Consider the following 115,343-nt stretch of genomic DNA (forward strand, 5'->3'; position numbering starts at 1 on the left):
TATTTCTTTTAATATATTTTGACAGAGGATAATTATAAAACTCTACAATTACTAATTATGAGACTCAGATCCATCATACTGATCATTCTTGTTTCTATTGCCGTATTAACTTCTGGAATAGAGGCACAGGAATCCCGTAACAGGGAGGTGAACAGACTCCTCATCAAAATTGAGGAAGGATTGAGCAGCGGTTCAGTCGATAAATTCTCAGGTTACTTCAGTCCGAGAAATTACCTTAGTCTCTCAAAAGGGCCCAGCGGATATTTTAGTGCCAACCAGTCGTATTATGTTATTAAAGATTATCTGAGCATCAACAAACCGTATTCATTTAATTTTACCAATATTGTTGCAGAGACGAATAATCCGTTTGCCGCCGGTACTCTTAAATTTAACAACAACGGAATCAGAGGCAGCGCAACAGTATTTATTACACTTCAGTTGATAGATGATCAGTGGCGCATTTCTCAAATCACAATTAATTAAAGTTGATGAGAGCATCAAAATTGCTGTCGAATAAAAAGTTTCTTTTCTTTCTCATTCTATCGCTCGCTTTTATTATTTCGGGCCTTCTTGAACCTGTCATAAGAAATAATATTGTTAAAGGATGGGAACAGGATCTTATTCTTCGCGTGATCAATAACGAAAACAGAATACTCGGTTTATTTAACGATAAGATGAATAATATCATAAAGACAACCGGGAAGTTAAAGGCCGATCTGCGAAATGTAATTAATGGCGATGATGCATCACTTCTTCTCGGTTTGATTTCGGAAGAAAAATTAAATCAACTCACTATTCAGGTTAACGATCAGAATTTTAAAATATTAGGATGGAATAACACTCTTATATTTGATGATAATGAGATTGCCGGTAATATTAACAGCCCCGGTCAGATCTTTTTAAAAAGAAAAAATCTTTCTACTTATGTTTTTCAGGTCGATACGCTCTATGCCGGCAATAAGATCTTCTATATTACGGTCGGGGAGGAAATTGAAAGGCATTATCAATTGACCGGATCCGCATTTTCGGAGGTCAGCTTTTCCGGAATACTTTCTAAAATCCTCTCAACATCAATTATTATCGAATATGACCGGAATGCAGACCTGTCCAGAGACGGGCGGAATCACTCATTCTTCTTTTTGAATAATTATAATAATAAGATCGGAGTTGTTACTTTTGAAAAACCGACACTCGATTTATCCCTGCGTGATCTTGATGAATTGTTTAAGGTAATTCAGTCTGTTCTATTATTACTCATAATCATTACAATCGGATGGATGGGAATTAATTTATTCCGGAATTTTAATAAGCGTATTTACAAATTTCTTTTAATTGCTTCATATCTGACTGTATTAAGAATAATGCTTTTTATTCCTGGAATACCTTCAAATTATCTCCATAATGAAATAACGGACCCATCAAACTTCTCGTCAGTATTTGCATTTGGAATTGTGAGATCTCCTCTCGATTTTTTTATCACAATATTGTTATTGACAATAATTGTCCTATATGCTTTCAAATACTCGACCGAATACCTTGAAAAAAGTGAGAATGGACCCGAGAACCGGTTGAAATATTATTTCCTTTCCCTTCCGGTTATTTTTCTGTTTTTCATTTTGCTACGCAGTATTGGTGCTTCAATCAGAAGTGTCGTTTTCGATTCAGCGATTAGATATTTCAAGGAGTTTGCTTTAATACCTTCCCCGGGTATACTGCTGATGGATCTCAACATTCTGCTGCTTGGTTTTTGCGGTGTTCTCCTGGCTGTTATGATTCTTAAATTCCTCTTTGTAACTTTTTCCGGTGGAAATAAAAACTTACACTTATTTAAAATAATACTATTCTTCATCCTGCTGCAGTTTCTCGGCTGGTTATTCGATTTTTTCCAGAAGCAGCCTCAGGGAACACCTTTCATTCGAATTTTATCCGTTACACTTTTATTTCTGCTGGCTTATGCTTCCTTTGTTAAACGTCATAAAATTATTCATTACATATATTACGGATTCGCCTCCTCGGTAATTACTGTCAGTCTGTTCGTCTATTTCAATTCTGAAATCGAAAGGGAGTCATTAAAAACTACCGCGTACGAGATCGCCGGTAGAAATGAGGGAATTTATGAATTTATTCTTTATCAGACTCTTTCACTTTCAGCGGCTGAAGGTATTCCGTTCAACGCTGCAGATAATTATTCATCGTTGGCTTTCGAAATCTGGAACAAGAGCCTTCTGTTCAGAGAGAGTATTCCCTCCGCTGTTTCGTTGTACAATTCCGATAGAATTCTTTTGGGGCAATTCAGTAATTCCGACCGTATAATAAATACGGGAATTGATAACTACCTGGATCAATCCGGGCCGGGTCCGAAAATATTCCGCGATAAAAATTTATACGGATCGCAACAGGTCCTTACCGGCATTGTCCGGTTAAATAGTCAATCCGGTTTCAATGGATTCCTTGCAGTTAGTGTGTTGTACGATAAATATTCTCCCCGCATTGATATCCTGCCGGAATTCCTCTCTGTTTCCCGGACCGGTATGGCATCTGCGACTGAATTTGAAAACCTTAAAATAATTTTCTTCGAAGAAGGATTTGTTGTTAAGACAATCGGCAATGTATCTCTAAGCTCGGCTGAATTGCAGAAGATCACCGATCCCCGGTTAACTGAGAACAACGAAGCGTGGATTAATCTCGATATAAATGGCGAAGCACACCTTCTCTTTATTCTTAAACCCGGTGAAAGAGAAAATGAAATTGTTGCTGTTGCTCTGGAACAGAAAAGATTTGCATGGAATCTCTCAAATTTTTTCAAAGTATTTTTTGTCCACTCCGTAATTATTCTTACTCTTTTCCTTATTTATTCGGCCGGTCATCTGAAAAAATGGAAAGCGTACCTTTCAAGCTACAGGACTAAGCTTACCTTCGCTTTTATTCTTGTTTCAGTTGTTCCGTTAATTGCGATAACTGCTTATCTGCGTAACATAAATGAAAATAAAAACGAAGAATTGATTAATAATAAACTTTCGGAAGATGCTCTTAAAATTAGTTCATATCTTAATCAGTACTTATCATCATCAACCGTAAATGCCCAGGCAATATTCGAAAAAGCAAATGCTGATCTCAATGTTGATTTTAACTGTTATATCAACGAAAAACTGGTTTACTCATCCGGTAAAGTTTTCTATGAAACCGGCCTTATCAATCCGGTTCTCAATCCGGCAGCATTCCGGAATTTTAGTATTCAGGAAAGCAGTAAGATCTTTTTGAAAGAAAGCTCAAATGGAGAAAAATATTATTCAGTATATATGAGTGCTGGTAATCAGGATAATCCTCTTATTATTAACGTAAGTACTTTAATGAACAGAATGAATCTGCCTCTTTCGAATGTGGAGCTTGATCTCTTCCTTTTCGGTATACTTGCAGTTGCACTTATCCTTCTAATTTCGCTGAGCACTATTCTTGCCGGTCAGATCTCTTCACCTATTAGGCGCTTGACCCACGCTACCAGGTCTATAGGAAGCGGCGACTTAAATATAGAAATCAAAGAAAAGAGCACTGGTGAAATAGGTGAGCTGGCGGAAGGTTTTAACATGATGATTAGAAAATTAAAAAAGAGTCAGATCGAACTCGCCCAGCTTGAACGTGAAACCGCATGGAAGGAAATGGCCAGACAGGTGGCCCACGAAATTAAAAATCCCTTAACACCCATGAAACTTTCTGTTCAGCAGCTGATTGCCGCCTACAGGGATAAATCCCCCAGGTTTGATGAAATCTTTAATAAGGTTACAATAACGTTTATTAACCAGATTGAGACTCTTAAAAATATTGCCTCCGAATTCTCCAATTTTGCAAGAATGCCGAAATTAAATATCGAAAAAGTTGAACTTGTCGCGTTGATAAGAGAAACTCTGAATCTCTTTTCCGATGAAAAATATCCGATTACATTAAACTCTCAAATCGATTCTATAATTATTAATGCGGATTCTGATCACTTGAGCCGAGCAATTATTAATTTAGTCAGAAATTCAATTCAGGCCGGGGCTTCTAATGTCTTTATCCGTATTTCGGCAGATTCAGCATCATGCCAAATAAGGGTCGTTGATAACGGAACCGGGATAGACACTAAAATCCTGGACCGGATATTTGAGGAAAATTTTACGACAAAATCGCAGGGTATGGGTCTCGGGCTCTCTCTTACAAAAAAATTTATTGACAGCATTGGCGGCACAATAGAAGTTGAAGATACTTCTGTTAGCGGGACTACTTTCTTAATTACTCTTCCGGTAAGTGAATGAAGAAATCTATAACTCCATTTCAAAAAGATGCTCTCGATTTTAGTTCGAACATTATTCTAACGGCTAATGCCGGCTCCGGCAAGACGTTTGTTCTTTCTAAACGTTTTGTTGAAATACTGCTTCAGGAGAATGTTGAGGTCGAGAATATTGTCGCTATTACTTTTACTGATAAAGCTGCAGGTGAGCTGAATAAAAAGATCGCTGGCGAAATTGAAGAACGCATTAAAGAAACAAGTGATCTTAAAGAACTGAGTAAACTTGAAAACGCCAGGAGGCAATTAGTATCCGCAAATATTTCAACAATCCATTCTTTCTGCATTGGCATCCTGAAGGAATTCTCTCCCGAAGCCGGTATAGATGCCAACTTTATTCCTGTGGATCAATCAACCTCCGATGAACTGATCCTACTTTCTATCGATGAATCCCTGAATCAGCTGATCAATAATCCCTATTGCAGCGAAGCACTGAAATATCTTATCCGGTTTTTCGGTTCTAAATTATCACTGATCGAAAACATACAGCATGGAATTGAACAGAGGAAAATTATTGAGCAGAATGCCAGAGCCTTATATGATAAGCCTGCGGAAGACTTTGTTTCAATGCTTAATAGTTTGTTCGACCGTTACTACGATCATTTTTTCCGTGCATCTGTTCAAAAAGCACTCAAATCTATATCAGCAATAAACTCGCATGCACTTAAGCTGAAACCCGAAAATCAAATTGCCCTCGATGTTCTTTCAATTTTGAAAACGCTCGTTAATACGGACAGTAGAAATGTGTTGTTCGATGGTCTTAAGAAATTACAGAATCTTATTTTGACTCAGAAACTTGAAATTAAGAACAGGGGATATCTTTCCAAAAACAGGGAGCAATTCAACTTTGAAATTGACGAGGTCGAATTATTGTTCGGTCGGCTCAGCCAGATTCTTAATTCGGATTACAGTGATAAAGCTCTTCTCGAATATTATAACTTCGGAAGGAACTACCTGAAAGTTTTTGATTATGTATTGAAACTCTACAGCGATAAAAAATCTGAAAAAGGATATCTCGATTTTGAAGATATTCTTCTGCTTACTCGGAAGATTATAGACAGGGAGGATGTTAAGGAATACCTCCGAATTCGGTATAAGTTTATTATGATTGATGAATACCAGGATACTAATGACATACAATACAGAATATTTATGCCGATTCTTGATAATCTTAAGCATGGAAATTTGTTTGTCGTTGGAGATGAGAAACAGAGTATCTATATGTTCCGGGATGCCGATCTGGCTGTCTTCAATAAAACGAAGGACGATATTGCGGGGCTTGACGAAAATGGAAGACTTCTGCTTCTGCCTCACAGTTTCAGAATGACTCCTGAACTGGTTCTCTTTACTAATAAATTATTCAGCCAGCTCTTCAGCGGAGCCGATCCGCTCCTTAATGAGGTCGGTTATAATGATTTAATTTATGCTAAGGAAGAAATTGAAAAGGGTGAAGTCAATTTCTTAATTGCCCGCGAGCCGGATTCGTTTACTGAAGCAGAACTGGTTGCATCCAAGATTCTGGAAATTGTTTCATCGGGAATCGTTAAGCTGAATGAAATCGGAATACTCTGCCGCAAAAGATCGATGTTCCAGGACCTCGAAGAAGTATTTGTAAGAAAGAATATCCCTTATACCGTCCTCGGCGGGAAGGGATTTTACCAGAAACAATCGATCTCGGATCTTTATAATTATCTCACTTTTCTTGTTAATCCTGATGATGATGCCGCACTTCTCGGGATCTTAAGATCACCTTTCTATAACTTTTCGGATCCTAAACTGTTCGAAATCTCCTTGATGGACGGAAAGAATCTTTTTGAAAAATTGAAATCATTTTCTGTGAAAGATGTTCAATCTAAAAACTCTGTAATAAGTCTCAACAGTCACCTGGCCCTCTCAGTCTCTTCCGAAATCTTTATACTTATCCGGAGAATTCTATCCGACCGGGGTTACTGGTCAGTTGTAAGTTCTAAAAGGAATTCTACTCAGGAGCTGGCAAACCTTAATAAACTGATTTCTATCGCCAGAGATTTTCATAGTAAGAGTTTTAAAAATTTGTACGACTTTACACTTTATCTCCGGGACGCAATTGATTCGATGCAGGATGAGGGTCAGGCCCAGATAGCTAAAGATTCAGAAACAGTTAAGCTCCTTACTATTCATCAGTCCAAAGGCCTCGAATATAAAGCGGTTTTCCTTTACGGTTGCAACGATTCAGCTAAAGAGAATTTGATCAGGTCGCGCTCAATGGGTATCGATAAGGAATTCGGTTTCCCGGTTAAAGTTTTTTTGGACGGAAATTATTTCGCCGGCGCCGTTACTCCTGCGGTTGTCTCACTCTACAATTATATCCATCAGCAGAAAAACAACGCTGAGATAAAACGGCTTTTATATGTCGCGGTTACCCGTGCCATGAATTATCTTTTCATCTCTTCGACCTTGAATAAAAACCCATCCGGCGGTTCATTTCTTGAAATGTTCAGGGCGGGATTGAATATTAATTTTGAGAACCGGCAGCTGCTGTTGTCAGGTGATGTTCTATTTATGATCAAGAAAAATGAGAGCTTCAACTTTCAAAAAAATACTATATCAACAGAAATAGGGCTCGCTTCTGAATTTAAAGAACTGCCGCCTCTAAAAACCGGTGAGACTGAAAACACCGGAAAGAAAATATTGCTGCAGAAAATCTCGGATAGGCCAAAGAAAGAGATTATTTCGGCAACAAAAATATCTATGTTTACACAGTGCCCCGTTAAGTATGAATTGACGTATGAACTCGGCTATCCGACTGTTTATAATATGTTAAAAAAATACTCTGCGAATGAATACGAATTTAATTCAAAAGAGGATGAAGAATTAAAACAATATGCGGAAATTAAAGGTAGAATTATCCATTCCCTGTTGAGTGAAAACGTTGAGAGAGCCAATATCGATGTTGTATTGGGAAAATATATGGCATCGGAATCGATTAACAATCCCGAACAGATCCTTAAACTTAGAAAGTCTGTTTCAGATACTTTGAATAGATTTTTTGACTCAAGGATATTTAAGGAAATTCTGAACTTTACCGATTTCAGAAATGAATTCGAAATCTATGCTGAAGAAGGGGATAACTTCCTCTACGGAATTGTTGACCGTCTGATTATTGAAAAAGAGAGATTGTTGATAATTGATTATAAAACCGATGATATTGATAAAGAAATGATAGAAAACCGGGCCGCAGATTATTATCAGCAATTGAATTTCTATGCTTACATTCTCTCTAAATTTTTTACAGAACAGAAATATTTCGATCTTCAGCTGGTTTTCCTGAAATATCCGGATCAGACAGTGATTAAAAGAATTGATAGAAACGACCTAATGAAATACCGGAACGGCCTTGTAAGTTCAATTAATAACATTCAGGATAAATATTATAAACCCAATCTGGATCATTGCGGAAAATGCCACTTCTCCTTAGAAGAGAATAAGTGTGTTAAATTAATTGCCTCGGGAGTTAATCAGGAATGGTAATTCACGGATCATTAATGAAAAAAATAAATATTGCTTTTATTCTATTGTCTTTGGTTCTGTTTGTTAAATGCACAACGATAAATCTGCCGTTATATGAAATCCCTCCCGACTGGAAGGATGAAACTGTTAGAACAAAAACCATATCGGATTACTCAAAGTACCTGTACGGGAAAAAGATTTTTCTGGATCCCGGACACGGTGGCGAAGACAGAAGAAATAAAAGCCGTTCGGGCGATGTTGTTGAAGCAGATGTAAATCTAAGTGTAGCACTTTTTCTGAAGGATTATCTTAATTCTGCAGGTGTTCAAGTATTCTTATCGCGTGATAAGGACGAAACCGTTCAGCTCGCCCGCCGTTCTGAATTGGCCGATTCAAGCGGTGCCGATCTCTTCATCAGTATTCATCATAACGCTCCCGCAAAATGGGAGGACGACTGGACCAATTACACTTCAACGTATTATCACGCTAAGGAGACCGATTACGAATATGAACCGTGCGAGCGGGATCTCGCCCGCTACATCCAGAGGGATCTCTCTTACGTTATGAGAAATCCTGGCGGACTCGGATCATTCGACGGAACCTATTCGGATTATCTGATCTATCCGGGTGAAGGGTTTTCTGTTCTGCGAAGGACTAAGATACCATCAGTTCTTGTTGAATGCGCATTCCACACTAACCGTCTGGAAGAGCTCAGACTGAATGATGAAACATTTAACAGAATTCAGGCGTGGGGAATTTTTAGAGGTATTGCAAAGTATTTTCGGGCCGGTATTCCTTCAATCGAATTTTTGCCGGACAGTTCTGTAAATTATGAGAGCGGGTCTCAGCTCCTTTTTCTGCTTAAAGATTCTACGGGTATTAATCCGAGGTCCATCTTTGTTTATCTGGACAGGAATGAAATAAAATTCGATTATGACGAGAAAAACCGGCTGCTGAGAATTGATGCAGGCAATTTAAACGATCAGGAAAAAAATCTGAGAATAATCTGTGCAAATAAAAACGGGAACCATTCATTACCTTTTCACCGCAAAATTGTAATGATTGATTCCCGTCCGGAATTAATTAAACTAGATTGATCAGGCTGCCTGCTTTTTCTTATCAATTCGTTCAGTAACAATTTTATAAATGAACAAAGCGATTGCGGCAACCAATCCGATCGCAAGGAAATAATACCAGATCAGGTGTGCATCCTGGTAGTAGGCCGCACGCTCTATTTCGGTTAACCCTGCGGGTAATGTCTTGGGATCGGGACAGTAATTATCAAGCAGAAATCCCGACATAATAAAACCGGTTAGCGCCGAGAAAAAAGAATGAAGGTGGCTGAATCCCAGATAAACACCTTCTTCACCTTTTGGTGCTTGCAGTGAAAAATATTCTAGAAACCTAGGCGAAATAAAACACTCCGCCAGTCCCTGAATCCCAATTCCCAGTATCATCATCACTGTTAGCGGGTGAAGGGCAAACCATCCGAATATTGAAACTGCATCCCCGGTTATACCTTCGAGTGTTTGGCTTCCGGCCATCGCCAGAGCTGAGAAAGGCATCAGAAGCATTCCAACCAGCATTGATGTTACCGCTTTTTTATTCTTCATTAACTGTGTAATCAGTACTACAAACAATACAACTACAAGCGGATTAACATTTGCGAGCCATTCCGGACGTGCATCGTCACCCAACAGTCGTATTACATATTTAGGCATTGTTGCATATAGCTGATGCTGAATTATCCAGAATCCGGTTACAATCAGTATTAATATAATTAGCCTTGGCGTTGAGAAGATCTTCTTTAGAGAAGTCAATACATCATTAATAGTTTTACTCTTATGCCCGGTATCAACCTGCTTGAAAAAAAAGATCGCAAATAGAAGCGCAATAAAAGACATTGCCGCAGAAAAGAAATTGACATATTCTAATCCTAAACCCTGTCTTATAAAAGGAACGAAAGTTTTTCCGCTGAATGAACCGATATTGACAACCCAATAGAAAAGAGCATATCCCCGTGCGCGGTTGTCTTCGTTGGTTGTCTTTGCCACTGTCCCGGTTATTAACGGTTTAATAAATGAACCGCCGATCATCGAGATGATTAAGAAAAGAATGACAAGCATTTTGGAATGCCAGACGCCTAAAAGAAAATATCCGATTGTTAAAAGTGAAAAGGCCAGAATAAGTCCGTTCTTAAATCCTATCTTATCGCTTATCGCGCCTACAAATGGAGGAAGAAAATACAATCCTGCAAAGAAAATACCGGCTACAATTCCGGTCTCTTTGTCGTTGAACCCGACTATGTCGGTAAGGTATAAAGTCAGCACAATAAAAAATCCGTAATAAGCAGCGCGTTCAAACAACTCCATTAAATTTGCGAGCCAGAAATCCTTTGGAAATCTCCATGTCTGTTTGCCTGACGTTTTGTTTTCTGTTGAAGTCATATTATTCCCGGTTATGAAAAAGTTGGCGAAAATTAGAAAAATTTGGACTCACTTAAAACTGTATCGATATTTTTGTATGTTTGCACGGTTAGCTGTTTATAAAAAAAAATAAAATAATACCGGACAGATCAATGAAAATCTATTCTAAAAAAGAATTGAATCAGTATTCTCTTTCACTTACTTACGACGATATAAGTCTTATCCCGCTAGAGATATCCCAGGTTAAAACAAGGAACGAAATAAACACACGGACAACCGTTGCAGGTGTTGAAGTTTCTGTGCCTGTTATTTCCAGCCCGATGGATACTGTAACTGGAATTGAGATGGCAAAAGAACTATCTAATCTTGGATGCATTGGGATACTCAACCGTTTTAATTCTTCTCTTTCGGAACTGGTCGGCAGCGGTAATTTGATTGAGGGTATTAAAGCTGTCTCAATTAGCCTTACTGCAGAGGACTCAATTATTGCACCCCTGGCTGAAAGGGGAATAATTATCTGTATTGATACTGCTAACGCAAATAATGCATTCGTATTAAGGAAATGTGAAGAAATTAAATCCAGGTATAACTCTAAAGTAATTGTCGGAAATATTGCGCACGGATCTACACTTAAACAGCTTGTAGATGCCGGTGCTGATGCCGTAAGAATAGGTATCGGAGGCGGAAGCGTTTGTACAACATCTGTTCAGACGGGAATCGGAATTGGACAGGTATCATCCCTGCTCGATGTTTATTTTACAAAACTTGAACAGAAACTCGATATAGTACTTATTGCTGACGGGGGAATTAAGAGCCCCGGAGATGTTGCAAAAGCTCTTGCTTGCGGAGCAGATGTTGTTATGCTCGGAAGAATGCTGGCCGGTACTAAGGAGACTCCGGGTGAGGTGATAAAATATAATGACCAGTTGTGGAAGAAATACAGAGGTTCTGCATCCTTCGGTGTTAAAATGAAAAATGAATTTATTGAAGGGGAGGAAACTCTTGTCCCATATAAGGGAGCTGTAAAAAATGTTATCAACGGTATCTCGGACGGTCTTAGAAGCGCAATGAGTTATCTGAATTGCAATTCGTTAAAAGAACTGAATAATATAGATAGCTTTGCTGTTCTTAGCACAAGTTCCTACCTCGAAAGGTTGCCGCGTAAATAAAATAATCTTAAAAAATGGGGGACTTCCTATTAAGTCCTCCTGATTTGAAAACCGGTCAACCATTCTCTATATTTGCCCATTAATTTAGTAGACAAATTGCGAAGAAATTCTCTTTGAACAATATAAAAATTACACATCTGCCAAACGGTATAACCGTCATTTCTGAAAAAATTACTCATGTAAAATCCTTCTCTCTAGGATTCTGGTTTAATGTCGGTTCCCGTGATGAGAATTTTAATAATAACGGTATTAGTCATTTCCTCGAACATATGTTTTTTAAAGGAACCCGTAAAAGGAGTGCCAGAAAAATTGCTGAGGATATCGAATCACTCGGCGGTTACCTGAATGCTTTTACCTCAAAAGAACATACCTGTTTTTACGGCCGGGGTCTTATTGAGCATATTGAACAGACTTTCGAAGTTCTTGCTGATATGATCCAGAACTCTGTTTTTAGTCCTAAAGAAATTGTAAGGGAATCCGGAGTCGTAATTGATGAATTGTATGATATAGAGGATTCGCCTGACGAGTTGATATTCGACAAATTCGAGAATAATGTGTTTAACGGAAATTCGCTTGCTATGCCTATAATTGGAACCGAAAAAAATCTCAGATCTTTCAAACAGAAGGATCTTAAAAAGTATGTGAATGAAAATTACACTCTCGAAAATCTTTTTATTGTCGCATCCGGAAATATTAACCACAGCAAACTTCTTTCTTTTGTTAATAAGTATGTTGAGCATAAATCCCAATCATCCCGTCCGGAAATTAGAGATGTAAAACTGAATCCCTGTTCCGATCTTTTTGTTGAGAAAGATACTCAGCAGGTCCATTACATTATCGGAAAAACCACTTACGGAACAAAGGATAAAAAACGGATCGGCGTTAATCTACTTTCTCATATACTCGGCGAAGGGAGCAGCTCGCGGCTTTTCCAGAAAATAAGAGAGGAGAATGGAATTGCCTACCAGGTTAATTCATTTCTAAATTCGTTCTATGATATTTCGACTTTCGGTGTATATCTTTCAACGAACGAAAAGTCAGTCTATAAAGCTCAAAAACTTATTCTGGAAGAATTTAATAAAATTAAAAGCAGGAAAGTAAGCGATACTGAGCTTAGTCGTGCAAAAGAATATTTAATTGGAAATATGCTTATGAGTCTGGAAAGCACTACCAATAGAATGCTGAGAATTGCCCAGTCAGTAATCTATTTTAACAAAGTGAAAAGTGTTGAAGAGACGATTCGCAAAATTAATGCGGTTTCGGCAGAAGAAATCAGGGATCTTTCCAATGAAATTTTTGAAAATGGAACAATGACAAGAGTAATTTTATCTCCGAAAAATTTACTCCTTCAACGAGTCGCATAAAAGAAGGAATTTTAATGCCATTTATTACAATAAATAATAATCAAATCGAATTTAAGCAGGGTCAGACGATTATTGAAGCCGCAAGATCTGCGGGTATAGATATTCCACATTTCTGCTGGCATCCAAAACTGTCTGTTTCCGGAAACTGCCGCGTTTGTCTGGTTGAAGTTGAGAAAATGCCGAAGCTCGTTATAGCCTGTTCTACGCTTGCAGCTGAAGGCATGACCGTTCATACAAATTCAGAAAAAACTCTTGAAGCACGTAATGCGGTTATGGAATTTATTCTTATTAATCACCCTCTCGATTGTCCCATCTGCGATGAAGCAGGTGAGTGCAAACTTCAGGAATATGCTTATTCCCATGGAAAAGGTGAAAGCCGGTTCGAAGAAATTAAAGAGAGAAAGGAAAAACGTGTTCAGCTCGGTCCGTTTATCAAGTTCGACGGCGATCGATGTATCTCATGTTCTAGATGTATCCGGTTTTCGGATGAGATTGCTAAATCTAATCAGCTCACATTCGTGAAACGTGGCGATAGAGTCACTATCTCGACCTTCCCCGGTGAATCTTTCGATAATCCTTATACTCTTAATACAACGGATATTTGTCCCGTTGGCGCTTTAACTAATCAGGATTTCAGATTTAAATCGCGTGTATGGGAAATGTCGAATACCGGTTCTGTTTGTATCGGCTGCTCGCGTGGGTGCAATACTGAAATATGGGTCCGTAATAACGAGATTCTCCGGCTTACTCCAAGACATAATGAAGATGTAAATAGTTACTGGATGTGCGACAGCGGAAGACTGAATACTTTCAAATTTGTTAATGCTGAAAATAGAATTGATGGCGTATTCGTCAGAGAGAATGGAGAATTGGTAAAATCTGAATTGCAGCATGCGGTTAAATATATGGTCGGCCAACTGAAAAAATTTAAGCATAGTGAAATTGCATTTATCGGTTCACCCTTTGCTACCTGCGAGGATAATTTCCTACTGGTTAAATTGGCTAAATCACTCGGTATCTCTAATATCGATTTGATTAATCACATTATACCAGGGGATCGGGACGATATATTAATCCGTGAGGACAAAACTCCAAATTATCTCGGTGCCCGCCTGATCGGTGTAAAACCCGGTCAGAATGGATTTGGAATTGATGGAATTTTAAAAGGAATTAAAGAAGGCAGGATTAAAGCACTTTATGTCATTGAAGAAGATCTTATTTCAATAGGTGATGAATGGAAACAGGCTCTCGAAAATCTAGAATTGGTGATTGTACATAGTTCGAATTTTAATGAGACCGCGGTAAGAGCCCACATTTTATTCGGTGTATCAACTTATGCAGAAAAGCATGGTACTTTTGTAAACTTTCAGGGACGCCTGCAGCGGATTCGGCCGGCAGTTACAACCGCAGAAGGGGATAGGGCTCTTGATGGTATGAATATGAGCAGATGGGATAAATTCGGTACAAAGTTCGACCGCTGGATGCAGGGACGTAAATATGATGTGAAACCTAGTTGGAAAATTCTTTCTATGGTTTATTCTCAGATCGGGAATAAAGTAAAATATGATATGGCTGAAGAGGTCTTCTCGGATATTGCCAGGTCAGTTAGTGAGTTTAACAATCTTGATTATGATTTGATTGGTGAACTTGGAATTAGACTTCAAACCAAAGCGACATTTTCTGTTTAACAGGGAAATAAGATGACAGTCTTTGAAATTATTGTAATATCGCTTATCAAAATTCTTTTTGTTGTTGCAGTGATGTTTCTAACAGTCGCATATCTAGTCTATTTCGAAAGAAAAGTAAGTGCGTGGGTTCAGAACAGAATGGGTCCTAATCGTGTTGGCTATAGAGGATTGCTTCAACCTTTTGCAGATGTATTTAAATTGCTTGTTAAAGAGGATATTGTTCCGGATGCTGCGAATAAGCCTCTTCATACCTTAGCCCCCTTCATCGCCCTTTTTGTTGCATTTGCTACATATGCTGTTATTCCGTTCGGACCCTCAGTCAATATATTTGGATACGAGATTAAACTTGTTGTTGCGGATGTAAATATCGGCGTACTATATGTGCTCGCGTTAACTTCTCTCGGTGTTTACGGAATCACATTCGCAGGATGGTCTTCCGGCAGCAAGTATTCACTACTCGGAGGAATAAGATCCTCGGCTCAGATGATCTCTTACGAAGTCTCTATGGGCTTTTCGATTGCGGGAGTGCTGTTGTTTTCGGAATCTCTGCGCCCTGTTGATATAGTAAATGCCCAATATGGATGGATGTGGAATGCGGTCTTACAACCAATTGGATTTATCACATTTGTTGTGTCGGCTTTTGCGGAAACGAATCGTCTCCCGTTCGATCTGCCGGAAGCAGAACCTGAACTGGTCGGTGGTTATCATACTGAGTATTCTTCATTCAAATTTGCCGGTTTCTTTCTTGCTGAATATGCTAACATGATAATTGCCAGCTGTATGATCGTTACTCTCTATTTAGGAGGTTGGCAGATCCCTTATATTGATCAGCTCGGAATTAATCAAACATTAACCGTGATATTACAGGTGGGTGCGTTCATCTTTAAAGTAATTTTTATCCTTTTTGTTTTTCTGTGGGTAAGGTGGACAATACCGAGATTCCGTTACGATCAGCTGATGAATATAGGGTGGAAGGTTATGTTTCCGCTTTCGCTGGTTAACATTATTTGGGTCGCTGCAATAATTATGATTTTTAATCTGTAAAAGGGAAATTCTAAGGAAAGCTATGGTAGAGAAAAAAAGAAAAAAAGATCTCGGCTTTTTTGAAAGAATTTATGTTGTAGAGATTCTTAAAGGTATGATCCTTACGTTTAAGAATATGATCCGCCCGAAAGTAACAATGGAATATCCCGAAGTAAAATTTGAACCGCCTGCGTCATATCGAGGAAGACCAGTGCTTGTTCAGGAAAAGAACGGTGTTGAAAGATGTGTCGCATGCGGATTGTGTTCCAGAGTTTGTCCGGCTCTTGCAATCGAAGTACAGGCGGCTGAAACAGAACTCGAAAAAGAGAGATATCCGGAAAAATTTGAAATAAATATGCTTAGATGTATTTTCTGCGGATTCTGCGAAGAGGTATGCCCGGAAGAAGCAATTGTTATGAGCAAGGATTATGAACTTGTTTTTACAAATAGGGATGATGCAATTTATGGAAAGGATAAATTATTAGTGCCTGTTGAACAATTAAAGGATCGTATAGAATTCCTAAGAAAGTTTAAATAATGTATTGAAGAGATTTTATAATTAGTAGTATTTCTGCAATTTTGTATCTATTCTGCAAGCTAGTATATACTTGATATCGACAAGTATAAATAAGCCACTTCCGTTAAGTCATTTTGCAATTAATGTATAATAGCACTCAGCGGCTATTATATTTTTACATTCCTTAATAAATAAACTCAATAATACTAATATTAAGATTAGTGAATATTGATATATTTATATTTATATTACTTAGGGGAAAAAGGGGAAAGTAGGTCTATCAATAATTATTTTTTTTGGGGGTATTATGAAAAAAATAGCTTTAATTATCGTGTTACTATTTCTATCATTAAGTTGTGTCCTTTTTCTGACTTGTCAAGATAATACTAAGTTACCATCACAGCCGTCTCAGAATCAATCTTCACCAATTGCAAAAATATCTTATTTAATTGCCAACGAAAGAATAAAGTCATTATGTATTGGTGAAATTGAAGCTCTTCTTAATATTAGAAATTCTATAATGGAAAAAGTCATAAAAAATAGCGTCGATATTCTAGCATTAAAAAAGGCTTATCTTGAAAAGGACGAATTAAAAATTAAGAACCTTTTAAATTATTCTAATGATGAATTAGAAGCTATGAATATTGAATTGAAAAAGCTCACTTCTTCAATTAAAAATAAAGTCCCAGAAATTATTAATCTAATAAATGCAAAAGAAAAGAACAATTGTAGAACTTGCGATATTGAAAAATTTTTTGATAACTTTAATCATTATGCAAGAATTAATACTACAATTAATAAGAATCGATTAAGAAAGACTATGGAAGAATCTGGTGATAATTGTCACTGGATTCAGTATGGGGCATGTTTATCCTTATGCACATTATGCGGGCCTCTCTGGTATTGGCCATGCTCTTATCTCTGCCTATGCACATATTGTTGTGGCCCTACCATAGATGACATCTGTAATTAAATTACATTATAAATAAAAGCATAATGGAGGAATCATGACAGTATTGATGATTAGTATGGTCGTGATCTTTTTCGTACTAAGTTTTGTAATCCCAAGTAGTAATGTAATGATCCGTCAAGTAATTGGAGTCCTAGGATTAATAATCTTTATTTACACAGCATTTACTCAAGAGGAGTTGAAATATCCATCTTTATTTTTTGCATTGCTAAGTATAGCATTTATGTCGAGAAATTTTAAAGACTTCAATAAACTGTTCAAAACAAAAAAACTTAATAAATAAAAAGTGTTAATTAGACCTCCCCTTTTGCCTTTTTGAGGGCCCTCATTTAACGAGGGCCTTTTATTTATCGTTTTAAAAAAATAAGTGTAATAAATTACCATTACATTTTCATTGTATTACTTTTTTCACTAGATTTCAATTGAAAGTAAAATAGAGATTGTATGTTTTCGAAAATAATCTCTGCAGCTACTTTTGGAATTGATGCTTATATAGTCGAGGTTGAAACTCACAGCGAAAGGCAACTCCCCTCAATTACAATTGTCGGTCTCCCAGATAATGCTGTAAAAGAAAGTAGAGAAAGAGTAACAGCCGCATTAAAAAATTCAGGATTCGAATTCCCGCTTAAAAAAATAACAGTCAATCTCGCTCCGGCGGATATAAAAAAAGAGGGGAGTGCATTCGACCTTCCGATAGCGATCGGGATACTTGCCGCAAATGAATCGATCGAGATGGACCGCCTCGATACAATGATGTTTCTTGGAGAACTTTCTCTTGATGGCTCCCTAAGGAAAATCAAAGGGTCTCTTCCAATCGCAGTTGAAGCTAAAAGAATCGGAATTTGCCGTATTGCACTTCCTATCGATTCTGTCAAAGAAGCTTCGATTGTAGAAGGAATAGATGTGTTCGGATTATCTTCACTTGGCGAAGTGGTCGAATTTATTTCGGAACCTGAAAAGTTTAAACCGGTTAAAACTGACCGGGCCGATATTTTTGCCGGTGTAAATAATTATTCACTCGATTTTTCAGACGTTAAAGGTCAGGAAAATGTGAAACGCGCTCTTGAGATTGCTGCTGCGGGAGGTCATAATATTCTGATGATCGGTCCTCCCGGATCCGGAAAAACTATGCTTGCAAAGCGGTTACCCTCAATTCTTCCACCGCTTACATTTGAAGAAGCACTCTCTACTACTAAGATCCATTCTGTTGCCGGTATACTTCCGAAGGATAAAGCTTTGATTACGGAAAGACCATTCCGCAATCCTCATCACACTATTTCTGATGCAGCCCTTATCGGCGGTGGTTCAGTACCCAGGCCGGGTGAAGTCTCCTTTGCTCACCATGGAGTCTTATTCCTGGATGAACTGCCGGAATTTAAAAAGAATGTACTGGAAGTTTTAAGACAACCTTTGGAGGATTCCAGAGTTACGATAAGCCGTTCGAAAATGTCTGTTGAATTCCCGGCTAATTTTATGCTGGCTGCAGCTATGAATCCTTGTCCTTGCGGTTATTTCACAGATCCGAACAAGGAATGCACTTGCAATACCGGCCAGATCCAGAAATATATGTCAAGAATTTCCGGACCGTTACTCGATCGGATTGATATTCATATCGAAGTTCCTTCAGTTAAATTCAAGGACCTCGCTTCCGGCTCCAGTGGTGAAAGATCGGAATTCATTCGAAACCGGGTTGTTGATGCCAGAAAGGTTCAGTTTAAAAGGTTTGAAAATTTACCTAATGTTTATTGTAATGCAGACATGGGTACTAAAGAGCTTCGAAAATTCTGCAGAATCGATTCTTCCTCAGAAGATCTATTAAAAATGGCAATGACCAGACTCGGATTATCTGCGCGGGCATATGACCGGATTATCAAGGTAAGCAGGACTATTGCGGATCTGGAAATGTCCGAAAGTATTTTACCACAGCATATAAGTGAGGCAATTCAATACCGTAGTCTTGACAGAGAATTATGGGGCCATTAAAAAAGATTAAAAAAACTCTTATTCAATTCTTGCATTTTTAGAAAACCCGCTCTATATTTGAAGCTCGCTTTTTGAGTTAGTGGGTGAATTTTATCCGGGCGGACGCCGGAGTTGGAGAGCCGGGGCGGACTGTAAATCCGTTGGCAAACGCCTTTGGGGGTTCGAATCCCTCGCCGCCCACATACTGAAATTGATGAAGGAGAAAAAATCCCAGTTTTGTTCGTACTTCGTCAGTTTTTCCCTGAAAATAGAATAAAAGTGTTGATTTTAGAGGATTTTTCATCTTCTTTGATTGTTTTTTGTCTTATGTGAAATTTGCGGGAGTAACTCAGTTGGTAGAGTCACAGCCTTCCAAGCTGTTGGTCGCGGGTTCGAGTCCCGTCTCCCGCTCTAGATCAACTGCTGATGTAGCTCAGTTGGTAGAGCACTTCCTTGGTAAGGAAGAGGTCACCGGTTCAATCCCGGTCATCAGCTCAATCTGAAAAAACATAGAGATTTAACAGGAATAATTTAATGGCAAAATCAAAAAATATCAGACAGATAATAGTTCTTGAAAGCAGTGCCGGAACCGGTTATCGTTATTCTACCAAAAAGAATAAAAGAAATCATCCTAATCGAGTTGAATATAAAAAGTACGATCCGATCGCTCGTAAACACGTAGTATTTAAAGAAACTAAATAATACGTCAGTAGCTCAATTGGCAGAGCAGCGGTCTCCAAAACCGCAGGCTGGGGGTTCGAATCCCTCCTGACGTGCACCAGTTAAAAGCGAAAAAATATGAAAGAAAAAATTATCAACTTTGTTAATGATGTGGTTAAGGAAATGAAAAAAGTTACCTGGCCTACAAGAGATGAATTGAAGGAATCTACTTCAATTGTTATTGTTGTTTGCCTCATTCTTGCCGCATTTACTTATGTTATCGACATGACCGTAACTCAAATTTTAAAGGGAATTTTCTAGTTGGAAAATGAAAAATCAAAATGGTATGTGGTTCGTACTTTCTCCGGTCATGAGAACAAAGTTAAATCATTGATTGAAAATGAGCTTCGCGACAATGATGAACTTAGAGCCAGAATATTCGAAGTCCTCGTCCCTACTGAAAAGGTCTTTGAGGTTAAAGACGGCAAGAAAAAAACGAAAAAGAAAAATTTCTTCCCGGGGTATATACTCGTATGTGCCGACCTCGATATAAAGGCCAAGGACTTTATTATAAATACTCCTTCGGTTATGGGATTCCTGGGTTCGCAGAATAATCCGATTCCGCTTCAGCACGATGAAGTTAAAAGAATTGTTGGAAGAATCTCCCAGAACGATGAAACGGAAAGGACCGAAACAATATTCCGTTCCGGCGATTTCGTTAAAATTATTGACGGCCCGTTCAATAATTTCTCAGGTGTTATCCAGGAAGTAAATGAAGAAAAAATGAAAATTAAAGTAATGGTATCAATCTTCGGCAGAAAAACTCCTGTCGAAATTGATTTCGTTCAAGCTGAATTAGAGAAATAATTAATTAGGTAAAAATATGGCAAAGAAAGTAGATGGATTTATTAAGTTGCAAATTCCCGCAGGTCAGGCTAATCCTTCTCCACCGGTTGGACCAGCGTTAGGTCAAAAGGGTGTTAATATTATGGAGTTCTGTAAGCAGTTTAACGCCAGAACTTCCGATAAGCAGGGTTTGATTATTCCGGTTGTTATAACTGTCTATTCCGATAAATCATTCACGTTTATCACAAAAACTCCCCCTGCTGCTGTACTCTTAAAGAAAATTGTAAAGGTAGAAAAAGGCTCGGCCGAACCTAATAAAACTAAAGTTGCTAAGGTTTCTAAAGCCCAGCTTAAGGAAATTGCAACAATTAAAATGCCCGACCTTAATGCTCATGACGTTGATCAGGCAGTTAGTATGATAGCCGGAACAGCACGCAGCATGGGAATTACAGTAGAAGATTAATAGTTTATAAATTATATCCGTGGAAATTACAAATGAAATTAGCTAAAAGAATAAAAACGATTAGAGAAAAAGTAGATACTACTAAAGAGTATACTCTTGAAGAGGCCGTTAAACTTCTGAAAGAAAACTCCAAAGTAAAATTCAATGAATCTCTTGATTGCGCTATCCGCCTTGGTGTGGACCCACGCCATGCAGACCAGATGATCAGAGGTACAGTATCTCTGCCTCACGGAACCGGTAAAAAAGTTACTGTTCTTGTTGTTGCTAAAGGTGCTCTGGCCGAAGAAGCTTTGAAGGCCGGTGCCGAATATGCCGGATTCGAAGAGTATATCGAAAAGATTAAAAACGGATGGGCCGAAGTTGATGTTATTATCGCTACCCCGGATGTTATGGGTGAAGTTGGTAAACTCGGTAAGGTTCTCGGTCCGAAAGGTTTGATGCCGAATCCAAAGAGCGGTACTGTTACTCCGGATGTTGTTAAAGCCGTTAAAGAAGTTAAAGCAGGAAAAATTGAATTCAGAGTTGAAAAAGCAGGTATTATTCATACTTCACTGGGGAAACTGAATTTTTCTCCTGAACAGCTTGTTGATAATACCAGAGCTTTTCTGTATACAATTATTAAAATGAAACCTTCTTCTGCCAAAGGTCAGTATGTAAAGAGTGTTTTTCTTTCTTCTACAATGGGACCCGGTTTAAGAATCACTAAAGAAGAACAATCGTTATCGCTTAAATAAAAAATTACGCACTCATCCCGTTTGTGAGCGGGATTTGTAAACGCTTCAAAAGCCGATTCGTTGATTATAAACTGATTCGGGAGGACGATGAAAAAAACAGAAAAAGTAGAGATCGTTGAAAAGATTAAAGAACTGGTAAACAATTCTTCCGGAATGTTTCTTGTTGATTATCGCGGCGTGTCCGTTGAGGATATCAATAAGCTTCGTGCAAACTTCCGTAAAGAAGGTGTTACCTATAAAGTCTTTAAAAATACTCTTTTCAAAAAAGCCCTTGAACAGATCGGGGGTTTCGAAAAATTTAATTCGCAGCTTGTCGGTATGATTGGTGTCGCATTTGCCGGGGAGAATTTTGTTGCCCCTGCAAAAATCATTAAGAAATATTTCGACGATACCAAGAAATTTAGTTTCAAAGGCTGCTATATCGATACCGCTTATTACGGTGCTGACCAGTTAGACACTATTGCTTCGATGCCTACCAAAGAGGAAATCATTGCGGGTATCATCGGAAGTGTTGCTTCGCCGGCTACCGGAATTGTTGGTGCTATTAATGCGGTTATACGTGATCTTGTCAGTGTTATTGATGAGGTCGGTAAAAAGAAAGCTGCATAAAGTTTAAGAAATAATTTAATTAGTTAAGGAGAATAAAAATGTCGGAAAAAATTGCTGAAATTGTAGAAAAAATTAAAGCTCTCACATTAGTTGAAGCTGCTGAATTAAAGAAAGCATTAGAAGATGAATTTGGTGTTACTGCTGCTGCACCGATGATGATGGCCGGTGCCCCTGCTGCAGGTGCTGCTGCTGCTCCTGTAGAAGAACAAACCGAATTCGATGTTATTCTTCAGGCTGCCGGTGCTACTAAGATCAATGTCATTAAAGTTGTTCGTGCTCATACCGGTCTCGGACTTAAAGAAGCTAAAGATTTAGTTGATGGCGCTCCTCAGAAAGTTAAAGAAGCTATCTCTAAAGATGAAGCTGAAAAAATTAAGAAAGAACTGGAAGAAGCTGGAGCTACCGTTCAGGTTAAGTAATTGGCACAAATGCCGATTCTTAATAAAAATTGAAGTGGTAAGATGAGAAAAACCGTCTTACCACTTTCTTTCATTATATAAAATGAAAGAAAGCCTACTTAAAACATTGGAGGTTTGGTTTGGAAAAATCAAAAATTAACAAAAGTAACGGACGTATTACTTTTTCTTCTATTACTTCAGCTCTTAAAGTTCCGGATCTTTTGAATATTCAATTGGAATCCTTTGAGGATTTTATTCAGCTCAAAGTCCAGCCGTCCGAAAGGGAATACAAAGGTTTGCAGGGTGTGTTTAATCAGAACTTTCCCATTCTCGACAATAAAGAATTTTATCGATTAGATTTTATCGAATATTATATCGAGAAGCCCCGCTTTTCGATTGCAGAATGTGAAGAAAGAGGCCTTACATATTCGGCACCATTAAAAGCAAAACTACGACTTTCTACAAAGGATGATGAAACAGGTGAATATGTAAATACTGTTGAACAGGAAGTCTATCTCGGAAATCTTCCGTTTATGACTATGCGCGGTACGTTTATTATTAATGGGGCTGAAAGAGTTATTGTAAGCCAGTTGCACCGTTCTCCCGGTGTAGCTTTTGCCCAGACACTCCATCCCAATGGAACACCGATCTATTCGGCTAGAATTATCCCTTTCCGCGGTTCTTGGGTTGAATTTGCAACAGATATTAATAATGTCCTTTACGTTTATATAGATCGAAGGAAAAAATTTCCTTCCACAACACTGCTTCGTGCTCTTGGATACGAAAACGATGAACAGATTTTGAGTCTGTTCGATCTCATCGAGGAAGTAACTTCTAAACAGCTTAATGTTGATAAACATTCAGGCAGGATTGTTGCTAACGATGTAATCGATCATCAGACAGGTGAGATTTATGCTTCCAAGGATACCGAACTTAATGAAGAAATTATTCTTAGCATAAAAGGATCCTCGGTTCAGAAGATTCAACTCTTAAGCTCCGAAACTACTCTTGAGCAGGATCTTATTATCAATACACTGAAAAAAGATACTTCTAAAACTAAAGAAGAAGCCTTATACGCAATCTATCGCCAGCTCCGTTCCGGTGAAGCTCCGGATGTTGATACAGCAGTTGGTTTGATTGATAAATTATTCTTTAATGAAAAGAGATACGATCTTGGTGATGTCGGCCGTTTTAGAATGAATGACAAACTTGGACTCAATGTTGACGAAAAGATTAGAGTTCTTACCGTCGAGGATATAATTGCTATCATGAAGAACATTATCAAACTTAAGGTTGGTAATGTTAGTGTCGACGATATCGATCATCTTGGCAATAGAAGAGTTAGAACTGTCGGCGAACAGCTAATGCAGCAGTATAATGTTGGACTTGCAAGAATGGCGCGTACTATAAAAGAAAGAATGAATATGCGCGACAACGAAAATATGCAGCCTCAGGATTTAGTTAATGCTAGAACAATCAGCAGCGTAATAAACGCTTTCTTCGGTACCAACCAGTTATCCCAGTTTATGGATCAGACTAATCCGCTTTCTGAGCTGACACATAAAAGAAGAGTCTCTGCATTAGGACCTGGCGGTCTTACCCGTGAAAGAGCCGGTTTCGAAGTTCGTGACGTTCACCATTCGCACTATGGAAGACTCTGTCCTATTGAGACGCCAGAAGGTCCGAACATCGGATTAATTTCGTCTCTTACAATTTATACACGTGTAAATCATTACGGATTTTTAGAAACACCTTATCGTAAAGTAAAAGAAGGAAAAGTCTCCGGAAGTATCGATTATTTGAGTGCTGATCAGGAGGATGAATTCATAATTGCTCAGGCAAATGCTCCGCTCGATGAACAGAATCGGTTCGTATTAGATAGAGTGAAATCAAGATTGAAAGGGGAATTCCCGGTTATACCTCCGGGCGAAGTCCATTACATGGATGTCGCCCCTGCTCAAATTGTAAGTGCCGCTGCTGCACTTATTCCGTTCCTTGAACATGACGATGCGAACAGAGCACTCATGGGTTCGAACATGCAGCGTCAGGCGGTTCCTCTGCTGGTTCCGAAAGCTCCAATTGTTGGAACCGGAATGGAACAGAAAATTGCCAGAGACAGTAGGTCAATTATTGTCGCTGAAGATAGTGGTGTTGTTGAATATGCGGATTCCCGTCGCATTGTTGTTAAATATGAAGTGGACGAAAATACTTCCGAATCACTAGTTAGTTTTGACGATGAAAGAAGAGTTGAAAACTCTCTCACAAAATTCTCCGGCACCAACCAGGAAACTTGCTTTACACAAAAACCTGCTGTTGTCACTGGTCAGAAAATTAAAAAAGGTGATGTACTTGCTGATGGACCGGCAATTGAAAATGGTGAGCTGGCACTCGGAAGAAACGTATCTGTCGCATTCATGCCTTGGAGAGGATATAACTTTGAAGATGCTATTGTGTTAAGTGAAAGACTCGTGGCGGATGACGTATTTACTTCGATTCACATAGAAGAGTTTGAACTTCAGGTAAGGGAAACCAAACGAGGTGAAGAGGAATTAACAAGGGATATTCCTAATGTTAGTGAAGAAGCTACAAAAGACCTGGATGAAAATGGAATTGTCCGAGAAGGCGCTGAGGTTAAAGAAGGTGATATTCTGATCGGGAAAATAACTCCCAAAGGTGAAACAGATCCTACTCCCGAAGAAAAACTTCTCAAGGCTATATTCGGGGATAAAGCTGGTGATGTCAAAGATGCATCTCTGAAAGCACCTCCCGGATTGAAAGGAACAGTAATTAAAACTCGCTTGTTCAGCAGGAAAAAGAAAGATGCTGAAGCTAAGAAATTGGAAAAGAAACAGCTCGATCAGCTTGAGGCAACATTTAAGAAGATCAGAGAAGATCATTATTCCAAATTAGTTAAAAAATTGACTAGGATTACAGAAGGTAAAACAACTACCGGTATCCGTGATCTGGATGGGTCGGTTGTCTTAAGAAGCGGTACTTCTATAAAAGAATCAACATTCCTTGATATCGAAGATATTACTAAACTTGATTATACAAAGGACTGGTTCGAACGGAAGAATCCGAATGAACTGATTAAACAGCTCTACTCAAATTATTTTACAATCCTTGCAGATATAGAAGAAGATTATAAACGCGAAAAACTGAAAATACAAAGCGGAGATGAATTACCTCCGGGTATTACTCAGCTTGCTAAAGTCTATGTTGCCAAGAAAAGAAAAGTTTCTGTCGGCGATAAAATGGCCGGACGTCATGGTAATAAAGGTGTTGTTGCCAAAGTTGTTCCGGTTGAAGATATGCCTTACCATGAAGACGGTACTCCAGTTGATATAGTTCTTAATCCGCTTGGTGTGCCTTCACGTATGAACCTCGGCCAGCTCTATGAAACAGCCCTCGGATGGGTTGGTCAGAAACTCGGCGTTAAATTTGAAACTCCGATTTTTGACGGCGCAACTGTAAAAGATGTTGAAGGTTGGCTCGAAAAGGCTCAACTCGCTGATGGAAGTAAAACCTGGTTGTATGATGGAAGATCCGGTGAGAAATTCCACCAGAAAGTTACAACCGGATATATCTATATGATGAAACTCGGTCACATGGTTGACGATAAAATACATGCTCGTTCTATCGGGCCATATTCATTAATTACTCAACAACCTCTTGGCGGAAAAGCTCAGTTCGGTGGTCAGAGATTTGGTGAAATGGAAGTTTGGGCTCTTGAAGGCTATGGCGCTGCTCACGTATTGCAGGAAATTCTGACTGTGAAAAGCGATGACGTCTCCGGAAGAGCTAAAACTTACGAGGCAATTGTTAAAGGCGAGAATATTCCCGAACCGAATATTCCTGAAGCATTTAACGTTATGATAAAAGAATTACAGGGCCTTGGCCTTGATATTAAAATTAATTAGTCAACCGTAAGATCTGTCACCGACAGATTTTTAGGAGAAAATTATGAGATTCAAAACACAAGAAACAAAACTGAAGCAGATTGAAAAAATTACAATTAGTCTTGCCAGTCCGGATGATATCCTCTCCAGGTCTCATGGTGAAGTAACAAAACCCGAGACTATTAATTATAGATCATTCAGGCCTGAAAAAGATGGTTTGTTCTGCGAAAAAATATTCGGCCCGGTTAAAGATTGGGAATGTGCCTGCGGTAAATATAAAGGTATTAGGTATAAAGGAATTGTTTGCGACCGCTGCGGTGTTGAAGTTACTCTGAAAAGCGTTCGAAGAGAAAGAATGGGTCACATCTCTCTCGCCGTGCCGGTTGTTCATATCTGGTTCTTCAAAGCATTACCTTCAAAGATTGGTAATATTATCGGCATGACCACAAAAGAACTGGAAAAGATAGTTTATTATGAATCTTATGTTGTCATTAATCCCGGTCCAACCGGATTGAATAGAAAAGATCTTATTTCGGAAGATCAGTATTATGAAATTGTTTCTTCGCTGCCTCATGATAATGATGCTCTCGAAGATGATGATCCTAAAAAATTCCTTGCAAAAATCGGTGGAGATGCCGTTAAAGAGCTTCTCAAGCAGACCGAAATTGAATTGACTTTCCAGGAATTAAAAGCTCAATTAGCTGTTGAAACTTCACAGCAGAAAAGAAGCGATATTCTTAAAAGATTAAGAGTGCTTGAAGCTTTCAGAGAATATGAAGGTAAAGTTCCTAATAAACCTGAATGGATGGTGCTGAGCGTTATTCCGGTTATTCCTCCTGAACTTAGACCTCTCGTACCGCTCGAAGGCGGACGTTTTGCAACCAGCGATCTTAACGATCTTTACAGACGTGTCATTATTCGTAATAATCGTCTTAAAAGATTGATCGATATTAAAGCTCCCGAAGTAATTCTTCGTAATGAAAAAAGAATGCTTCAGGAAGCTGTTGACGCTCTATTCGATAATTCGCGTAGAGCAAGCGCAGTTAGAAGTGATGGTAACCGTCCCCTTAAATCTCTTAGCGATATGCTTAAAGGTAAACAGGGTAGATTCCGTCAGAACCTTTTAGGAAAACGTGTCGACTATTCCGGCCGTTCTGTAATTGTTGTTGGGCCTGAGCTTAAGCTTCATCAGTGCGGATTGCCCAAAGATATGGCCGTTGAATTATTCAAACCGTTTATTATACGCAAGTTAATTGAAAGAGGTCATTTTAAAACAGTTAAAAGTGCTCGTAAAGCAGTGGATAGAAAAGATGCTCTCATCTGGGAAATTTTAGATAAATTGATAGACGGACATCCAGTAATGTTGAACCGTGCACCTACTTTGCATCGTCTTGGTATTCAGGCATTCCAGCCGATATTAATCGACGGTAAAGCAATTCAGTTGCATCCGATGGTTTGTACGGCGTTTAATGCGGATTTTGATGGCGATCAGATGGCTGTTCATGTGCCTCTTTCTTATGAAGCGCAGTTGGAAGCTTCTATTCTTATGCTTAGCAGTCATAATATCCTTTCGCCTCAGAACGGAGGACCTATTGTTGTTCCTACCCAGGATATTGTTCTTGGATGTTATTACCTGACTAAGGTTAAAGCAGGTGCCAGAGGTGAAGGTAAGTTCTTCAGCAGTATGCACGAAGTTATTATTGCCTATAATTCAAAAGCTGTTGACCTTCATGCCAAAATAAAAGTAAAGGTGAATGGCGAATTGATTGAAACTACAGTTGGACGTGTAATCTTCAATCAGATTGTTCCTAAAGATTATGGCTTTATTAATGAATTGCTTGTAAAGAAAATTTTCAGCGGTCTTATTTATAAAATGTTTATGAAACTCGGCAACGAAGTAACTGCTAAGTTTCTTGATGATGTAAAGGATCTTGGATATCGTTATGCAACTGCTGCTGGGCTCTCTATCAGTTTCAGTGATATGATTATTCCAGACGAAAAAGTGAAATTGATCGAGGACTCTAATAAGAAAGTAAATGGAATTCTTAATGAACACGAACAGGGTCTTATTACAGACGCTGAAAGATATAACAAAATAATTGACGTTTGGACGTTCACTACTAACAACGTTGCAAAATCCCTGATGGATCGCTTGAAGACTGATCAGGGTGGGTTTAATTCGCTTCATATGATGGTTGATTCCGGTGCACGTGGTTCGCAGGAACAGGTTCGCCAGCTTGCTGGTATGCGCGGTCTCATGCAGAAACCTCAGAAAAGTCTTACCGGGCAATCGGGCGAAATTATTGAAAATCCAATCGTTGCTAACTTTAAAGAAGGTTTATCTGTTCTAGAATACTTCATCTCAACTCACGGTGCGCGTAAAGGTCTTGCCGATACGGCTCTTAAGACAGCTGACGCCGGTTACCTCACAAGAAGATTGTGCGACGTTGCACAGGATGTGATTGTGTCTGAACTGGATTGCGGTACTATCCGTGGTATTTATATTACTGCGTTAAAAGATGTTGAACAGGAAAGAGAGCCTCTCGCAGAACGAATTACAGGACGTACTGCTCAGGAAGACGTTTATGATCCCCGCTCGGATGAACTTATAATTGAAGCTGGTGAATTGATTACTGAAGAAATTGCAGAGAAGATTGACGAAGCTTACATCGATCAGGTATATATACGTACAGTTCTAACCTGCGAATCTAAAAGAGGTGTCTGTTCCAAATGTTATGGTAGAAATCTCACAACCGGCCAGCTCGTTGAGAATGGTGAGGCGGTCGGTATTATTGCTGCTCAGTCAATTGGTGAACCTGGTACCCAGCTTACTCTTCGTACTTTCCACTTCGGCGGTACATCATCTCGTATTGCAAGCCAGTCTCAGGTTGAAACAAACGTATCCGGTACTGTGAAATTCGATAAGATTACTCTCGTTGAGAAAGTTGATGCGTTTGGAAAAGTTAAAGTGGTTATCGGACGTAGAGGTGGTATGGGCATTTATGACGAGGATGATCGCCAGATTAAACGTTTTGAAATTCCATACGGTGCCGAATTAATGGTTGAGGATAAACAGAAAGTTGTTAAGGGTCAGCCTCTTTATAATCACGATCCTTATAACTCTGTTATAGTTTCGGACCTCGGCGGTAAAGTCTCTTTTATTGATCTTGTTGATAATGTAACCTTCCAGCAGGTCGCAGATGAACAGACAGGACACGTTCAGAAAGTAGTTATTGAATCCAAGGATAAGAACCTGACTCCAAGTATTTCAATCAAGGATTCTAAAGGAAATGAAAAGGTATTTAATATCCCTACCAGAGCGTATCTGGCAGCCGAAGAAGGTGAAGAGATTCAGGCAGGTACTATCCTGGCCAAAATATCAAAAGCGACTGCAAAGACTCGTGACATTACCGGTGGTTTGCCAAGAGTAACTGAATTGTTTGAAGCAAGAAGCCCGCATGATCCTGCAATTGTTTCCGAAATTGAAGGACGTGTGAAATTCGGTGCTCGCAAAAAAGGATCCCGGGAAATTATTGTTGAGTCGTTCGATGGTTCGATTCAGAAAGTATATGCAGTCCCTTATGGCAAGCATATTTTAGTTCAGGAAAATGACGAAATACCTGCTGGCGAAAAAATTACTGACGGACCTATGGATCCTCATGATATTGTTAAAATTAAAGGTACTAATGCCGTTCAGGAGTATCTGGTTAATGAAATACAGGATGTTTACCGCTTACAAGGTGTGAAAATCAATGATAAGCATATTGAGGTTATCGTTCGACAAATGCTTCAAAAACTCCAGATTATTTCTGCTGGCGATACCAATTTCATCGAAGAAGACCTTGTAGATCGTAACCGGCTACTGGATGAAAATGAAAGAATTGAAAATATGGTTGTCCTGTTGGATGCCGGCCAATCGAAATTCAAAGCTGGCCAGTTGATTACTCGTGCCAAATTCAGAGAAATTAATGCTGAGCTTACGCGTAAAGGTAAAAAAACCATGAAAGCCAGGGATGCTGAACCTGCTACATTCGATAATGTTCTTTTAGGAATTACTCACGCGGCCCTATCAACCGAAAGCTTTATTTCGGCTGCATCTTTCCAGGAAACAACTAAGGTTCTCACGAATGCTGCTACTGAAGCTAAGGTGGATACACTGAACGGATTGAAGGAAAATGTTGTTATGGGTCACCTGATCCCGGCTGGAACTGGGCTTAAAAAGTATAAGAATATTCTCCTGACATCGGAGGAAGTTGAAACTAATATTCCAAAAATTGAGGAAGTTGAAGAGAAAGAAACTGTCTAGTCGATTTTTGAAAATAATTAAACCGGTATTCTTGACAATTGAAACGAATATCAATAAATTTGAAGTCTGAATTTTTATCAGAAAGAAATAATTTCGGAGGAAATACGTGCCAACGATAAATCAGTTGGTTAGAAAAGGTAGAGTAGTAGTTACTTCAAAGAATAAAGCACCTGCTTTAGATGCTTGCCCGCAGAAAAGAGGTGTTTGTACTAGAGTTTATACAACTACTCCAAAGAAACCTAACTCTGCACTTAGAAAAGTTGCAAGAGTTAGATTAACTAATCATATTGAGGTTACTGCTTATATCCCTGGTGAAGGGCATAATCTCCAGGAACACTCTATTGTCCTTATTAGAGGTGGAAGAGTTAAAGACCTTCCTGGCGTTAGATATCATATTATTAGAGGTACGCTCGATACTGGTGGAGTAGAAGATAGAAAAAAAGGAAGATCTAAGTACGGAACTAAAAAACCAAAAGCTAAATAATTATGAGAAAGAAAAGAGCAGAAAAAAGATATCTTAAACCGGATCCAAAGTTTAATGAGATTCTGGTTTCCAAATTGATAAATTATCTTACCTGGCATGGTAAAAAATCTACCACTAGAAGCATGGTTTACGATAGCTTTTCTTTGATTGAACAGAAAACTAAAAAACCTGCTATGGAAGTTTTCAAAAAGGCAATCCAGAATGTTCAGCCGCTTGTTGAGGTTAGAAGCCGTCGTGTTGGCGGTGCAACATATCAGGTACCGATGGAAGTGCGTCCTGAAAGACGAACTGCGTTGGCTTTACGTTGGATCAGAGTTTATTCAAGAGAAAGAAAAGATAAATCGATGGCTGCAAAACTTGCTGCGGAATTAATGGCTGCTGCAAATGGTGAAGGTAACTCAGTTAAAAAGAAAGATGATACTCATAGAATGGCAGAAGCAAACAAAGCTTTTGCCCACTTTAAATGGTAGGAAGGAGTTTTTAGTAATAGATGTCTAATAAACGTGTAGATATTGCAAAAGTAAGAAATATTGGTATTATGGCCCATATCGATGCCGGTAAAACTACTACTACCGAACGCATTCTCTATTATACCGGCAAATTGCACAGAATGGGCGAAGTACATGATGGCGCGGCTACAATGGATTGGATGGAACAGGAAAAAGAAAGAGGTATTACAATTACTAGTGCTGCTACCACTACTTCCTGGAGAGATCATCAAATTAATATCATTGATACTCCTGGACATGTGGATTTTACCGTTGAAGTCGAACGCTCACTAAGAGTTCTGGACGGAGCTATCGCTCTCTTCTGTGCCGTGGGTGGTGTCGAACCTCAGTCTGAAACCGTTTGGCGTCAGGCTGATAAATATGGTGTTCCAAGAATTGCTTTCGTAAATAAAATGGATCGGGTTGGTGCTGATTTTTATAATGCTGTTAGTATGATGAAAGAAAAATTAGGCGCTAATGCTGTCCCGATTACTCTTCCTGTTGGCGATGGAGAATTATTTACCGGCTTTATTGATCTTATGTCAATGAAAGCTCGAATGTTTCATGACGATACTATGGGAACTACTTTCGAAGATGTTGATATCCCATCGGATCTTTTACCGACTGCCCAGAAATTTCGTACTCAGATGCTTGAAGCTGTATCCGATGTTGATGATACTTTGTTGGAAAAATATCTCGAAGGAAAAGAAATATCCGAAGAAGAGATTAGACCGGTTTTAAGAGCAGCTACTATTCAACTTAAAATTATTCCGGTTTTGTGTGGCTCTTCATTCAAAAATAAAGGGGTTCAGAAATTGTTGGATGCCGTAGTCGATTTCCTTCCTTCGCCTGCTGACCTTGGAAATTTGGTTGCGCATCATGTTCATAAAAATGATCACGTTGAAAGAAAGATGGATCCTAGTGAAAAATTCGCTGCTCTCGCCTTCAAAATTATGACGGATCCTTACGTTGGTAAGTTGACTTTTATAAGAGTCTATAGCGGTGTCCTGAAAGCCGGATCTTACGTTCTTAATTCAGTGAGCGATAAAAAAGAAAGAGTTGGACGCGTTCTTCAGATGCACGCCAATCATCGCGAGGATATGGATGAAATTAGATCTGGTGATATAGCTGCAATTGTTGGTCTTAAATATACAAGAACCGGTGATACTTTATGTACTGAAGAGGATGCTATTATTTTAGAAAGAATGGCTTTCCCTGAACCGGTAATCCAGATTGCTATTGAACCGAAAACAAAAGCTGATCAGGATAAATTATCGGAATCGCTTGCTAAACTTAGTGATGAAGACCCGACTTTTAAGGTGAAGGTTGATGATGAAACAGGGCAAACTTTGATTAGCGGAATGGGCGAACTTCATCTCGAAATCCTCGTTGATAGAATGAAACGCGAATTTAAAGTCGAAGCTAATGTTGGCAAACCTCAAGTAGCGTATAGAGAAACAATTACTAAAAGTGTTCAGGCCGAAGGTAAGTTTGTTAAACAAACCGGCGGACGTGGAAAATACGGTCACGTTTGGCTTGAACTTTCACCGAATGAACCTGGTAAAGGTTTCGAATTTGAAAATGCGATTGTTGGCGGCTCGGTTCCAAAAGAATATATTAATCCTATTGTAAATGGTTTACACGATGCTATGCGGAATGGCGTCTTAGCCGGATTCCCTGTTGTGGATGTTAAAGTTAAATTATTTGATGGTTCATACCACGATGTCGATTCAGACGAAATCTCTTTTAAAGTTGCTGCTTCTATTGGTTTTAAAAATGGTGCCCTGAAAGCAAATCCGATTTTGTTGGAACCGATGATGAGTGTCGAGGTTATTACTCCTGAAGAGTATCTTGGCGATGTTATGGGAGATCTGAATTCAAGAAGAGGAAAAATAGAAGGCTTTAATTCAAGAAAAGACGCTCAGGTTATTAAAGCGTTGGTCCCTCTTGCTCAAATGTTTGGCTATGCGACAACTTTGCGTTCTATGACTCAGGGTAGAGCCATTTATTCAATGCAGTTTTCACACTACTCTGAAGTACCGAAATCGGTTGCTGAAGAAATTACTGAAAAATCGCAGTCTGGTAAAGTATCTAAATCAGCTTAAGTAAATAATGTTTTCAAAATTAAATAAGAAATAAAAACAATAAGGAGAGTAACTCGATGGCAAAAGAAAAATTTGATCGTAGTAAACCTCACGTCAATATCGGTACGATCGGACACGTAGACCATGGCAAAACTACTCTTACTGCAGCCATCACCATGGCATTAGCTTTAAAAGGTCTTTCACAAATTAGAACTTTCGATAGTATTGATAATGCTCCTGAAGAAAGAGAAAGAGGTATTACAATTGCTACTGCTCACGTTGAATATTCAACTGAGAATAGACATTATGCTCACGTTGACTGTCCTGGTCACGCTGACTATGTTAAAAACATGATTACAGGTGCTGCTCAGATGGACGGCGCTATTTTAGTAGTTGCTGCTACCGACGGCCCTATGCCTCAGACAAGAGAACACATTCTTCTTGCCCGCCAGGTAGGTGTGCCAAGAATCGTTGTTTTCTTGAATAAAGTTGATATGATGGATGATCCTGAATTGATCGACCTCGTTGAAATGGAATTAAGAGAATTGCTTACTAAATATGAATTCCCTGGTAATGATATTCCGATTATCCGTGGTTCTGCATTAAAAGCTCTCGAAGCTGGTTCTTCTAATGCTCCTACTACAGACGAAAGATATAACTGTATCTGGGAACTCATGAAAGCCGTTGATGAATATGTTCCGGTTCCGCAGCGTGATGCTGATAAACCTTTCTTGATGCCTGTTGAAGACGTATTCTCTATTACCGGTCGCGGTACTGTTGCTACTGGTAGAGTTGAAAGAGGTACTCTTAAATTGAACGAAGAAGTTGAACTTATCGGTCTCGGTATCCATAAGAAAACCGTTGTTACCGGTATCGAAATGTTCCGTAAAGAATTAGACTCCGCTATGGCTGGCGATAACGCCGGACTTTTACTTCGCGGTGTAGACAAAACTGAAATTGAAAGAGGAATGGTTCTTGCAAAAACCGGTTCTATTACTCCTCATAAGAAATTTGAAGGCAAAGTTTATATCCTTTCAAAAGAAGAAGGCGGACGTCATACCCCGTTCTTCAACGGATATAGACCGCAGTTCTACTTCAGAACAACCGACGTTACCGGTATTGCTACTTTACCCGAAGGTACCGAAATGGTTATGCCTGGCGATAACGTTCAGCTTAAGATTGATCTTATCTCTGAAATCGCTATGGAAGAAGGTCTCAAATTCGCTATCCGCGAAGGCGGCAGAACTGTTGGTGCTGGTTTCGTAACTAAGATTATTGAATAGTAATAAAATTGAATAGGGGAAAGTAAATACTTTCCCCTTACTATGTCTGAACAAGGAGATTATTAAAAGTGCCCGGTCAAAAAATTAGAATTAAGCTTAAGTCGTACGATCATATTTTGATTGATAAATCAACTGAAAAAATTATTAAAACCGTGAAAAGTACCGGAGCTGTTGTTTCCGGACCTATTCCTCTTCCAACACGAAGAACGGTCTTCACTGTTTTAAGATCTCCTCACGTTGATAAAAAATCCAGAGAACAATTTGAGATAAGGGCTCATAAAAGAATTATTGATATCCACAACTCTAATAATAAAACTGTTGACGCTCTGAGCAAATTGGAAATACCTGCTGGCGTCGATATTGAGATTAAGTTATAGGAAAAAAAATGCCTGGTCTGTTAGCAAAAAAATTAGGAATGACTAATATATACTCCGAAGACGGTCAAATTATTCCGGTTACTATTCTAGAAGCCGGCCCTTGCAAAGTCTATTCGGTTAAAACTAAGGATAAAGACGGTTACTCTTCTATTCAATTGGGTTTCGGTGAAAAGAAAGAGAAAAAAGTTAGTAAACCTCAGGTTGCCGTTTTCAAAAAACTCGGATTCCCGGCTCCTATGCATCTTAAGGAATTCAGAAACTTCGAAGCTGATCAGTTCAAAGTCGGTGATGATGTTAAAGCCGATCTTTTTCAGGTCGGTGATAAAGTAAAGGTTTCTGGTAAGAGCAAAGGAAAAGGCTTCCAGGGTGTTATTAAAAGACATGGATTCGGCGGTGTTGGCGGCGCTACTCACGGTCAAAGCGACCGAGTAAGAGCTCCCGGTTCAATCGGAGCGAGCTCATATCCTTCAAGAGTTTTTAAAGGTCAGAGAATGGCCGGTAGAAAAGGATATGAAAATGTAACCACCAGAAATCTTAAAGTTGTTAAAATTCTTGTTGATAAAAATATTATAATGGTTAAAGGAGCGGTTCCAGGCTCTGTAAATTCAATTGTTGAAATAAATAAATAGTGTTATTGAAAATGAAATTAGAAGTCCTTAAAACTGACGGTACAAAATCTGGCGAGAAAGTAGAACTCTCCAAAGATATTTTTGAAATAGAACCTAATGATCACGTCCTTTATCTGGCCGTTAAAGCTTTTCTTGCTAATCAGAGACAGGGTACTCATAAAGCTAAAGAAAAACACGAGGTTAGTGGCGGTGGTAAAAAACCCTGGAGACAAAAAGGCCGTGGTGGTGCAAGAGCTGGATCTTCAAGATCACCTCTCTGGGTTGGAGGCGGATCTATTTTTGGCCCTAAACCGAGAGATTATAGGCAGAAACTGAATAAAAAAGTTGTCTCGCTTGCAAGAAAATCTGCTCTATCCTATAAAGCTAAAGCAAATCAGATTGTTGTTGTTGAGGATTTTAATTTCGACAGTCCGAAGACTAAAGAATTCTCGAAAATTCTGAACTCGTTGCAGCTTAAAGGTAAAAAAACTTTGCTGCTTACGAACGGTACATTGGAAAACGTCTACAAATCTGGCAGAAATATCGATCGTGTAAATATACTTGAAGCAAATAAAGCTTCGGCCTACGATCTGCTTAATAATCAGATCCTTGTTTTACAGAAAAGCGCAGTTAACCTTTTAGAAAGTACATTTAATTAATACGGTTAGAAAATGAAAAGTATTTTAATTCGGCCTTTAATTACTGAAAAAATGACGGGTATTAGCGAGAAGCATCCTAATAAATACGGCTTTGTTGTCTCCGTTGATGCAAATAAAATTCAGATTGCTAAAGCGCTTAAAGAAAAATTTAATGTTGATGCTGTCTCTGTTAATACTATCCTCTATAAAGGGAAAGAAAGAACTCAGTTTACTAAAAGAGGCCGCTTTACAGGAAGAACACCGAAATTTAAAAAAGCTATTGTTACACTTAAAGAAGGTCAAACCATCGACATCTTCGGTCAGGCTTAAGACCGAATGTTTTGGAGCGGAATTAAATGGCAATTAGAAAATTAAAACCAAATACACCTGGTACGAGATTTATGAGTATCTCATCTTTCAATGAGATTACTAAAACTTCTCCTGAAAAATCTTTAACTGTTGCTCTAAAGAAATCCGGCGGCAGAAATAATCTTGGAAGAGTTACTTCGCGTCATAGAGGCGGCGGGCATAAAAGAAGATATCGTATTATCGACTTTAAAAGAGATAAAAAAGGAGTACCCGCAAAAGTATTTTCTATTGAGTACGATCCTAACAGGACTTCAAGAATTGCACTGCTTAATTACGTTGACGGCGATAAAAGATATATCCTCGCCCCAGATGGTCTTAAAGTTGGCGATTCTGTTATGTCTGGACCCGGTTCAGAAATTAAAGTGGGTAATGCTCTTCCGTTGAAAGAAATTCCTCTCGGAAGCTTTGTTCACAATGTTGAAATGAAACCCGGTAAAGGCGGACAGCTCGGAAGATCTGCAGGAACCTCCTTACAGCTAATGGCTCGCGAAGGAAAATTTGCTCAGCTTAAAATGCCTTCAGGCGAAGTTCGATTGGTTAGTGTTGATTGTATGGCAACTTATGGAACGGTTGGCAATTCGGACCACGAAAATATCAGTCTCGGTAAAGCTGGTAGAAGCCGCTGGCTCGGAAAAAGACCTCACGTAAGAGGCGTTGCAATGAATCCCGTTGATCACCCGATGGGTGGTGGCGAAGGAAAAACTTCTGGCGGCGGACATCCTGTTTCACCTTGGGGACAGAAAGCCAAAGGCTTGAAAACTAGAAAGAAAAAGAATCCAACTAATAAACTTATTATTAAGAGAAGAAAATAATTTAGAGTAGGATATGCCAAGATCAGTTAAAAAAGGTCCTTTTATTAGTGTTAAACTACTGGAAAAAGTTAGAAAACTTAACGAGACTAATCAGAAAAAAATAATTAAAACCTGGTCTCGTGCAAGTACTATCTCTCCGGAATTTGTAGGACATACAATTGCAGTTCATAATGGAAATAAAATGATTCCCGTTTATATTTCTGAAAATATGGTCGGTCATAAACTAGGCGAGTTTGCACCAACCCGTATCTTCAGAGGTCATCCGGGTACTAAAGCAGAAAAAGCATCTAAAGTAAAGTGATGCCACTGGCATAAAATTGAGGAAATAAGTAATGGAAGCTAAAGCGACACACAAATATATCGGATCATCGCCAAGAAAGATGAGATTGGTTATCGATTTGATTAGAGGAAAATCTGTTGATCAGGCAATTGAGATTCTTCACTTTTCTCCTAAGCACTCTTCGAAACCGGCCGAAAAAGTATTGAGATCTGCTGTTTCGAATCTTATGAATAAAGATGAAGGCTCTAAAAAAGAAGTATCCGACCTGTTTGTTAAAGAAGCGTTCGTTAATCAGGGTCCTACTTTGAAAAGGATCTCCGCTGCTCCTATGGGCAGAGCTTATAGAATTAGAAAAAGATCTAATCATTTAACTATTGTTGTTGCAACAAAAAAGTAATCTCAGGAGGAAGTTTTGGGTCAGAAGACTAATCCAATCGGTTTAAGAGTTGGAGTTATTAAAGGATGGGAATCGAACTGGTACGAAAACAAAAGTTACGCACCTAAACTCATCGAAGACAAAAAATTAAGAACCTATGTTCGTAAAAGATTGCAGAATGCCGGAATCTCTTCTATCAAGATCGATAGAACCTCCAAAAACATTATTCTTACTATTCATACTTCCAGACCCGGAGTTGTAATCGGTAAGAGCGGTAAAGAGATTGCTCAGATCGAAGAGGAATTGAAAAAATTAACCGATAAGGAAGTGAAAATCCAGATCACTGAAATTAAAAGACCCGAACTGGATGCCTATCTTGTTGCCGAGAATATTGCTAAGCAGATTGAAGGAAGAATCTCTTTTAGAAGAGCAATGAAATCTGCTATTACCTCCGCAATGAGAATGGGAGCCGAAGGTATAAGAGTAATGTGTGCCGGCAGATTGGGCGGCGCTGAAATGGCACGTACCGAACAGTATAAGGAAGGCAGAATTCCGCTCCATACTCTCAGAGCTGATATCGATTACGCTCACGGTAGAGCTGAAACTATTTATGGTTCTATCGGAATTAAAGTCTGGATCTGCCGCGGTGAAATTTTAGGAAGACGTTCAACCGAATAAAGTTATAGCAAAAAAAAGTTTTAGGAGTTTTTCTCATGTTAATGCCAAAAAGAGTTAAGTATCGTAAAGCACATAGAGGTAGAAGAACAGGTAAAGCTACACGCGGTCACCTGGTTAACTTCGGCGATTATGGTCTCAAAGCTATGGAACCGGCCTGGATTACAAGCCGTCAGATCGAAGCTTGCCGTGTTGCTCTCTCCAGACAGATGAAGAGAGACGGTAAAGTCTGGATCAGAATATTCCCTGATAAACCGGTAACTAAAAAACCTCTCGAAACTAGAATGGGTAAAGGTAAAGGCGCTCCTGAATTCTGGGTTGCTGTTGTTCTGCCAGGAAGAATTATGTTCGAGGTTGGCGGTGTTGATAAAAAAACTGCGCATGAAGCATTGACAGTTGCAGCTCATAAACTCCCTATTAAAACTAAAATTACTCAGAGACCGGATTTAGAATCATAAAAGGATTTTGTAAAAATGAAGATCTATGAAATAAGAGAAATGTCCACAGACGAAATAAGAAAGAGAATTCTCGAAGAACAATCTAATCTTGTTGATTTGAGATTTCAGCATGAATTGAAAAATCTTACTAACACTGCTAAACTGCAATTGGTTAAAAAAGATATTGCAAAAATGAAAACCGTTCTTAAAGAACGCGAATTGCAGGAAGCTAAAAACTCAAAGACTAAACAATAAGGAGCATTTGTTTTTCGATGGAGACAAGAAATACTAGAAAAGTTAGAATCGGTTCGGTAGTTAGCAATAAAATGAAGAAGAGCATAATTGTGGCTATTGAAAGACGTGTGGCTCATCCGATTTATAAAAAATATTTCAAGAAGACCACAAAGTTGATGGCGCATGACGAAAATAATGAATGTAAACCTGGCGATGTTGTCAAAATTATGGAAATACGGCCAATGAGCAAAAGAAAAAAATGGCGTCTTGTTGAAATAGTTGAAAAAGCCAAATAGTGCTTTACTTAATACAAAGTTTGATTGGGAGTTTATAAAAAATGGTTCAAGAAGAAACAAATTTAGTGGTTGCGGATAATTCGGGTGCTAAAAAAGTTCGATGTATTCGCGTGTTGGGCGGTTCTAATCGCCGCTATGCTAGCCTCGGCGATGTAATTGTTGTTAGCGTTAAATCCGCTATTCCGGGCGGCGGTGTTAAAAAAGGAGAAGTCTCCAGAGCGGTTATTGTAAGAACTAAAAAAGAAGTTAGAAGAAACGACGGATCTTATATCCGGTTCGATGAAAATGCTGCTGTTCTTCTCAATGCCCAGGGCGAACCGAGAGGCACACGTATCTTCGGACCTGTTGCAAGAGAATTGCGCGATAAAAAATTTATGAAAATTATCTCTCTGGCTCCAGAGGTTCTCTAAGAGGATTGTCAATATGAAAATTAGAAAAAATGATTCTGTAATTGTTATCTCCGGCAACTCCAAAGGTAAAACCGGTAAAGTTCTGAAAGTCTTTCCTGCCGAAAACCGTGTTATTATCGAAGGCGTTAATTTGCGTAAGAGACATACTAAAGCTAATCAGAAGAATCCGCAGGGCGGCATTATAGAAAAAGAAGCTCCTATTAATGTCTCCAATGTTATGCTTCTTGATCCTAAAACTAATGAACCGACGAAAATTGGTACTAAAATAATTATAGACGATAAAACAGGTAAAAAGAAAAGCGCTCGATTAAGCAAAGTTAGCGGCGAAATGATCGCATAATAAATTTTAAGGACTCATAATCACGATGGCAAAGCAAAAAGAACAAAAAGAACAGACGGCTCAATCACCTAAAAAAGGGAAAACTGCTGAAGAACCGAAAACTAAAGTGGTTGAAGAAAAAATTCCGGCACGATTAAAAGAAAAATATATTAAAGAGATCGTTCCTAAATTAAAAGAACAGTTCGGCTATAAAAGTATTATGCAGGTCCCCAAGATCGAAAAAATTGTTCTTAATATGGGTGTGGGACAGGCAGTTCAGGATCCGAAAATTCTTGACGAAGCCGTTAAAGATCTCGAAACCATTACAGGCCAGAAAGTTTCGGTCCGTATTGCTAAAAAAGCTATATCAAACTTCAAACTCCGCGAGAATATGAAGATTGGTGCTAAAGTTACTTTGAGACAGGAAAGAATGTATGAATTCCTCGATCGCTTGATTACAATCGCGCTTCCGAGAGTACGCGACTTTAGAGGCGTTCCTGATAAATCTTTCGACGGAAGAGGAAATTACACTTTGGGAATTAAAGAGCAGATCATTTTCCCCGAAATCAATGTGGACAAGGTTACTAAAGTTCTCGGAATGGATGTTACATTCGTTACAACGGCAAAATCCGATAAAGAAGCTTTCGAACTTTTAAGCGCGTTCGGTATGCCGTTCAGAAAAAAGGAAATTAATTAGAAGGAAAATTATGGCCAGAAAAAGTTTATTAGCTCGTGAAATTAAAAAGCGTAAACTCTATACTAAGTATGTCGAGAAAAGAAAAGAGTTGAAGGAAAACGGCGATTACGAGGCTCTTCAGTCTCTTCCCAGAAACTCTGCTTTAACTCGTCAGCATAATAGATGCTTAATTAGCGGTAGACCAAGAGGCTTTTATAGAAAATTTGGTGTATCACGTTTAGTTTTAAGAGAAATGGCTTTACGCGGTGAAATACCGGGCGTAAAGAAATCAAGTTGGTAATAAGAGGAGAATATTAAATGCCGGCAACCGATCCGATTGCAGATTTTTTAACAAGAATTAGAAATGCAGTTAAAGCCAAGAAGAAATTTGTCGAAATCCCTTCTTCTAAAACGAAGGTTAACTTGGCCGAAATACTGAAATCAAACAAATTCATCAAAGACTATAATGTTCTTGAAGATAATAAACAGAATATCTTAAGAGTCCACCTCCAGTACTTAAACGGTGTCTCGTCTATTTCCGGTATGAAAAGAATCAGCACTCCAGGCCTTCATACTTACGTCGGGAAAGATGAAATACCAAGAGTATTGAATGGATTGGGAATTGCGATAATTTCTACTCCAAAAGGATTATTAACAGATAAACAAGCTAAAAAAGAAGCGGTAGGCGGCGAAGTTATCTGCCACGTTTGGTAATCATTAAAAGTTTGAACGAGGTTAAAAAGTGTCACGAATAGGTAAAAAACCGATTTCAATTAAAGGCGTTACAGTTACTAAAACTGACGGACAGTTGAAAGTAAAAGGAAAACTTGGCGAACTTTCTATGAATGTTCATCCCAACATTAATGTGGAAGTTACTAAGGAGGAAATTATTGTTACACGTCCCGACGATTCTAAAGAAAATAGATCTTTGCACGGACTTACAAGGGCTTTGATTAATAATATGATCAAAGGTGTTTCCGAAGGTTATCTGAAATCTCTCGATATTGTCGGTGTCGGTTATAAAGCCGAATCGAAAGGTGAAGCTGTTCTTTTCAGTCTCGGTTATTCTCACCCGATCTATTTTATCCCTCCGCAGGGTATTAAGATCGATATTCCTGCTCCTACTCAGGTTAAAATCTCCGGAACCGATAAAGAATTAGTAGGACTTATAGCGGCTAAAATCAGATCGTTCAAGAAACCTGAACCGTATAAAGGTAAAGGCGTTAAATATTCCAACGAAATTATTATTAGAAAAGCTGGTAAGACAGCTGGTAAATAATTAGGAGATCGGACAAAATGTTTTTAAAGGATAATCAAAAAAGAATCAGAAAAAAGGTAAGAGTCAGACAAAAAGTTTCTGGAACTGCAGAACGTCCGAGATTAACTGTTTTCATCAGCTTGAATCATATCTATGCTCAGTTGATTGATGATACTAAAAGCTCTACAATTGTTTCGGCTTCAACCAGGGTTAAAGATTTAGCAGAAGAATTGAAGAATACAAAAACAAGAGTTTCTAAAAGTAAATTAGTTGGTAAGCTGATTGCAAAACGAGCGGCAGAAAAAGGAATTAATACTGTTGTGTTCGATAGAAGCGGTTATACTTATCACGGTAGAGTAAAAGCAGTTGCCGACGGTGCTCGCGAAGGCGGTTTGAAATTTTAAGATCCGTTTAAGGGTTTAGTTCTTGCCGGGTCGTCTAATGGCAGGACAGCGGCCTTTGGAGCCGTATGTGGAGGTTCGAATCCTCCCCCGGCAGCAGAAAAAATATTAAATAAGAAATGGTTGAACAGAGGAGTTAAAATTGAATTTCAAGTACAAAAAAGTATCTGGACTCGAAAATCTCAAAGAGAAAATTGTTCATATTAATAGAGTTGCTAAGGTTGTTAAGGGCGGTAGAAGGTTCAGCTTTAATGCTATTGTTGTTGTGGGTGATGGCAATGGTCATGTTGGAGTTGGACTTGGTAAAGCCAACGAAGTAACCGATGCAATCTCTAAAGGTATCGACGATGCTAAAAAGAATGTTTACAAAGTATCGGTCGTTAAAGGAACTGTTCCGCATCCGATTATCGGCAAGTTCGGTGCAGGTCAGGTTCTCTTAAAACCGGCTACTCCCGGTACCGGCCTTATTGCCGGCGGTGGTGTCCGTGCGGTCCTCGAAGCTGCCGGAGTTCAGGATATACTTACAAAATCTCTCGGCTCTTCAAATCCGCATAATCAGGTCAAAGCTACCTTGAATGCTTTACTTAATTTAGTTGATGCAAGAACAATGGCTCATAAACGCGGAATTAAAGTTACCGAGCTTTTCAATCTGTAATAGAGGATTAAATGGCTAAGAAATTAAAAATTACACAGACTAGAAGTATTATCGACCGTCCTAAGACTCAAAAGCTTACAATCGAAGCTCTCGGTCTTAGCAGGCCGAATTATTCAGTAATTCATAACGATACTCCTCAGATTAGAGGTATGGTTAGAAAAGTAGCTCATCTTGTTAAAGTAGAAGAAATTGAAGCGTAAGGTGATAAATGAATATTCTAAGTAATCTTAAACCTGCTAAAGGTTCTAATAAAAAAAATAAAAGAATTGGACGAGGAGAAGGATCCGGTCACGGCGGAACTGCAACACGCGGTATGAACGGTCAGCGTTCGCGCTCGGGTGCAAAATACAGAGCATGGTTCGAAGGCGGCCAGATGCCTCTTCAGAGACGTGTTCCCAAAAGAGGTTTTCATTCCCCGTTCAAAGTTGTTTACCAGGTTGTTAATCTTAGTAAACTTCAAAAACTGGTTGACGAGAAAAAAATTGAAGATGGAATTGTAAACGCTGTTTCTTTGTATAAATGTCGTGCAATTTCAAAAGCACTTGCACCGTACAAAATTCTTGGTGTTGGTGAACTTAAAGCAAAATTGAATATTGAAGCTCATGCTTTTTCGGCTTCAGCTAAAGAAAAAATTGAATCACTTGGCGGAACTATCAAAGAGATTAAAGCTTAATGGCTACTATTCAAGAAACATTCCGAAATATCTTTAAAATTAATGAGTTAAGGCAGAGAATCCTCTACACTGTAGCATTGCTGGTTATCGTTAGAATCGGTTCCCATATTACTTTACCAGGTATTGATTCTTATCTGTTAACCTCTGCTATGGCAAACCAGACTTCAGATAATCTCTTCGGTCTTTACGATCTGTTTGTAGGAGGTGCTTTCTCCAACGCTGCTATCTTTGCGCTAGGAATTATGCCTTATATCTCCGCATCAATTATTCTGCAGATTGCCGGTGCGGTTGTTCCTTATATCCAGAAACTTCAGCGTGAAGGAGAAGAAGGAAGAAAAAAAATTAATCAGTGGACCCGGTACGGTACCGTAATAATCTCTGCTTTCCAGGCCTGGGGCGTAACAATCCAGCTTCTTAATCTTCAGTATAATAATGCAGCAATCGTGCCCGATGCAGTAAGAGGTTTTGCATGGCAGGCTTCTACAATTGTTCTTCTGGTAGCAGGCACAATGTTCATTATGTGGATGGGTGAGCAGATAACTGAAAAAGGAATTGGAAACGGAATCTCCTTAATCATCTTCATCGGAATTATTAACCGCTTCCCGTTTGCAATACTTGATGAATACAGGCTTATTGCCGCCGGTCAGCGTAACCTGGTTATCGAAATCGTGATAATTGCATTCATGGTGCTTGTTATCGCAGGTGTTATTCTGGTTACTCAGGGAACAAGGCGAATCCCCGTACAATATGCCAAACGTGTGGTCGGCCGGAAAGTTTACGGCGGAGTTACTCAGTATATCCCTCTGCGCGTTAATACTGCCGGAGTAATGCCTATTATCTTTGCACAATCGATTATGTTTATTCCGAGTACATTGTTTTCGTTTTTCCCTAATAATGAATTTATTGGTACAATAGCCCAGTATTTTAATTATCAATCGTTTACCTATGCGTTTATATATGCTGTAATGATCATTTTCTTTACATATTTCTATACTGCAATCGCTTTCAATCCTCAGGATGTTGCCGAGAATATGAAAAAACAGGGCGGCTTTATTCCAGGTATCCGTCCCGGTAAACAAACATCTGAATTTATTGATAATATTTTAACGAAGATTACTCTGCCCGGATCTTTCTTCCTGGCAATCGTTGCAATTCTTCCTACGTTTGTATCCAAGTTCGGAGTCTCCGGAAGTTTTGCTTCTTTCTTCGGCGGTACAAGTTTGTTGATTATTGTTGGCGTTGCACTCGATACTCTCCAGCAGATTGAATCGCATCTGCTGATGAGACATTACGACGGCTTTATGAAGTCAGGTAAATTAAAAGGAAGAAAATTTTAAAAGTTTTATAGAAGACAGCTGGTTGTGGTATTAATCAAAACAAAAAAAGAGATTGATTACATTAAAGAAAGCTGTCTTATTGTTGCTGAAGTTTTACAATTAATGAAGCGTTACGCCAAACCTGGTGTAACTACAATTGAACTGGATAAAATTGCTGAAGATTATATCCTCAGCAATAATGGAAGACCGGCTTTCAAAGGTTATTCGCAGGCAGGTTCTTTCGATTTTCCGGGTTCTATTTGTTCTTCAATTGATGATGAGGTCGTTCACGGAATTCCCGGGAACAGAATTCTTAAAGAAGGGGAAATCCTTTCGGTAGATGTCGGCGTTGAGAAAAATAATTTCTACGGCGATGCGGCTCTTACAGTGCCTATCGGAAGTATCTCCGCTGAAAAACAGAGACTGGTCGATTCAACCGAAAAATCGCTTTACCTCGGTATTGAACAGGCTGTTCCGGGTAATAGAATTGGCGATGTTGCTTATGCAATACAGTCGAAAGTCGAATCGGATGGCTTTTCTGTTGTAAGAGATCTTTGCGGTCACGGTGTTGGTAAGTTTCTTCACGAGGATCCACAGATTCCCAACTATGGTCGTAAAGGAACCGGAACTCTGCTTAAGAACGGAATGACCGTTGCAATTGAACCGATGATCAACCTGGGTACTTATAAAGTAACGGTGGATCAGGACGGTTGGACAGTTCGCACAGCGGATGGATTACCATCGGCTCATTTTGAACATACAATTGCAATCATAGATGGTAAACCAGAAATATTAACTAAGTGCTGATAAATGGCAAAACAAGGACCAATAAAAGTAGACGGAACTGTAACGGAAACTCTTCCTAATGCTCATTTCAAAGTCCGTCTCGATAACGGTCACGAAATCCTTGCCCATATTTCGGGCAAAATGAGAATGCACTTTATTAAAATTCTGGTGGGTGATAAGGTAGCTATCGAACTTTCACCTTACGATCTGAATAAAGGTAGAATAACATATAGATATAAATAACAAAGTCGATTGCTTATCGGCTCTCTGACGGAGGAAAAGAGATGAAGGTTAGAGCATCTGTAAAAAAATTATGCGAGCATTGCAAAATTATAAAGCGAAAGGGAGTAGTACGAGTAATTTGCAAAAACCCTAAACATAAACAAAGACAAGGTTAAAACCAGGAGGAATAAGATTTGGCTCGTATTGCAGGTATTGACTTACCAAAACAAAAAAAGGCATTTATCGGATTAACATATATTTACGGCGTAGGCCGTTCAACTGCCATGACTATTTTGACTAAGGCAAATGTTAATCCTGAAAAGAAAATCAGTGATTTGACCGAGGAGGAAGTTGCAAAAATCCGTTCGGTTATGACTGCAGATTTTAAAGTGGAAGGCGCTCTCAGAAGTGAAGTCCAGCAGAATATTAAAAGATTGATGGATATCGGTTCATATCGCGGCCTGCGTCATAGAAGAGGATTACCGGTAAGAGGTCAAAGAACAAGAACTAACTCAAGAACCCGTAAAGGTAAACGTAAAACTGTTGCCGGCAAGAAAAAAACACCGGCTAAGAAGTAATAAATAATTTCAAGGAGTCAAATTGGCTAAAGTAGTTAAAAAGACTAAAAAGAAAGTCCATGTCGATGCCGTTGGTGTTGCTCGTATTAAAGCATCATTCAATAACGTGATCTGCACTATTACCGATATTTATGGTAATACTATCTCATGGTCGTCAGCTGGAAAAAACGGATTTAAAGGTTCCAGAAAGAATACTCCGTTCGCTGCCCAGGTTACTGCCGAAGCAGCAGCTAAAGAAGCTTATGATCTCGGATTGAGAAAAATCGATGTTTTTGTTAAAGGACCGGGTTCCGGAAGAGAAGCTGCTATTAGAGCTCTGAGCGTTGCCGGCCTGGAGATTCTATCCATTAAAGACAGTACACCAATTCCACATAACGGCTGCAGACCGCCAAAACGCAGAAGAGTTTAAGAAGGAGAAATAATTAGATGGCAAGATACACTGGTTCAAGTTGCAAACTGTGCAGAAGAGAAAAACAAAAATTGTTCCTTAAAGGATCGAAATGTTATTCCGAAAAATGTCCGCTCGAAAAAAGAAACTATGCACCCGGTCAGCACGGTTTAACCCGCAGAGCAAAATTCTCTGAATACGGCGTTCAGCTCCGCGAAAAACAGAAAGTAAAAAGAATATATGGATTGCAGGAAACTCAATTCCATAACTACTTTGAAAAGGCTTCCAGACAGAAAGGTATAACAGGCTCTAATCTTATCAAACTTCTCGAGAGAAGATTGGATAACGTTGTATTCCGTCTCGGATTTGCACCTTCAAGAAAATCAGCGCGTCAGCTTGTCCTTCACAGACATTTTATGGTCAACGGTCACCTGGTCGATATTCCTTCTTTCCTCCTTGCCCCCGGCGATGTCGTTACCGTAAAGGAAAAAAGTAAAAAGCTCGACGCTATACATAATTCATTGAGAAGAACAAAAGATAGTGTTTATGGCTGGCTTTCAATTGATAAAGCTACTCTTTCGGGTACTTTCCTTAATATTCCTGAAAGGGAGGATGTTCCGCTGCAGGCCAACGAACAGTTAATCGTTGAATTATATTCTAAGTAATTTTTAAAATTTAATTTAGAGGATACTACATGAGCTATCCGTTTATAAAGATGCCCGAAAGTGTTGTGCAAGACGATACCTCGAAGAGTGCTACGTTCGGCAGATTTGCTATTCAACCTTTAGAGAGAGGATTCGGAGTAACTTTAGGCAATTCATTAAGAAGAGTGCTTTTATCTTCACTTACCGGCGCTGCTGTTACTGCCGTTAAGATTGAAGGTGTTCTTCATGAATTTTCGACTGTCCCGGGCGTTGTAGAAGATGTAACGGAGATCATTCTTAACCTTAAGCAGGTTAGAATGAGAATTATTAACAAGAAAGCCACCGGTTGCGAAATCTCTATCTCCGGAACCAGAGAGTTCAAAGCCGATGATATTCAGAAAGCATGCCCGGATATCGAAATACTTAACCCGGAACTCCTTATTGCACGTTTGAATCCTGACGCTAAACTTAATATGGAATTGAAATTCGGTATCGGTAAAGGATACGTCCCTTCCGCTGAACAGAAATTACCCGATATGACAATCGGTACCATCCCAATCGATTCTATTTTTACTCCGATTGTTAATGCAAAATACGATGTGGAAAACGTTCGTATTGCCGAAAGAAATGATTACGAAAAATTGACTTTCGAGATTACTACCGACGGTTCAATTACTCCCGAAGAAGCGCTTTCAAGTTCCGCAAAAATTCTTAAGGACCATATCCAGCTCTTCATCAATTTCGACGCTGAACCTGAAGAAGAAAAAGTTGAGAATGAAAAAGATGCCGAAGCTGAACGGCTCAGAAAAATTCTTACTACCAATGTAGACGACCTCGAGCTTAGCGTTAGATCCCATAACTGCCTGAAAGCTGCTAATATTAAAACTCTAGGCGACCTTGTGCGCCGCGATGAGAATGAAATGCTTAAGTTTAGAAACTTCGGCAGAAAATCCCTTGCTGAATTAATTGAAATTGTTGATAACTACGGACTCGAATTCGGAATGGACGTAGACAAAATTCTAAAAGAAAAACCAGAAAATAACTAGTACTTTTCCCAAGGTTGAATAATGAGACATAGAGTTAAAGGAAGAAAACTTAACAGGACAGCAGAACACAGACGCGCTACTCTCAGAAATCTTGCTTCTTCACTGCTGAAACACAAAAAGATCAAAACTACTCTTGCTAAAGCTAAAGAATTAAGATCTTTCGTTGAACCTATTATTACAAAAGCTAAAACCGATTCAGTCGCGGCTAGAAGGTTTGTTGCGGTAGATATTCAGGATAAAAATCTTGTAAAAGAATTATTTGCTGATATCGTGACAAAAATAGGCGATAGACCGGGCGGTTACACTAGAATTGTAAGGTTAGGCCAGAGGAAAGGCGATGCGGCCGAACTCGCTCTGATCGAATTAGTTGATTTCAGCGGAATTGTAAAAGCGAAAGCTCCTAAGAAATCTAAAGCGGAAGGAACTACTGAAACTTCCGAAGCTAAATCCGAAGCTGCTGAAGAGAAAAAAGAAACTAAAAAGAGCAAAGAAAAGAAGCCCCGCACTCCTAAACCGAAAAAATCGGAGGATGCCAAGGTGAAAAAAGCTCCGGCCAAAGCAAAAACGACTACTACCCGAAAAACATCGAAAGATAAATAGATCAGTTGAAATATCTGTAAAAGGAGTAATGGTGAATCCCGTTACTCCTTTTTTATTTTAAATCAATTTTAGTTTGTACCCGAATCAGACTTAAAAAGAATTGAATTGATTTTTACGGGGTGTCCATTAATGTTGCTATATTTGAACTATGAAAAAAATTGAATTTGTTAAAGCCGTATATAATTTAAAAGATTTGCCTAAAAAAGAATTATCTTCGGTTATTTTAGGCGGGAGGTCTAATGTTGGTAAATCCTCATTCATTAATTCACTTTTCCGTCCGTTAAAGGTTGCTAAAACCAGCTCTACACCCGGTAAAACCAGATCAATCAATTATTACCTGGTAGAAAATAAATTTTATCTTATTGACCTGCCCGGATTCGGTTATGCTAAAGTCTCTAAATCGGAAAGGGATAACTGGCAGAAACTTATTTCCAGCTTTATCGAAGAGAACAGGAATCTGGTCCTGGCTTTCCATTTGATTGACAGCAGGCATGAGCCTACTCCCCTTGATATAGAACTGAATCATTTCCTTAGGGAAAAGAATATTCCGTATAATATAATCCTTAATAAGATCGATAAATTAAAACAGTCCGAAATTGCCTTTGCCAGAAAGAATATAGTTAAAATATTTCCGGAACTCCTTTTTGGCGAGAATTTATTTGCCTTCTCGTCAATTGACGGGACAGGGCGAAAAGAAATAATACGAATTTTAAGCAGCCTGCTTCTGTGAAAAATTCCCAAAACTTTAGTATAATTGAATCAAAATTTCACCATTTTTTATCATTCTGAACAATCTTACCGGCGGGTAGATGGGTTTATCTGAAAAAAATAGAAAAAGAATTCTTACTTTCTTAATAATTCCCGTCCTGATTGCTATCCCTTTTCTTACCGAAGACCTTCTCTTTAAAATTATTGCAGGTATTATACTTATCATTTATGTCGGCTTTATTATTTTTCTTAGAGATACTTCCGCATCAGAATCTCTTCAGACTCATACCGAAGATTCCACGGATGAATTCGATTCATATACCGGGAATGATAAAGTAAAATACTCACCCGATTCCGGCGAAGATTTTACAATTATTTCTCCAAATAAGAATATTGAAGTATTAACCGCCGATAATTTCTCTTCGTCGGCTAACCGTGGCAATAAAGAGTTATTCAAACCTCCGGATTTCAAAACAAACTTCGACAAAATTGTTCACGAGGAGATTCCTAAGGACGTAAGCCACGACGAACAGTTCGGATTTGTTCTAGAGAAAATATTAAGTGTGGTAAAAGATTCTTTTATGGCCCATACGGCTGCGTTTTTCTGGTACAACAAAAACCGGAAGAGACTTACACTCGAAAGATATGTCTCTAGTTCTTCACAGATATCAAAACAGAAATATGATCTGGAAGATGATATCCTGGGCAAAATTATTCAGAAAGAGGAACCGGAATTACTTACTGATATTTCTGCAAATGCGGAGATCGATGTTATAAGGTATTATAATTCACCTCAGGGTATAAAAAGTTTTGTGGGTGTGCCCCTCTTTTACGGAAAAACTCTTACTGGTATTCTGGCTCTCGATTCTAAAGTTAATGATGCCTTCGGTATTGAACAGATCTATTCGCTGGGAAGAATAGTAAGAGTAATATCTGTTATTATTTCGCTGTTCGAAGAGAAGTTTTCTGAAACTCAGGCCGAACAGAGACTTAAAGCTCTTATGGGAGTCCTTAATTACGATAGGAAATTTGAAACTGAATCCGATCTCTATTCAGCTCTTAATAGTGCAGTTGAAGGATTGATTGATTGGGATGCTTTTACTTTTGTCTCCTATTTCCCAAATGAACATAAATTCAAAACGGCAAGAATTCATAATAAAACCTCGCTTAAATACGTCGGTGAGAATCTTGAAATCGAACTTAACGGAAGTATGGTAGGAAAATCGATTTTAAGCGCAACCCCGGTCAAAATTGACGATACATCTGTAACCGAGTATCCGCGATTTTCCAAAAACGAAGATGTAAGTTTCGACGGTTCATTCCTTGCAATACCCCTTATTTATGATGACCAGAATTACGGTGTCCTTTGTTTTGAGAGTTTGAAGAAGAATGTCTATACCAATAACGAAGTTACATTCATAAAAAATGCTACTAAGATCTTTGCTTTTATTCTTCACTCGTATTCTACAATAAGTATTTTAAAAGGGCTGTTATCGGTAGATATTGAAACTAAAGCGCTTAATACGGATTCTTTTGTTGAAAGGTTAACTGTGGATCTTTTCAGGGCGAAAGAACTTGGTCTTACCGGCGCAATCGCTCTCATCAGGATTGATGACCTGCTTGATCAGGACTCCCTGTTTGAAGGTGATCCTTTCCCTAAAGTGTTAAGAGCAGTGGCTCAGATGATTCGTGACGAAATGACTCCTCTAAATCTTTTAGGAAGAATCAGCGAAAAAGTCTTTGCGGTTTATTTCTTCAACTCATCTTCGAAAGATGTTTTTCTCTGGGCTGAAAAAATCCGTATTAAAATTGCAAGGAAACCGATTGCTGTGGTTTCCAAACAAACTACATTTACAGTTTCTATTGGAGTTGCTTCTACTTCGAATAAAACAGACGTCAACGAGGTCATCAATAATGCCGAACTGGCCCTCAAAAAAGCTCTCGAAAAAGGCGGTAATACTGTTAAAAGTACTAACTGACCGGCCATCCGGAGGATCCTCTTGTGAATAATTTTATCCTGATTGTGCTTGATGGACTTGGAGTAGGTGAGCTACCCGATGCTTCTAAATACAAAGATGAGGGGAGTAATACAATTACTAATATGGCTGCCGCTGTCGGCGGCTTGTCACTTCCTAATTTGGAAAAGATGGGGCTCGGAAATATTACTTCGATTAACGGCGTCCCACCGGCAAAGAATCCAATCGCATCTTTCGGAAAAATGGCCGAACAATCGGAAGGAAAAGATTCTACTACCGGTCACTGGGAACTTGGTGGTATTAGAACAGAAGTAGAATTTCCCCTTTATCCCGAAGGGTTTCCTGATGATCTTATTAATAAATTCTTAAATGAAGCCGGCCTGATTGGAATTCTCGGTAACATACCTGCATCCGGAACAGAAATCATTGAAAGACTCGGTGACGAGCATGTAAGAACAGGTTACCCGATTGTTTATACCTCGGGCGATTCTGTTTTCCAGATTGCTGCTCATGAGAAGGTAATTCCGTTAGATAGATTATATGAAATCTGTACTGCAGCTAGAGAAAAAATCCTGATCGGAAAACATGCTGTCGGAAGAGTTATTGCCAGACCATTCGTAGGAGAGTCTGGAAATTATGTTAGAACTACTAACCGTAAAGATTTTTCTGTTGACCCTCCCTCAAGAACTATTCTCGATTTCCTTTCACTTGAGGGTATCACTACCATAGCTGTCGGAAAAGTGAACGACCTTTTCAATTACCGGGGAATTAAAATTAAATTGAAGACAAAATCGAATATCGAAGGTGTCGAGAAAATAATCGAATCGGCAAAGCATTTTTCCGGCTCATTCATTTTTGCCAACCTGGTCGATTTTGATGTAAATTTTGGCCACAGGAATGATCCGGTCGGATTTGCTGAGGCCCTGAAGGAATTCGATACAAGAATCCTAGATATACTTAACGCAATGGATGAATCGGATTCGCTTCTGTTAACCGCTGATCACGGTAATGATCCTACAACTCCAAGCACAGATCACAGCAGGGAATATGTTCCTCTCCTTTTTTATAGAAAGAATATGCCGGGTATTGATCTCGGTATAAGAGAGACGTTTTCTGATGCGGCGCAAACTGTTGCCGAATTCTTCAAAATCAATAACGATCTTAATGGAAAGAGCTTTTTAAATGGATGAGAACCTTTCCCCCGTATCGGAGTTAACGATCGATCTGAATTCTGACAGAATTACGGAAATTCTTGATCGATTAATTCCCGAACTAAAAGAAAAAGGATATCAAAGAATTAAACTTATTCTTTTGGGGGATCCGGCTGTTGCTGCCAGTCAGTTTAATCTGGATCGGGATCTGTTTAACAGGATCCTAGTCACTCAGGAACTCCCCGGAGATATAGTACTTGGCCTTATGCTATCTAAAGGAAGTTTATCATCCAGTCAGATTAAAAACAGGATCAATTTTTGACACAAGAAAAAATTCAGTTCCTGGTGGATACCGACATTCTTGTTGATCATCTGATTAATGATGACATCAAGAATACTTCCCACCTGGAAATTGCAATGACAAAGGGAATCTGCTTTTCGACGGTCATTAATGCTTCGGAAATTCTATTTGCAGCTTCAACAGAAAATGAGCGTGCGAAAATTGATGACCTTCTCAGGTCCTTGAAAATTCTCGGATTAAATTCGCGTTACAGTTTGAAGATTTCAAAATTTTTTAATAAAGTTGCGTCCACGCGGGATGCAATAATGTGCACTGTCGCGGAATTTAACCGTCTTCCTATACTTACATTGAATGTCGGCAGATATAAAGAAAGCGGAATTAAAATAATTAGTCCATTAGAATTGTGAGGCATATCTGATACTGGGAAAAGTAATTGGAACCGTCTGGTCTACCCGCAAGGATGAGAATCTTGTAGGAGCTAAATTTTTGATTGTCCGTCAGCTCAATTTGGATTATACGCCGAGAGAATCTACTGTTATTGCTGTTGATTCTGTTGGTGCGGGTGTTGGCGAGGTTGTACTTGTTGCACAGGGAAGTTCTGCAAGGCAGACTACATTTACAAAGAACAAACCTGTAGACGCTGTTATAATGGCGATTGTTGATAAACTTGATATTGCCGTAAAAGATGATAAAAAAGAAACTGCAGGGAAGTGATGTATCTCGGTAAAGTAATCGGCACTATCTGGGCAACCCGCAAATATCCTGCATTAAATAATTACAAAATGCAGTTTGTTCAGCCGCTCAGCGGGGAATTGAAAAAATTGGGCGAACCGATAATCGCACTCGATACCGTTGGTGCCGGTCCCGGCGAAATTATTTATTACGTCACAGCCAGCGAAGCTGTTATTCCGCTTGATGTTGATATGGCGCCTGTTGACGCGTCGATCGTAGGAATTGTTGATTCTATTAACGTCGAATCCTAATCCCGGAGAAATTTTTTGTGAAAATCACCAAACAGTTTACTAACCGCGAAAGTCAGTCGTTAGATAAATATCTTCAGGAAATCGGTAAGGTTGATCTTTTAACTCCAGAAGATGAAATATTCCTCGCAATTCAGATTAAAAAAGGAGACCATAAAGCCCTGGAGAAACTGGTTAAAGCTAATCTAAGGTTTGTTGTCTCTGTTGCAAAACAATATCAGAACCAAGGACTCTCACTCGGGGATCTTATTAATGAAGGAAATCTCGGACTTATAAAAGCCGCAAAAAGATTTGATGAGACAAGAGGATTTAAATTTATTTCTTATGCTGTCTGGTGGATAAGACAATCGATACTTCAAGCTCTGGCCGAACAATCCAGAATTGTAAGACTTCCTCTCAATCGTGTAGGTGCTTTGAATAAAATTGGTAAAGCATACAGCAACCTTGAGCAGGAATATGAAAGGGAACCGAGTGCCCATGAACTTGCCCAGGAGCTTAGTATGGATATCAGCGAAGTCTCGGATACTCTTAAGATCTCCGGTCGGCATGTCTCCATGGACGCCCCTTTTGCCCAGGGAGAGGAGAACCGGCTTCTCGACGTCCTTTCGAGCGATGAAATACCATCACCCGATTTTACTCTGATGTCCGAGTCGCTGAGAAGCGAAATTGAAAGAGTATTATCGAGTTTAACGGAAAGAGAAGCAGAAGTAATTAAACTCTACTTCGGATTGAATAAAGAACATTCGCTTACACTGGAGGAAATCGGGGAAAAATTCAATTTGACGAGAGAACGGGTAAGACAGATTAAGGAGAAGGCAATTAGAAGATTAAGGCATGCTTCGCGAAGCAAGAATTTAAGAGCTTACCTCGGTTAATATTTTGTGATGGTTAGATCAATCATAAATTATTGTTTGCAATTCGTTTTGCTTGCTGTTGTAATTAGCGGATGTGCTGCTGCTACCTCCTCACAAAGATTTAATCAATCCAAACCAAAAGCAGAAGAACAGGTTCAGAAAAGGAGTGTTCGTTTCACTTCGGCTGATTCGGTTAATAACGGGAATTATTTACCGGAAATTACTTTCCCGGATATTCCCGATTCCCTTCTTACAGAATTCGATGAAATACCTGTTGAAGTTGAACCTGTGGATAAATCCAAATTCGTTGGCAATGTTGAAAAGTTGAAGTCATTTAATGTCCCTTTAACTCACCGAGAAAGAATTCTATTTGAAGTGATAAAATATCTGGATACACCCTATAAATATGGTGGAAATACGGAAAACGGGATCGACTGCTCGGCATTTACAAAATTCGTTTATCAGAATGCGGTGAATCTCGAATTGCCCAGAAGCACCCGCGAGCAATTCAAGGTTGGTGAGAATATTTCAAAGTATGATTTACACTTCGGTGACCTCGTCTATTTCAATACAACTAAAAGATCATATCCTGGGCACGTCGGAATTTATCTCGGGGATGATCAGTTTGTCCATGCCAGCAGGAGTCTGGGCGTTACTGTCTCGTCACTGGAAGACCCATATTATAAAAAGCGGTTCATTGGTGCACGCAGACTTGAAAAAATCGAATAAATATTTTTTTTAGTGTTAAATAGATATTGTATTACATTTACTTTTTTTAGTCAATCAATTAATTGAAATTAAGACGGCATTGCCTTAATTTATAAATAGTATCACAAATAATTGGGAGTTTGTATGGAATTCAGAATTGAAACTGATAGTATGGGGGAAATTAAAGTCCCTGCTGATAAATACTATGGGGCTCAGACTGCACGCTCGTTAATGAATTTTAAAATTGGCGGTGAAAGATTTCCGCGTGAAATGATAAAAGCTCTTGGAATCGTGAAGAAAGCTGCCGCTATTTCTAATTGCGAACTCGGTGTATTACCCTGCGAAAAAGCCGAACTTATCATCAAAGCTGCAAACGAGGTGATTGAAGGGAAGCTTGATGATCATTTCCCTCTGGTTGCATGGCAGACCGGAAGCGGTACTCAATCCAATATGAATTGTAATGAAGTAATCTCCAATAGGGCTATTGAAATGGTTGGCGGTGTTCTGGGGAGTAAAAAACCTATCCATCCGAATGACGATGTCAATAAGTCTCAGTCTACCAATGATGCTTTCCCGACGGCCATTCACGTGGCTGCCGTTCAAGAAATCCACAGGAGGCTGATTCCTATGGTGGCAAGGCTGCGTCATGAATTGATGGTAAAATCCGAACGTTTTAACAGCATAATCAAAATCGGCCGTACCCACCTTATGGATGCTACACCTTTGACATTAGGCCAGGTATTCTCCGGATGGGCACACCAGCTTACGAACGGATTGGCAAGTATAAACTGCGCTCTCGCAAGATTATATGAAATACCCTTAGGCGGTACCGCGGTTGGTACCGGTCTTAACGCGCATCCGGATTATGCTGTAACCGTTGCTGGAAAAATTGCAGAGATTACAAAACTTCCGTTTGTAACCGCTCCTAATAAATTTGAGGCTATGGGTTCAAAAGATGCTCTCGTTGAAATGAGCGGCGTTCTTAAAACACTTGCAACCTCTTTGATCAAGATTGCTAATGATATCCGATGGCTCGGCAGCGGCCCCAGATGCGGTATTGGTGAGTTGAATCTGCCTGAAAACGAACCCGGTAGCTCTATTATGCCCGGTAAGGTTAATCCGACTCAGTGCGAAGCTATGACGATGGTTTGTGCGCAGGTTTATGGTAACGATGTTACTATCAGCTTCTCGGGTGCAAGCGGGCACTTCGAATTAAACGTTTTTATGCCTGTAATCGCATTTAACATCCTTCAGTCGATTAAACTGATGGCCGATGCCTGCGAAAGCTTTACTGATAACTGTGTAGTCGGTATTGAAGCTAATGAAACGAATATCAAGAAACATCTCGAAAATTCATTGATGCTTGTTACTGCTCTCAATCCGGTCATCGGGTACGATAACTCCGCAAAGGTTGCAAAGAAAGCTCATAAAGAAAACAAAACACTTAAAGAAGCTGCAGTTGAACTCGGATTGCTTACAGAAGAGAAATTCGATGAAGTTGTTCGTCCGGAAAAGATGATCGGACCAAAGAAATAATGCAGAATTGTCAAATTATCTCCCCCTCTGTCTTAATGAGGGGGAGAGTATTTGGGTCGTAAATAAAATTAATAAAATGACTGACTTTTCTTACTGATGATCCCTTCAACCACGCTCATATTAATAGTCATTATTGTATTTATTGGCGCATTAATAAGGTCTTCAATCGGATTCGGAGAAGCTGTGGTTGGAATGCCCCTGCTTGCGTTTATAATCGACATTAAATCTGCAACCCCGATTATGGCTCTTACTGCCTCTACACTCGCTCTACTGTTAATCATTACATCCTGGAAAAAAGTAAGTCTTAAAGATGCCTGGCCGTTTGTAATATCAACACTATTTGGGTTACCTTTAGGATTATATTACCTGAAGAACACATCGGATGATGCAATAAAATTTATTCTGGGGATTTTACTTATTCTATTCGGAATCTACTATCTGGCCAATGATAACCTTCCGTATCTGAAAACTGAAAGAATGTCGGTCCCCTTCGGTTTTCTTGCCGGGATTCTGGGAGGAGCTTATAATACTAACGGGCCCCCTACAGTAATCTACGGTGTTCTGCGCCGATGGCCTCCGGAAAAATTTCGTGCTACGCTTCAAGGAATATTTTTTCCTACCGGATTGATAATTACGCTGAGCCATGGTCTTACAGGTTTATGGACAGACTTTGTTCTCAATTCATTTCTGGTCTCTTTCCCTTTTATTTTACTGGCATTTTATTTAGGTAATAAACTTCATCATAGAATAAATGAAAACCGGTTTAAGAGAATTATTTACATTTTTATTCTTATTATTGGAGCAGTATTAATTATTAACTCAATTCTGTAAATGAGAAGTTACAGCAGAACTCTTTCCCTTGTATTTGTTTCTATAATAGCCGATTTTATTTTCAGATTGCTGGTAAAGAACGATCAGGCTTTCGTGTTAATTTTTGAGCTCCTCCTGTTCCTATTTATTTCGTCGCTATTCTTTTATTTAAGGAAGAAAAACCCGAATGTCCATAGAAAAGTAAAACGGATGGAACTTGTACTCACTTATTTCTATTTTTTTGGCGCATTACGTGCGTTATTTATTCTGTCTGGCTTGGAAATTCATAATGCAAACATGATAGTATTTTTTATTGCAGCCATTGTCTTTATATATCATTTATTCATAAAAAAAGTATCTGTATGAAGATTAAAGAATTACCTCGAACAAAGTTAGGGTTCTTCCCGACCCCGTTGCACGAATTGAAAAGAATTACAAGTTATTTCAATGGCCCGAGAATATTTATTAAACGGGACGATCTTACCGGACTGGCATTCGGCGGCAACAAAACACGTAAACTTGAATATCTGATTGCCGATGCAATTTCAAACGGATTCGATACCGTAATTACTGGAGGTGCCGAACAGTCGAATCACTGCCGTCAGACTGCGGCCGCTGCCGCTGCGTCCGGACTTGATTGTCATCTTGTCCTTGGCGGGAAAGATCCTGAAAAACCTACCGGAAACATTCTGATCGATAAATTACTCGGCGTTAAAATTCATTGGACAGGTGAATTCAGAAAAGGGGAGAAGATCCCGGAAATAGCTGAGCAATTGAGAATAGCCGGAAAAAGACCCTACATAATTCCATATGGCGGCTCAAATCCGATCGGTGTTTATGGATTCATTGAAGCAATGAATGAAATAGGTTCTCAGATGAATGATATGAATATTCACTTCGATCATATTGTCTTTGCTTCAAGTTCTGGCGGAACTCACGCCGGTATTGTCCTTGGAAATGAAATCTATAAAACCGGAAGCAACCTTATAGGAATCGAAATTGATAAAGCGGAAGATGAAGGCCCGTATATTATCCGGCTCCTGAAATTGCTTAATCAAACCAGTGAATTTACCGGACTAAATAAATTTTTCGGCAAACAGGAGCTTATTCTTAAAAATGAATATCTCGGTGATGGATACGGTGTTGTGGGGGACCTGGAAAGAAAAGCAATAAGATTGCTTGCCGAGAAGGAGGGAATTCTGGTTGACCCTGTATATACCGGGCGGACATTTGGCGGATTAATTGATATGCTTGAGAAAAAGATCTTCAGCAGGAATGAAAATATCCTCTTCTGGCATTCGGGGGGCACTCCTTCACTTTTTGCTGATTATATTATTTGAATGTATTGAAGCAGACGGCTTAGTACAAAAAAAAAGGCGAATCCCTAAAGGTTCGCCTTTTCGATTTTCAAGAATGTCACTTTGTTGTAAGTTCTAAATTTAGCTTTACTTCTTTTCCTTCACGTAATACAATTACATCAACCTTGTCACCCGGGGAGAATTCACCCATTGCGTACATGAAATCGTAAATGTTATTTACGGTTTTCGCTCCGAATTTTACAATTATGTCTCCGCTTTGCATTCCGGCTTTAGCAGCCGGCCCGCCCTCGGTAACGCCGCTTACTTTATATCCGTTACCGTTATATCCGAATTCTGGAACGGTCCCGACTGTAACACGGGAGCGGGGGACACTCCTTTGTGCAGGTTCTTCAACCTTAACAAAATCCGGCTTGTCTGCCCTGCCTTGAATTGTATTTGCGATTTCATAAACGTAATTAACAACTTCCTCCTGCCCAGTGTAATTAATTTTATCAGCGTCGTCAGATGGTTTGTGATAATCGTTATGAGTACCTGTGAAGAAGAAAAGTACCGGAATATTTTTATTTGTAAATGCCTGATGATCACTTCCGCCTGATCCGCCGTCACTTAAAGCTAATTTGAAATTGTATCTATTCTTATCGTTTAGAAGATTTTTCCAAATTGAAGATGTACCGGCCCCGATTACAGTCAAAGCTTTGTCGTCACTAAGCCTTCCTATCATATCCATATTAAGCATAGCCGAAATGCTGCTGATCTGAACAGGTGAATTATTCGTAAAAAATGATGAACCGAGCAGCCCCAGTTCTTCTCCGCTGAATGCGATAAAGATCAGACTCCTTTTTAAATCGTTTTTGTCTGCACCAAACTTTTCCGCCAGTTCCATGAGACCTGTGGTCCCGGATGCATTATCATCGGCACCGTTGTGGATCTGAGGTTCATTACCTTTATACATTGAAGATGTCTTCAAATGATCTATTCCAAGGTGATCATAATGAGCACCCATTACTATATACTCATTTTTTAATTGAGGGTCGCTGCCTTCAATAAATCCAATTACATTCCTCCCGGTGCTTTGAACCTCTCTTACATTTGTTGCTAATGAGGCTTTAGTAGAATTCAATGCAAAGGATTTAGGTTTTCTGGAATCATCAATTTTTTTCTGAAGTGCGGCAAGATCCTGTCCTTCCGCTTTCAGAATTTCTTCAATTATATTTCTCTTAACCTGAATGACTGCAAAATCCTGTATGCTTCCCGCACCGTCATATCTTAATTCCATCAATTGATCTTCATCATTTCTTGGAAGCAAACCGTTAAAGAAAATAATCCCGGCCGCGCCTTTGTCTCTTGCTGCCGATGCTTTTTGTCTGTATGAAGAATAGCGGTCAAACTCCGATTTTGCGCTATCATGTTCCGGGTGATACCGCATTGCAAGCACCACTTTCCCTTTAACATCAAGCCCCTCATAATCGTCGTAATTTAACCTTGGGGCAGAAATTCCGTAACCTGCAAAAACAAGCCCGGAGGAGAGTTCGGCTTTACCGGAAAAAGGAGCAGTAATAAAATCTGTCTTCAACTGCAGAGATTTATTCTCCCCCTTAATCTCCAGATTTAGCTTATTCGATCCGGTCAATTCTATTTTCTCAATGAACGGGAAATCCTGAAAGTAACTACCGTTTAACAATGGTTTTAAACCGGATTTCTGAAATTGATCTTTTATATATTCTGCTGCCAATCGTTCTTCATCAGTACCTGTAAACCGGCCTTTCATTTCGTCAGAGGCCAGGTAATAAATATGAGCTTTTATATCCTTGCCGGTAATTTGGGCGTCATTCCAGGTTTTCTGCGCCAGATTAAGTACAGGGACGGTAAATAAGAGCAAAATGCTCAATACTTTTTTCATTTAATCCTCGTAAAATATTATGTGATAGATTTGAGATGCAAAATAATATTATTCCGTTATATGAACCAGAAAAAATACTCTTCCCATTATATGCCGGATTGTGTGGTAAAACTTTACCCACAATTATCCAATTTTAAACCTTAATCTTCTTGAAAATTTCAGTATCTAAAATGGAGTGAAATTATCGGGATATTAGAGGTAAATGTATTGATCGGTTATTTCGACTTTAAGCTTTGATAAAGACTTTTCTTTGATTTCACGACAAAATGAGTCCTTAGTTTCAACAGGGATCAGGAATTCCATTCCGGGCAAATCTTCAAAAAAGTTTGAAGTTATTTTAACATTATGCTGCGAAATTAACCGGTGTATTAGATTGGAGAATTCAAAATCATACCGGATTTTGGCTTTTACATATAGCCCTAGTTCATTTTTAGTACTGGCCTTAATAACCTCAATAGAAGCATCGTAATATGCGTTTCCGAGCGGCCCGATCCCCAGCTTAGTCCCCCCGAAATAACGGGTAACAATTATTATCACATTAAACAATTTCTCATGATTTATCGCGTTCAGTATTCTTTTGCCGGCTGTTCCGTTTGGCTCACCGTCATCGGAATATTTAATCGATCCGTCTGTAATTCTATATGCGTAACAATTATGTGTAGCGTCAAAATATTTTTTTCTTACTCCTTCCAGTATTACCTGAGCATCATTTTCGTCCTCAGTATGAAATATCTGTCCGATGAATAAGGAACCTTTTTCTTTAAATTTGATTTCATAAGATTGTGTTACAGTAGTAATGTGTGAGGGAAGTAATTCCAAATTTTTCCGATCCAAAATTGATTTTAGTTCTATGATTATCTAAAATAACAAACTGAACTTAGGCAAATTTACCAAAATGGACTCTAAAATATTAATCAAAGGTGCAAGAGAGCACAATCTTAAGAATATCGACCTGGAAATCCCCCGCGATTCATTCGTCGTTATTACGGGTCTTTCAGGTTCCGGTAAATCTTCTCTTGCATTCGATACAATTTATGCAGAGGGTCAGAGAAGGTATATAGAATCGCTTTCCTCTTATGCCCGACAATTCCTTAACATACTTGAAAAACCTGATGTGGACCTTATCGAGGGGCTTAGTCCGGCGATCTCAATCGAACAGAAATCGACCGCAGGAAATCCGAGATCTACTGTTGGAACCGTAACTGAAATATACGATTACCTGCGATTGCTCTATGCGCGAATCGGGAAAGTTCATTGCTACAACTGTGGCAGACCGGTTGATAAACAATCCTCCGATCAGATAATAGATACTGTAATTAAAGATTTTGAAGAAAAGAAAATTCAGATTTTTGCCCCGGTTGTAAGGGGCCGCAAAGGACACTACCGCGAACTCTTCCAGGAAATTATGAGGGACGGATTCCTTAGAGTCCGTATCGATGGCGAAGTGAAAGAACTTATAGACGACTTTAAGGTTGACCGTTATAAAACTCATGATATCGAAATAGCTGTAGATAGAATGAAAGTATCTGCAAATTCAAGGTACCGGATCCGTCAGTCGATCGAAGTTGCACTGAACTATGGTAATGGCAACGTTATTGTAAATGATGAATCGGAGGATTACTGGTTCAGCAGAAATTTTGCCTGTGCTCATTGCGGTATCGGATTCCAGGAACTTGCACCTAATTCTTTCTCTTTCAATTCACCTTACGGGTCGTGTCCTGAATGTGACGGACTTGGTGAAAAGAAAGAACTTGATATTAATCTGATTATCCCCGATTGGGAAAAGACAATAAACGAAGAAGCCCTAGCTCCATTAGGAAAACCGAGAAGCATCTGGTTCTTTAATCAGCTTGATAGTATCTCAGAAAAATTCGGATTCGACTATAATACACCGCTTAATAAGTTTTCCGACGAACAACTGGAAATTCTTCTAAAAGGTTCGAAAGAAAAGATCCCATTCAAATACACTTACGGCGGCGGTAAAACTGTCACTTATATGCATAAGTTCGGCGGAGTATTAAATTACATTAAACACTATTACGATAATACTTCTTCGAACAAAATACGTGAATGGGCCGAATCTTTTATGAATACCCTTACATGCACTACCTGTAATGGCGGCAGATTAAAAAAAGAGTCCCTCGCTGTAATTATCAACAGTCTTAATATATCCGGTGTTACTTCTCTTTCAATCGAAAAGTGTCTTAACTTTTTCGATACTCTTAAGCTCAGCGGAAGGGACGAACTGATTGCCACACAGATTCTTAAAGAGATTACATCCCGCCTCCGTTTTTTAATTAACGTTGGACTCGATTATCTTACACTCGACAGGTCTGCAAGAACTCTATCCGGAGGCGAAGCTCAGAGAATTCGCCTTGCAACTCAGATCGGCTCGCAGCTGGCTGGAGTTCTCTATGTCCTTGATGAACCGAGCATCGGACTTCATCAGTCCGATAATGTAAAACTGATTAAGTCGCTTAAAAATCTTAGAGATATCGGCAATACGGTTATTGTGGTTGAACACGACAGGGAGACAATTGAGAGTTCGGATTATATTGTTGATCTTGGTCCCCTTGCAGGTGAACATGGCGGTGAAGTATGCGTGCGAGGAAATACATCGGAAATTGTTAAATCCCGCAATGGGATAAATTCTCTTACTCTTCAATATCTCAAAGACAAAAAAAGCATAGAAGTCCCTGAAAAGAGAAGAAAAAGTGACGGAAGATTTATTGAATTGAAAGGTGCTTCGGGTAACAATCTTCAGAAAATTAATCTTAAACTGCCCTTAGGATTATTCACTGCTATAACAGGTGTGAGCGGTTCAGGTAAATCATCCCTCATTAACGAAACTCTTGTTAGAATTTTATTTAAGAAAATCTATGATTCAAAAGTTGTCCCTCTTCCGTTTAAGGAGGTTAAAGGTCTTGAAAACATCGATAAGATAATCGAAATAGATCAAACTCCTATCGGAAGAACCCCAAGATCCAACCCGGCCACTTATACCGGATTATTTACACATATCCGCGATCTGTTTGCGCAGTTGCCCGAATCGAAAGTAAGAGGTTACGCCCCCGGCAGATACAGTTTTAATGTGTCGGGCGGACGGTGCGAAGAATGCGAGGGTGACGGCGTTAAAAAAATTGAAATGAATTTTCTGCCGGATGTATATGTGATGTGTGAAATATGCAATGGAAAACGCTATAACAGGGAAACTCTCGAAATCCTTTATAGAACCAAATCTATTGCCGATGTACTCGATATGACTGTTGAGAGTGCTGTAGAGTTCTTTCAGGATTTCCCTACTATTTATCGTAAAGTTAAATCACTCCAGGATGTTGGTCTTGGTTATCTTCGTCTGGGTCAGCAGGCAACCACTCTCTCCGGCGGTGAAGCCCAGCGTGTAAAACTTGCTACCGAATTAAGCAAGGTCAGTACCGGCAAAACACTCTATGTTCTGGATGAACCTACTACCGGCCTTCATTTTGAGGATGTAAGAATCCTGCTTAATGTACTTAACCAGCTTGTGAATAAGGGTAATACAGTTGTTGTAGTTGAACATAACCTCGACGTAATTAAAGTTGCGGATCATGTAGTCGATCTCGGACCCGGCGGCGGTGAATATGGCGGTAGGATTATTGCTGCCGGCACTCCGGAACAAATTGCTGAATCTACGGAAAGTCTTACCGGGCAATTCTTAAAAAAGGAATTATCTCGTAAATTGAAGGAGTCTAAATGAAAACTACTGTAAATGAATTTCATGCGTACCGGAGTGAAATGAATGACAGAATTCTGAATTCCGGATTCAGGGATTTCAATAAATTTTTTGCTCTTGATAATAAGGCTTATATTGATGGTGCTCTTTCAGCAAAAACAAAGGAGCTTATGGGACTCGTTGCATCGATGGTTCTCCGCTGCAATGATTGCATCCTTTATCATATCGACCGTTCTATTCAAGAGGGTGCTTCCGAACAGGAACTTTATGAATCTTTTAACATTGCTCTTATTGTCGGTGGTTCTATTGTAATCCCGCATCTCCGTTATGCCGTCGAAAAAATGGACGAGATATTCAATGAAAAAAAGAAAAACCAGTAAACTGATTATTCCCGGACTTATTGTTTCCGTTAACAGTCGCGATGACCTTCTTTCCGGCTATGCCGTCGAAATATCCGACGGGGTAATAAATAAGATTGCACCGGTTAGTGAGTTTGATATAAACACGTTTGATGGGGAAGTATTTCGTTTCGATAATTTAACTTTGATCCCCGGTTTTGTTCAGACTCATATACATCTCTGTCAGACATTATTCAGGGGACTAGCAGATGATCTTGAATTACTCGACTGGCTTCAGAAAAAGATTTTCCCTTACGAAAATTCTCACGATAAAAATTCGCTTAGGGCTTCGGTTAAACTCGGACTTAACGAATTGATCTCTGGCGGAACAACAACTATTGTAGACATGGGTACTTTAAGGCATCAGGAAACAATTTTTGAAGAACTGATAAAATCCGGTATCCGTGCTTTTGCGGGTAAGTGTATGATCGATATAAATCAACTCTATCCGGAATTTTATGAATCGACCCGTGAGGGAATCGATTCTTCTTTTCAGCTGGCAAAAGAATTTCACAATTCCTCGGATGGAAAGATTAAATATGCATTTGCGCCCCGGTTCGTTTTGTCATCTACGGAAAAGCAATTGCTCGAGACCAGGGAGATGATGAAGGATTTTGAAGGTTCATTTTTTCATACTCACGCTTCGGAAAATAAAAAAGAGCTAGAGATTGTAAAAAGAATGCACGGCAGGGCAAACGTCGATTATTTCGAATCGATCGGAATACTCGATGAACGGACCGTGCTGGCTCACTGTATCCAGCTTGAAAATAATGAGTTTAACTCGTTGAAAAGGAATAGCGTTAGAGTTGCACATTGTCCTTCTTCAAATCTCAAACTGGGCTCCGGAATTGCGGATATTCCGCGAATGCTTAAAGAAGGCATATCCGTTTCACTTGGCGCTGACGGTGCCCCCTGTAATAATTCCCTCAGCATCTTTAAGGAGATGCATCTTTCGGCAATGATTCAGAAGCCGGTTCATGGACCGACTTCTATGGATGCAAAAACGGTCTTTAAACTCGCAACTATAGACGGGGCCAGGGCGCTTCATCTTGAAAATGAAATCGGAAGTATTGAAGTAGGTAAAAAAGCCGACCTCGCACTGCTCGATCTCGATAGACCGGACCAGCCATTGAATCAGGACCTCGATTCGGTCTATTCCAGGATTGTCTATTCATCTAATGCTGATTGTGTAAAAATGGTATTTATCGACGGACAAATAGCTGCACAGGATGGTTTATGTCTGGATTATGAAAAAGAAAAATTAATTAGAGATGGTAAACAGGAGCTGCAAAAACTTATTGAAAGAGTATTATCATAACAAATCGCGGTGCTTAATTGAAAATTATTTTTGCAAGTCAGAATCAGGGTAAAGTAAAAGAAGTAAAATCAATCTTTAATAATTCCCGGTTTGAAATAATCTCTCTTTACGATCTAGGAAATAATATTGATGTAGAGGAAACTGGTGAAACTTTCGCTGAAAATGCCTGGCTGAAAGCTGAAGCAGTCTATAAAATTTATAATGAACCGACTTTCGCAGACGATTCTGGATTGATGGTAGAACAGCTGGATGGAAGACCGGGTGTTATTTCAGCCCGATATGCGGGGGAAAACTGCACCTTTGCCGATAATAATTTGAAAGTGATAAAAGAATTAAGCTCCTTCCCGGAACCGCATAAAGCTAAATTCATTAGTCACGCTGTTTTTTATGACGGCTTAAATAGAATTGATGCGGTTGGTGAACTGCACGGCATCGTTATTAAAGAGGAGAGAGGTACAGCCGGATTTGGATACGACCCGATATTTATTCCTGATGGTTACGAACAGACAATCAGCCAGCTCGATTTTGAACTTAAAAATAAAATTAGTCACCGCGCCGGATCTTTTAAAAAACTGAAGGAAAGTCTTATAAAAAAATTCTTCTGATCATTTCTGTCCGATTACAACCTGGACTAGTCCGAAGGTCAATGAATGCTTTTCTGCTCTTGAAAATCCGCTCCGGTTCAGTATTTCAATTAAATCAATCTTCTTATCGAATTCGCCGACCGATTCCGGCAGGTAAGTGTATGCTTCCCGGTCCTTTGAAATAATCCTTCCTAGGAAAGGAAGTATCCTGTTGAAATAAAAAAGATATAATTTTTTTATGAGTCTGTTGGAAGGGAGCCGGAATTCCAGAATAGTCGCTTTCCCGCCTGGTTTTAAAACCCTGTGGAAAGAATTAAAACCTTCCTGAATATCATAAAAATTTCTGACACCGAAAGCCACAGTTATATTCGTAAAAGATTCCGGTTTGAAAGGGAGGTATTCTGCAACGCATTGTATCTTTTTCCCTTTTATCCATTCAGCTTTCTTTTCAAACAAACGGAGCATATTAAAAGATAAATCTGCACCGAAAATCTTCCTGATCCCGGATTTCCGAGCAGCAATAGAAAAATCCCCTGTACCGCATGCTAAATCCAGTAATATAGAATCCGGATTCATTCCGGTGTAGCTGATTGCCATTTTACGCCAGTAAAAATCGATCCCCAGACTCAGGAAATGATTAAGAAAATCATATCTGTGAGAAATAGAATCGAAAATTCTTTTTACTTTCTCTTTTTTATTCTCTGTTTCTTCCATATTTGTCTTTTAATTACTACTTTTTTAGTGTCAATTTACGGAAATCAAAATGGATAAATATTTAAAAGCTATAAAACATAATGTCTGTGCAATCTGTGTCGATTCTAATGAAAAAGGTGGATGCACATTAAACAAGGATGAAGTCTGCGCAGTTGAATTGTATTTGCCCAGAATTATTGACCTCGTTCACAACAATGATAATGCTGAACTGACAAAAATATATAAAAATCTTAGAGAAACTGTCTGTATCGAATGCAATGCCCAGAACGAGGAGGGCTTTTGCTACCTTCGCGAAGATGCAAACTGTTCACTCGACAGGTATTTCTATTTAATTGTCGAAACTATTCAGAAAGTTGACGCTGGATTACTGACCTGATTCCACCATCTGTGAATATTCCGACCGCTCCACAATGTAAAAAACATAAACAGTGCGCCTGCAATAAGGTCCACTACATAATGGTACCTTAAATAAACAGTCGCAAATATTAAAAGCGTTCCATTTATCAGAAAAAAATATCTTAAGCGGCTTCCGAATTTTACCGAGAGTATCATTACAAGCAGCGTCATTTGAGTATGACCGCTCGGAAAGACGTCGCGCTGAACTATCTCAGCCGGATTAATAGTGCCGGATGGTATCGACTCGCCGGTATTAACTACTTCCCGTAAAAAATCTGTTAAAAAAAGTCCGGGCATTTCAATGTTATTTGTTTCAAAAACATGTAAAGTAAATCTCGGCCCTATTGCAGGAACCAGCAGATAACCGATGTAAGAAAGTGTAAATCCATATACTATTATGAATGCTCCGTAATCGAGTTCCTTCCATTTACCCTGAAGTATCATATCTGCGGCTAAAATCACAGGCAAAAAGAAAAATGTGCCGTAAACTATCTGAAGAAGTTCGGTGAGCATTGGATTTGCGATTTTATATAACTCAACAGTCGGATCTGCTCCGAATATGAATCTGTCTATTTTAATTAATACGTCATCGTAGATAATTCCGCGTATCGGATCGACCATAAAATATAGTTCTTTGAAAAAAATAAAGATGAGAGGGATCAGGTACCAGTAGTGAACCTGCTTCCAGATTCCTCCTTTTTTACTTTTAAATGAAAGATAAAATGCAGTTGTTATTACTATAATGTTCATCGTTAGATTTAAATACCAGTACTCAATTCTACCGATAAAAATGATATTGATAACAGAAAGGAAGACAGAAAATACAATTACGGTTAAATCAGTCGTGTTCAGGTTCAAAAAAAAAGATCTGATCCGTTCCATTATTATAGAAATGCAAATGTTATTATCGAAAGGTAAATGGTTAATCCGAATATGTCGTTCATCGTTGCAACAAAAGGACCCGTGGCTACTGCGGGGTCCGCACCGAATCTTTTTAGCATAAGGGGAATTGTAGCACCCATCACCGTAGCGAAAATCATTATTACGAGCAATGAAATCGAAAGTACAATCGAGAATTTGAACTCAGCGTTAAAAAGGTAATGTGTGGCGATTATCAGAATTACTCCGCATACAATCCCATTGAATAAACCGACCAGAAATTCCTTAAGAATTTTTTTATAACTTGTTTTGAACCAAACATCGTGCTCTGTTAATCTGCGTACCATAACGATTGCGGCCTGCGTGCCGGAGCTCCCTCCCATAGCCATTACTACAGGAATGAAAAAGCTGGCTATAAGAATCTTTTCAATTGAAGCCTGGAAAGAGGAGAGGACTACAGCACTTATCATCTCTCCAAACAATGCTACAAATAACCATGGGAGTCTAATGCGGGATATAGTGAATGAACTGTCGCTTATCTCTTCCTCTTCGGACAGACCTGCAAATTTCTGAATATCCTCCCCGGCTTCTTCATCAATAACGTCAACAATGTCATCTATCGTTATACGTCCCAGTATTATTCCGTTGTCGTCAACAACCGGTACGGATACAAGGTCGTACTTCTTCATCAGGTTTGCAACCTTTTCCTGGTCGTCATCCGGATGAACTGTAATAAGATCTTCCTCAAGAATAGTCGAAACTTTTGTATCGAGAGGGTGAAGCAGAAGGGATTTGAGCAGAATGAATCCCGTTAATTCCTCGTTCTGTTTTGTTACGTAGATGTAATATATATGATCAATTATATCTGCCTTCTTCCGGACTTGTTCAATAGCATCAGCGATCGTAGCATCTTCGAGTACGTGAATAAAATCGCTCGTCATAATACCGCCGGCAGAATCCTCGGGGTATTTGAGAAGCTCTTTTACGTCTTCTGACGATTCCGGTTCAATATATTCAAGAACCTGTTCGGCTATCTGTTCCGGTAATTCGCTTACAATATCGGTAGCATCATCCGTATCGAGTTCGTCAACTATATCTGCGATTTTTTCCGCGTCTACTTCTTCAAGAATTTTTTCGCGCAGGTTCTCGTCAAGCTCAATAATTACTTCGCTGGCGGTTTCAGTGTCGAGAATATTGAAAAGGTAACGGGCTTTCTCTTTATCCAGGTGGTTTATTATTTCGGCAATATCTGCGGGATGGATATCGGTAAAAATTGAAAGCAGGCTCTGTGCCGCTTCTTCTTCAATCAGTACTTTTATATTATCTATTATCTCAGGATCTTCCTCTAGAAGGTCATGAAGACTTCTTAATTCTTCTGCCATCCGGTTTCCTTAATTAATCTTGTAAGTGTTATAAAATCCTGGATTGATAATTCTTCAGCGCGACGCGATAGTGAGAATTGCCCGCTATCAATATTAACGCCCTTAAATATACTATTACTTAACGAATTTTTTAATGTTTTTCTTCTGTTCCCGAACGATGCTTTTACAACCTGAATGAAATCCTCGTCGTCAATTGTATCGTCGGTCCCTTTCGAAAAATTTATTTGCACTATTGCCGACCAGACTTTCGGTTTCGGGTAGAATACATTGGGTGAAATTTTAAAGCAGATTTTTGTTTCGGTAAAATAACCGAGCAGAACGCTCAGTATTCCGTAGTCTTTTGAACCTCGCCCGGAGGTCATCCTTTGTGCCACTTCAAGTTGAACCATCAATAACGCATCGGATATTATCCTGCGGTTTCTTATCAGCTTGAATAATATAGAAGAGGTTATGTTGTAGGGAATATTCCCAATTACTCTAAGAACCTTATCGTTCTGCTTGAGATTATTAATGTCAATATCAAGGAAATCACCGCTTATAATTTTCAATCCGGGGTATTCCTGCCTAAGATCTTCAATTACTCGTGTATCTATTTCTACGACGGTGAAAGGGCCGGTTTTTTCATAAAGTAATTTTGTTAGAGAACCTGTTCCGGGCCCTATTTCCACAATACATTCCTCCCGGGAAGGATTGAATGAATCTATGATCTTGTGGACTATATTATTATCGGTTAAATAATTTTGTCCGAATTTTTTAAGAGGTTTTACTCTGCCCGGCATATTTACTGCTTTACAGTTTGGAGATTTCTTTAACGCAATATAAGGTTTACCTCTCTAATATTATTTATATTTCATCAGACAATTGAAATAAAATTATATCATGTTTGAGTTGATCTTTTTAACTGGTCTTTCATTCTACTTTATCGAGATTCTTATTTTCACAATCGGAGCGGGGATCAGGTTCGGGAAAATTGATGATATAGACCTTCCGCCGATATCCGTGATTGTTGCCGCCAGGAATGAAGAGGAGAATATTCTCGATTGCCTCTCCTCCCTCCAAAACCTGATCTACCCTGAAGAAAAAATAGAAATCATAATCGTCAATGATCATTCAACAGACCGCACGGGAGAAATTATTGAATCGTTTATTTCGGAAAAAAAACGCTTCCGGCTTATTACTCCGTCAGAATCGATCGGACATCTCAAAGGGAAAACAAATGCTCTGGCCAATGCCGTAAAAATTTCTAACGGTGAGATTATACTAACTACCGATGCCGATTGTAAGGTGAACCCCAAATGGGCTCTTACGCTCGCATCATACTTTAAACCGGACGTCGGCTTTGTTGGCGGTTATACTACTCAAGGAGATGCAACCCCGTTTTTCGGGATGCAGGCAATCGATTTTATCTACCTTCTTACTGTGGCTGCAGGTTCTATCAATCTTAAGAAACCTCTCAGCTGCATCGGCAATAATATGTCGTATAGAAAGTCTGCCTATCTTGAAGTCGGCGGCTATGAGAATTTGAAATTCTCCGTAACAGAGGATTTTAATTTACTCATGGCAATTCACCATCTTAAGAAATACAAAATCATTTATCCGCTGGATAAAGGGGGACTTGTCACATCAAAACCTTGCCCAGATTTAAAATCACTTTTCTGGCAGAAGAAGAGATGGGGTGTTGGTGGAATTGAAAGCGATTTTATTGGCTACATGGTTATGGTATGGGGATATATTTCAAATCTTGGACTATTATTAACACCTTTCTTTTTCACTACTACGGCTTTATATTTGTGCCTCTTAAAATTATGTATCGACTATTTTTTTGTTTTACCGGTCTTTAATAAACTTGGCTTGAAAATAAAGGTTCTTCACTTTTTTGCATTTGAGATTTATTTCATTCTTTATGTGATTCTTCTTCCGTTTATTGTCCTGCCGGACAGGAAGGTAAAATGGAAAGGAAGGGAATTTTAACCCGGTTTTAATTTATCTTTTATAAAAATTTTTTTTAATGAGGTCTAAACGCTTTACTACAAATAAATTGTATGATCTTTAAAATCCCGAACAAATGGTTTGCAGAACGTTATATGAAAAAAAGTATTCTAATTTTCCTCTTTCTCGCTAATGTAATCAATTCGCAAAGTACCGAGCTTTTCCCGGGAAGTATTAACATCCAGCCGTTTTCCGCAAATACTCTGGAGCCGAGATTGGGTTTTTTGTTTCATTTTTCTAAAAATGAACTGCGGCTTGATATCGGTAATTCAATCGATATTTATCATTATAGAATAAATGATAGCGAGAAACTCTCTATAGGTGCGGATCTTTTTACCTATACATTGCTGAGAGGGGAGAAGGATTTTCATTTCCCTGTTGATGCTGTCGATTACCTGTTCGGTATTAATGCAGGTTATAAAAAATCTGAAGGTAACATTGAATACGGAGCCCGCGTTAGATTAAGTCATATTAGTGCTCATTTTGTTGATGGTCATTACGACGGAGTAAATCAGCAGTGGAGAGACGGGCTCAATCCTAGAGTCTATAGCCGGGAGTTTGTAGAACTGATGCCGTTTTATAAAATCAACTCATTCAGAGCATATGCCGGATTTACTTATTTATTCCATGTTACACCTGAATTCATCGGCCGGACAAATTATCAATTAGGATTCGATTATTTTGCCCCAGGTTTGTTGGTAGAGAATCTAACACCATTTGCAGCATACGACATTAAACTAATTAATATAGGCACGTATTCCGCCAATCATTCATTCTCAGCCGGAATTAAATTCGGCAAACCTGATTCGCGCGGTATTAGTCTCTATTTCCATTTTTACTCCGGTAAAAGTATACACGGGGAGTATTTCGATTTTCCTAAAGCCTATTCGGCTGTTGGCATTAATCTGGATCTCTGATAATGTCTGATTCCTACGCTAATAAATCGTACTCTTCTTTTTTAACATCGAAAAAAAAATCGGTATTAATTCATATCTCTCTTTTCGTTATTACATTTTTAACAACCATTATTGCCGGCATGGAATGGACGACGGGTAAGATGGGCCCTTATGAAGTAAACGAAATGATGCGCGGGCTTCCGTATGCGCTTTCGATTCTATTTGTTTTAACCGTTCATGAGTTCGGACATTATTTTGCCGCTCTTTATCACAAAGTAAAAGCAACACTACCATATTTCATCCCGTTCCCTCCGATCCCGGGATTTTTTAATTTCGGTACAATGGGAGCTGTCATCAAAACTAAATCCGTAATTCCAAACAACAGGGCAATGTTCGATATCGGTGTCGCAGGACCTATTGCAGGATTCCTTGCCAGTACCGCTTTGCTCGTTTACGGCTTTTCTAATTTGCCTCCGGTTGATTACATATTACAAATTCATCCCGATTATTTTTCGCCTGAATACGGAAAGGACGCAATTCATCTTGAATTCGGGACTACACTTCTTTTTGAAATTGTTAAATATCTCTTTGCTAATCCCGATTCTTTTATTCCGCCAATGTCCGAAATTTATCACTATCCCTATCTTTGTGTAGGTTGGTTCGGTCTTTTCATAACTGCAATGAATCTTATTCCCGTCGGTCAGCTCGATGGCGGCCATATCATATACAGCATGTTCGGCGGTAAAATTCATGAAGCGGTTGCATCCATTTCAATGCTCCTGCTCGCATTCATTGGTGTATCAGGATTCATCGGTACGTTGGGTATTGAGCTCGGATTCGGATGGAGCGGTTGGCTCTTCTGGGCTTTCATTCTCTATTTTGTAATTAAGGTTAAGCATCCCCCTGTACCGTTTTTTGAAAAACTGAGTACCGGACGGATGATAATCGGTTTTTTTGCAATCCTCATTTTCATACTCTCTTTCTCACTCTCACCGTTTGTCCTCTCTTTCTAATTGTGAGTTAAATTTGATGACTTGACATTAAAAGTGTCAATTTTTACTTTTGTCCCACACAATCGGGAAAAATTATAGATACTTTGCTACTTTAGTTTTTGTTCAACATTTTTATAGGCAAATTTTCTATGATTTTTTCTTTTTTTTTGCATGCCTCTGTATCTTACCCGAATTTTTTAAGGAAGATTAATTTGTCGCCCCGGTTTCTAATTGTCATTATTATTCTGATTTTTTCCGCCTGCGAGGAAATTCCCGAAGGGATTGTTGAACAAACTAAAGTTTACAACAAAGTAAAAAATATATCTGCCCCGCTGAGTTTCAGCTATTCGGTTGCAGATTCGAGTCTGCTGACACGTATTGAATTTGAGGATTCTAAATATATATCCCGGGCATGGCTTAAGATAAGATCTCTGGATGGTACAGTTACTGTCATTTCATCTTCTGAGATGAAGGATAACGGCAATTTACCTGTTAACGGTGATTTGAATGCAAATGATAATATATTTTCTGCCAGGATTGGAATCAGTAAAAAATATTCCAGCGGTAAATATCTTATCGAGTATTACGTCGAAGATAATGTTAAACAAAGTCCTGAAAATTTATCGAAGGTTGCAGTCCATCTTTTTGATTACAATAACAATCAGGTCAGTTATACTCCGGTTATATCGAATCTTTCAATCCCTTCAAGTGTAAACAGAGGCGATTCGTTCATATTTACAATTAAGGCGGAAGACCGGAACGGACCCGGCGATATATCCCAGGTTTACTTTAAACTATTCCGGCCGGATGGCTCGCTTGTCGATCCGCAGAATGGTCTCGGATATTTTCTGATGGTTGATGACGGGAATTTTGACGTCTTTGGAGATCAGACAGCTGGAGATGGTATCTATTCATTTAAGAATTCATTCGGAACAACTTCTCAAACCGGAAGCTGGAAATTCGAATTTCAGGCCAAGGATAAAAGCAATAACCTCAGCAATATTATAACTCATTTTATGAATGTTAATTGATTGATATGAAAAAATTTCTTTCCCTCTATATTTTATTCGGTATAGCAATAACTGCCCAGCAGATCCCGGTTCAGTTTAATCTTGAAAGCAATATTCTTTCAAAAGCTTACGATTCCACTCCGGCGAGCAATACAATAGAAAGAATTCTGATACGGGATAACACTATTTGGCTCGGTACTTCGAAAGGTCTGAGCAAATCGACTGATGGAGGAAATACCTGGACTAACTATTACAAATCCGAGGCTTTCGGAGAAGAGAGCATTTCGGCAATTGCATACAATAACGGGATTATCTACGCTGCTACCTGGCATTTTCAATACGACGACAGGGTAAAAGAGACCTATCCTTTCGGAACAGGAATCCGTTACTCTTCCGATGGCGGTAATACATGGAAAAAGATTGATCAGCCGATGGATAATGTAGGCGACTCAACAATTACTTACGGTTCCAACATGTTATGGGCTCAGCCGGTTGCTACTGAATTCCAGAATTTTATTTACGATATCGAAATAACATCCGGAACTATATGGATCGCTTCTTTCGGCGGTGGATTCCGTAAATCGACTGATATGGGTAAAACCTGGCAGAGGGTTGTTCTTCCTCCCGATAATCTAAACTCAATTGCACCTTCCGACCAGTTAAATTTTATCTGGAAACCGAAAGCCGGTACTCTCGGTAATTATAATCACACCGCTTTTTCCGTGTTGGCCGAGAATGATAACGTTATATGGGTTGGTACTGCCGGGGGATTAAATAGGAGTGAGGACGGCGGTATCAGCTGGCGGAAGTTTAATCATACAAATCAATCGGAACCAATCACCGGAAATTTTATACTTGCGCTCGATAAAAATCTGCACGACAACTCAATCTGGGCCGGTACGTGGAAAACAGAAGGCCAGACGGAATTCTGGGGCGTTAGCCGTTCCAAGGACGGAGGTTTTACGTGGGATCAGTTTCTTACCGATGAGCGGGTCATGGATTTCGGATTTAAATATTCCGGAAGCCCCGGAAATTATACCGCTTCCGAAATATTTGTCGCCACCCAGAACGGATTGTACCGGTCCATAAATAACGGTGCTTCCTGGATTGCCGCACCTGACATTATAGACGACGGAACTAAAGTATCGATTAATACACGGCACTTCCGTGCAGTTGAAATTGAAAATGCTAACAATAATTCCCATAATGTCTGGATCGGTTCGGTTAACGGACTTGTCCGCTTAAATGAAACTTCCGGAATCTGGCAGGGGAACTGGAAAGTATTTCTTGCGAGCGATGAGATTAGTTCTGTTTCAGAATCGTATGCTTTCCCGAATCCGTTTAATCCGAACAGGAATCAGGTTAGTATTAAATATGCCCTCGATAAACAGGAAAATATTACTGTCAGAATTTTCGATTTCGGTATGAATCTGGTCAGGACTCTTATACAAAATGCACCGCGTAGTATAAGCCAGAATCATATTGAGTCCTGGAACGGGAAGGATGAATCGGGTAAGGTAGTGCCCAACGGTGTTTATTTTTACAGGATTGACGCCGGTTCAGATAAACCGCTGTTCGGTAAAATAATTGTCATATTGTAATTAAATCGGGTTCTGTCTTGAAAAAGTTTTTAAGTATTACACTGTTATTGACTTCTGTTCTCATTGCTCAGCCGGAATTTTCTGGAATCAGCAGTATGCCTGGTGCTTTCAGCAGAATCGGTTTCGGTGCAAGGGGAATTGCAATGGGTAATTCAATTTCTTCGGTTAAAACAGGTAATCTGGTTTCTTTTTATAATCCGGCGCTCGCATCTTTTCAGGAAGGAAATCTTTTTCAGACGGCCTACTCGTTTCTATCACTCGACCGGACTCTCAATTTTATAAGCTTCACACGCAAATTCGAATTTGGAAGCGTTGAAACTCCGGACGGGAAAACTAAACCGAGATCTGTTGCGGGATTTAGTGCAGGATTGATTAATGCGGGTGTTTCGGGAATTGACGGCCGAGATAATCAGGGTGTTAAAACCGGCGACCTTTCAACATCCGAAAATCAATTCTTCATTGCCGTTTCAAACCGGTTCTCCGATAAAATTGCCGTGGGAATTGCATTCAAATTTTATCTCTTCAAACTCTACGAGGATTTTACTTCTAATGGTGTCGGCTTTGATGCCGGAATTCTTTATTCGTATAACGACGCTCTTACTTTTTCACTGGTTATGACGGATATTAACAGTAAGTATGAGTGGGACAGCGGAAAGATTTACGGTACTTCGGGAAGTATAACGAAGAATAAATTCCCGTTCCTTACAAAAATCGGGGCATCTTATCACTTTAAAGAGAACGGAATATTAACTTCTATTGAGTTTGAAAACAGTAATGCCGGCTCAAAATATCTTCGCGCCGGAATTGAGTATAATATAATTACCGATCTTTACTTAAGAGGCGGGATTGACCGGATTAATCTGGTAAATAGTGAAATTCCTCTTCGACCCTCATTCGGTTTTTCATATTTTTACACGTTGAATAATTTACGGCTGGGATTCGACTATGCGTTTGTTATAGAACCCTATTCCTCGTCGGATCATCATATAATCGGTGTCAATATAAACTTCTGACCATATGCTAAAAAAAATATTTATAACTCTTACATTATCTGCTTCATTAATCTCGGCACAGTCAGCAGGAAATTCAGGTGTAGCTTTCCTCAAACTCGGCACGGGGGCACGGAATATTGCTATGAGCGATCTCGGTGTTATAAGTGGAAGTGAGTTAACTTCAATTCAATATAATCCGGCTCAGCTTTCAGTTCTGAGATTAACGCAGTTGTCATTCTCTCATAATTCTTTGTTTCAGGATCTGAGTTCGGAAATTTTTTCTGCAAGCATTGTTGCTTTCGGACTTCCGTTTGCTCTTAATGTAAATACTACATCAATTTCTGATATCGAAATAAGAAACATTCCCGGCGACCCTATCTCAAAATTTAACGCAAATTATTTCTCTGCCGGGCTATCAACAGCATTTAATGTTATTGAGAATCTTCATGCGGGTGTTACTTTCAGGTATATATATGAAAATTTGTATTCCGATGAAGCATCGGGATACGGCTTCGATCTTGGTGTCCTTTATTCCGGACTGATAAACAATCTATCGGTCGGTGCTTCATTGAGGAATATCGGCTCAATGAGTATGATGAGAAATGAATCTACAAAACAGCCGATCGATTTCAGAGCCGGCGCTTCCTATTCAATCGACTTCGGACAGTCAAAAATAAAAATGAATGCCATCGGAGGAATTCAGAAGTATCTGGATGATGAATCGCTCCACCTGCACGTCGGGACGGAATTGGTTTACGATGATGCTTTTTTTGTCAGAGGCGGTTATTTAACCGGATCGGATTCAAAGAATATTAGTGCGGGTTTCGGATTGAAATGGAAAGGTCTGAATATTGACTATGCTTACGTCCCGGTTAAGTATGGCCTGGGTGATAATAATATCATTACTTTTATATATACATTTTAACAGGAAGTGATGACTATACCCGGGGATGTTGCACAATTTGTGAAATGTAAGACGATTAAATAGTATTTTTGAATCCGGAATCTTCATCAATGCAGTTGCGGAACAAATAATATGGAAATCATCAAGTATTCTGAAGACTGGAAAGAAAAGTGGGATCAATTTGTTCTGGAATCGAACAACGGTACAATGTTTCACCTCCAGAAATTTTTAGACTACCACACACCTGGCAAATTCCGTTTCGATCATCTAATATTCACTAAATATGGGAAAATAGAGGCGGTTCTGCCCGGTGCATTGCGCAATGGTATTTATGAATCTCCGATCGGAGCCAGTTACGGATCTATTGTTACCAAGGATATTAAATTTGCAGAAGCAATGGAAATTGTTTCGGCTCTGCTGGATTACGGTAAAAAAAATAATATTAAGGAATTCGAACTGACTTCGGCGCCAATGATATATGAGAAGTATCAAAACCAGAATCTTGAATTCGCAATGAGATGGCTCGGTTTTGATTACAAACTCCATTATATATCTAGTGCAATTAATCTAAGGAAGGGTGAGGATTACCTTCTTAGATTTTCGCCAACAACTAGAAGAAATGTCCGCAAGACTTTCCGAATTAAAGATCTGCGGATTGAAATTAACGAGAGGTACGATCAGTTTTATCCGATATTAGTTGAAAACAAAGCTAAGCATAATTCAAAGCCGACGCATTCCTACGATGATTTAATAAAATTAAAACAGCTTCTCCCAAATAATCTTGTCCTTTTTATGGTCTATCTCGGTGAAAAACCAATCGGTGGCTCGCTGGTTTTTATTGCTAATAGAAATGTAGCTCTCTGTTTTTATAACATGATGCTTTATGAGTTTGCAGAATATAAGCCGATGCACAGAATTATGTACGATGTTGTTAATTATGCCACAGATAAAGGTTACTCCTACGTCGATATTGGCGTTTCCCAGGATACTAAAGCGGAAAATCCGATGACGCCCAGTATGAGCCTGATTGAATTCAAAGAACAATTTGATGCCAAAACGATAATGCGCAATAATCTCAGTATTAAACTTTAATGCGGTTTACTATGCAGAAAAAAGTATGCATAGCATTTCTTGGCAACGCACTTCACGATTCCCGTATTGTCAACCTAACTAATTCACTTAAAAATGACGGATCCAGCGTAAAGGTTATTTCGTTCGACTGGTTTATAAGCAATCAGCCTTTTAATGACGATACATATACTGTCAATAAACTGAAGAAGGGAAGTCTGTCGATTCTTTTTTATCTCCGCTTTGCTATTATACTTCTAAGAGAATTGATTAAGTGCAGAGCGGATCTCTTTTTTGCAGAGGATTTTTATACACTTCCGATTGTTACTATAGTCGGTAAATTTAAAAGAGCGAAAATATTTTATAACAGCCGCGAACTTTATGCCTTCCTCGGCGGGTTACGTAACAGGCCGTTCCTTCAGTCGATTGTTAAATCAATTGAAAAACTGTTCATTAAGAGAGTTGAGCTCGTACTCACAACCGGCGAGATGGATTCCCGCTTCCTCGAGAACTTCTATGGAATTAATAACACATTAGTTATTAGAAATATTCCTCTGCTTCAGCAACCCGAAAAGGTAATTGACTTTAGAGCAAAATACAGCCTGAATAAAGATACGTTCATTTTAATTTACCAGGGAGTTCTGCTTGAGGGGAGAGGCATACCGCTAATTATTAAAGCCTTGGAGAAATTACCCGGCACCGTTCTTATTATTCTGGGCGATGGTGAACAGAAAAATAATTTCAGTAATCAGGCCGTTAAAGCAAACATCTCGGATAGAGTCTTTTTTGCCGGGACTGTCAGTCAGAAGGAACTGATCAATTTTACTGCAGGGGGGGACTTAGGTCTATCCTTAATAGAAAATATAAGTGTCAGCTATTATCATGCTCTTCCGAACAAAATGTTTGAGTATATAATGGCCGGTGTTCCCGTACTTGCATCCGATCTTCCGCAAATGAAAATGATCATAGAAAAATATCAGGTCGGCGAGGCAATTAATATCTCCAATCCGGAAAGTATTGTTGATGCTGTCCTTAAATTAAAATCTGATACTGAATTATTGAAAAAATATAAGACTAACTGTTTAACAGCTTCGCGTGAATTGAATTGGCAGGAAGAATATAACAGAGTCCGGAATAAAATATTAGATTAAGTAGAATGACAAAACAGAAAAGGATTTTAATTGTGCGGCCGGACAGGATTGGCGATGTTGTCCTTTCAACACCGTTGCCCCGTGAAATTAAAAAGCAATTCCCCGGTTCGTTCGTTGCAGTGCTTCTGCGTAAATACACCAGGGATATCTATGAAAACAATCCTTACGTTGATAAAATTCTTCTGATTGACGATATACCGGAAAATTCTATCGAATCATTCTGGAAAAAAGTTAATGAGGTAAGGCATTTCCGTTTTACTCATTCCTTAACTTTACTGCCTACTGAACGATTGAATTACCTGCTTTTTTTTGCCGGTATCCCGTATCGTGTGGGAGTAGGTCATAAATTATATCAGGCCCTAACGTTTACACGGTATGTATCCCGGAAGAAATATATCCCGCTACGTCACGAGTCGGATTATTGTATGGATCTCGCTAGAAAGATCGGAGTTGTAGCGGACAATCTGGGTTCTGAGATACATCTTACAGATGATGAAAAGAAAAAAGCATCAGAGTTAAGAAATCAATATCTGAGCGGGCGAAAATTTATCGTCGGCATCCATTCTACAAGCGGTAACTCTGCCCCTAACTGGGGAGAAGAGTATTACAGAAAATTGATTGATTTACTGCGTCAGCGTAATGATGTCAGAATTGCGGTTACCGATAATCAACCGCCTGATTCGTTAAAAGATATTCCTGATCTTGTCTATCCGAATTCCGGCAATCAATCGCTGCGTGAATCAATTGTAAATTTTGTTACTCTCGATCTACTTATATCTGCAAGCACCGGACCAATGCACATTTGCGCTGCTCTTAAAATCAAAACACTTTCAATGTTCTGTCCTTTAACTGCCTGTTCTCCAAAGCTCTGGGGACCGGTGGGTAATCTGAGTAAAATCATTCTTCCGTCTGAGAATTACTGTGGTACAATATGTCCGGGTGACCCGAAGAAATGTACGTTCGAGGGTAATGGTGGAATAGAAGTAGAAAGAGTCTTAAATTCTCTTAACGACATAATCGATTGATTGATTAACGGAGAATTCCGAGCCAGGATTTCTTTGCTTCATCTAAAATTTCTATATTTGCAACCTGTTTTGCCAAGCCCTAATCGGCAAGTTGATACCCAATCCCGCCAGGTCCGGAAGGAAGCAACGGTCAGTATTTAATTTGGGTGATTAGGTGTCTTGGCTTTTTTGTTTGTAATGATTATAAATCAATTCTGCTTTGGATTTCCCTGCAACCTTGGAAAGTTCTTCAAGAGGTGCAATCTTTATATTGTCGATCCCTTTGAAATGTGAGAGCAGTTTTTCCGCAACTTTATTCCCGATTCCTTTTATCTCCAGTAATTCCGAAGTAATAGTCCTTTTACTTCGCCTCTCTCGGTGGAATGTGATGGCAAAACGGTGGGCTTCATCCCGTATCTGCTGAAGCAGTTTTAAGCTTGAGGAAGTTTTAGGAATGGACTGAGGATCCGGATTCCCCGGCAGAAAAACCTCCTCCAGTCTCTTTGCTAATCCTATAATTTCATAATCCGGTATACCTAGCTGGTCCAGAGTTTCGATCGCGCTTGAAAGCTGTCCCTTTCCTCCGTCCACCATTATCAGCTCCGGCAGTTTTTCCTTCTCATCTATCAATCGAGAGTATCTACGGTGAATTATTTCTCTCATACTGGCAAAATCATCTGGTCCATCTACAGTTTTTATAATAAATTTTCTATAGAGACTCTTTTTCGGCTTGCCGTCAACAAATACAACCAGACTGGCAACAGCGTCGCTCCCCTGAAGATTCGAATTATCGAAACACTCAATCCTACGCGGAAGGTTTTTAAGATGCAGATCCCTCTGAAGTGCAGATAAAGCGTAGGGAATACTCCCTTCCTTTTTCATCTTTTGAAGTTGAATCTCTTTAAGATGCAGTTCGGCATTTTGTTTGCACATCATTAATAGGGATTTCATTTCGCTCTGCTTCTGCGGAATAATAAATCTGCCTTTCTTAATTGCCCGTGTGTTCAGCCATTCCAGTATCGATTCGGAATCTTCCGGTTCGGCTTCTATTACAATCTCCTTGGGTACTTCAACAAATTCATCATAATAGAATTTAATTATTGCCGAATAGATCCCGGCTTCCGGCTCATTCTCTTCTGTTGAAAGAGTAAGTTGCTTCTTCCCGACCAGTTTTCCGGAACGGATGTTTAATATAGTTGCGGAGACATCTTTACCTTCATACGCCGCACTTATCACATCCCTGTCGCCTGAATCAGTTGTAACAACCTTCTGTTTCGATGAGTAAACACTCAGCTGCTCAATTCTGTCTCTTATCTCTGCCGCTTTCTCGAATTCAAGCTGTGCTGACGCGCTATTCATCTCCTCTTTCAAATCTGCGATCAGTTCGTCGGTGCGTCCACGTAGAACTTTTATAACCTGGTTTACCATTTTGTTGTAATGGATCTGGCTGACAAGTCCTTCGCACGGACCTTCACATTTTTTTATATGATAATCGAGGCAGACCTTAAATTTTTTCTTCGCTATTGTCTCTTCATTTATATCGTATTTACAGCTTCTGATTTTGAAAATTTTATTCATAAGTCTGAGCGAAGATTTCATATTCTTCACATCGGTGTAAGGACCGAAGTATTTTGAACCGTCCTTTACAACGTTTCTTGTAGGAAATATCCGCGGATAGGGTTCGTTTGTAACTACAATATATGGGAATGATTTATCGTCCTTCAGATTGATATTATACCGCGGCTTTAATTCTTTTATCAGGTTGTTCTCGAGAACAAGGGCTTCTATTTCGCTATCGGTAATTATCAGTTCAAGATCAGCTATTTTTGAAACAAGTGCACTTGTCTTGGCATTTTCTATTCTGCTCTGAAAGTAGGACCGAACCCTGTTTCTTAGGTTTTTCGCTTTACCGACATAAATTACTTTCCCTTTATCATTCTTAAACTGATAAATGCCCGGTAGTGCAGGAAGATTCTCTAATTTGTCCTGAAGCATAGAAATATTTGCTAATGTATTTGTGTCTGAAATTTATATCAAATCGGAATTAAAAACCCCTCCGGGAGAGGGGTTTGTGAGTGCTTTATTTAAATATATAATTTTTGGGGATCACAACAATTCCTGTCTCAGAAACCGTGAACCTTTTCTTATCGGCTTCCGGATCAAAACCGATCTCGGTTGCTTCGGGTATAACAACGTTTTTGTCAATAATCGCTCTTCTTATTCTCGCGTGCCTGCCGATCTTACAATTATCCATTATTATCGAATCGGTAACGTACGAATAACTGTTAACTCTAACGTTGAAGCCGACTATTGATCTTTCAACAAGGCCTCCGGAAATTATTGTACCGTCGGAAATTGCAGAATTAAAAGCTCTACCCACTCTTTCACCTTCATGCGATACTGTTTTGGTCGGCGGGAATTGCCTTTGCTGGGTTCTTAAAGGCCAATCGAAATCATATAGGTTGAAATGTGGATCAATGCTTATCAGATCCATACTGGCAGCATAGTAACTGTCGATTGTTCCTACATCCACCCAGTATGGTTCATCCTTCTTATTTTCATCTACAAAACGGTATGCCTGAACCTTGTAATTATTTTTAAGCATATAGGGAATAACATCTTTTCCGAAGTCGTGATTATGAATTTTTTCCTGATCGGTTTTTTGAAAAACTTCCTTTAGTGCACTTACATTGAAAACATAAATTCCCATATTAACAAATGAAAAAGCATCTTTGCCCGGAATTGATGGGGGATTCTTGGGTTTTTCAATGAACGAGTTAACTTTGTAGCTATCGTCAATTTCGATAACACCGAATCGGTTAGCAGTGCTTTTGGGGACTTCAATGCTGGAAATCGTTAGCTCGGCGCCTTTTTCAAGATGATACTGAATCATCTTAAGGTAGTCCATCTTGTAAATATGGTCTCCCGAAAGGATCAGTATCCATTCATAATTTTCATCCTCCAGCAGGTTGAAATTCTGTTGAATAGCATTGGCTGTGCCAAGATACCAGTTATTACTCGTTTTGAATTGCGGAGGAATTGAATAGATAAATTCACCTAATTCCGGATTGAATATATTCCAGGCTTCGTAAAGGTGACGGTTAAGTGAATCGGATTTGTATTGAGTTAGTACAAAAATTTTTCTGAAACCTGAGTTAAGACAGTTTGATAACGTAAAATCGATTATTCTGTATTTCCCTCCGAATGGTACAGATGGTTTCGTCCTGAATTTTGTAAGAGGGAATAATCGTTCTCCCTGTCCTCCGGCTAAAACCATTATCAATGTTTTGCGAAGTATCGTCGATCCAGTATAAGCCATTTCGAACCTCAACTATTTTGTTCAAAATATATCTAATTAAGAATTGATTGGCAATCGTTGAAATTGTTAACTTTGAGTTAACTATTCGACAATTCATCTTCTTTTCTTATGCGTATCAAAAGAAAAACATTTTTTCTCGCATTAACCGGAATAATTTTATTCTCTATTGCCGCTTACTTTCTATTTCGCTTATATGATCAATTCAGTTTCATTGCTGAAAATGAAAAGCATATCGGAATTTTAATGGATCTTAAAGAGATCGATTCTGAGTTTATTGAAGAATACAATGATAGTTCGCAGCATAAACTTGATGTTCTGCATTACAATATTAAAATTGAACTACTCCCCGAAACCGGGACCATTAAAGGTGATGTGACTCTTACTCTTACTTCAAATCCTTACGACCGGCAGAACCTTATACTTAACTTTTACGACAATCTTAAGATCAATTCCGTTTTCCTGAACAACCGTCCTGCTAAATATTCCAGATCCGAAACAAGCATATCGATTGAAAAAGGCGAGTATGTTACCGACACTTCATTTGTCCGGATTAAGTATGAAGGGAAACCCAAAAGCCTCGGATTCGGTTCGTTCAAATTTGACGATATGAACGGAAGCAAATTGATCTATACTCTTAATGAACCTGTCTTTGCCTCCACCTGGTTCCCCTGTATCGACCGGCCGGATGATAAGGCTCTTGCGGATATCTATATTACTAACGACTCTTCTTTCGTATCTCTTTCGAACGGCAGATTAAAAGGTATTTCAGTTGATAAAGATAAAAGGACTTATCACTGGAAACTGTTCTACCCGATTTCCACTTACCTTATCGCTCTCTATTCCGGTAATTATAAGACTTATTCAGATAAATTTATTTCCGCCGGCGGCGATACTGTGGATCTTTTCTGCTATGCCCTTCCGGATAAGTTTGAAGATGCAGTACGAGATTTTTCCGATCACAAAAAATACCTTGAAGTTTTTGAGGAACTGTTCGGAGTCTATCCTTTTCCCAAAGAGAAATATTCTATTGCCCAGTTCAACTGGGTTTACGGTGCCATGGAACATCAGACAATAACCGGGCTTGGAACAGATTTCATCTCGGGCAGGAAATTATTCAGAGACATGATCATTCATGAACTGGCTCATCAATGGTGGGGGAATGCTGTAGGTCCTGCAACCTGGCGGGATATTTGGCTCAACGAAGGATTCTCAACTTACTCCGAAGCTCTCTACTGGGAAAGGACAATCGGTGCCGATGCTTTAAGAACAACGCTTGCCGCCAAATTCGGAACCTTCAGGCGCGGAAATCTACATAATCCCGATAACCACCTTTTTAGCTCCCTTGTATACGATAAAGGGGCCTGGGTCCTTCATATGCTCAGGAAAGAAACGGGTGATTCAACTTTTTTTAAAATCCTCAGAAACTATTATCAGCGGTATAAGTATAAAAATGCGTCTACCGGGGATTTTAAGAAAATTGCCGAGGAAGTCTCTGGGAAAAACCTAAAACAATTTTTCGACCAGTGGGTATTCACAGGAGAGGGAATTATCGAAGCCGGTTACAGTTACCGGGTGGAAAAATCTGACGGAAAATTCAAAACAATTATATCGATTAAACAGTTACAAAATGGTTACGATATTTATAAATTTCCGGTTGATATTAAACTTGTATTCGATAACGGCGAACAAATTGAAAAATTTAACATATCCCGGAAAGATCAGGAATTGATAATATTAAATGATTCGGAACCCCGGGACGTGATTATCGATCCGGATAAATGGCTCCTTGCTACATTCGAATTATTAAAATAGAATTTATGAAAGAGAAACAGACATATTTTTTTATCTCGGATATCCATCTTGGATTAAATAACCGGGAGATAGAAAAGGAGAAGGAGAAGCTCCTTGTCTCATTCATCCATTATGCCGCAAAAAACTGCGATCATCTCTATATTGTCGGCGATCTGTTCGATTACTGGTTTGAATATAAAACCGTAATTCAGAAAGGATTTTTCAAGACGCTCGCGGCTTTAACCGAACTCGCTGAATCCGGTGTTAAGATCCATTACTTCATCGGGAATCATGATTTCCTTCACAGGGATTTTTTCGAAAAGGAGATCGGAGCAGTGATGTATCATGATGCGGTTGATGTGGTCCTGAACGGTAAACGTTTTTTCATCGGTCACGGAGACGGACTGGTGAAGAATGATACCGGGTATAAAATTTTAAAGAAGATTTTAAGGAACCGGTTTTTGCAAAAAATTTATTCCGCGGTTCATCCGGATATCGGTGTAAGTATTGCAAGTTCAACTAGCAGAAAGAGCAGGGATTATACGGCACAAAAGGATTATGGCACAGGTGATGGATTGAAGGAAACTGCCAGAATCAAATTGAATTCCGACTACGATTATGTAATCTTCGGACATTCACACCTGCGTGCAAATGAAAAATTTAATAACGGATTTTACATTAACCTCGGAAGCTGGCTCGATTCTCCCTGTTATGGAAAATTTGTAGAATCTTTCGAGATTATCGACTGGAAATAATATGAACAATCAGGCTCATAATTCTAAAGCTCCCTTAAAAAAGAAGAAAAGGAAATCCTGGCGTTATATTTTCCTCTTCATCGGTTTTATTTTAATTGCTGCCTCTATACTATTTATGCGTTATATTTTCGACGGCCTTCCTTCTCTGGAACAACTTGAAAATCCGCGCCAGCAATTAGCCAGCAACGTTTATAGCATCGACGGCGAACTGATAGGACAGTTCTTCAATGAAAACAGGGTGGAAGTAAGCGTAGACAGCATTCCGCAGCATGTTATTAATGCGTTGATTGCTACGGAGGATAAAAAGTTCTATAGTCACTGGGGCGTGGATGTAGAACGTTTTATTAAGGCGATGTTTAAAACGGTTTTCTTATTTAAAAGGGAAGGCGCAAGCACAATTACACAGCAGCTTGCAAAAAACCTTTATAAACTGAAATCCCGTAACGAAACTTCCGCTGGTACTGTCGTTAGAAAAATTCAGGAATGGATTACCGCTATCCAGATCGAGAAAACTTATACTAAGAGAGAAATTCTCGAGATGTATTTCAATATCTCTTGGTTTGGCCATAGTGCTTATGGTATAAGTATGGCATCCAAAGTCTACTTCGATAAGAGTGTTAAAGATCTTACGGTATCCGATGCCGGTGTTCTTGTTGCCCTCCTTAAATCCGCTGTAATATATGACCCTTTCAATAAATATGATAATGCGTTTAGAAGAAGAAATCTTGTTCTGTTCAATATGATTGAAGATGGTTTCCTGTCAAAAGAACAATACGATAAACTGAAAATTGAACCGATAAAATTATCATATAAAAAAATTGAAGAGGGTATAAAAGGTACTATCGCGCCTCACTTTGTAGAGTATGTCCGTCAGCAGATGACAAAACTCGCGGAAAAATACGGATACGATCTCTATCAGGACGGATTGAATATCTATACAACTCTCGACAGCCGTATGCAGAGAATTGCTAACAAAGCAGCCGAGCTTCATCTCAATGAATTCCAGAAACAGTTCGATAAATCATGGAACTGGAATAATTATAAAGGTGTGCTCGGAGAACTGATTGATAAATCGATTAAGCAGAGAATAGAATATAAATCGGCTTCTACTCAGGATGAAAAGCGGATTGTCTATAACCGCCTGAGAAATAATTCTGCTTTTATTGATTCATTAAAAAAAGTCGGTGAAAAAATTGAAGTCGGTTTCGTCGCACTCGATGTTAAAACAGGTCAGATCAAAGCAATGGTTGGCGGAAGGGATCAGAAATTCTTATACGGACTCAATCACGTTACTCAAATACGCCGGCAGCCGGGATCATCATTCAAACCGGTTGTTTATTCTGTTGCTATTGATAACGGTCTTTATCCTGCCTACCCGATAATGAACCAGCCGTTCGATTATAATGGGTGGAGCCCGAGAAACTTCGATGGCAAATTTGGCGGATTTACAACTCTAAGGGATGCCCTCAAGCATTCCGTAAACGTTGTTGCGGCAAGACTTATAATTGAAGATTACGCCCCGATGTGGAAAATTATCAGATTTGCAGAGAAGATGGGTATAAAAAGTAAGCTCGAACCTTATCCTTCTATTGCCCTCGGTACATCTCTTGTTACTCCTTTGGAGATGACCTCTGCGTTTGCTACTCTGGCAAATCATGGTATTTATAACGAACCGATCTCAATACTCAAAATTGAGGATAAGGATGGGGTTCTGATCGACCGGTTTACAAATCAGACATTTGAAGCAATTCCTGAAGAAACTTCCTACATTGTTACTGATATGCTTAAATCCGCAATCGACGAAGGAAGCGGAGCCGGCGCAAGGGCCCGTTACAATTTCCAGCGGCCGGCTGCAGGTAAGACCGGTACTACACAGGATTATGCGGATGCCTGGTTCATCGGCTATACTCCTCAAATTGCTGCGGGTGCCTGGGTCGGTTTCGACGACCAGCGAATTTCCTTTACAGGTGATTACGGACAGGGTGCCAGAGCAGCTATGCCTGTCTGGGCTATCTTTATGCACGATGTATATGAACAGCTTCAGCTTCCGATGGAAGACTTTGCACCTCCGTCAAACGGAAATGTCGTTCCGGTCAGATTCTGCAGGGAATCGATTTATGAACTGGGGGATCCGAAACTCTATTCCAATGACTGCCGTACCGGAGTATTGGTAGATATCATGAACATAAGGGATATGCCGGCATCCTTCGATGCTTTCAGGGATACAACGATGAAGATATTCGACCGTTATTCTGTTAAAGATACGTCACATGAAGCAAGAGAAATAAGGTAGTTTTTGTATCTCTTGAATTTTGTTTATAATTTTGCACTGCTTAAATGCCCGGATGGCGGAATTGGTAGACGCGCTAGCTTCAGGAGCTAGTTGTCGCAAGGCAGTGCAGGTTCGAGTCCTGTTCCGGGCACAATTCAGCATCAAGATTTTGTTCACTTGACCCTGTGACTTCTCTTCAGTTCCTTTTCAATTTTCCTTTATGAAAGAATCCTTAAATGGATAAAAACAATATTACGGATTCAGATATTCAGATAGCCTATTCAAGAGCAATCCGCTTTACCAGATCCCATTACGAAAATTTTCCTGTCGTCTCTCTTTTTATTCCCGAAAAAATTAGAAAAGATGTTGCCGTGGTTTACCAGTTCGCACGTCAGGCGGATGATATTGCCGATGAACCGCTGGAATCTCTTCCGGATAATATTTCCGGAGAAAAATTCAGAATTGAAAAACTTGGCTTATTTAAAAATGAACTTGATGCATGCCTTAAGGGGGAGTACTCGTCGGAATTCTGGGCGGCATTTCACAAAACAATCCTGACTTATCAACTCGATCCTAATAGCTTTTATGATCTGCTGAGTGCTTTTGAACAGGATGTTGTGAAAAAGAGATATACGGATTTTAAGGAACTGCTCGATTACTGCAGGCGCTCTGCTAATCCGGTTGGCAGAATTATTCTGCAACTATTTGGAATAAAAGACAGCAATGCTTATAAATATTCCGACGCAATTTGTACTGCCTTACAGCTTACAAATTTTTACCAGGATGCTGCAGTTGATTATGAGAAGGGAAGAATCTATATACCTTTGGATGAATTGGAGAAATTCGGTGTACTTGAAAATCTGTTTGAGTTGAAAAAAAATAATACTAATTTTATAGCGCTGTTAAAATATCAGGTCGGTAGAGCACAGAAGTTATTTGATGATGGAAGGAACCTGCTTCCGCTTCTTCCGGACCGTCTTTACAGGCAGATTCAACTGACGATTCTCGGCGGTGAAGCAATGCTGAGAAAAATTGAAAAAATAAATTATAATGTGCTTCAGTTTCGGCCAAAGCTTAATAAATTTGATCTGATCAACCTTTTAATCAGTGCATATTTAAATGGCAGAAGATAATTCAAAACAAATAGCGAAAGAAAGCAAAAGCAGTTTCTATTATGCTTTCAGTCTACTGTCTCCTCAGAAAAGAGATGCTATGAATGCTGTTTATGCTTTCTGCAGAAAAACTGATGATATTGTTGATGAGGATTACGGCCCTGATGACCTTAAATATGAAAGACTCCGGAAGTGGAGAATAGAATTTGAAAAATCTCTATCTGGCAAATCCGATTATCCGTTGTTAAATAAAGTCGCTGCAATTATAAAACAGTTCAACATACCTCTCGAGCATTTCTTCGAACTGATCATCGGTATGGAAATGGATCTCAAACGCAAACGCTACCTTAGCTTTGACGACCTTGTTGAATACTGTTACCGGGTTGCCTCAACTGTCGGTTTAATGTGTATAGAAATCTTCGGCTATAAGAATAAATCGACCAGGGATTATGCCGTTAATCTGGGACTGGCAATGCAGCTTACAAATATTATCAGGGATGTGGGTAAAGATTCCGAAGCCGGAAGGATTTATATCCCGCAGCAGGATCTGAAAAGATTTTCTTATTCGGAAGACGAGCTTCTGGCTAAAAATTATAATCCGAATTTCCGTTCACTTATGACTTATGAAGCTGAAAGGGCCAGGCATTATTTTTCCAGGGCGAATGAGTCTCTCGATTTTGAAGACAAACCTTCAATGTTTCCTGCCCGAGCTATGCAGCATATCTATACCAACCTGCTTCAGAAAATTGAAAAATCTGATTACGATGTTCTAAATAAACGCATTAAAGTCGGCAAAGTTGAAAAAGCGGCAATATCAATCGGGGTATGGGCTAAATACAGTCTAGTATACTAATGAAAAAATCTCTGGTGATTGGTGGCGGATTCGCCGGATTGTCTGCAGCGGTTTACCTGTCTAATAAAAATCATAGTGTCACTCTCTTCGAATCATCTCCAAAACTTGGCGGTCGTGCATACTCACTTCTGAATCCTGAAACCGGTTCCTACTACGATAACGGTCAGCATATAATGATGGGCTGTTACAAGGAAACACTCGCATTTCTTTCTCTTATAAATGCATGTCATCTGCTTGAAAAACCTGATTCACTCTCAATCACTTTTGTAAAAAAGAGGGGGGGGATTTATAAACTTTCCGCGTCTTCACACTACTATCCGTTTAATCTGCTTAAAGCGCTATTAAACTTTAGAGCACTCCGTTTTAAATCCAGGATAAAAATCATCGATCTGTTTCTTGACCTTGTCTGTTGTTATTCGTGCGACCTGAAAGGTAAAACAATTAAAGAATGGCTTCTTGATAAAAGACAGACCGATGAAGCAATAAGAGATTTCTGGGGGATTATTGCAATAGGTGCTTTAAATACCGGGATAGAACGCGCTTCCGCGCCAATCTTTGCCTCTATTCTGAAAAGAATTTTTTTTGACGGGACTGAATCTTCTGCAATAATTTTAGCCAAATCAGGATTGAGCGAATTATATGTTAATCCCTCGCTCGATTATCTTAATGTAAAAGGTGCTGAAGTTAAATTATCTGAAAGAGTGATTAGATTTCATACCGAGCAGAATAAAATTACGAAAGTCATAACTAACCGGGCCACTTATGATAATTTCGATTTCATTATTTCAGCGGTACCAGCATATTCGCTAAGACAGATATTGCAAAGTTCATCAATTGAGAATGTCCGGATTCCCGAACTGGAATACTCATCAATTCTTAATGTCCATCTATGGCTTTCGGAAAATCCTTTTTCTGAACCCTTTTACGGATTTCTGGACGGCGAAATTCACTGGCTCTTCAACCATGGCAGTCACATCTCTTTAACAATCAGCGGAGCCGACCGTTTTAATGACCTTACAGAGGAAAAAATTCTTGAAACAATATATTCGGATTTAGAGATATTTTTCGCTATTTTCAAATCAAGTTTAGTTATTGATTATAAAATCATAAAAGAAAAAAGAGCAACCTTCATTCCCGATATGAAATCAATTGAATTGAGAAATACCATTAAATCTGAAATTAATAATCTGATTCTTGCCGGTGATTGGACTAATACTGAATTACCGTCTACGATTGAAAGCGCGGTCTTAAGCGGCCGCATTGCTGCCGATTCTGTTGATTGATTATTTTTACGGACATTTACTTATTTCTGATTATATATATAAATAAATCTAATTCTAATTTATCACGGAGGGATTATGTCCGGATTAAAACAAAAGCTTCAAGAAAAAATTCAGCTTGAAAAACCTCGTACCGAAAAACTGGTTAAGGAGTTTGGTAATGTTAAAGTAGACGAAGTTAACATTGGTCAGATTATCGGAGGAATGAGGGATATTAAAAGCCTTGTTACGGATGTCTCCTATCTCGATCCTCATGAAGGAATTCGTTTCCGCGGTTTGACTATTCCTGAGGTTTTTGAGAAACTACCCAAGGTTCCCGGCAATGAAATGCCGTCAGTTGAAGGCTTCTTTTATTTTCTTCTGACCGGTGATATGCCGACAGAAAAAGAAGTTGAGGAAGTAAGTGAAGAATTTAATTCCAGGAAGAAAATTCCGGATTATGTCTTCAATATTTTGAAATCAATGCCTGCTGATTCTCATCCAATGACTATGTTCTCAGCTGCAATTCTTTCGATGAATAAAGATTCAATCTTCGTTAAGAAGTATCATGAAGGCGTAAAGAAGAATGTCTATTGGGAGTATTATTACGAAGACGCTATGAATCTTCTGGCAAAACTTCCTGAAATTGCGGCATTTATATATAGACTTAAATATCGTAACGGTAACATTATTCCTCCGGATCCGAAATTAGATTTCGGCGGAAACTTTGCTCACATGATGGGCATAGCCAAACCGTACGACGAAGTTGCAAGAATGTACTTTATTCTTCACAGCGATCATGAAAGCGGTAACGTCAGCGCTCATACAGGTCATCTCGTCGCAAGCGCTCTATCAGATATGTACTATGCTATCAGTGCGATGTTAAATGGCCTGGCCGGTCCTCTGCACGGTCTTGCAAACGAAGAGGTTCTTCGCTGGCTCCACGGTGTTATGGATTCCATGGGAGGCAAAGTTCCTACAGAACAGGAAATGAAGAACTTTGTTTATGAAACTTTGAAAACGGGTGTTATCCCCGGATTCGGACATGCGGTTCTAAGGAAGACAGATCCCCGGTATATGGCGCAGAGAGAATTCTGCCTCAAACATCTGCCCGATGATACTCTGTTTAAATACGTCGATCTTCTCTTCAAAGTAGTTCCTCCAATTCTTTTAGAGCAGGGAAAAGCCAAGAATCCATGGCCGAATGTTGATGCTCAATCCGGCGTTATTCAGTGGTACTACGGTGTAAAGGAATATGAATTCTATACGGTTCTCTTCGGTATCGGAAGAGCTCTCGGTGTTTGCTCCAATATTATCTGGGCAAGGGCTCTCGGATATCCGATCGAAAGGCCGAAATCCCTTACTACCAAAATGCTCGAAGATGTTGCCTTCGGTAAGAAATAATTGTTCCTAATCGATTAATCTGAAAGGGTGAACTTCTGGTTCGCCCTTTCTTTTTTTATAATAGAAAATATGGATAGAAAACTGGTGTATGTTATTGGATCCCTGATTGTTTTCGTTATAATCAGCGGTATCATAATTATTCAAAAAATTTCATCTTTGGAAAAGGAAACTCCGAGAGAAGTAATTGTTCACATGGAAAAAGACCATCGGGAATTAATCCCTTCTATTCCGGATAAAATGGATTTTTGCGGAGAAGCAGTTCCGTTTCAGGATTTTGATGTTTTAGAAAGAATGGAGAGAGAACTGCTTGTAAACGCGCATTGGTCCTCCTCGACAATTCTTAATATTAAAAGGGCAAACAGATGGTTCCCGGTAATTGAACCGATTCTAAAACGATATGGAATACCCGACGATTTTAAATACCTTGCAGTAATTGAAAGTAATCTGACGAATGTTGTTTCCCCGGCGGGTGCTGCGGGTTTCTGGCAGTTAATGGCCCCGGTTGCAAAGGAATACGGTCTCGAAGTGAACGATAAAATTGATGAAAGATTTAATATTGAGAAAGCAACTGTTGCCGCATGCCGTTATCTTGAAAAAGCTTTTAATAAGTACGGAAACTGGACAATGGCTGCGGCATCCTACAACTTCGGAATGAACGGTATAGACAAACAGATTGGCCGTCAGAAGTCGCGTAATTATTATAACCTTTATCTGGTGGAAGAAACCAACAGGTTTGTTTTCAGACTTCTGGCCATAAAGGAGATCCTCTCAAATCCCGGTAAATATGGCTTTTTTATTGAAGAAGATCAGCTTTATAAACCGATTGCAACAAAAGAAGTGATTGTAAAAAGAGAGATTAAAGACCTGGCCGGTTTTGCTTCCGCGCAGGGTATTAATTATAAAATACTAAAAATTTTCAATCCCTGGCTGCGCGATAATCATCTTCCTAATCGTTCCGGTAAAGCATACTCTGTTTTAATACCTCTTGAAAGTGAAATTGAGTTAATTGAGGAATAAATAAATATTAAAACAATTTTAAATGAATCATAGAGATATTCAGATTTTTTTTTATTTTTGATTCCAACTTTTTCTATCCAAAAAAAATTGATCAGACATGCCCTTCAAAAAGAAAGTTAAGTATATATTCGTTACCGGTGGTGTTGTTTCCTCTCTTGGTAAAGGAATTACCGCCGCTTCAATTGGACTGCTTTTAAAACTTCGCGGCTACAGTGTAACAATTCAAAAGTTCGATCCTTACATAAACGTTGATCCCGGTACTATGAATCCTTTTCAGCACGGCGAGGTTTATGTTACAGACGACGGCGCGGAAACAGATCTTGATCTCGGTCACTACGAAAGATTCCTCGATGTTGATATGTCCAGGGCTAACAACACTACAACCGGACAGGTTTACAACGAGGTTATAACGCGTGAAAGAAGAGGGGATTTCCTCGGTGCTACCGTCCAGGTTATTCCCCATATCACCGATGAAATTAAAAGAAGAATGAAACATCTCGGTGACTCCGGCAAGTACGACATCATTATAACAGAAATAGGCGGTACTGTTGGCGACATTGAATCGCTTCCATTCATCGAAGCGATGCGCCAGATTATGCTCGAAATGGGACGTAAGAATGCCATAAGTGTTCATGTAACACTGGTCCCCTATATCTCATCTGCCGGTGAAATGAAAACCAAACCGACACAGCACAGTGTAAAAAATCTTCTTGAACTCGGAATCCAACCTAATATTCTCGTCTGCAGATCAGAAGGAAAACTTGCTAAGGAAATTAGAGAGAAAATTGCTCTTTTTACGAACGTTCCGTCAGAAGCTGTCTTTTCCGCACACGATTGTTCAACAATTTATGAAGTCCCGCTTGTTCTATTTAATCAGAATTTGGACCGTGTTATTCTCGACCGTTTAAAACTGCCCGATATAAATATTCACCTTGATGAATGGAGCAGATTTGTTGAGTCGATAAAGCATTCTGAAGGGGTTCTTAAGATCGCTGTCTGCGGAAAATATATTGAAAATAAGGATGCTTACAAGAGCATTTCCGAAGCTTTTGTACATGCCGGTGCCGAGAACGGTGTTAAGGTTTCTGCGGATTTTATAAGCGCGGAAGAGATTGAAGATAAAGGCGCGGATTCTATTCTTAAAAATTACGACGGACTTCTTATACCCGGAGGTTTCGGTGAAAGAGGAATTGAAGGAAAAATCTCCGCAATTAAATATGCCAGGGAAAATAAAATTCCGTTCTTCGGAATTTGTCTGGGACTTCAATGTGCTGTTATTGAGTATGCCCGTAATGTTTGCGGATTGAAAAAAGCAAACAGTGCCGAGTTTACTAAAAATAATTCGTTCAATGTTATCCATATTATGCCTGAACAGATTAAAGTTAAGATTAAAGGCGGATCGATGAGGCTCGGTGCTTATCCTTGTATCCTTAAAAAGAAAACTCTCGCATATGATGCTTACAGAAAACCCAAAATCTCTGAAAGGCACAGGCATCGTTACGAGGTTAATAATAAATTCCGGGATCAGCTTGAATCGAAAGGAATGGTTTTCAGCGGGCTCTCCCCTGATGGACAATTAGTTGAGATGATTGAAATTTCAGACCATCCCTGGTTCGTAGGATGCCAGTTTCATCCGGAATTAAAATCAAGAGCCACAAACGCGCATCCGCTTTTCAGAGAATTTATTAAAGCTGCTTTAGAGTTTTCGAAAAGGAAATAAATTGAAAAAGTATTTTATAATCTCGCTCCTTCTCTTTCTTCTGATTCAGAATTGTGTTATTCCCCAGGGATTACAATCCTTAGTCAATCAGGGTCTTGCTAAAGCATATAATATGGAGCTTGAAGCTGCGGAAAAAATCTATAACAGGATTATCGACCAATACCCAGAAGAACCGCATGGATATTATTTGATTTCTCAGATCTATTACTGGACATATCTGGGATCGAAGGATAAAGGTGAATACCAGGTCTTCTCCCGCTTCGCAGAATTGGCCGAAGAAAAAATAAACAGAATACTCGATCAGGATGAGAAGAATGTCCGGATTACTTATATGGCGGGGAATCTGGCATCTTTCAGGGCTATGGCTAATGCTACTCATGAATCTTCAGTGGATGCATTCTGGGCAAGCAAAAATGCCGTTAGCAATCTTGAAAAAGCTCTGGAACTTAATCCGAAATTTTATGACGCATATCTCGGTTTGGGTCTTTTCGACTATGCTATGAGTTTCGTCCCGGAGTTTTTAAAGTGGGCGGTTAATCTGACAGGATTAACTTCGGATAAAGAGCGCGGACTCCGTTACATTAAGCTTGCTTATAACAAAGGCACATCGGGTACTACGGAAGCCGCATTTCATCTATCAAAAATTTATACCGATTACCTTGCCGATTATGATAGCGCCTACTTCTATATCCAGCAGATAATTCCTAAATACCCTAAGAATACTCTTTTCCATTATCAGTATGCAGTCTCCTTGATAAAGGGAAAAGAACTCGATAGAGCTATCCAGCCGCTGAATACGGTTATCCGTCTTAATAATAAAAGATTCCCTCAGGTAACTGCACTGGCGCATTACAGGAAAGGGGAAGTCTATTTTAAAAAGAATCAGTTCAAGTCGGCAATTAAAGAATATGAATTATTCCTCGATCTCTCCAAAGACCTCGATTTTACAGGCATCGCAGCACTTAATATCGCGCTCAGTCATAAGATGCTCGGTAATGAAGAAGAATATAAGAAATACATCAATCTCGCCTCCGACGGTAATCCGGATCTCTACGAGGATTCCTATGCTCAGCTCAAAAGCGAAATCTTTTCGAATCGCGAAGTTGATGAAACGGATCTGAAACTGGTTCGTTTTAAAAATATGATCGATAGCGGCCGAAGCAAGTCTGCATACGATTCATTAAAAGTATTGATTCCTTCAATTGATAATAATGATCAGAAGGGTCTTGCGCTTGCTTATTTGAGCGAATCGGCTTTCAATATTAAGAAATATCCCGAATCGGTTGACGCTGCCGAAATGATCCTTACTTTGAGGTTTGTTAATGAAAAATGGATGATTCCTTATTCATTTTATATTCAGGCACGTGCTAATTGGGTCGTCGGCGCTAAAAATGAAGCAAGAGAGTTAATTGCCAGAGCCGAATCCGAAAACAAGTACGAGAAACAGGACTATCTTCAGTCTCTCGTCGAAAACCTTAAAAGAAAACTAAAACGTCCCTGAGTGTAAGAAAATCTCCGTTTCCCTCAATATTTCCAGAGGTTTTGATTGATTATTGATTGCGATTTCGATAATTTTTTGCGCAAATTTGAAAAAATATGTTGAAGATAGCCGTTTTTGTTTCGGGAAGAGGATCTAACCTTAAATCTGTTTTTAATAAAGTTCCAAAAGAGAAACTTCGGATTTGCGCAGTAGTTAGTGATAAACAGGATTCCGCCGCTCTCGGTTTTGCCGTCGATAATAAAATCCAGGTTTATCTTGTCAGTGAAAAAATTAAAGAAGGTTTTGTTGATTACAACTTTCTCTTAAATGAATTTAAAAAAACTTCAATTGATTTGATTGTTCTTGCCGGATTCTTAAAAAAAATTCCGGATAGTTTTGTTGATTCATTTGAAAACAGAATAATAAATATTCATCCCGCTCTTCTTCCTAACTACGGCGGGAAAGGTATGTACGGATTGAATGTTCATAAAGCGGTTTTCGAAAATAATGAAACCGTTTCCGGCGCTACTGTCCATTTTGTCGATAAAATTTATGATAACGGTAAAATAATTTCCCGGGAAAAAATTGATATCAGCGACTGCAAAAACCCGGTGGAAATTGCAGAAAGGGTACTGAAAATTGAACATGAGTTACTTCCGTTTGTTGTTGAAAAATTTGCCGATGGGAAAATAAAAATTGTTAATGAAGAAGTGAGCATTCTTGAATAATGCCGGAGATGTTTTGAAGAAGATTGCAATTATAAGTGTTTCATATAAGAGAAATATCGTTGAATTCGCAAATGAATTAAGTCAACTCGATTATCAGATTCTTGCTACCGGGAACACCGCCAGAATATTAACTCAGAACAGAATTGAATGTACCGAAATAAGTGATTTTACTTCATTCCCTGAAATCTTCTCCGGAAGGGTGAAAACTCTTAATCCGAAAATATTCGGAGGAATTTTAATGCGTCGCAGCAACCCCTCTGATATTAAAGAAGCAGGAGAAAATAATATTCTGCCGATCGATATTGTTTGTGTTAATCTGTATCCTTTCCCGGAAGTGGTTAAACGCTCTGATATCTCTCACGAGGAGAAAGTTGAGAATATCGACATCGGCGGCCCGAGTCTTATTAGAGCCGCTGCTAAGAATTATGAGTATGTGTCTGTCCTAACCAATCCGGATCAGTATGCCAGCTTTCTCGAAAAATTAAAAACAGGAAAAGTTGATCTCGCAACCCGTAGAGAACTTGCCTACGCTGCTTATTCCTATACTTCATATTATGATACACTGATTGCAAATTACTTTGAAGAAAATTTTGGTTATCCTAAAACAGAATTGCGTCTGAATTTCAAATCATCATTCAACCTGAGGTACGGAGAGAATCCTCATCAGAATGCCTTCCTTTACGGCGATTTTACTGAATACTTCGAAATTCTCCACGGCAGGGAATTATCCTATAACAATATTGTAGATCTTACGGCTGCCGTCGATCTTGTAAACGACCTCGATACTAACGGTTGTGTTATAGTAAAGCATACAAATCCTTGCGGGGCTGCAATCGGAAACGATGTGTATGATGCATACGAAAAGGCTCTTTCATGCGATCCGGTCTCGGCTTTCGGCGGTATTGTTGCATTTAACGTGGAAGTGGATCAGAAAACCGCTGAAAAACTAAATGATATTTTCCTGGAAATAATCTGTGCGCCCTCCTATTCCGAAAAAGCTTTGCAAATACTTGGTCTAAAGAAAAACCGGAGATTGGTAAGAGTTAAGAAAAATCCTTCCTCAAATGAACTGGAACTTAAACACATCCCTGGCGGAATTCTTGCTCAGACAAAAGATAATTCCAGAATAGAAGAAATTGAGTTGAAACTTGTAACCGAAAGAGAACTTACAAAATCGGAACTGACGGATCTCAAATTTGCATGGGTTATTTGCAAGCATACGAAATCGAACGCTATTGTATACGTGAAAAATAAAAAAGCAATAGGCGTTGGTGCCGGACAAATGTCCCGTATCGACTCAGCTAAAATTGCTGCTGAAAAAGCTAAACAGTTCGGCCATGATTTGAATGGAGCCGTAGCCGCAAGCGATGCCTTTTTCCCGTTCCCCGACGGACTTCTCGAGATAGCTTCTCATGGAGTTACCGCGGTTATTCAGCCCGGCGGTTCGGTTAAGGATGAGGATGTAATTAAAGCCGCAAATGAAAAAAATATTTCAATGGTATTTACCGGTATTAGAAACTTTAAACACTAAGAGGAACAATGGGAATTTTTGATCTCTTCTCAACTGATGTTGCAATTGATCTTGGCACTGCCAATACATTAATCTACATTAAAGGAAAAGGAATTGTCTTAAACGAACCGTCGATTGTAGCTTTCGACCGGAATACTAAACGGATTATCGAGCTTGGGAATAAAGCAAAGGAAATGCAGGGTAGAGAACACCGGGAAATACGTGTTACTCGTCCCATGCGCGATGGCGTTATTGCCGATTTTGAAATTGCCGAAGGAATGATAAGAGCTTTTATTAAAAGGGTTACTCCCAATACATTCGCAAGTAAAAGGATTGTTATCGCTGTTCCTAGCGGCGTTACTGAAGTTGAAAAACGTGCTGTCCGCGATGCCGCCGAACATGCTGGCGCTAAAGAGGTTCATCTGGTTGCCGAACCTATGGCTGCCGCTATTGGCATTGGCGTGGATGTTGAAGCTCCTGTCGGCAATATGATAATCGACATTGGAGGCGGAACTACAGAAATTGCTGTAATCGCCCTCGCAGGTATTGTGAATGAAGAATCGATCAGGATTGCAGGCGATGAAATGAATAATGCCATTATGCAGTTCTTTAAGAAAAATTATAATCTCCTTATCGGCGAAAGAACTGCTGAAGCAATTAAATGTGAAGTCGGTTCTGCAGTACCCCTCAAAGAGGAAGTTACAATTCAGGTGAAAGGGCGCGACCTCGTCGGAGGAATCCCCAAAACCGCTGAAGTCAGTTCTGTAGAAATACGCGAAGCTCTTAATGAAAATGTGGCGCAGATTGTAGATGCAATTAAACAGACTCTCGAAAGAACTCCTCCGGAATTAAGCGCCGATATTCTGGATCGCGGCGTAATGATTACCGGCGGCGGTGCTCTGCTTAAAGGCCTCGATGAAAGAATTAGAATGGAAACAAACCTGCCTGTGCATGTAGCCGATGATCCTCTAACTGCTGTTGTTAGAGGCGCCGGTAAAGCAATAGAAAACTTAAACAAATACTCAAAGGTCTTTATCCGTAAAAGAACTTACTAATGCTAAATTTTTTAAGACGATTTACATATCAGTTCAAGGAATACCTGATATTAGTACTGCTTGTAATTATCAGTCTCACTCTTCTTGCCAGTAATGAAAAACCGGAAGTAAAAAAAATCAGAACCTTCGCATTCGGAAGTTTTGCTATTCTTAACAGTTTACTGGATTCATTCGGGGATTTGTTCACCAGCGATCCTTCAATTGATCAGCTGAAAATAGAAAACGCTAAACTTAATCTCGAACTTAATCGATTGAGGAAACAGGGGATTGAAAATCAAAACCTCCGGGATATGCTATCGATGAAGGATTCAAGCCGGTATCAGCTTATTGCTGCCGACGTCGTTTCAAAACTCGTCAACAAAGTTCAGGGCAGCTTTATTATCAATAAAGGAAGTCTGAGCGGAGTTCGTATCGGCATGCCTGTTGTCAATCATCAGGGATTGATTGGAATTATTTCTGATGTTGCCGGTAAGTTCTCTGTTGTAAAAACTCTTTTTAACAGTTCTCTAAATATAGCAGTTACTCTTCAGAAGATAAATGTTGACGGAGTACTTAACTGGAACGGTAAAGAATTAATTATAAAAAACATCCCGACTACATATGAAATAGAAGTAGGGGATAACGTAGCAACTTCGGATTTCAGCACATTATTTCCTCCGGATATTCCGGTTGGAATTATTTCGGAAAAAGAATCAATCGCTTTAGGTTTACTTCACACTCTTTCAGTTGAACCATATGCGGATATCTCTGCCGTAAGTAATTTGTTCATTGTTAATATCATCCCGAGTAAACAGATCAATCAATTAGAAATGAACTTGATGAAATAAATGTTTTTTAATTATGTAAAACCGTTAATATTTTTTATACCTCTTGCTGCAATTCAGCTTGTTTTGGTACCACTTATTAGTGTTATTAATATTGCGCCGGATCTCATTGTTATTCTGGTTGTTTATTTTGCACTGTTGAACGGTCAGGTTTACGGAACTTTATTGGGTTTTATTACCGGATTTATCTTCGACCTTATCTCCGGGGGTTTACTCGGTGCTTCAATGTTTGCTCTTACGGTTTCCGGATTTGTGGCTGGTTACTTTTATAACGAAAATAAAATTGATATAAATACAGTGACATTTCTTTTTATTATTATCCTGTTTTTATGCGGTACTGTCAATTCATTCCTTTACTCAAGTGTGGCAAATGACAATCCTGATATGGGAATTCTGAGATTATTTTTTGAAGCGGGGATCCTGCCCGGTTTGTACACTGCGATCCTGGGTTTACCGATTGTAATTTTCAGCTCTAAGAAGGGGATCGAATGAACGATACCAATTTCGGTTCAGTTATTAGAAGAAGAATATTCCTGACTGTAATAATCGGTTTTATTGCGGTGATCTTTTTCCAGCTTTTCAGCATGCAGATTCTTAATCAGCCGGCTTACTCAACTAAAGCGGATGAAAACAGCGTTAAACCGATTTATCAGACTGCTCCTCGCGGTCTCTTTTTCGACCGGAATAACCAGGTCCTTGTTGGTAACAAACCCTCTTTTACTCTGCGTATTACCCCGGCCGATTATGACAGTAAACTCACTCCTTATATTGAAGCAATTCTCGGAGTTCCTGAAGGATATATCGATAAGATTCTTAAACAGAATGAACAATTCTCACGTTTTATTCCGCGACGGGTTGCAAAGGATGTCGACTTCAAGGTAATTGCTTGGTACGAGGAGAATTCAGCAAAACTGCCCGGTCTCGATTACGTTATAGAAACTCAGCGCGACTATTCTTTTGGAGTTATGGGGTCACATCTTTTCGGTTATAGTAAGGAAATTTCCTCTGTCCAACTTCAAAGAAGAAAAGAAGATTACTCGATGGGCGATGAAATCGGTTTCAGCGGGATTGAAAAAACTTATGAGGATATTCTAAAAGGTAATAAAGGAATTAAATATGTGCTGGTTGACTCTCACCAGAAAACAATTGGAAAGTATAAGGATGGTGAAGAAGACCGGACGGCGGTAAAAGGATACGACCTGGTTCTGACTATCGATAAAGATGCACAGATGGTTGCTGAAGCGGCCTTTAAGGATAAGAGAGGCGCACTGGTAGCTATTGAACCGTCAACTGGAGAAATACTGGCCTTTGTTAGTGCCCCTGAATTCAATCTGCAGGATTTTGCATCTGTTACTTCAAATGAAGTATGGACAAAATTGAATACTGATCCGGATAAACCGATGTTCAACCGCGCAACTATGTCAATCTATTCTCCCGGATCAACTTATAAAATGTTGGCCGCACTCACGGCGCTTGAAGAAGGTATAATCGATACAACTTTTCGGGTCCATTGCGGCGGGGGAATGCAATATGGCGACCGTTACTTTAAGTGTCTACACGTTCACGGAACTGTTAATGTAACAACAGCTATCGAAAAATCGTGTAATACTTTTTTTTATCAGCTGATTCTTAAAATCGGTCTCGATAAATGGTCGGAATATTCTAGCAGATTCGGATTCGGTAAAAAATCCGGTATCGATATTCCTGAAGAAAGTCCAGGTATCCTTCCTACTAGAAAATATTACGACAGGGCATTCGGTCTAAACAGATGGCCTAAAGGAATCCTTATCTCTCTCGGCATCGGGCAGGGGGAGTTGAGTGTTACTCCATTACAGCTTGCTCAATATGCCTCCCTTTTTGCAAATTACGGGAAGTCGGCAAGACCCCATTTTCTTAAAGGATATATAGAAACCCAGACAGGTAAATATACAGGTGTAGAACCCAGAGTGTTCGACTTAAAAATTAGTTCTAAATCGTTTGATGTTGTTAGATATGCGATGTTCAAGGTTGTTAATGGAGCCGGTACTGCAGGCAATATAAGGTTGCCCAATATTCATATAGCCGGTAAGACAGGTACTGCACAGAATCCTCACGGAGAAGATCACGCAGTCTTTTTAGGCTTCGCTCCGTATGAAAATCCTAAAATTGCAATTGCAGTTATTGTGGAGAATGTCGGCTTCGGTAGTGTTCACGCTGCCCCCATCGCAAGAGATGTTATTAAAGCTTATCTGGAAAAAGGAAGTGCGACACAGATAATTCAAAGTGACTATTTGAGCGAGTTAAAAGGAACGGAGATACGTTAAATTGCAGATTAATTATAAGCTTCAGGATAAATTCGATCTTTCAATTTTTCTACCATTTTTTGTCCTTACTATACTTGGACTGATTGCTGTCTATAGTTCAACGGTAAATCATCCTACTGCGAGCGGCAATTTTCAGAAACAACTCTATTCAGCAATAGTATCTCTTATTGCATTCTTTATTGTTTTCTCGCTTCCCCAACAGTTATTTAAAATGCTTGCCGTTCCTTCCTATCTGCTTTCTGTTCTGCTTCTTCTTTTAGTTCTCTTTGCAGGTAAAACAGTCTATGGCTCGAAGAGCTGGTTGAGTTTTGGACCGATCGGTTTTCAACCTTCGGAGTTTGCCAAGCTTGGTACCATTCTCTGTCTTTCAAACTGGCTTACTTATAAGAATCGGGATATAAACAATATTAAAGATATAGGTGTAGCCCTTGCTATCGGATTTCTGCCGGTTATATTGATTTTACTCGAACCGGATACGGGCACTTCCATTGTCTTTATTATTATTACGCTTTCTCTCATCTATTGGAGCGGTATAAGTCTGTTTGGCCTCTTTGTAGTTATTTCCCCGGGTGTTGTTGTAATTGCTTCGTTATTCGGAACTCTCGTATTTATACTCTCCCTGATAATGGTTGTAATAGCCCTCTTTCTATTTAAAAGAGATCTATTTAACAGTATAACTGTTTTCGTTATAAATTTAGGAGCGAGTTTCTTTTTTGATTATGCATTCAGAATTTTAAAACCGCATCAGCAGAAGAGAATAGAATCATTCCTGGATCCTTCTATGGATCCACTCGGATCCGGTTATAACGCTCTGCAGGCTAAACTCGCTATCGGTTCCGGAGGGTTTACCGGAAAAGGATTCCTTCAGGGAAACCAGACTCAATTGAGATTTATTCCGGAACAATGGACTGATTTTATTTACTGTGTAATTGGCGAGGAGTTCGGTTTTCTGGGAAGCATACTTGTACTGTCCCTCTTCCTTATTATTTTTTTAAGACTCATCAATATTTCCAATCTTGCGAAGGACAGATTCAGTGTTTTAATAATCGTTGGTATACTGAGTTTGATGTTCAGTCATTTTGCAATTAATATTGGAATGAATGTCGGTATCACTCCTGTTGTCGGATTGCCTCTTCCATTCCTTAGCTACGGCGGAAGTTCTCTTCTTGTCAATATGATAATGATGGGGATTGTACTTAACATTTATCGTAACAGAAAAATGCATACATGAAAAAATAAAGGCTTATGATGAATGCGCTTCAAAAACTGAATGAAAGGTTTAAAAACGGATTCCATATTTGTGTAGGTCTCGATACTGACATAACGAAAATCCCGAAACATCTTTTAAAAAATTCTAATCCTGTTGAAGAATTCAATAAAATTATTATTGATAATACGCACCGACATGCTGCGGCCTACAAAATAAATTTCGCTTTTTATGAAAAGGATGGCTCTAAAGGATTTGATAATATCCATAGAATTCTTGAATATCTTAAAAATCTCCCGTGTTTAATAATTGCAGATGCTAAAAGAGGCGATATCGGTAATACTTCTCTTATGTATGCACAATCGGTTTTCGATCATTTCGGTTTCGATGCCGTTACTCTTCACCCGTATATGGGCTTTGATTCCATTGAACCTTTTCTCAATTACCAGGATAAATTGAATTTCATTCTGGCCTTAACTTCCAATCCGGGATCCGCAGATTTTGAAAAGCAAATGTTGGCTGATAATACCTTCCTTTATCAGAAAGTAATTAGTAAAGTCCTGAAGTGGAATAACCTGAAAAATTGCGGGATCGTATTCGGGGCTACCAATCTTAATGAGCTTCAGGATAATATAAATTCTTTCGGAGAATTGCCTGTGCTTCTTCCCGGTGTTGGATCTCAGGGCGGAGACTTGAATGAAGTTGTCTCTGTGTTTAACTCGGTCAACAATCGTAATTTTCTTATAAATGTTAGCAGAGCTTTGATCTATAGCGACGGCTCGGAGAACTTCGGCCGGAAGGCTTATGAGTACATCTCATTTATGAATGATTCTGTTGCGGGAATAATTTCAAAATAAGTAATAGCATTTTGACAATTTAAATATTAACTTGAACAGCAGTTTAATAGCAGCGACTTTATCTTAGTCAGATAACAATACAAACTCATGGACTATGAGTTCTGATATAAAGGTCCCCGAAAGCTTGCTGTACGAAGTTTGGCAGAAACAATCCTACAAATCCTCTCTGAAAACAGAGACGGGCGATGAAATTTCAATCCTCGATTCCGGAAGTAAAAACGATGACTTTGCCGGTCCAGACTTTAAAAACGCACGAATCCGGATCGGTAACCTTACTTACGTTGGTGATATTGAAATAGACAGCAGTTATGCCGATTGGAAAAATCACGGTCATAATATCGATAATAAGTATAACAGCGTTGTACTGCATGCTACGTTTGTTAATAAAAATCATCAGCCTCATGTTTATACTCGTAATGGCAGGAAAGTCCCTTCTATCTGTCTGGCCCCATTCATCGATGATTCTTTACTTGAAAACTTGAAACAATCTATCAGTGGTGATAAAGAGGAAGTCGTCACTAATATGAAGTGTTCTTCAGTTTCAGTGTCCATAAGCAGTGAAATAAAAGAAAAATTTCTTTCTCAACTGGGTGTCGACCGTTTTCATAAAAAATGTAACCGGATATTTGAAAGATTAAAAGAACTTCAATTCCTCAATGAACTTAATATTAAAGAGCCGGTAATCGGTTACGAACTTTCATCCCGTTTCCATGAGAAAAAATTCCAGCACTCGGATTTTTCGAATAAATTATTGTGGCAGCAGCTCTTTTACGAACTCCTGTTCGAAGCGCTCGGCTATTCAAAAAATAAAGTCCAGATGACCGAACTAGCTCAGATCGCTAATGTCAATTTTCTGAAAAAAATTGAGAGCGACGGAATCCTGATCGATAAATACGAAGCACTCCTCCTTTATATAAGCGGTTTGGCAAATTCCTCAGATAAAGTTAACAGTCCCGACTCTAAAAATTATATTGAACGGATTCTTCTCAACTGGAATGCTGTAAAACCATTTTACGACGGCAGGTATATGGAGGAATCCAACTGGCACTTTTTCAGACTTCGGCCTCAGAATTTCCCGACAATTAGAATGGCTGCCGGTGCACGATTGCTGAAAGAACTTCTTCACGGTAATATGATAAATATAATAGCCAAGAAGATAACGGAAATTCATAACCTTACAGTATTGATTAATTCGCTAAGGTCCTTGTTTGTTGTAAGATCCGAGGGCTTCTGGAAAAACCACTACACTTTGGATCAGGCGGCAAGCAGCGAAATTAAATATTTTGTCGGAGCCACAAGAGCGGATGAAATAGTAATTAATGTTGTCCTTCCGTTCTTTGCTGTTTATTTCGAAGTATTCGGCAGCCCGAACATCACAAAGAAAATATTGAAAATCTATTCCATTTATGAACAGCGGTCGGAAAATCAGATAGTTGTAGACGTCGGAAAATCTCTCAACATGAATGATAGTGTAAGGAGATCGGTTCTTGCACAGGGAATGATAGATCTATTTAGAAATTATTGTTCTAAAAACAAGTGTCTTGAATGTGAAATCGGAAAGATTATATTTAATTAGTTCTGAGTCCCAGAAAGCTTATTTATCTCGTCCCTTATTTTTGCTGCCCTTTCATAATCCTCTTTTTCTATAGCTTCTCTTAATTGATCCTGCAATTGTGCTAATTTTGTTTCCGGTATACTCTTTTTGCGCGGTTTCGCTTCTGATTCATGTGTATGAGGGAGTTCTTCAGATTCATCAATTTCTTCGCTTGATGGTACAAACGAGGCGGTACGCATTACATCCTCTGCAACGTAAAGAGGTGCTCCGGTTCTTACGGCAAGCGCAATCGCATCGCTCGGTCGAGAATCTATTTCGTTGGATAATGTGGCTACTTCAATTTTGATCTTTGCGTAGAATGTATTCTCTTTAAGTTCATCAATTATTATTTCAGTGACAGTCGCACCCAGATTATCAATCAGGTTTTTCAGCAGATCATGTGTAAGGGGACGGGGCGGTTTTATCCCCTCCATTTCAAGCGCGATCGATTGAGCTTCGAAAGAACCGATAATTATCGGTAGCCTCCTTACTCCATAAACTTCTTTAAGCAGTAGAGCGTAAGCTCCGCCAGCCGATGGACTGGCGGAGAGTCCTAATATTTCTACTTGTACCTTATTCACAATTCCCTATTATTTAATTTTTTTTATCTCTTCAATTAATGCCGGCACTACTTCAAATACATCGCCAACTATTCCATAATCGGCAACCTGAAAGATCGGAGCGTCTTTATCCTTATTCACTGCAACAATATACTTTGAGGAACGCATTCCAGCCAGATGCTGAATGGCGCCTGAAATACCTAGTGCAATATATAATGTGGGTGAGACTGTCTTTCCTGTCTGGCCAACCTGCTCACCATGAGGCCGCCATCCGGCATCTACTACCGCTCTGGAAGCACCTGATGCTGCACCAAGAAGTTCCGATAATTCCTCAATCATTTTAAAGTGTTCGGGACCTTTCATACCTCTTCCGCCCGATACGATTATCTCGGCTTCGGCTACATCCAGTTTACCCTCAGATTTCTTAATCTCAATCACCTTTGTTGTTAAATCCGGGTTCTCAGCATTTTGTACGGTTACGTTTGCCGTAGTTCCGTCCGGTGTACCTGCATTGAAAACATTTGGGCGTAATGTGAAAATTTTAACCGGACTTGTCAATTTAATATCAAGAAGCACTTTACCGGCATAAATTGGACGAGTTGCAATCAATTCACCGTTTTGAATTTCGATTGACGTACAATCCATTGCGAGTCCGGCATCAATTCGTGCGGATAATCGGGGAGCTAAGTCTTTCCCCAGACTTGTATTGCCGATAAATACTATAGAGCCGTTTACATTTTTAATATATTCCGACAGAATTTTAGAATAACCGCTTGGAGAATAGTCCTTCAGTTCCGCATTTTTTATATGAGTTACATTGTGAATTCCAAATCCTCCAACCTGATCAAGATTTTCGATTTCATTACCGATTACAACAGCTTCGGATTCGAATGATAGTTTAGCAGCAAACTCTGATGCGGCTTTAACTGCTTCCAAAGACGCTTTCTTGATCTGCCCGTTTCTCTGTTCAAGTATTGCAATTATTTTATTCATTTGTCACCTCTATATTACCTTTGCTTCTTCGCGAAGCAGTCTTACCAATTCCGGAACCGCCGAAGCATCGGTGCCTATTATTTTCCCTGCCTGTTTAGGAGCAGGTCTTTTCATTCCTACTATTTCAACAAAATTAGCCGCAGCAGTTATTGTCTTTTCTGCTATTACTTTTTTCTTTGCAGCCATAATTCCTTTTAACGATGCATATCTCGGCTCGTTCAATCCTTTTTGTGCGGTTATTACTGCCGGAAGAGAGGATTCTACAACTTCTTTTCCCCCTTCTATCTCACGCTCGGCCGTAATTTTTTGCCCGTCCAGAGTAAATCCAACAACAACTGAAATACAATTATAACCGAGTATTTCAGACGTAATCTGTCCAACAACAGAATTATCGAAATCAACTGATTGTTTCCCGAAGAAAACCAATTCGGCATTCTGATTTTTTATTTCCTCTGCAAGAGCTTTTGCGACTGCCAGAGAGTCCCTGTAGGAATCGTCTTTAAGAAGAACGGCTTCGTCAACTCCCATTGCAAGAGCTTTACGAAGAGTTTCCTTATTTGCTTCACCGCCAAGACTGATAGCAACTGTCTCGCCTCCGGTTTTTTCCTTGGTCTTCAATGCTTCTTCAATTGCAAATTCATCGTAAGGATTCAACACATATGTTACACCGGCAGGGTCGATTCCTTTACCCTCGCTTGAAATATTTATTTTTGCGGCTGTATCCGGTACATGACTAATACAAACAGCAATTTTCATCAATCCTCCCTGAAAAAATTAAATAATATTACTGTTTTCGATTTTCGAGCTGCAATATAATCAAAATTTATTTTTAGGGAGCAATTTTATAACTTGTCGTTGTAAATGGGAACTCTTATGCAGACAGAAAAACCTGAAGGAATTATAGAGCCCGATATAACAAACGAATCCACTACCGGAATTCCGTACAAGGTAATTCTTTTTAACGATGATGTTCATTCATTCGATGAAGTGATAAATCAACTTATGATCGCAATAAACTGCAGTTTTGAACATGCGCGTGCCCTGGCATTTGAAACTCATGTGAAGGGTAAATCCGTCGTTTTCACTGGCGACCTCGCAAAGTGTCTGAAAGTTTCTTCCGTTCTTGAGGAAATAGCTCTCCATACGCAGATTATTTCATAACATAAATCCTCCTTTTAGCGGTTTCTGGTTTTATAAAGTAATTATTCAAATGAAAATGGTTATATTTGAACCCCATTTTTTCTAATTGTTAAGAGATATAAATGCAGATTGGTTTAGTAGGGCTCCAATTTTCCGGAAAAACATCGCTTTTTAACACTTTATCAAAAGGGGCTACCCATTCACCAGGTCAGAAGGATGAAGCTTCCATTGAAGTTGTTAAAATCCCGGATGAGAGACTTGATAAGCTTTCAAAAATTTTCAATCCTAAAAAACAGGTGAACGCTACTATCGAAGTCTTTGATATCCCCGGCTTAAGAATGTCTGAAGATAATAAAGTTAAGATCACCTCCGGTTTCCTTAATAGCGTCCGGAATAACGATGCGCTCTTTTATATTGTCAGGGCTTTTAAGGACGATTCTGTCCCTCACCCTATGAATAGTATCAATCCTCTTAGGGATATCGAATTTCTTGAGACGGAATTTTTACTTTCCGATCTAGCGTTCCTGGAGAATCGTTTAGAGAAATTGAAAAAAGATCTTCAGAAATCGAAAGATGAAAAGCTGAAAAGAGAAATACCGTTAATTGAAAAGTGTTTTGCACATTGCGAAAAGGAATTACCGCTAAGGACTCTCATTCTTGATGAAAATGATCTTAAAATTCTCGGCGGATATCAGCTCTTAACTTTGAAGCCACTCGCTATTGCAGTTAATTATGATGAATCATCCATCCCCTTAGTTGATCAGGAAGTAAAAAACCTGAAAGATAATCTTCAGAAATCGGGTGCGATGGTTATTCCGTTCTTTGCAAAAATTGAACTGGAACTTTCACAGATGAGCGAAGAGGATCAAGCCGTCTTCATGCAGGATTACGGTATCTCCGAATCCGCCCTTGCAAAAATTTTGAGAACATCTTACGAAATACTTGGACTTCAATCCTTCTTTACGGTTGGCGAGGATGAATGCCGTGCCTGGACGATTAAGAAAAATTATAATGCGCAGCAGGCTGCTGGTGTTATTCATACCGACTTTTTCAATCGGTTTATTAGAGCTGAAGTAGTTCATTACGAGGATTTTCTTCAGCATGGATCTTTTAATAAATGTAAAGAAGCAGGTTCATGGCGTCTCGAAGGGAAAGAATATATAGTTAAGGATGGAGATATTCTTAACATTAGACATAATTGAAAGGAATTTCATTGAAAGTAGAAAACATTCGTAATCTTGCGATAATTGCTCATGTTGATCATGGCAAAACAACTTTAGTCGATTATATGCTTAAGCAGACAGGTGTTTGGAGAGCTAACCAGCAGGTTGATACCAGAATTATGGATTCCAATCAGCTGGAAAAGGAACGTGGAATTACCATACTTGCCAAGAACTGCAGCATTAATTATAAAGGGATTAAAATCAACATTGTAGATACACCCGGCCACGCCGATTTCGGCGGGGAAGTCGAACGGACTTTAAGAATGGTCAACGGTGTTCTCCTGCTTGTAGATGCTGCGGAAGGCCCTCTCCCTCAAACAAAATTTGTTCTTAAGAAATCTCTCGACCTCGGATTGAAACCGATTGTTGTTATAAATAAAATTGACAGAAAGGATGCCCGGCCAAATCAGGTTCTCAATGAAGTATTCGATCTTTTTGTTTCGCTCGGCGCAAATGATGAGCAACTCGATTTCCCGTTCGTTTTTGCAATTGCAAAACAGGGAATTGCCAAACTTCAGCTCGAGGATGAGAGAAGCGACTTGGAAGTCCTTCTCGAACAGATTGTTAAGCACGTTCCGCCTCCGACAATTACTGACGAGCCGTTCAGAATGCTAGTGTCGGCTATTGATTATAACGATTATCTCGGAAGAATTGGAATCGGAAGAGTCCACAGCGGAAAATTATCCGTCGGGGACCAGATAACTCTCATTACGCGCGAAGGGGAAAAATTTAATTCGAAGATCTCAAGGCTCTATACTTTTGAAAATATTAAGAGGGTGGAAGTTGATGAATTAAGCGCCGGCGATATAGGTGCCTTCGCAGGATTCGAAGATGTTGACATTGGAAATACTATCTGCAACCCCGCATTTACTGAACC

Annotated in this window: 113 protein-coding genes, 6 tRNA genes, 1 other RNA gene and 2 pseudogenes (1 of these 122 only partly in view); 110 read left to right on the forward strand and 12 right to left on the reverse strand. The window is 39.2% G+C overall.

Features of this window, described 5'->3' with window-relative positions; genetic code table 11:
• Positions 1 to 57: 57 nt before the first annotated feature.
• Genes PLZ15_13200 through PLZ15_13215 form a run of 4 tightly spaced genes read left to right on the forward strand, consistent with a single transcriptional unit; the run spans position 58 to position 8,907 of the window.
• On the forward strand, positions 58 to 483 hold the full coding sequence (locus PLZ15_13200) for a DUF4783 domain-containing protein (GenBank protein ID HOI30705.1): 426 nt from the start codon (positions 58 to 60) through the stop codon (positions 481 to 483).
• A 5-nt stretch (positions 484 to 488) separates the two neighbouring features.
• Positions 489 to 4,289, forward strand: coding sequence for an ATP-binding protein (locus PLZ15_13205; protein HOI30706.1), 3,801 nt, complete (start codon positions 489 to 491; stop codon positions 4,287 to 4,289).
• Positions 4,286 to 7,831: a UvrD-helicase domain-containing protein gene (locus PLZ15_13210; protein HOI30707.1), complete on the forward strand. Its 3,546-nt coding sequence runs from the start codon at positions 4,286 to 4,288 to the stop codon at positions 7,829 to 7,831. The genes PLZ15_13205 and PLZ15_13210 overlap by 4 nt, the downstream gene beginning before the upstream one ends.
• A 14-nt stretch (positions 7,832 to 7,845) precedes the next feature.
• Positions 7,846 to 8,907 carry an N-acetylmuramoyl-L-alanine amidase gene (locus PLZ15_13215; GenBank protein HOI30708.1) on the forward strand — a complete coding sequence of 354 codons (1,062 nt, stop codon included), beginning with the start codon at positions 7,846 to 7,848 and terminating at the stop codon, positions 8,905 to 8,907.
• On the opposite strand, the gene PLZ15_13220 is transcribed toward PLZ15_13215, so the two are convergent.
• Positions 8,908 to 10,257, reverse strand: a complete 1,350-nt coding sequence (locus PLZ15_13220; GenBank protein HOI30709.1) for an MFS transporter — start codon at positions 10,255 to 10,257, stop codon at positions 8,908 to 8,910. It lies immediately after the preceding gene.
• A 131-nt stretch (positions 10,258 to 10,388) separates the two neighbouring features.
• On the opposite strand from PLZ15_13220, the gene PLZ15_13225 reads away from it, so the two are divergent.
• From PLZ15_13225 to PLZ15_13555, 67 genes and pseudogenes are all read left to right on the forward strand, one after another.
• Positions 10,389 to 11,405 (forward strand): guanosine monophosphate reductase, encoded by a 1,017-nt coding sequence (locus PLZ15_13225; protein HOI30710.1) that lies wholly within the window; start codon positions 10,389 to 10,391, stop codon positions 11,403 to 11,405.
• 113 nt (positions 11,406 to 11,518) lie between these two features.
• A complete protein-coding gene (locus tag PLZ15_13230) occupies positions 11,519 to 12,769 on the forward strand; it encodes a pitrilysin family protein (GenBank protein ID HOI30711.1) in 1,251 nt (416 codons plus the stop codon).
• Positions 12,770 to 12,783: 14 nt separating this feature from the next.
• A complete protein-coding gene (locus PLZ15_13235) occupies positions 12,784 to 14,457 on the forward strand; it encodes a 2Fe-2S iron-sulfur cluster-binding protein (protein ID HOI30712.1) in 1,674 nt (557 codons plus the stop codon).
• A 12-nt stretch (positions 14,458 to 14,469) separates the two neighbouring features.
• The gene (nuoH, locus tag PLZ15_13240; protein HOI30713.1) at positions 14,470 to 15,501 is read left to right on the forward strand and encodes an NADH-quinone oxidoreductase subunit NuoH; all 1,032 of its coding nucleotides are present in this window, start codon (positions 14,470 to 14,472) and stop codon (positions 15,499 to 15,501) included.
• A 22-nt stretch (positions 15,502 to 15,523) separates the two neighbouring features.
• The gene (gene nuoI, locus PLZ15_13245) at positions 15,524 to 16,018 is read left to right on the forward strand and encodes an NADH-quinone oxidoreductase subunit NuoI (protein ID HOI30714.1); all 495 of its coding nucleotides are present in this window, start codon (positions 15,524 to 15,526) and stop codon (positions 16,016 to 16,018) included.
• A 286-nt stretch (positions 16,019 to 16,304) separates the two neighbouring features.
• Complete coding sequence (locus PLZ15_13250) at positions 16,305 to 16,970, forward strand: hypothetical protein (GenBank protein HOI30715.1); 666 nt, start codon at positions 16,305 to 16,307, stop codon at positions 16,968 to 16,970.
• A 441-nt stretch (positions 16,971 to 17,411) separates the two neighbouring features.
• A complete protein-coding gene (locus PLZ15_13255) occupies positions 17,412 to 18,950 on the forward strand; it encodes a YifB family Mg chelatase-like AAA ATPase (protein HOI30716.1) in 1,539 nt (512 codons plus the stop codon).
• A 96-nt stretch (positions 18,951 to 19,046) separates the two neighbouring features.
• Positions 19,047 to 19,130: transfer RNA gene (locus PLZ15_13260), tRNA-Tyr, on the forward strand.
• Positions 19,131 to 19,267: 137 nt separating this feature from the next.
• Positions 19,268 to 19,340: transfer RNA gene (locus PLZ15_13265), tRNA-Gly, on the forward strand.
• 11 nt (positions 19,341 to 19,351) lie between these two features.
• Positions 19,352 to 19,424: transfer RNA gene (locus tag PLZ15_13270), tRNA-Thr, on the forward strand.
• A gap of 39 nt (positions 19,425 to 19,463) precedes the next feature.
• Positions 19,464 to 19,631, forward strand: a complete 168-nt coding sequence (rpmG, locus tag PLZ15_13275) for a 50S ribosomal protein L33 (protein HOI30717.1) — start codon at positions 19,464 to 19,466, stop codon at positions 19,629 to 19,631.
• Between the two features lies 1 nt (position 19,632).
• A tRNA-Trp gene (locus PLZ15_13280) sits at positions 19,633 to 19,705 on the forward strand.
• Positions 19,706 to 19,727: 22 nt separating this feature from the next.
• A complete protein-coding gene (gene secE / locus PLZ15_13285) occupies positions 19,728 to 19,910 on the forward strand; it encodes a preprotein translocase subunit SecE (GenBank protein ID HOI30718.1) in 183 nt (60 codons plus the stop codon).
• The gene (gene nusG / locus PLZ15_13290; protein ID HOI30719.1) at positions 19,911 to 20,456 is read left to right on the forward strand and encodes a transcription termination/antitermination protein NusG; all 546 of its coding nucleotides are present in this window, start codon (positions 19,911 to 19,913) and stop codon (positions 20,454 to 20,456) included.
• 16 nt (positions 20,457 to 20,472) lie between these two features.
• Positions 20,473 to 20,898: a 50S ribosomal protein L11 gene (gene rplK / locus PLZ15_13295; GenBank protein ID HOI30720.1), complete on the forward strand. Its 426-nt coding sequence runs from the start codon at positions 20,473 to 20,475 to the stop codon at positions 20,896 to 20,898.
• A gap of 32 nt (positions 20,899 to 20,930) precedes the next feature.
• The gene (gene rplA, locus PLZ15_13300; protein HOI30721.1) at positions 20,931 to 21,632 is read left to right on the forward strand and encodes a 50S ribosomal protein L1; all 702 of its coding nucleotides are present in this window, start codon (positions 20,931 to 20,933) and stop codon (positions 21,630 to 21,632) included.
• 87 nt (positions 21,633 to 21,719) lie between these two features.
• On the forward strand, positions 21,720 to 22,241 hold the full coding sequence (rplJ, locus tag PLZ15_13305; protein ID HOI30722.1) for a 50S ribosomal protein L10: 522 nt from the start codon (positions 21,720 to 21,722) through the stop codon (positions 22,239 to 22,241).
• A gap of 38 nt (positions 22,242 to 22,279) precedes the next feature.
• Positions 22,280 to 22,660, forward strand: coding sequence for a 50S ribosomal protein L7/L12 (rplL, locus tag PLZ15_13310; protein ID HOI30723.1), 381 nt, complete (start codon positions 22,280 to 22,282; stop codon positions 22,658 to 22,660).
• Positions 22,661 to 22,779: 119 nt separating this feature from the next.
• The gene (gene rpoB / locus PLZ15_13315) at positions 22,780 to 26,559 is read left to right on the forward strand and encodes a DNA-directed RNA polymerase subunit beta (GenBank protein HOI30724.1); all 3,780 of its coding nucleotides are present in this window, start codon (positions 22,780 to 22,782) and stop codon (positions 26,557 to 26,559) included.
• A gap of 43 nt (positions 26,560 to 26,602) precedes the next feature.
• Positions 26,603 to 30,844, forward strand: a complete 4,242-nt coding sequence (rpoC, locus tag PLZ15_13320; GenBank protein ID HOI30725.1) for a DNA-directed RNA polymerase subunit beta' — start codon at positions 26,603 to 26,605, stop codon at positions 30,842 to 30,844.
• A gap of 106 nt (positions 30,845 to 30,950) precedes the next feature.
• Positions 30,951 to 31,328 carry a 30S ribosomal protein S12 gene (rpsL, locus tag PLZ15_13325; protein ID HOI30726.1) on the forward strand — a complete coding sequence of 126 codons (378 nt, stop codon included), beginning with the start codon at positions 30,951 to 30,953 and terminating at the stop codon, positions 31,326 to 31,328.
• A gap of 2 nt (positions 31,329 to 31,330) precedes the next feature.
• Positions 31,331 to 31,798, forward strand: a complete 468-nt coding sequence (gene rpsG, locus PLZ15_13330) for a 30S ribosomal protein S7 (protein HOI30727.1) — start codon at positions 31,331 to 31,333, stop codon at positions 31,796 to 31,798.
• Between the two features lie 20 nt (positions 31,799 to 31,818).
• Positions 31,819 to 33,921 carry an elongation factor G gene (gene fusA, locus PLZ15_13335; GenBank protein HOI30728.1) on the forward strand — a complete coding sequence of 701 codons (2,103 nt, stop codon included), beginning with the start codon at positions 31,819 to 31,821 and terminating at the stop codon, positions 33,919 to 33,921.
• 56 nt (positions 33,922 to 33,977) lie between these two features.
• Positions 33,978 to 35,183: an elongation factor Tu gene (tuf, locus tag PLZ15_13340; GenBank protein HOI30729.1), complete on the forward strand. Its 1,206-nt coding sequence runs from the start codon at positions 33,978 to 33,980 to the stop codon at positions 35,181 to 35,183.
• Positions 35,184 to 35,251: 68 nt separating this feature from the next.
• Positions 35,252 to 35,560 (forward strand): 30S ribosomal protein S10, encoded by a 309-nt coding sequence (rpsJ, locus tag PLZ15_13345; protein ID HOI30730.1) that lies wholly within the window; start codon positions 35,252 to 35,254, stop codon positions 35,558 to 35,560.
• Between the two features lie 8 nt (positions 35,561 to 35,568).
• On the forward strand, positions 35,569 to 36,189 hold the full coding sequence (gene rplC / locus PLZ15_13350) for a 50S ribosomal protein L3 (protein HOI30731.1): 621 nt from the start codon (positions 35,569 to 35,571) through the stop codon (positions 36,187 to 36,189).
• Positions 36,190 to 36,200: 11 nt separating this feature from the next.
• Complete coding sequence (gene rplD / locus PLZ15_13355; GenBank protein HOI30732.1) at positions 36,201 to 36,827, forward strand: 50S ribosomal protein L4; 627 nt, start codon at positions 36,201 to 36,203, stop codon at positions 36,825 to 36,827.
• A 12-nt stretch (positions 36,828 to 36,839) separates the two neighbouring features.
• Positions 36,840 to 37,136, forward strand: coding sequence for a 50S ribosomal protein L23 (gene rplW, locus PLZ15_13360; GenBank protein HOI30733.1), 297 nt, complete (start codon positions 36,840 to 36,842; stop codon positions 37,134 to 37,136).
• 26 nt (positions 37,137 to 37,162) lie between these two features.
• Positions 37,163 to 37,987, forward strand: coding sequence for a 50S ribosomal protein L2 (gene rplB, locus PLZ15_13365; GenBank protein ID HOI30734.1), 825 nt, complete (start codon positions 37,163 to 37,165; stop codon positions 37,985 to 37,987).
• A gap of 13 nt (positions 37,988 to 38,000) precedes the next feature.
• Positions 38,001 to 38,288, forward strand: a complete 288-nt coding sequence (gene rpsS / locus PLZ15_13370) for a 30S ribosomal protein S19 (protein HOI30735.1) — start codon at positions 38,001 to 38,003, stop codon at positions 38,286 to 38,288.
• A gap of 31 nt (positions 38,289 to 38,319) precedes the next feature.
• Entirely contained in the window at positions 38,320 to 38,664 is a 345-nt protein-coding gene (rplV, locus tag PLZ15_13375) for a 50S ribosomal protein L22 (GenBank protein HOI30736.1), read from the forward strand.
• Between the two features lie 15 nt (positions 38,665 to 38,679).
• A complete protein-coding gene (gene rpsC, locus PLZ15_13380; protein ID HOI30737.1) occupies positions 38,680 to 39,321 on the forward strand; it encodes a 30S ribosomal protein S3 in 642 nt (213 codons plus the stop codon).
• Positions 39,322 to 39,356: 35 nt separating this feature from the next.
• A complete protein-coding gene (gene rplP, locus PLZ15_13385; protein HOI30738.1) occupies positions 39,357 to 39,776 on the forward strand; it encodes a 50S ribosomal protein L16 in 420 nt (139 codons plus the stop codon).
• 15 nt (positions 39,777 to 39,791) lie between these two features.
• Positions 39,792 to 40,010 (forward strand): 50S ribosomal protein L29, encoded by a 219-nt coding sequence (gene rpmC, locus PLZ15_13390; protein HOI30739.1) that lies wholly within the window; start codon positions 39,792 to 39,794, stop codon positions 40,008 to 40,010.
• Positions 40,011 to 40,027: 17 nt separating this feature from the next.
• Positions 40,028 to 40,285: a 30S ribosomal protein S17 gene (rpsQ, locus tag PLZ15_13395; protein ID HOI30740.1), complete on the forward strand. Its 258-nt coding sequence runs from the start codon at positions 40,028 to 40,030 to the stop codon at positions 40,283 to 40,285.
• Positions 40,286 to 40,326: 41 nt separating this feature from the next.
• Complete coding sequence (rplN, locus tag PLZ15_13400) at positions 40,327 to 40,695, forward strand: 50S ribosomal protein L14 (GenBank protein HOI30741.1); 369 nt, start codon at positions 40,327 to 40,329, stop codon at positions 40,693 to 40,695.
• A gap of 13 nt (positions 40,696 to 40,708) precedes the next feature.
• A complete protein-coding gene (gene rplX, locus PLZ15_13405) occupies positions 40,709 to 41,035 on the forward strand; it encodes a 50S ribosomal protein L24 (GenBank protein ID HOI30742.1) in 327 nt (108 codons plus the stop codon).
• A gap of 121 nt (positions 41,036 to 41,156) precedes the next feature.
• A complete protein-coding gene (gene rplE / locus PLZ15_13410; protein ID HOI30743.1) occupies positions 41,157 to 41,711 on the forward strand; it encodes a 50S ribosomal protein L5 in 555 nt (184 codons plus the stop codon).
• 10 nt (positions 41,712 to 41,721) lie between these two features.
• Positions 41,722 to 41,991 (forward strand): 30S ribosomal protein S14, encoded by a 270-nt coding sequence (rpsN, locus tag PLZ15_13415; GenBank protein HOI30744.1) that lies wholly within the window; start codon positions 41,722 to 41,724, stop codon positions 41,989 to 41,991.
• A gap of 17 nt (positions 41,992 to 42,008) precedes the next feature.
• Positions 42,009 to 42,404: a 30S ribosomal protein S8 gene (rpsH, locus tag PLZ15_13420; protein ID HOI30745.1), complete on the forward strand. Its 396-nt coding sequence runs from the start codon at positions 42,009 to 42,011 to the stop codon at positions 42,402 to 42,404.
• Positions 42,405 to 42,432: 28 nt separating this feature from the next.
• Complete coding sequence (gene rplF / locus PLZ15_13425) at positions 42,433 to 42,969, forward strand: 50S ribosomal protein L6 (GenBank protein ID HOI30746.1); 537 nt, start codon at positions 42,433 to 42,435, stop codon at positions 42,967 to 42,969.
• A gap of 17 nt (positions 42,970 to 42,986) precedes the next feature.
• The gene (gene rplR / locus PLZ15_13430) at positions 42,987 to 43,352 is read left to right on the forward strand and encodes a 50S ribosomal protein L18 (protein ID HOI30747.1); all 366 of its coding nucleotides are present in this window, start codon (positions 42,987 to 42,989) and stop codon (positions 43,350 to 43,352) included.
• A gap of 23 nt (positions 43,353 to 43,375) precedes the next feature.
• Positions 43,376 to 43,446, forward strand: a tRNA-Gln gene (locus PLZ15_13435).
• Positions 43,447 to 43,491: 45 nt separating this feature from the next.
• A complete protein-coding gene (gene rpsE / locus PLZ15_13440) occupies positions 43,492 to 44,004 on the forward strand; it encodes a 30S ribosomal protein S5 (protein ID HOI30748.1) in 513 nt (170 codons plus the stop codon).
• A gap of 11 nt (positions 44,005 to 44,015) precedes the next feature.
• Positions 44,016 to 44,204, forward strand: coding sequence for a 50S ribosomal protein L30 (gene rpmD, locus PLZ15_13445; GenBank protein HOI30749.1), 189 nt, complete (start codon positions 44,016 to 44,018; stop codon positions 44,202 to 44,204).
• An 8-nt stretch (positions 44,205 to 44,212) separates the two neighbouring features.
• Positions 44,213 to 44,677, forward strand: coding sequence for a 50S ribosomal protein L15 (gene rplO / locus PLZ15_13450; GenBank protein ID HOI30750.1), 465 nt, complete (start codon positions 44,213 to 44,215; stop codon positions 44,675 to 44,677).
• Positions 44,677 to 46,014, forward strand: coding sequence for a preprotein translocase subunit SecY (gene secY / locus PLZ15_13455; protein ID HOI30751.1), 1,338 nt, complete (start codon positions 44,677 to 44,679; stop codon positions 46,012 to 46,014). The genes rplO and secY overlap by 1 nt, the downstream gene beginning before the upstream one ends.
• 24 nt (positions 46,015 to 46,038) lie before the next feature.
• Entirely contained in the window at positions 46,039 to 46,800 is a 762-nt protein-coding gene (gene map / locus PLZ15_13460; GenBank protein HOI30752.1) for a type I methionyl aminopeptidase, read from the forward strand.
• A gap of 3 nt (positions 46,801 to 46,803) precedes the next feature.
• A complete protein-coding gene (gene infA / locus PLZ15_13465; protein HOI30753.1) occupies positions 46,804 to 47,022 on the forward strand; it encodes a translation initiation factor IF-1 in 219 nt (72 codons plus the stop codon).
• A 41-nt stretch (positions 47,023 to 47,063) separates the two neighbouring features.
• Entirely contained in the window at positions 47,064 to 47,177 is a 114-nt protein-coding gene (rpmJ, locus tag PLZ15_13470; GenBank protein HOI30754.1) for a 50S ribosomal protein L36, read from the forward strand.
• Positions 47,178 to 47,195: 18 nt separating this feature from the next.
• Positions 47,196 to 47,579 (forward strand): 30S ribosomal protein S13, encoded by a 384-nt coding sequence (rpsM, locus tag PLZ15_13475; protein ID HOI30755.1) that lies wholly within the window; start codon positions 47,196 to 47,198, stop codon positions 47,577 to 47,579.
• A 22-nt stretch (positions 47,580 to 47,601) separates the two neighbouring features.
• Entirely contained in the window at positions 47,602 to 47,988 is a 387-nt protein-coding gene (gene rpsK, locus PLZ15_13480; protein HOI30756.1) for a 30S ribosomal protein S11, read from the forward strand.
• A 17-nt stretch (positions 47,989 to 48,005) separates the two neighbouring features.
• A complete protein-coding gene (gene rpsD, locus PLZ15_13485; protein HOI30757.1) occupies positions 48,006 to 48,632 on the forward strand; it encodes a 30S ribosomal protein S4 in 627 nt (208 codons plus the stop codon).
• A gap of 29 nt (positions 48,633 to 48,661) precedes the next feature.
• Positions 48,662 to 49,657 (forward strand): DNA-directed RNA polymerase subunit alpha, encoded by a 996-nt coding sequence (locus tag PLZ15_13490; protein ID HOI30758.1) that lies wholly within the window; start codon positions 48,662 to 48,664, stop codon positions 49,655 to 49,657.
• 21 nt (positions 49,658 to 49,678) lie between these two features.
• A pseudogene (gene rplQ / locus PLZ15_13495) lies at positions 49,679 to 50,029 on the forward strand (50S ribosomal protein L17).
• A gap of 376 nt (positions 50,030 to 50,405) precedes the next feature.
• Positions 50,406 to 50,987 carry a ribosome biogenesis GTP-binding protein YihA/YsxC gene (gene yihA / locus PLZ15_13500; GenBank protein HOI30759.1) on the forward strand — a complete coding sequence of 194 codons (582 nt, stop codon included), beginning with the start codon at positions 50,406 to 50,408 and terminating at the stop codon, positions 50,985 to 50,987.
• Between the two features lie 79 nt (positions 50,988 to 51,066).
• On the forward strand, positions 51,067 to 52,944 hold the full coding sequence (locus PLZ15_13505) for a GAF domain-containing protein (protein ID HOI30760.1): 1,878 nt from the start codon (positions 51,067 to 51,069) through the stop codon (positions 52,942 to 52,944).
• A gap of 23 nt (positions 52,945 to 52,967) precedes the next feature.
• Positions 52,968 to 54,131: a phosphopentomutase gene (locus tag PLZ15_13510; GenBank protein HOI30761.1), complete on the forward strand. Its 1,164-nt coding sequence runs from the start codon at positions 52,968 to 52,970 to the stop codon at positions 54,129 to 54,131.
• Positions 54,124 to 54,414, forward strand: coding sequence for a hypothetical protein (locus PLZ15_13515; GenBank protein HOI30762.1), 291 nt, complete (start codon positions 54,124 to 54,126; stop codon positions 54,412 to 54,414). The genes PLZ15_13510 and PLZ15_13515 overlap by 8 nt, the downstream gene beginning before the upstream one ends.
• Positions 54,411 to 54,800, forward strand: a complete 390-nt coding sequence (locus tag PLZ15_13520) for a PIN domain-containing protein (protein ID HOI30763.1) — start codon at positions 54,411 to 54,413, stop codon at positions 54,798 to 54,800. The genes PLZ15_13515 and PLZ15_13520 overlap by 4 nt, the downstream gene beginning before the upstream one ends.
• Positions 54,801 to 54,813: 13 nt before the next feature.
• Positions 54,814 to 55,107 (forward strand): EutN/CcmL family microcompartment protein, encoded by a 294-nt coding sequence (locus tag PLZ15_13525; protein ID HOI30764.1) that lies wholly within the window; start codon positions 54,814 to 54,816, stop codon positions 55,105 to 55,107.
• On the forward strand, positions 55,107 to 55,376 hold the full coding sequence (locus PLZ15_13530; GenBank protein HOI30765.1) for a EutN/CcmL family microcompartment protein: 270 nt from the start codon (positions 55,107 to 55,109) through the stop codon (positions 55,374 to 55,376). Before PLZ15_13525 ends, PLZ15_13530 begins: the two co-directional genes overlap by 1 nt.
• 17 nt (positions 55,377 to 55,393) lie before the next feature.
• Complete coding sequence (locus tag PLZ15_13535; protein ID HOI30766.1) at positions 55,394 to 56,248, forward strand: RNA polymerase sigma factor RpoD/SigA; 855 nt, start codon at positions 55,394 to 55,396, stop codon at positions 56,246 to 56,248.
• Positions 56,249 to 56,257: 9 nt separating this feature from the next.
• Positions 56,258 to 56,956 carry a C40 family peptidase gene (locus PLZ15_13540; GenBank protein ID HOI30767.1) on the forward strand — a complete coding sequence of 233 codons (699 nt, stop codon included), beginning with the start codon at positions 56,258 to 56,260 and terminating at the stop codon, positions 56,954 to 56,956.
• A gap of 123 nt (positions 56,957 to 57,079) precedes the next feature.
• Positions 57,080 to 58,471, forward strand: a complete 1,392-nt coding sequence (fumC, locus tag PLZ15_13545) for a class II fumarate hydratase (protein HOI30768.1) — start codon at positions 57,080 to 57,082, stop codon at positions 58,469 to 58,471.
• Positions 58,472 to 58,567: 96 nt separating this feature from the next.
• Entirely contained in the window at positions 58,568 to 59,302 is a 735-nt protein-coding gene (locus PLZ15_13550) for a sulfite exporter TauE/SafE family protein (GenBank protein HOI30769.1), read from the forward strand.
• A 341-nt stretch (positions 59,303 to 59,643) separates the two neighbouring features.
• Positions 59,644 to 60,621 carry a D-cysteine desulfhydrase family protein gene (locus PLZ15_13555; protein HOI30770.1) on the forward strand — a complete coding sequence of 326 codons (978 nt, stop codon included), beginning with the start codon at positions 59,644 to 59,646 and terminating at the stop codon, positions 60,619 to 60,621.
• Positions 60,622 to 60,697: 76 nt separating this feature from the next.
• Here PLZ15_13555 and PLZ15_13560 read toward each other — a convergent pair whose 3' ends face one another.
• Both PLZ15_13560 and PLZ15_13565 read right to left on the reverse strand, forming a co-directional pair.
• Positions 60,698 to 62,500, reverse strand: coding sequence for a M28 family peptidase (locus PLZ15_13560; protein HOI30771.1), 1,803 nt, complete (start codon positions 62,498 to 62,500; stop codon positions 60,698 to 60,700).
• Positions 62,501 to 62,692: 192 nt separating this feature from the next.
• Positions 62,693 to 63,319 (reverse strand): YigZ family protein, encoded by a 627-nt coding sequence (locus PLZ15_13565; protein HOI30772.1) that lies wholly within the window; start codon positions 63,317 to 63,319, stop codon positions 62,693 to 62,695.
• Between the two features lie 76 nt (positions 63,320 to 63,395).
• On the opposite strand from PLZ15_13565, the gene uvrA reads away from it, so the two are divergent.
• Genes uvrA through rdgB form a run of 4 tightly spaced genes read left to right on the forward strand, consistent with a single transcriptional unit; the run spans position 63,396 to position 68,533 of the window.
• Positions 63,396 to 66,236: an excinuclease ABC subunit UvrA gene (uvrA, locus tag PLZ15_13570; GenBank protein HOI30773.1), complete on the forward strand. Its 2,841-nt coding sequence runs from the start codon at positions 63,396 to 63,398 to the stop codon at positions 66,234 to 66,236.
• A complete protein-coding gene (locus PLZ15_13575; GenBank protein ID HOI30774.1) occupies positions 66,233 to 66,592 on the forward strand; it encodes a carboxymuconolactone decarboxylase family protein in 360 nt (119 codons plus the stop codon). Before uvrA ends, PLZ15_13575 begins: the two co-directional genes overlap by 4 nt.
• A complete protein-coding gene (locus PLZ15_13580; GenBank protein HOI30775.1) occupies positions 66,570 to 67,928 on the forward strand; it encodes an amidohydrolase family protein in 1,359 nt (452 codons plus the stop codon). The genes PLZ15_13575 and PLZ15_13580 overlap by 23 nt, the downstream gene beginning before the upstream one ends.
• 17 nt (positions 67,929 to 67,945) lie before the next feature.
• Positions 67,946 to 68,533 carry an RdgB/HAM1 family non-canonical purine NTP pyrophosphatase gene (rdgB, locus tag PLZ15_13585; protein HOI30776.1) on the forward strand — a complete coding sequence of 196 codons (588 nt, stop codon included), beginning with the start codon at positions 67,946 to 67,948 and terminating at the stop codon, positions 68,531 to 68,533.
• Here rdgB and ubiE read toward each other — a convergent pair whose 3' ends face one another.
• Complete coding sequence (ubiE, locus tag PLZ15_13590) at positions 68,534 to 69,226, reverse strand: bifunctional demethylmenaquinone methyltransferase/2-methoxy-6-polyprenyl-1,4-benzoquinol methylase UbiE (GenBank protein ID HOI30777.1); 693 nt, start codon at positions 69,224 to 69,226, stop codon at positions 68,534 to 68,536.
• 49 nt (positions 69,227 to 69,275) lie between these two features.
• Between ubiE and PLZ15_13595 the strand changes: the two genes are divergently transcribed.
• Positions 69,276 to 69,602, forward strand: coding sequence for a hypothetical protein (locus PLZ15_13595; protein ID HOI30778.1), 327 nt, complete (start codon positions 69,276 to 69,278; stop codon positions 69,600 to 69,602).
• On the opposite strand, the gene PLZ15_13600 is transcribed toward PLZ15_13595, so the two are convergent.
• The 3 genes from PLZ15_13600 to rsmA are packed head-to-tail and all read right to left on the reverse strand — an operon-like array spanning position 69,572 to position 72,662.
• Entirely contained in the window at positions 69,572 to 70,504 is a 933-nt protein-coding gene (locus tag PLZ15_13600) for a phosphatase PAP2 family protein (GenBank protein HOI30779.1), read from the reverse strand. The two genes, PLZ15_13595 and PLZ15_13600, sit on opposite strands and share 31 nt — an antisense overlap.
• 2 nt (positions 70,505 to 70,506) lie before the next feature.
• Positions 70,507 to 71,883 carry a magnesium transporter gene (mgtE, locus tag PLZ15_13605; protein ID HOI30780.1) on the reverse strand — a complete coding sequence of 459 codons (1,377 nt, stop codon included), beginning with the start codon at positions 71,881 to 71,883 and terminating at the stop codon, positions 70,507 to 70,509.
• The gene (gene rsmA, locus PLZ15_13610) at positions 71,868 to 72,662 is read right to left on the reverse strand and encodes a 16S rRNA (adenine(1518)-N(6)/adenine(1519)-N(6))-dimethyltransferase RsmA (protein ID HOI30781.1); all 795 of its coding nucleotides are present in this window, start codon (positions 72,660 to 72,662) and stop codon (positions 71,868 to 71,870) included. The genes mgtE and rsmA overlap by 16 nt, the downstream gene beginning before the upstream one ends.
• Before the next feature lie 100 nt (positions 72,663 to 72,762).
• On the opposite strand from rsmA, the gene PLZ15_13615 reads away from it, so the two are divergent.
• From PLZ15_13615 to ffs, 11 genes are all read left to right on the forward strand, one after another.
• Positions 72,763 to 73,854: a glycosyltransferase gene (locus PLZ15_13615; GenBank protein HOI30782.1), complete on the forward strand. Its 1,092-nt coding sequence runs from the start codon at positions 72,763 to 72,765 to the stop codon at positions 73,852 to 73,854.
• Positions 73,855 to 73,967: 113 nt separating this feature from the next.
• On the forward strand, positions 73,968 to 74,789 hold the full coding sequence (locus tag PLZ15_13620; GenBank protein ID HOI30783.1) for a DUF1207 domain-containing protein: 822 nt from the start codon (positions 73,968 to 73,970) through the stop codon (positions 74,787 to 74,789).
• 2 nt (positions 74,790 to 74,791) lie between these two features.
• A complete protein-coding gene (locus tag PLZ15_13625; GenBank protein HOI30784.1) occupies positions 74,792 to 75,781 on the forward strand; it encodes a site-2 protease family protein in 990 nt (329 codons plus the stop codon).
• A 191-nt stretch (positions 75,782 to 75,972) separates the two neighbouring features.
• Positions 75,973 to 76,791 (forward strand): hypothetical protein, encoded by an 819-nt coding sequence (locus PLZ15_13630; GenBank protein ID HOI30785.1) that lies wholly within the window; start codon positions 75,973 to 75,975, stop codon positions 76,789 to 76,791.
• A gap of 5 nt (positions 76,792 to 76,796) precedes the next feature.
• The gene (locus tag PLZ15_13635) at positions 76,797 to 78,371 is read left to right on the forward strand and encodes a hypothetical protein (GenBank protein ID HOI30786.1); all 1,575 of its coding nucleotides are present in this window, start codon (positions 76,797 to 76,799) and stop codon (positions 78,369 to 78,371) included.
• Positions 78,372 to 78,388: 17 nt separating this feature from the next.
• Positions 78,389 to 79,384 carry a hypothetical protein gene (locus tag PLZ15_13640; protein HOI30787.1) on the forward strand — a complete coding sequence of 332 codons (996 nt, stop codon included), beginning with the start codon at positions 78,389 to 78,391 and terminating at the stop codon, positions 79,382 to 79,384.
• A gap of 4 nt (positions 79,385 to 79,388) precedes the next feature.
• Positions 79,389 to 80,288: a PorV/PorQ family protein gene (locus tag PLZ15_13645; protein HOI30788.1), complete on the forward strand. Its 900-nt coding sequence runs from the start codon at positions 79,389 to 79,391 to the stop codon at positions 80,286 to 80,288.
• A 111-nt stretch (positions 80,289 to 80,399) separates the two neighbouring features.
• Positions 80,400 to 81,359 (forward strand): GNAT family N-acetyltransferase, encoded by a 960-nt coding sequence (locus PLZ15_13650; protein HOI30789.1) that lies wholly within the window; start codon positions 80,400 to 80,402, stop codon positions 81,357 to 81,359.
• A gap of 11 nt (positions 81,360 to 81,370) precedes the next feature.
• On the forward strand, positions 81,371 to 82,486 hold the full coding sequence (locus tag PLZ15_13655; protein ID HOI30790.1) for a glycosyltransferase: 1,116 nt from the start codon (positions 81,371 to 81,373) through the stop codon (positions 82,484 to 82,486).
• A gap of 5 nt (positions 82,487 to 82,491) precedes the next feature.
• Positions 82,492 to 83,511: a glycosyltransferase family 9 protein gene (locus PLZ15_13660; GenBank protein HOI30791.1), complete on the forward strand. Its 1,020-nt coding sequence runs from the start codon at positions 82,492 to 82,494 to the stop codon at positions 83,509 to 83,511.
• A gap of 70 nt (positions 83,512 to 83,581) precedes the next feature.
• Positions 83,582 to 83,679: signal recognition particle sRNA small type (gene ffs, locus PLZ15_13665), an RNA gene on the forward strand.
• 6 nt (positions 83,680 to 83,685) lie between these two features.
• Here ffs and uvrC read toward each other — a convergent pair.
• Together uvrC and glgC are read right to left on the reverse strand one after the other, a co-directional pair.
• Positions 83,686 to 85,485, reverse strand: a pseudogene (uvrC, locus tag PLZ15_13670) (excinuclease ABC subunit UvrC).
• 85 nt (positions 85,486 to 85,570) lie between these two features.
• Entirely contained in the window at positions 85,571 to 86,809 is a 1,239-nt protein-coding gene (gene glgC / locus PLZ15_13675; GenBank protein ID HOI30792.1) for a glucose-1-phosphate adenylyltransferase, read from the reverse strand.
• 243 nt (positions 86,810 to 87,052) lie between these two features.
• On the opposite strand from glgC, the gene PLZ15_13680 reads away from it, so the two are divergent.
• From PLZ15_13680 to PLZ15_13775, 20 genes are all read left to right on the forward strand, one after another.
• Positions 87,053 to 88,621 (forward strand): M1 family metallopeptidase, encoded by a 1,569-nt coding sequence (locus PLZ15_13680; protein HOI30793.1) that lies wholly within the window; start codon positions 87,053 to 87,055, stop codon positions 88,619 to 88,621.
• 5 nt (positions 88,622 to 88,626) lie between these two features.
• Positions 88,627 to 89,355 (forward strand): UDP-2,3-diacylglucosamine diphosphatase, encoded by a 729-nt coding sequence (locus PLZ15_13685; GenBank protein ID HOI30794.1) that lies wholly within the window; start codon positions 88,627 to 88,629, stop codon positions 89,353 to 89,355.
• Position 89,356: 1 nt separating this feature from the next.
• Positions 89,357 to 91,648, forward strand: a complete 2,292-nt coding sequence (locus PLZ15_13690) for a PBP1A family penicillin-binding protein (protein ID HOI30795.1) — start codon at positions 89,357 to 89,359, stop codon at positions 91,646 to 91,648.
• A gap of 46 nt (positions 91,649 to 91,694) precedes the next feature.
• Positions 91,695 to 91,778, forward strand: a tRNA-Leu gene (locus tag PLZ15_13695).
• An 85-nt stretch (positions 91,779 to 91,863) separates the two neighbouring features.
• A complete protein-coding gene (gene hpnC / locus PLZ15_13700) occupies positions 91,864 to 92,760 on the forward strand; it encodes a squalene synthase HpnC (protein ID HOI30796.1) in 897 nt (298 codons plus the stop codon).
• Positions 92,747 to 93,592, forward strand: coding sequence for a presqualene diphosphate synthase HpnD (hpnD, locus tag PLZ15_13705; GenBank protein ID HOI30797.1), 846 nt, complete (start codon positions 92,747 to 92,749; stop codon positions 93,590 to 93,592). Before hpnC ends, hpnD begins: the two co-directional genes overlap by 14 nt.
• The gene (hpnE, locus tag PLZ15_13710) at positions 93,592 to 94,875 is read left to right on the forward strand and encodes a hydroxysqualene dehydroxylase HpnE (protein HOI30798.1); all 1,284 of its coding nucleotides are present in this window, start codon (positions 93,592 to 93,594) and stop codon (positions 94,873 to 94,875) included. Before hpnD ends, hpnE begins: the two co-directional genes overlap by 1 nt.
• A gap of 75 nt (positions 94,876 to 94,950) precedes the next feature.
• The gene (locus tag PLZ15_13715; GenBank protein ID HOI30799.1) at positions 94,951 to 96,255 is read left to right on the forward strand and encodes a citrate (Si)-synthase; all 1,305 of its coding nucleotides are present in this window, start codon (positions 94,951 to 94,953) and stop codon (positions 96,253 to 96,255) included.
• A 69-nt stretch (positions 96,256 to 96,324) separates the two neighbouring features.
• Complete coding sequence (locus PLZ15_13720; GenBank protein HOI30800.1) at positions 96,325 to 97,272, forward strand: lytic transglycosylase domain-containing protein; 948 nt, start codon at positions 96,325 to 96,327, stop codon at positions 97,270 to 97,272.
• Positions 97,273 to 97,369: 97 nt separating this feature from the next.
• Complete coding sequence (locus tag PLZ15_13725; protein ID HOI30801.1) at positions 97,370 to 98,992, forward strand: CTP synthase; 1,623 nt, start codon at positions 97,370 to 97,372, stop codon at positions 98,990 to 98,992.
• Between the two features lies 1 nt (position 98,993).
• Complete coding sequence (locus PLZ15_13730) at positions 98,994 to 100,493, forward strand: DUF3808 domain-containing protein (GenBank protein HOI30802.1); 1,500 nt, start codon at positions 98,994 to 98,996, stop codon at positions 100,491 to 100,493.
• 95 nt (positions 100,494 to 100,588) lie between these two features.
• Positions 100,589 to 101,200 carry a phosphoribosylglycinamide formyltransferase gene (locus tag PLZ15_13735; protein HOI30803.1) on the forward strand — a complete coding sequence of 204 codons (612 nt, stop codon included), beginning with the start codon at positions 100,589 to 100,591 and terminating at the stop codon, positions 101,198 to 101,200.
• A gap of 13 nt (positions 101,201 to 101,213) precedes the next feature.
• Complete coding sequence (gene purH, locus PLZ15_13740; protein ID HOI30804.1) at positions 101,214 to 102,731, forward strand: bifunctional phosphoribosylaminoimidazolecarboxamide formyltransferase/IMP cyclohydrolase; 1,518 nt, start codon at positions 101,214 to 101,216, stop codon at positions 102,729 to 102,731.
• Positions 102,732 to 102,739: 8 nt separating this feature from the next.
• Positions 102,740 to 103,765, forward strand: coding sequence for a rod shape-determining protein (locus PLZ15_13745; protein HOI30805.1), 1,026 nt, complete (start codon positions 102,740 to 102,742; stop codon positions 103,763 to 103,765).
• Positions 103,765 to 104,592, forward strand: coding sequence for a rod shape-determining protein MreC (gene mreC / locus PLZ15_13750; protein ID HOI30806.1), 828 nt, complete (start codon positions 103,765 to 103,767; stop codon positions 104,590 to 104,592). The genes PLZ15_13745 and mreC overlap by 1 nt, the downstream gene beginning before the upstream one ends.
• Entirely contained in the window at positions 104,593 to 105,081 is a 489-nt protein-coding gene (gene mreD, locus PLZ15_13755) for a rod shape-determining protein MreD (GenBank protein ID HOI30807.1), read from the forward strand. It abuts the gene before it with no gap.
• Positions 105,078 to 106,892 carry a penicillin-binding protein 2 gene (gene mrdA, locus PLZ15_13760; protein HOI30808.1) on the forward strand — a complete coding sequence of 605 codons (1,815 nt, stop codon included), beginning with the start codon at positions 105,078 to 105,080 and terminating at the stop codon, positions 106,890 to 106,892. The genes mreD and mrdA overlap by 4 nt, the downstream gene beginning before the upstream one ends.
• 1 nt (position 106,893) lies before the next feature.
• Positions 106,894 to 108,123 carry a rod shape-determining protein RodA gene (gene rodA / locus PLZ15_13765; GenBank protein HOI30809.1) on the forward strand — a complete coding sequence of 410 codons (1,230 nt, stop codon included), beginning with the start codon at positions 106,894 to 106,896 and terminating at the stop codon, positions 108,121 to 108,123.
• 14 nt (positions 108,124 to 108,137) lie between these two features.
• Positions 108,138 to 108,956, forward strand: coding sequence for an orotidine-5'-phosphate decarboxylase (gene pyrF / locus PLZ15_13770; protein HOI30810.1), 819 nt, complete (start codon positions 108,138 to 108,140; stop codon positions 108,954 to 108,956).
• A gap of 94 nt (positions 108,957 to 109,050) precedes the next feature.
• Positions 109,051 to 110,532, forward strand: a complete 1,482-nt coding sequence (locus PLZ15_13775; protein HOI30811.1) for a DUF2851 family protein — start codon at positions 109,051 to 109,053, stop codon at positions 110,530 to 110,532.
• Here PLZ15_13775 and PLZ15_13780 read toward each other — a convergent pair.
• The 3 genes from PLZ15_13780 to PLZ15_13790 are packed head-to-tail and all read right to left on the reverse strand — an operon-like array spanning position 110,529 to position 112,859.
• On the reverse strand, positions 110,529 to 111,131 hold the full coding sequence (locus PLZ15_13780; protein ID HOI30812.1) for a bifunctional nuclease family protein: 603 nt from the start codon (positions 111,129 to 111,131) through the stop codon (positions 110,529 to 110,531). The genes PLZ15_13775 and PLZ15_13780 overlap by 4 nt on opposite strands.
• Before the next feature lie 9 nt (positions 111,132 to 111,140).
• Positions 111,141 to 112,103, reverse strand: a complete 963-nt coding sequence (locus tag PLZ15_13785; protein ID HOI30813.1) for an electron transfer flavoprotein subunit alpha/FixB family protein — start codon at positions 112,101 to 112,103, stop codon at positions 111,141 to 111,143.
• 9 nt (positions 112,104 to 112,112) lie between these two features.
• Complete coding sequence (locus PLZ15_13790) at positions 112,113 to 112,859, reverse strand: electron transfer flavoprotein subunit beta/FixA family protein (protein HOI30814.1); 747 nt, start codon at positions 112,857 to 112,859, stop codon at positions 112,113 to 112,115.
• 117 nt (positions 112,860 to 112,976) lie between these two features.
• On the opposite strand from PLZ15_13790, the gene PLZ15_13795 reads away from it, so the two are divergent.
• The 3 genes from PLZ15_13795 to typA all read left to right on the forward strand — a co-directional run.
• Complete coding sequence (locus tag PLZ15_13795) at positions 112,977 to 113,264, forward strand: ATP-dependent Clp protease adaptor ClpS (GenBank protein HOI30815.1); 288 nt, start codon at positions 112,977 to 112,979, stop codon at positions 113,262 to 113,264.
• Positions 113,265 to 113,365: 101 nt separating this feature from the next.
• A complete protein-coding gene (ychF, locus tag PLZ15_13800; protein HOI30816.1) occupies positions 113,366 to 114,445 on the forward strand; it encodes a redox-regulated ATPase YchF in 1,080 nt (359 codons plus the stop codon).
• Positions 114,446 to 114,456: 11 nt separating this feature from the next.
• Positions 114,457 to 115,343, forward strand: partial view of a translational GTPase TypA gene (typA, locus tag PLZ15_13805; GenBank protein ID HOI30817.1) — the start only. It continues 937 nt past the right edge of the window; the window shows 887 of its 1,824 coding nt (coding positions 1-887); its start codon is at positions 114,457 to 114,459; its stop codon lies off the right edge, out of view.

It is taken from the genome of Melioribacteraceae bacterium, from assembly GCA_035362835.1.
GTDB lineage: Bacteria > Bacteroidota > Ignavibacteria > Ignavibacteriales > Melioribacteraceae > DSXH01.

What these genes read in the sequence shown, in the direction of transcription:
- PLZ15_13200 (HOI30705.1), top strand. Translation starts at nt 58, where the DNA reads ATGAGACTCAGATCCATCATACTGATCATTCTTGTTTCTATTGCCGTA.
- PLZ15_13205 (HOI30706.1), top strand. Translation starts at nt 489, where the DNA reads ATGAGAGCATCAAAATTGCTGTCGAATAAAAAGTTTCTTTTCTTTCTC.
- PLZ15_13210 (HOI30707.1), top strand. Translation starts at nt 4,286, where the DNA reads ATGAAGAAATCTATAACTCCATTTCAAAAAGATGCTCTCGATTTTAGT.
- PLZ15_13215 (HOI30708.1), top strand. Translation starts at nt 7,846, where the DNA reads ATGAAAAAAATAAATATTGCTTTTATTCTATTGTCTTTGGTTCTGTTT.
- PLZ15_13220 (HOI30709.1), bottom strand. Translation starts at nt 10,257, where the DNA reads ATGACTTCAACAGAAAACAAAACGTCAGGCAAACAGACATGGAGATTT.
- PLZ15_13225 (HOI30710.1), top strand. Translation starts at nt 10,389, where the DNA reads ATGAAAATCTATTCTAAAAAAGAATTGAATCAGTATTCTCTTTCACTT.
- PLZ15_13235 (HOI30712.1), top strand. Translation starts at nt 12,784, where the DNA reads ATGCCATTTATTACAATAAATAATAATCAAATCGAATTTAAGCAGGGT.
- nuoH (HOI30713.1), top strand. Translation starts at nt 14,470, where the DNA reads ATGACAGTCTTTGAAATTATTGTAATATCGCTTATCAAAATTCTTTTT.
- nuoI (HOI30714.1), top strand. Translation starts at nt 15,524, where the DNA reads ATGGTAGAGAAAAAAAGAAAAAAAGATCTCGGCTTTTTTGAAAGAATT.
- PLZ15_13250 (HOI30715.1), top strand. Translation starts at nt 16,305, where the DNA reads ATGAAAAAAATAGCTTTAATTATCGTGTTACTATTTCTATCATTAAGT.
- PLZ15_13255 (HOI30716.1), top strand. Translation starts at nt 17,412, where the DNA reads ATGTTTTCGAAAATAATCTCTGCAGCTACTTTTGGAATTGATGCTTAT.
- rpmG (HOI30717.1), top strand. Translation starts at nt 19,464, where the DNA reads ATGGCAAAATCAAAAAATATCAGACAGATAATAGTTCTTGAAAGCAGT.
- secE (HOI30718.1), top strand. Translation starts at nt 19,728, where the DNA reads ATGAAAGAAAAAATTATCAACTTTGTTAATGATGTGGTTAAGGAAATG.
- rplK (HOI30720.1), top strand. Translation starts at nt 20,473, where the DNA reads ATGGCAAAGAAAGTAGATGGATTTATTAAGTTGCAAATTCCCGCAGGT.
- rplA (HOI30721.1), top strand. Translation starts at nt 20,931, where the DNA reads ATGAAATTAGCTAAAAGAATAAAAACGATTAGAGAAAAAGTAGATACT.
- rplJ (HOI30722.1), top strand. Translation starts at nt 21,720, where the DNA reads ATGAAAAAAACAGAAAAAGTAGAGATCGTTGAAAAGATTAAAGAACTG.
- rplL (HOI30723.1), top strand. Translation starts at nt 22,280, where the DNA reads ATGTCGGAAAAAATTGCTGAAATTGTAGAAAAAATTAAAGCTCTCACA.
- rpoC (HOI30725.1), top strand. Translation starts at nt 26,603, where the DNA reads ATGAGATTCAAAACACAAGAAACAAAACTGAAGCAGATTGAAAAAATT.
- rpsG (HOI30727.1), top strand. Translation starts at nt 31,331, where the DNA reads ATGAGAAAGAAAAGAGCAGAAAAAAGATATCTTAAACCGGATCCAAAG.
- fusA (HOI30728.1), top strand. Translation starts at nt 31,819, where the DNA reads ATGTCTAATAAACGTGTAGATATTGCAAAAGTAAGAAATATTGGTATT.
- tuf (HOI30729.1), top strand. Translation starts at nt 33,978, where the DNA reads ATGGCAAAAGAAAAATTTGATCGTAGTAAACCTCACGTCAATATCGGT.
- rplC (HOI30731.1), top strand. Translation starts at nt 35,569, where the DNA reads ATGCCTGGTCTGTTAGCAAAAAAATTAGGAATGACTAATATATACTCC.
- rplD (HOI30732.1), top strand. Translation starts at nt 36,201, where the DNA reads ATGAAATTAGAAGTCCTTAAAACTGACGGTACAAAATCTGGCGAGAAA.
- rplW (HOI30733.1), top strand. Translation starts at nt 36,840, where the DNA reads ATGAAAAGTATTTTAATTCGGCCTTTAATTACTGAAAAAATGACGGGT.
- rplB (HOI30734.1), top strand. Translation starts at nt 37,163, where the DNA reads ATGGCAATTAGAAAATTAAAACCAAATACACCTGGTACGAGATTTATG.
- rpsS (HOI30735.1), top strand. Translation starts at nt 38,001, where the DNA reads ATGCCAAGATCAGTTAAAAAAGGTCCTTTTATTAGTGTTAAACTACTG.
- rplV (HOI30736.1), top strand. Translation starts at nt 38,320, where the DNA reads ATGGAAGCTAAAGCGACACACAAATATATCGGATCATCGCCAAGAAAG.
- rplP (HOI30738.1), top strand. Translation starts at nt 39,357, where the DNA reads ATGTTAATGCCAAAAAGAGTTAAGTATCGTAAAGCACATAGAGGTAGA.
- rpmC (HOI30739.1), top strand. Translation starts at nt 39,792, where the DNA reads ATGAAGATCTATGAAATAAGAGAAATGTCCACAGACGAAATAAGAAAG.
- rpsQ (HOI30740.1), top strand. Translation starts at nt 40,028, where the DNA reads ATGGAGACAAGAAATACTAGAAAAGTTAGAATCGGTTCGGTAGTTAGC.
- rplN (HOI30741.1), top strand. Translation starts at nt 40,327, where the DNA reads ATGGTTCAAGAAGAAACAAATTTAGTGGTTGCGGATAATTCGGGTGCT.
- rplX (HOI30742.1), top strand. Translation starts at nt 40,709, where the DNA reads ATGAAAATTAGAAAAAATGATTCTGTAATTGTTATCTCCGGCAACTCC.
- rpsN (HOI30744.1), top strand. Translation starts at nt 41,722, where the DNA reads ATGGCCAGAAAAAGTTTATTAGCTCGTGAAATTAAAAAGCGTAAACTC.
- rpsH (HOI30745.1), top strand. Translation starts at nt 42,009, where the DNA reads ATGCCGGCAACCGATCCGATTGCAGATTTTTTAACAAGAATTAGAAAT.
- rplR (HOI30747.1), top strand. Translation starts at nt 42,987, where the DNA reads ATGTTTTTAAAGGATAATCAAAAAAGAATCAGAAAAAAGGTAAGAGTC.
- rpmD (HOI30749.1), top strand. Translation starts at nt 44,016, where the DNA reads ATGGCTAAGAAATTAAAAATTACACAGACTAGAAGTATTATCGACCGT.
- rplO (HOI30750.1), top strand. Translation starts at nt 44,213, where the DNA reads ATGAATATTCTAAGTAATCTTAAACCTGCTAAAGGTTCTAATAAAAAA.
- secY (HOI30751.1), top strand. Translation starts at nt 44,677, where the DNA reads ATGGCTACTATTCAAGAAACATTCCGAAATATCTTTAAAATTAATGAG.
- infA (HOI30753.1), top strand. Translation starts at nt 46,804, where the DNA reads ATGGCAAAACAAGGACCAATAAAAGTAGACGGAACTGTAACGGAAACT.
- rpmJ (HOI30754.1), top strand. Translation starts at nt 47,064, where the DNA reads ATGAAGGTTAGAGCATCTGTAAAAAAATTATGCGAGCATTGCAAAATT.
- rpsD (HOI30757.1), top strand. Translation starts at nt 48,006, where the DNA reads ATGGCAAGATACACTGGTTCAAGTTGCAAACTGTGCAGAAGAGAAAAA.
- PLZ15_13490 (HOI30758.1), top strand. Translation starts at nt 48,662, where the DNA reads ATGAGCTATCCGTTTATAAAGATGCCCGAAAGTGTTGTGCAAGACGAT.
- yihA (HOI30759.1), top strand. Translation starts at nt 50,406, where the DNA reads ATGAAAAAAATTGAATTTGTTAAAGCCGTATATAATTTAAAAGATTTG.
- PLZ15_13505 (HOI30760.1), top strand. Translation starts at nt 51,067, where the DNA reads ATGGGTTTATCTGAAAAAAATAGAAAAAGAATTCTTACTTTCTTAATA.
- PLZ15_13515 (HOI30762.1), top strand. Translation starts at nt 54,124, where the DNA reads ATGGATGAGAACCTTTCCCCCGTATCGGAGTTAACGATCGATCTGAAT.
- PLZ15_13530 (HOI30765.1), top strand. Translation starts at nt 55,107, where the DNA reads ATGTATCTCGGTAAAGTAATCGGCACTATCTGGGCAACCCGCAAATAT.
- PLZ15_13540 (HOI30767.1), top strand. Translation starts at nt 56,258, where the DNA reads ATGGTTAGATCAATCATAAATTATTGTTTGCAATTCGTTTTGCTTGCT.
- fumC (HOI30768.1), top strand. Translation starts at nt 57,080, where the DNA reads ATGGAATTCAGAATTGAAACTGATAGTATGGGGGAAATTAAAGTCCCT.
- PLZ15_13550 (HOI30769.1), top strand. Translation starts at nt 58,568, where the DNA reads ATGATCCCTTCAACCACGCTCATATTAATAGTCATTATTGTATTTATT.
- PLZ15_13555 (HOI30770.1), top strand. Translation starts at nt 59,644, where the DNA reads ATGAAGATTAAAGAATTACCTCGAACAAAGTTAGGGTTCTTCCCGACC.
- PLZ15_13560 (HOI30771.1), bottom strand. Translation starts at nt 62,500, where the DNA reads ATGAAAAAAGTATTGAGCATTTTGCTCTTATTTACCGTCCCTGTACTT.
- uvrA (HOI30773.1), top strand. Translation starts at nt 63,396, where the DNA reads ATGGACTCTAAAATATTAATCAAAGGTGCAAGAGAGCACAATCTTAAG.
- PLZ15_13575 (HOI30774.1), top strand. Translation starts at nt 66,233, where the DNA reads ATGAAAACTACTGTAAATGAATTTCATGCGTACCGGAGTGAAATGAAT.
- PLZ15_13580 (HOI30775.1), top strand. Translation starts at nt 66,570, where the DNA reads ATGAAAAAAAGAAAAACCAGTAAACTGATTATTCCCGGACTTATTGTT.
- ubiE (HOI30777.1), bottom strand. Translation starts at nt 69,226, where the DNA reads ATGGAAGAAACAGAGAATAAAAAAGAGAAAGTAAAAAGAATTTTCGAT.
- PLZ15_13595 (HOI30778.1), top strand. Translation starts at nt 69,276, where the DNA reads ATGGATAAATATTTAAAAGCTATAAAACATAATGTCTGTGCAATCTGT.
- PLZ15_13600 (HOI30779.1), bottom strand. Translation starts at nt 70,504, where the DNA reads ATGGAACGGATCAGATCTTTTTTTTTGAACCTGAACACGACTGATTTA.
- mgtE (HOI30780.1), bottom strand. Translation starts at nt 71,883, where the DNA reads ATGGCAGAAGAATTAAGAAGTCTTCATGACCTTCTAGAGGAAGATCCT.
- rsmA (HOI30781.1), bottom strand. Translation starts at nt 72,662, where the DNA reads ATGCCGGGCAGAGTAAAACCTCTTAAAAAATTCGGACAAAATTATTTA.
- PLZ15_13615 (HOI30782.1), top strand. Translation starts at nt 72,763, where the DNA reads ATGTTTGAGTTGATCTTTTTAACTGGTCTTTCATTCTACTTTATCGAG.
- PLZ15_13620 (HOI30783.1), top strand. Translation starts at nt 73,968, where the DNA reads ATGAAAAAAAGTATTCTAATTTTCCTCTTTCTCGCTAATGTAATCAAT.
- PLZ15_13625 (HOI30784.1), top strand. Translation starts at nt 74,792, where the DNA reads ATGTCTGATTCCTACGCTAATAAATCGTACTCTTCTTTTTTAACATCG.
- PLZ15_13635 (HOI30786.1), top strand. Translation starts at nt 76,797, where the DNA reads ATGAAAAAATTTCTTTCCCTCTATATTTTATTCGGTATAGCAATAACT.
- PLZ15_13645 (HOI30788.1), top strand. Translation starts at nt 79,389, where the DNA reads ATGCTAAAAAAAATATTTATAACTCTTACATTATCTGCTTCATTAATC.
- PLZ15_13650 (HOI30789.1), top strand. Translation starts at nt 80,400, where the DNA reads ATGGAAATCATCAAGTATTCTGAAGACTGGAAAGAAAAGTGGGATCAA.
- PLZ15_13655 (HOI30790.1), top strand. Translation starts at nt 81,371, where the DNA reads ATGCAGAAAAAAGTATGCATAGCATTTCTTGGCAACGCACTTCACGAT.
- PLZ15_13660 (HOI30791.1), top strand. Translation starts at nt 82,492, where the DNA reads ATGACAAAACAGAAAAGGATTTTAATTGTGCGGCCGGACAGGATTGGC.
- glgC (HOI30792.1), bottom strand. Translation starts at nt 86,809, where the DNA reads ATGGCTTATACTGGATCGACGATACTTCGCAAAACATTGATAATGGTT.
- PLZ15_13680 (HOI30793.1), top strand. Translation starts at nt 87,053, where the DNA reads ATGGATCTTAAAGAGATCGATTCTGAGTTTATTGAAGAATACAATGAT.
- PLZ15_13685 (HOI30794.1), top strand. Translation starts at nt 88,627, where the DNA reads ATGAAAGAGAAACAGACATATTTTTTTATCTCGGATATCCATCTTGGA.
- PLZ15_13690 (HOI30795.1), top strand. Translation starts at nt 89,357, where the DNA reads ATGAACAATCAGGCTCATAATTCTAAAGCTCCCTTAAAAAAGAAGAAA.
- hpnC (HOI30796.1), top strand. Translation starts at nt 91,864, where the DNA reads ATGGATAAAAACAATATTACGGATTCAGATATTCAGATAGCCTATTCA.
- hpnD (HOI30797.1), top strand. Translation starts at nt 92,747, where the DNA reads ATGGCAGAAGATAATTCAAAACAAATAGCGAAAGAAAGCAAAAGCAGT.
- hpnE (HOI30798.1), top strand. Translation starts at nt 93,592, where the DNA reads ATGAAAAAATCTCTGGTGATTGGTGGCGGATTCGCCGGATTGTCTGCA.
- PLZ15_13715 (HOI30799.1), top strand. Translation starts at nt 94,951, where the DNA reads ATGTCCGGATTAAAACAAAAGCTTCAAGAAAAAATTCAGCTTGAAAAA.
- PLZ15_13720 (HOI30800.1), top strand. Translation starts at nt 96,325, where the DNA reads ATGGATAGAAAACTGGTGTATGTTATTGGATCCCTGATTGTTTTCGTT.
- PLZ15_13725 (HOI30801.1), top strand. Translation starts at nt 97,370, where the DNA reads ATGCCCTTCAAAAAGAAAGTTAAGTATATATTCGTTACCGGTGGTGTT.
- PLZ15_13735 (HOI30803.1), top strand. Translation starts at nt 100,589, where the DNA reads ATGTTGAAGATAGCCGTTTTTGTTTCGGGAAGAGGATCTAACCTTAAA.
- PLZ15_13745 (HOI30805.1), top strand. Translation starts at nt 102,740, where the DNA reads ATGGGAATTTTTGATCTCTTCTCAACTGATGTTGCAATTGATCTTGGC.
- mreC (HOI30806.1), top strand. Translation starts at nt 103,765, where the DNA reads ATGCTAAATTTTTTAAGACGATTTACATATCAGTTCAAGGAATACCTG.
- mreD (HOI30807.1), top strand. Translation starts at nt 104,593, where the DNA reads ATGTTTTTTAATTATGTAAAACCGTTAATATTTTTTATACCTCTTGCT.
- mrdA (HOI30808.1), top strand. Translation starts at nt 105,078, where the DNA reads ATGAACGATACCAATTTCGGTTCAGTTATTAGAAGAAGAATATTCCTG.
- pyrF (HOI30810.1), top strand. Translation starts at nt 108,138, where the DNA reads ATGATGAATGCGCTTCAAAAACTGAATGAAAGGTTTAAAAACGGATTC.
- PLZ15_13775 (HOI30811.1), top strand. Translation starts at nt 109,051, where the DNA reads ATGAGTTCTGATATAAAGGTCCCCGAAAGCTTGCTGTACGAAGTTTGG.
- PLZ15_13785 (HOI30813.1), bottom strand. Translation starts at nt 112,103, where the DNA reads ATGAATAAAATAATTGCAATACTTGAACAGAGAAACGGGCAGATCAAG.
- PLZ15_13790 (HOI30814.1), bottom strand. Translation starts at nt 112,859, where the DNA reads ATGAAAATTGCTGTTTGTATTAGTCATGTACCGGATACAGCCGCAAAA.
- PLZ15_13795 (HOI30815.1), top strand. Translation starts at nt 112,977, where the DNA reads ATGCAGACAGAAAAACCTGAAGGAATTATAGAGCCCGATATAACAAAC.
- ychF (HOI30816.1), top strand. Translation starts at nt 113,366, where the DNA reads ATGCAGATTGGTTTAGTAGGGCTCCAATTTTCCGGAAAAACATCGCTT.